This is a genomic window from Bradyrhizobium sp. HKCCYLRH3073 (assembly GCF_051167995.1).
Taxonomy (GTDB): Bacteria; Pseudomonadota; Alphaproteobacteria; order Rhizobiales; family Xanthobacteraceae; genus Bradyrhizobium.
This window is the reverse complement of record NZ_JBNPUD010000009.1, coordinates 220494-335836: the sequence shown is the minus strand read 5'-3', so window position 1 is coordinate 335836 and position 115343 is coordinate 220494. Positions and strand designations below refer to the sequence as shown.

The 115343-nt window shown below is 65.9% G+C and carries 91 protein-coding genes (1 of these 91 only partly in view); 49 read left to right on the top strand and 42 right to left on the bottom strand.

What is annotated here, in order from left to right:
* The first annotated feature begins 211 nt into the window (after positions 1-211).
* Positions 212-457, top strand: a complete 246-nt coding sequence (locus ACQR1X_RS22465) for a hypothetical protein (protein WP_316218807.1) — start codon at positions 212-214, stop codon at positions 455-457.
* A 35-nt stretch (positions 458-492) separates the two neighbouring features.
* Here the strand turns inward: ACQR1X_RS22465 and arsB are convergent, their stop codons facing one another.
* The 4 genes from arsB to ACQR1X_RS22445 all read right to left on the bottom strand — a co-directional run bounded on the left by arsB (position 493) and on the right by ACQR1X_RS22445 (position 3150).
* Entirely contained in the window at positions 493-1521 is a 1029-nt protein-coding gene (arsB, locus tag ACQR1X_RS22460) for an ACR3 family arsenite efflux transporter (RefSeq protein WP_316239287.1), read from the bottom strand.
* A gap of 4 nt (positions 1522-1525) precedes the next feature.
* Complete coding sequence (locus ACQR1X_RS22455; RefSeq protein WP_434847245.1) at positions 1526-2053, bottom strand: arsenate reductase ArsC; 528 nt, start codon at positions 2051-2053, stop codon at positions 1526-1528.
* Positions 2046-2408 carry an ArsR/SmtB family transcription factor gene (locus tag ACQR1X_RS22450; protein ID WP_434872519.1) on the bottom strand — a complete coding sequence of 121 codons (363 nt, stop codon included), beginning with the start codon at positions 2406-2408 and terminating at the stop codon, positions 2046-2048. The genes ACQR1X_RS22455 and ACQR1X_RS22450 overlap by 8 nt, the downstream gene beginning before the upstream one ends.
* A 91-nt stretch (positions 2409-2499) precedes the next feature.
* Entirely contained in the window at positions 2500-3150 is a 651-nt protein-coding gene (locus tag ACQR1X_RS22445) for a Crp/Fnr family transcriptional regulator (RefSeq protein ID WP_434899575.1), read from the bottom strand.
* Between the two features lie 76 nt (positions 3151-3226).
* Between ACQR1X_RS22445 and ACQR1X_RS22440 the strand changes: the two genes are divergently transcribed.
* From ACQR1X_RS22440 to ACQR1X_RS22420, 5 genes are all read left to right on the top strand, one after another.
* Positions 3227-3706, top strand: a complete 480-nt coding sequence (locus tag ACQR1X_RS22440; RefSeq protein ID WP_434899574.1) for a hypothetical protein — start codon at positions 3227-3229, stop codon at positions 3704-3706.
* Between the two features lie 104 nt (positions 3707-3810).
* Positions 3811-4128, top strand: a complete 318-nt coding sequence (locus tag ACQR1X_RS22435) for an ArsR/SmtB family transcription factor (RefSeq protein WP_315805346.1) — start codon at positions 3811-3813, stop codon at positions 4126-4128.
* A 47-nt stretch (positions 4129-4175) separates the two neighbouring features.
* Positions 4176-5540: an NAD(P)-binding domain-containing protein gene (locus tag ACQR1X_RS22430; RefSeq protein WP_434883430.1), complete on the top strand. Its 1365-nt coding sequence runs from the start codon at positions 4176-4178 to the stop codon at positions 5538-5540.
* 43 nt (positions 5541-5583) lie between these two features.
* Positions 5584-6771: an MFS transporter gene (locus tag ACQR1X_RS22425; protein WP_434899573.1), complete on the top strand. Its 1188-nt coding sequence runs from the start codon at positions 5584-5586 to the stop codon at positions 6769-6771.
* A 161-nt stretch (positions 6772-6932) separates the two neighbouring features.
* Complete coding sequence (locus ACQR1X_RS22420; protein ID WP_315805343.1) at positions 6933-8507, top strand: EAL domain-containing protein; 1575 nt, start codon at positions 6933-6935, stop codon at positions 8505-8507.
* Positions 8508-8537: 30 nt separating this feature from the next.
* Here the strand turns inward: ACQR1X_RS22420 and ACQR1X_RS22415 are convergent, their stop codons facing one another.
* A complete protein-coding gene (locus tag ACQR1X_RS22415; RefSeq protein WP_434899572.1) occupies positions 8538-8966 on the bottom strand; it encodes a CHRD domain-containing protein in 429 nt (142 codons plus the stop codon).
* Between the two features lie 206 nt (positions 8967-9172).
* On the opposite strand from ACQR1X_RS22415, the gene ACQR1X_RS22410 reads away from it, so the two are divergent.
* Positions 9173-9829 carry a TetR/AcrR family transcriptional regulator gene (locus ACQR1X_RS22410; protein ID WP_315805365.1) on the top strand — a complete coding sequence of 219 codons (657 nt, stop codon included), beginning with the start codon at positions 9173-9175 and terminating at the stop codon, positions 9827-9829.
* A 2-nt stretch (positions 9830-9831) separates the two neighbouring features.
* Here ACQR1X_RS22410 and ACQR1X_RS22405 read toward each other — a convergent pair whose 3' ends face one another.
* On the bottom strand, positions 9832-10548 hold the full coding sequence (locus ACQR1X_RS22405) for a GntR family transcriptional regulator (RefSeq protein WP_315805341.1): 717 nt from the start codon (positions 10546-10548) through the stop codon (positions 9832-9834).
* Between the two features lie 174 nt (positions 10549-10722).
* Between ACQR1X_RS22405 and ACQR1X_RS22400 the strand changes: the two genes are divergently transcribed.
* Genes ACQR1X_RS22400 through ACQR1X_RS22385 form a run of 4 tightly spaced genes read left to right on the top strand, consistent with a single transcriptional unit; the run spans position 10723 to position 15412 of the window.
* A complete protein-coding gene (locus ACQR1X_RS22400) occupies positions 10723-11616 on the top strand; it encodes a VOC family protein (RefSeq protein ID WP_434837840.1) in 894 nt (297 codons plus the stop codon).
* Positions 11617-11641: 25 nt separating this feature from the next.
* On the top strand, positions 11642-13195 hold the full coding sequence (locus ACQR1X_RS22395) for a bifunctional 3-(3-hydroxy-phenyl)propionate/3-hydroxycinnamic acid hydroxylase (protein WP_434899571.1): 1554 nt from the start codon (positions 11642-11644) through the stop codon (positions 13193-13195).
* A gap of 33 nt (positions 13196-13228) precedes the next feature.
* A complete protein-coding gene (locus ACQR1X_RS22390) occupies positions 13229-14551 on the top strand; it encodes an MFS transporter (RefSeq protein WP_434899570.1) in 1323 nt (440 codons plus the stop codon).
* A gap of 9 nt (positions 14552-14560) precedes the next feature.
* Positions 14561-15412: a fumarylacetoacetate hydrolase family protein gene (locus ACQR1X_RS22385; protein WP_316218795.1), complete on the top strand. Its 852-nt coding sequence runs from the start codon at positions 14561-14563 to the stop codon at positions 15410-15412.
* A gap of 144 nt (positions 15413-15556) precedes the next feature.
* Here the strand turns inward: ACQR1X_RS22385 and ACQR1X_RS22380 are convergent, their stop codons facing one another.
* A complete protein-coding gene (locus ACQR1X_RS22380; protein ID WP_434896290.1) occupies positions 15557-17137 on the bottom strand; it encodes a DHA2 family efflux MFS transporter permease subunit in 1581 nt (526 codons plus the stop codon).
* A 12-nt stretch (positions 17138-17149) separates the two neighbouring features.
* Positions 17150-18418 carry an HlyD family secretion protein gene (locus ACQR1X_RS22375; protein WP_434896289.1) on the bottom strand — a complete coding sequence of 423 codons (1269 nt, stop codon included), beginning with the start codon at positions 18416-18418 and terminating at the stop codon, positions 17150-17152.
* Between the two features lie 314 nt (positions 18419-18732).
* On the opposite strand from ACQR1X_RS22375, the gene ACQR1X_RS22370 reads away from it, so the two are divergent.
* Entirely contained in the window at positions 18733-22125 is a 3393-nt protein-coding gene (locus tag ACQR1X_RS22370) for a hypothetical protein (protein WP_434899569.1), read from the top strand.
* An 8-nt stretch (positions 22126-22133) separates the two neighbouring features.
* On the opposite strand, the gene ACQR1X_RS22365 is transcribed toward ACQR1X_RS22370, so the two are convergent.
* Genes ACQR1X_RS22365 through ACQR1X_RS22325 form a run of 9 tightly spaced genes read right to left on the bottom strand, consistent with a single transcriptional unit; the run spans position 22134 to position 29808 of the window.
* Positions 22134-22826, bottom strand: a complete 693-nt coding sequence (locus ACQR1X_RS22365) for a YoaK family protein (protein WP_434889127.1) — start codon at positions 22824-22826, stop codon at positions 22134-22136.
* Between the two features lie 19 nt (positions 22827-22845).
* Positions 22846-24255: an alginate export family protein gene (locus tag ACQR1X_RS22360; RefSeq protein ID WP_434899568.1), complete on the bottom strand. Its 1410-nt coding sequence runs from the start codon at positions 24253-24255 to the stop codon at positions 22846-22848.
* Positions 24256-24267: 12 nt separating this feature from the next.
* Entirely contained in the window at positions 24268-25158 is an 891-nt protein-coding gene (locus tag ACQR1X_RS22355) for a glyoxalase (RefSeq protein ID WP_316182948.1), read from the bottom strand.
* Positions 25159-25185: 27 nt separating this feature from the next.
* Positions 25186-25611: a DoxX family protein gene (locus ACQR1X_RS22350; protein WP_315805331.1), complete on the bottom strand. Its 426-nt coding sequence runs from the start codon at positions 25609-25611 to the stop codon at positions 25186-25188.
* Positions 25611-27488: an amidohydrolase gene (locus tag ACQR1X_RS22345; RefSeq protein ID WP_434899567.1), complete on the bottom strand. Its 1878-nt coding sequence runs from the start codon at positions 27486-27488 to the stop codon at positions 25611-25613. The genes ACQR1X_RS22350 and ACQR1X_RS22345 overlap by 1 nt, the downstream gene beginning before the upstream one ends.
* Positions 27485-27772, bottom strand: coding sequence for a XapX domain-containing protein (locus tag ACQR1X_RS22340; RefSeq protein ID WP_315805329.1), 288 nt, complete (start codon positions 27770-27772; stop codon positions 27485-27487). The genes ACQR1X_RS22345 and ACQR1X_RS22340 overlap by 4 nt, the downstream gene beginning before the upstream one ends.
* A gap of 14 nt (positions 27773-27786) precedes the next feature.
* Entirely contained in the window at positions 27787-28431 is a 645-nt protein-coding gene (locus ACQR1X_RS22335; protein WP_316239299.1) for a hydrolase, read from the bottom strand.
* A 30-nt stretch (positions 28432-28461) separates the two neighbouring features.
* On the bottom strand, positions 28462-28968 hold the full coding sequence (locus ACQR1X_RS22330) for a hypothetical protein (RefSeq protein ID WP_316239300.1): 507 nt from the start codon (positions 28966-28968) through the stop codon (positions 28462-28464).
* Positions 28969-28983: 15 nt separating this feature from the next.
* Complete coding sequence (locus ACQR1X_RS22325) at positions 28984-29808, bottom strand: alpha/beta fold hydrolase (protein WP_316239301.1); 825 nt, start codon at positions 29806-29808, stop codon at positions 28984-28986.
* A 139-nt stretch (positions 29809-29947) separates the two neighbouring features.
* Here ACQR1X_RS22325 and ACQR1X_RS22320 point away from each other — a divergent pair, with 139 nt between their 5' ends.
* Positions 29948-30997 (top strand): AraC family transcriptional regulator, encoded by a 1050-nt coding sequence (locus ACQR1X_RS22320; protein WP_434889122.1) that lies wholly within the window; start codon positions 29948-29950, stop codon positions 30995-30997.
* A 33-nt stretch (positions 30998-31030) separates the two neighbouring features.
* Here ACQR1X_RS22320 and ACQR1X_RS22315 read toward each other — a convergent pair whose 3' ends face one another.
* Positions 31031-31486, bottom strand: coding sequence for a nuclear transport factor 2 family protein (locus ACQR1X_RS22315; protein ID WP_410053194.1), 456 nt, complete (start codon positions 31484-31486; stop codon positions 31031-31033).
* A gap of 114 nt (positions 31487-31600) precedes the next feature.
* Positions 31601-32401, bottom strand: coding sequence for a bifunctional hydroxymethylpyrimidine kinase/phosphomethylpyrimidine kinase (gene thiD, locus ACQR1X_RS22310; RefSeq protein ID WP_315805324.1), 801 nt, complete (start codon positions 32399-32401; stop codon positions 31601-31603).
* Between the two features lie 121 nt (positions 32402-32522).
* Here thiD and ACQR1X_RS22305 point away from each other — a divergent pair, with 121 nt between their 5' ends.
* Entirely contained in the window at positions 32523-32768 is a 246-nt protein-coding gene (locus tag ACQR1X_RS22305) for an Lrp/AsnC ligand binding domain-containing protein (RefSeq protein WP_315805323.1), read from the top strand.
* A gap of 368 nt (positions 32769-33136) precedes the next feature.
* Complete coding sequence (locus ACQR1X_RS22300) at positions 33137-34201, top strand: helix-turn-helix domain-containing protein (protein ID WP_316182993.1); 1065 nt, start codon at positions 33137-33139, stop codon at positions 34199-34201.
* On the opposite strand, the gene ACQR1X_RS22295 is transcribed toward ACQR1X_RS22300, so the two are convergent.
* Positions 34155-36677, bottom strand: a complete 2523-nt coding sequence (locus ACQR1X_RS22295; RefSeq protein WP_434899566.1) for a bifunctional diguanylate cyclase/phosphodiesterase — start codon at positions 36675-36677, stop codon at positions 34155-34157. The two genes, ACQR1X_RS22300 and ACQR1X_RS22295, sit on opposite strands and share 47 nt — an antisense overlap.
* A 238-nt stretch (positions 36678-36915) precedes the next feature.
* On the opposite strand from ACQR1X_RS22295, the gene ACQR1X_RS22290 reads away from it, so the two are divergent.
* On the top strand, positions 36916-38076 hold the full coding sequence (locus ACQR1X_RS22290) for an ABC transporter substrate-binding protein (RefSeq protein WP_315805321.1): 1161 nt from the start codon (positions 36916-36918) through the stop codon (positions 38074-38076).
* A gap of 27 nt (positions 38077-38103) precedes the next feature.
* Here the strand turns inward: ACQR1X_RS22290 and ACQR1X_RS22285 are convergent, their stop codons facing one another.
* The 7 genes from ACQR1X_RS22285 to ACQR1X_RS22255 all read right to left on the bottom strand — a co-directional run bounded on the left by ACQR1X_RS22285 (position 38104) and on the right by ACQR1X_RS22255 (position 48160).
* Entirely contained in the window at positions 38104-39024 is a 921-nt protein-coding gene (locus ACQR1X_RS22285; protein ID WP_434899565.1) for a c-type cytochrome, read from the bottom strand.
* Between the two features lie 148 nt (positions 39025-39172).
* Positions 39173-39622 carry a c-type cytochrome gene (locus ACQR1X_RS22280; protein ID WP_315805319.1) on the bottom strand — a complete coding sequence of 150 codons (450 nt, stop codon included), beginning with the start codon at positions 39620-39622 and terminating at the stop codon, positions 39173-39175.
* 130 nt (positions 39623-39752) lie between these two features.
* Positions 39753-42062 carry a xanthine dehydrogenase family protein molybdopterin-binding subunit gene (locus tag ACQR1X_RS22275; RefSeq protein WP_316182945.1) on the bottom strand — a complete coding sequence of 770 codons (2310 nt, stop codon included), beginning with the start codon at positions 42060-42062 and terminating at the stop codon, positions 39753-39755.
* 149 nt (positions 42063-42211) lie between these two features.
* Positions 42212-43741: a murein biosynthesis integral membrane protein MurJ gene (gene murJ, locus ACQR1X_RS22270; protein ID WP_316182944.1), complete on the bottom strand. Its 1530-nt coding sequence runs from the start codon at positions 43739-43741 to the stop codon at positions 42212-42214.
* A 149-nt stretch (positions 43742-43890) separates the two neighbouring features.
* Positions 43891-44415 (bottom strand): hypothetical protein, encoded by a 525-nt coding sequence (locus tag ACQR1X_RS22265; protein ID WP_434881004.1) that lies wholly within the window; start codon positions 44413-44415, stop codon positions 43891-43893.
* A 1539-nt stretch (positions 44416-45954) separates the two neighbouring features.
* Positions 45955-47103, bottom strand: a complete 1149-nt coding sequence (locus tag ACQR1X_RS22260) for a DegT/DnrJ/EryC1/StrS family aminotransferase (RefSeq protein WP_434899564.1) — start codon at positions 47101-47103, stop codon at positions 45955-45957.
* Positions 47104-47152: 49 nt separating this feature from the next.
* Positions 47153-48160 carry a Gfo/Idh/MocA family protein gene (locus tag ACQR1X_RS22255; RefSeq protein WP_316218709.1) on the bottom strand — a complete coding sequence of 336 codons (1008 nt, stop codon included), beginning with the start codon at positions 48158-48160 and terminating at the stop codon, positions 47153-47155.
* A 360-nt stretch (positions 48161-48520) separates the two neighbouring features.
* Here ACQR1X_RS22255 and ACQR1X_RS22250 point away from each other — a divergent pair, with 360 nt between their 5' ends.
* Positions 48521-49231, top strand: coding sequence for a DUF1223 domain-containing protein (locus ACQR1X_RS22250; protein WP_434847264.1), 711 nt, complete (start codon positions 48521-48523; stop codon positions 49229-49231).
* A gap of 9 nt (positions 49232-49240) precedes the next feature.
* On the opposite strand, the gene ACQR1X_RS22245 is transcribed toward ACQR1X_RS22250, so the two are convergent.
* The 5 genes from ACQR1X_RS22245 to ACQR1X_RS22225 all read right to left on the bottom strand — a co-directional run bounded on the left by ACQR1X_RS22245 (position 49241) and on the right by ACQR1X_RS22225 (position 57545).
* The gene (locus ACQR1X_RS22245) at positions 49241-51460 is read right to left on the bottom strand and encodes a tetratricopeptide repeat protein (protein WP_434899563.1); all 2220 of its coding nucleotides are present in this window, start codon (positions 51458-51460) and stop codon (positions 49241-49243) included.
* 57 nt (positions 51461-51517) lie between these two features.
* Complete coding sequence (locus tag ACQR1X_RS22240; protein WP_434899562.1) at positions 51518-53740, bottom strand: tetratricopeptide repeat protein; 2223 nt, start codon at positions 53738-53740, stop codon at positions 51518-51520.
* A 69-nt stretch (positions 53741-53809) separates the two neighbouring features.
* Positions 53810-55222 carry a mannose-1-phosphate guanylyltransferase/mannose-6-phosphate isomerase gene (locus ACQR1X_RS22235; protein ID WP_316218705.1) on the bottom strand — a complete coding sequence of 471 codons (1413 nt, stop codon included), beginning with the start codon at positions 55220-55222 and terminating at the stop codon, positions 53810-53812.
* Positions 55223-55234: 12 nt separating this feature from the next.
* Positions 55235-56251 (bottom strand): NAD-dependent epimerase, encoded by a 1017-nt coding sequence (locus tag ACQR1X_RS22230; RefSeq protein WP_316218704.1) that lies wholly within the window; start codon positions 56249-56251, stop codon positions 55235-55237.
* Between the two features lie 10 nt (positions 56252-56261).
* Positions 56262-57545: a nucleotide sugar dehydrogenase gene (locus ACQR1X_RS22225; protein WP_434899561.1), complete on the bottom strand. Its 1284-nt coding sequence runs from the start codon at positions 57543-57545 to the stop codon at positions 56262-56264.
* A 188-nt stretch (positions 57546-57733) separates the two neighbouring features.
* Between ACQR1X_RS22225 and ACQR1X_RS22220 the strand changes: the two genes are divergently transcribed.
* Entirely contained in the window at positions 57734-58696 is a 963-nt protein-coding gene (locus ACQR1X_RS22220) for a lysylphosphatidylglycerol synthase transmembrane domain-containing protein (protein ID WP_315805308.1), read from the top strand.
* A 102-nt stretch (positions 58697-58798) separates the two neighbouring features.
* Here ACQR1X_RS22220 and asnB read toward each other — a convergent pair whose 3' ends face one another.
* The 3 genes from asnB to ACQR1X_RS22205 all read right to left on the bottom strand — a co-directional run bounded on the left by asnB (position 58799) and on the right by ACQR1X_RS22205 (position 64248).
* Positions 58799-60769 (bottom strand): asparagine synthase (glutamine-hydrolyzing), encoded by a 1971-nt coding sequence (gene asnB / locus ACQR1X_RS22215; RefSeq protein ID WP_434899560.1) that lies wholly within the window; start codon positions 60767-60769, stop codon positions 58799-58801.
* Positions 60770-60807: 38 nt separating this feature from the next.
* Positions 60808-62766 carry a TIGR04372 family glycosyltransferase gene (locus tag ACQR1X_RS22210; RefSeq protein ID WP_315805306.1) on the bottom strand — a complete coding sequence of 653 codons (1959 nt, stop codon included), beginning with the start codon at positions 62764-62766 and terminating at the stop codon, positions 60808-60810.
* Positions 62767-63186: 420 nt separating this feature from the next.
* Positions 63187-64248 carry a hypothetical protein gene (locus tag ACQR1X_RS22205; protein ID WP_316218701.1) on the bottom strand — a complete coding sequence of 354 codons (1062 nt, stop codon included), beginning with the start codon at positions 64246-64248 and terminating at the stop codon, positions 63187-63189.
* Between the two features lie 452 nt (positions 64249-64700).
* Here ACQR1X_RS22205 and ACQR1X_RS22200 point away from each other — a divergent pair, with 452 nt between their 5' ends.
* The 18 genes from ACQR1X_RS22200 (at position 64701) to ACQR1X_RS22115 (ending at position 84166) form a co-directional block, all read left to right on the top strand.
* Entirely contained in the window at positions 64701-66203 is a 1503-nt protein-coding gene (locus ACQR1X_RS22200) for an MBOAT family O-acyltransferase (protein ID WP_316183393.1), read from the top strand.
* Between the two features lie 233 nt (positions 66204-66436).
* Positions 66437-67573 (top strand): hypothetical protein, encoded by a 1137-nt coding sequence (locus ACQR1X_RS22195; protein WP_434899559.1) that lies wholly within the window; start codon positions 66437-66439, stop codon positions 67571-67573.
* 483 nt (positions 67574-68056) lie between these two features.
* Complete coding sequence (locus tag ACQR1X_RS22190; protein WP_410051472.1) at positions 68057-69544, top strand: PfkB family carbohydrate kinase; 1488 nt, start codon at positions 68057-68059, stop codon at positions 69542-69544.
* Between the two features lie 9 nt (positions 69545-69553).
* Positions 69554-70276 carry a nucleotidyltransferase family protein gene (locus ACQR1X_RS22185; protein ID WP_316238878.1) on the top strand — a complete coding sequence of 241 codons (723 nt, stop codon included), beginning with the start codon at positions 69554-69556 and terminating at the stop codon, positions 70274-70276.
* Between the two features lie 108 nt (positions 70277-70384).
* Positions 70385-71323 carry an NAD-dependent epimerase/dehydratase family protein gene (locus ACQR1X_RS22180; protein ID WP_257170486.1) on the top strand — a complete coding sequence of 313 codons (939 nt, stop codon included), beginning with the start codon at positions 70385-70387 and terminating at the stop codon, positions 71321-71323.
* Complete coding sequence (locus ACQR1X_RS22175) at positions 71320-71928, top strand: SIS domain-containing protein (RefSeq protein WP_316183390.1); 609 nt, start codon at positions 71320-71322, stop codon at positions 71926-71928. The genes ACQR1X_RS22180 and ACQR1X_RS22175 overlap by 4 nt, the downstream gene beginning before the upstream one ends.
* 12 nt (positions 71929-71940) lie before the next feature.
* Positions 71941-72939, top strand: coding sequence for an NAD-dependent epimerase/dehydratase family protein (locus ACQR1X_RS22170; protein WP_316183389.1), 999 nt, complete (start codon positions 71941-71943; stop codon positions 72937-72939).
* 45 nt (positions 72940-72984) lie between these two features.
* Positions 72985-73833: a transketolase gene (locus tag ACQR1X_RS22165; protein ID WP_316183388.1), complete on the top strand. Its 849-nt coding sequence runs from the start codon at positions 72985-72987 to the stop codon at positions 73831-73833.
* Positions 73830-74753, top strand: coding sequence for a transketolase family protein (locus tag ACQR1X_RS22160; protein ID WP_315805298.1), 924 nt, complete (start codon positions 73830-73832; stop codon positions 74751-74753). The genes ACQR1X_RS22165 and ACQR1X_RS22160 overlap by 4 nt, the downstream gene beginning before the upstream one ends.
* Before the next feature lie 8 nt (positions 74754-74761).
* A complete protein-coding gene (locus tag ACQR1X_RS22155; protein WP_434899558.1) occupies positions 74762-75799 on the top strand; it encodes a zinc-binding dehydrogenase in 1038 nt (345 codons plus the stop codon).
* Positions 75800-75823: 24 nt separating this feature from the next.
* Positions 75824-76441: a hypothetical protein gene (locus ACQR1X_RS22150; RefSeq protein ID WP_434847275.1), complete on the top strand. Its 618-nt coding sequence runs from the start codon at positions 75824-75826 to the stop codon at positions 76439-76441.
* Positions 76428-77471, top strand: a complete 1044-nt coding sequence (locus ACQR1X_RS22145; RefSeq protein WP_434872549.1) for a phosphotransferase — start codon at positions 76428-76430, stop codon at positions 77469-77471. The genes ACQR1X_RS22150 and ACQR1X_RS22145 overlap by 14 nt, the downstream gene beginning before the upstream one ends.
* Positions 77472-77498: 27 nt before the next feature.
* A complete protein-coding gene (locus tag ACQR1X_RS22140; protein ID WP_009030142.1) occupies positions 77499-78161 on the top strand; it encodes a class I SAM-dependent methyltransferase in 663 nt (220 codons plus the stop codon).
* Between the two features lie 680 nt (positions 78162-78841).
* Positions 78842-79786 carry a TylF/MycF/NovP-related O-methyltransferase gene (locus ACQR1X_RS22135; RefSeq protein ID WP_316183384.1) on the top strand — a complete coding sequence of 315 codons (945 nt, stop codon included), beginning with the start codon at positions 78842-78844 and terminating at the stop codon, positions 79784-79786.
* A gap of 57 nt (positions 79787-79843) precedes the next feature.
* On the top strand, positions 79844-80932 hold the full coding sequence (locus ACQR1X_RS22130) for a GSCFA domain-containing protein (RefSeq protein WP_434899557.1): 1089 nt from the start codon (positions 79844-79846) through the stop codon (positions 80930-80932).
* A gap of 50 nt (positions 80933-80982) precedes the next feature.
* On the top strand, positions 80983-81876 hold the full coding sequence (locus ACQR1X_RS22125; RefSeq protein ID WP_434847278.1) for a hypothetical protein: 894 nt from the start codon (positions 80983-80985) through the stop codon (positions 81874-81876).
* Positions 81877-81883: 7 nt separating this feature from the next.
* A complete protein-coding gene (locus tag ACQR1X_RS22120) occupies positions 81884-82858 on the top strand; it encodes a hypothetical protein (RefSeq protein ID WP_315805290.1) in 975 nt (324 codons plus the stop codon).
* Positions 82859-83185: 327 nt separating this feature from the next.
* Positions 83186-84166 carry a TylF/MycF/NovP-related O-methyltransferase gene (locus ACQR1X_RS22115; protein ID WP_316183381.1) on the top strand — a complete coding sequence of 327 codons (981 nt, stop codon included), beginning with the start codon at positions 83186-83188 and terminating at the stop codon, positions 84164-84166.
* Between the two features lie 6 nt (positions 84167-84172).
* Here the strand turns inward: ACQR1X_RS22115 and ACQR1X_RS22110 are convergent, their stop codons facing one another.
* Genes ACQR1X_RS22110 through ACQR1X_RS22095 form a run of 4 tightly spaced genes read right to left on the bottom strand, consistent with a single transcriptional unit; the run spans position 84173 to position 91315 of the window.
* The gene (locus ACQR1X_RS22110; protein WP_434899556.1) at positions 84173-86152 is read right to left on the bottom strand and encodes an acyltransferase family protein; all 1980 of its coding nucleotides are present in this window, start codon (positions 86150-86152) and stop codon (positions 84173-84175) included.
* Positions 86130-87212, bottom strand: a complete 1083-nt coding sequence (locus tag ACQR1X_RS22105; protein WP_434899555.1) for a hypothetical protein — start codon at positions 87210-87212, stop codon at positions 86130-86132. The genes ACQR1X_RS22110 and ACQR1X_RS22105 overlap by 23 nt, the downstream gene beginning before the upstream one ends.
* 24 nt (positions 87213-87236) lie before the next feature.
* Positions 87237-89201 (bottom strand): acyltransferase family protein, encoded by a 1965-nt coding sequence (locus ACQR1X_RS22100; protein ID WP_434899554.1) that lies wholly within the window; start codon positions 89199-89201, stop codon positions 87237-87239.
* Positions 89202-89215: 14 nt separating this feature from the next.
* On the bottom strand, positions 89216-91315 hold the full coding sequence (locus ACQR1X_RS22095; protein WP_434899553.1) for a TIGR04372 family glycosyltransferase: 2100 nt from the start codon (positions 91313-91315) through the stop codon (positions 89216-89218).
* 496 nt (positions 91316-91811) lie between these two features.
* Here ACQR1X_RS22095 and ACQR1X_RS22090 point away from each other — a divergent pair, with 496 nt between their 5' ends.
* Positions 91812-93881, top strand: coding sequence for a TIGR04372 family glycosyltransferase (locus ACQR1X_RS22090; RefSeq protein WP_434899552.1), 2070 nt, complete (start codon positions 91812-91814; stop codon positions 93879-93881).
* An 87-nt stretch (positions 93882-93968) separates the two neighbouring features.
* Here the strand turns inward: ACQR1X_RS22090 and ACQR1X_RS22085 are convergent, their stop codons facing one another.
* Positions 93969-96059 (bottom strand): TIGR04372 family glycosyltransferase, encoded by a 2091-nt coding sequence (locus ACQR1X_RS22085; protein WP_434899551.1) that lies wholly within the window; start codon positions 96057-96059, stop codon positions 93969-93971.
* Between the two features lie 147 nt (positions 96060-96206).
* Positions 96207-96476 carry a hypothetical protein gene (locus tag ACQR1X_RS22080; RefSeq protein ID WP_315805361.1) on the bottom strand — a complete coding sequence of 90 codons (270 nt, stop codon included), beginning with the start codon at positions 96474-96476 and terminating at the stop codon, positions 96207-96209.
* A gap of 397 nt (positions 96477-96873) precedes the next feature.
* Between ACQR1X_RS22080 and ACQR1X_RS22075 the strand changes: the two genes are divergently transcribed.
* From ACQR1X_RS22075 to ACQR1X_RS22020, 12 genes are all read left to right on the top strand, one after another.
* Complete coding sequence (locus ACQR1X_RS22075) at positions 96874-98079, top strand: class I SAM-dependent methyltransferase (protein ID WP_315805282.1); 1206 nt, start codon at positions 96874-96876, stop codon at positions 98077-98079.
* Positions 98076-98612, top strand: a complete 537-nt coding sequence (locus tag ACQR1X_RS22070) for a WbuC family cupin fold metalloprotein (protein WP_315805281.1) — start codon at positions 98076-98078, stop codon at positions 98610-98612. The genes ACQR1X_RS22075 and ACQR1X_RS22070 overlap by 4 nt, the downstream gene beginning before the upstream one ends.
* Positions 98609-99349: an SDR family NAD(P)-dependent oxidoreductase gene (locus tag ACQR1X_RS22065; protein ID WP_315805280.1), complete on the top strand. Its 741-nt coding sequence runs from the start codon at positions 98609-98611 to the stop codon at positions 99347-99349. Before ACQR1X_RS22070 ends, ACQR1X_RS22065 begins: the two co-directional genes overlap by 4 nt.
* Before the next feature lie 69 nt (positions 99350-99418).
* Positions 99419-100684, top strand: a complete 1266-nt coding sequence (locus tag ACQR1X_RS22060) for a methyltransferase domain-containing protein (protein ID WP_434837815.1) — start codon at positions 99419-99421, stop codon at positions 100682-100684.
* A gap of 148 nt (positions 100685-100832) precedes the next feature.
* Positions 100833-101675 carry an ABC transporter permease gene (locus ACQR1X_RS22055; RefSeq protein ID WP_315805278.1) on the top strand — a complete coding sequence of 281 codons (843 nt, stop codon included), beginning with the start codon at positions 100833-100835 and terminating at the stop codon, positions 101673-101675.
* Positions 101676-101708: 33 nt separating this feature from the next.
* Positions 101709-102458, top strand: a complete 750-nt coding sequence (locus ACQR1X_RS22050) for an ABC transporter ATP-binding protein (RefSeq protein ID WP_315805277.1) — start codon at positions 101709-101711, stop codon at positions 102456-102458.
* Between the two features lie 43 nt (positions 102459-102501).
* The gene (locus tag ACQR1X_RS22045) at positions 102502-103584 is read left to right on the top strand and encodes a glycosyltransferase family 2 protein (protein ID WP_434899550.1); all 1083 of its coding nucleotides are present in this window, start codon (positions 102502-102504) and stop codon (positions 103582-103584) included.
* Positions 103581-105689, top strand: a complete 2109-nt coding sequence (locus ACQR1X_RS22040; RefSeq protein WP_434899549.1) for a TIGR04372 family glycosyltransferase — start codon at positions 103581-103583, stop codon at positions 105687-105689. The genes ACQR1X_RS22045 and ACQR1X_RS22040 overlap by 4 nt, the downstream gene beginning before the upstream one ends.
* Before the next feature lie 191 nt (positions 105690-105880).
* Positions 105881-108772 carry an NF038122 family metalloprotease gene (locus ACQR1X_RS22035; RefSeq protein ID WP_434899548.1) on the top strand — a complete coding sequence of 964 codons (2892 nt, stop codon included), beginning with the start codon at positions 105881-105883 and terminating at the stop codon, positions 108770-108772.
* 401 nt (positions 108773-109173) lie between these two features.
* Positions 109174-112953, top strand: coding sequence for a S8 family serine peptidase (locus tag ACQR1X_RS22030; RefSeq protein WP_434899547.1), 3780 nt, complete (start codon positions 109174-109176; stop codon positions 112951-112953).
* 145 nt (positions 112954-113098) lie between these two features.
* Positions 113099-114256, top strand: coding sequence for a glycosyltransferase family 4 protein (locus ACQR1X_RS22025; RefSeq protein WP_434886446.1), 1158 nt, complete (start codon positions 113099-113101; stop codon positions 114254-114256).
* Positions 114253-115254: a glycosyl transferase gene (locus ACQR1X_RS22020; RefSeq protein ID WP_434891961.1), complete on the top strand. Its 1002-nt coding sequence runs from the start codon at positions 114253-114255 to the stop codon at positions 115252-115254. The genes ACQR1X_RS22025 and ACQR1X_RS22020 overlap by 4 nt, the downstream gene beginning before the upstream one ends.
* 4 nt (positions 115255-115258) lie before the next feature.
* On the opposite strand, the gene ACQR1X_RS22015 is transcribed toward ACQR1X_RS22020, so the two are convergent.
* Positions 115259-115343, bottom strand: partial view of a polysaccharide biosynthesis protein gene (locus ACQR1X_RS22015; RefSeq protein ID WP_434891960.1) — the end only. 1829 nt of this gene lie beyond the right edge of the window; the window shows 85 of its 1914 coding nt (coding positions 1830-1914); its start codon lies off the right edge, out of view — the gene reads right to left on this strand; its stop codon occupies positions 115259-115261.

The window sequence follows — 115343 nt, the reverse complement described above, 5'->3', positions numbered from 1 at the left end:
CTAAGGAGCTGGTGCGGATTTTAGTTTGAACTTCCGATGTCGGAATTGCGCTCAGGCCGATGCGCGGGTGGAAACTCGCAAGGGATCGGCATCCTGCCCGAGACAAGCTGACGTCTCGCTGACTCAACCTGACAGGATGCCGTCAGCCTCGTTGCGACATGATCCCGCCCGGACGGAGCGAGCCGGGGGCGCGGTGAGTTCGGAGACGAGAATGCGTAAGACGATGACATTGGCAGCCGTGCTGGCGGGGCTGGGCGGCCTCTTGGGGATGTCACAAGCCGGCCGGGAGACGGCACCCACGCTGGTGCCGGTGGCCCGTGCCGATGTCGGCACCCTGGCGGCCTATGCGCATCTCGCGGCGCTGCATGCGCGGGCCGACAGCCAGCTGCTGAGCTACGAGCCCGCGCGCCGGGACCGCGAAGGCGACGACGACGATCAGGACGAGCCGCGGCGGTGAGGCGAACCGGCTTCTGACCAAGGCACGGACCAAGGCTAGGCCGGCAGGCCCGCTTCGTACCAGCGACGCGTCGCCTTGACGATGCGCACGACCGAGAGCATCACGGGGACTTCGACGAGAACCCCGACGACGGTCGCGAGCGCAGCCCCCGAGTCGAGCCCGAACAGGCTGATCGCGGCGGCAACCGCCAGCTCGAAGAAATTGCTGGCGCCGATCAAGGCGGCTGGAGCCGCGACGCACCAGGCCACGCCGAGCCGGCGGCTCAGCCAATAGGCGATCCCCGCGTTCAGATAGACCTGGATCAGGATCGGCACGGCCAGGATCGCGATGACGACCGGCTGCTTCAGGATCTGCTCGCCCTGGAAGCCGAACAGCAGCACGAGCGTCCCGAGCAGCGCCACGAGCGAGACCGGTTGCAGCACCCGCAAGGCGCGCTCCAACGCCCCGTCCGTGCTACGCAGCAACGCACGGCGCCAGAGTTGCGAGACGATGACCGGCACGACGATATAGAGCAGCACCGACAGCAGCAGGGTTGTCCAGGGCACCGAGATCGAGGCGACGCCGAGCAGCAGGCCCACCAGCGGCGCAAACAGGAACACCATGATGACGTCGTTGAGCGCGACCTGGCTCAGCGTGTAGTGCGGCTCGCCGTCGCACAGATTCGACCAGACGAACACCATCGCCGTGCACGGCGCCGCCGCCAGCAGGATCAGACCCGCCACGTAGGACGACAACTGGCCTGCGGGAAGCATCGGCGCGAACACGTGGCCGATGAAGATGCTGCCGAGCAGAGCCATCGAAAACGGCTTGATCGCCCAGTTCACGATCAGGGTGACGCCGATGCCCCGCCAATGCTCCTTCACGTTGCCGAGCGCGGCGAAATCGATCTTCAGCAGCATCGGGATGATCATCAGCCAGATCAGGGCCGCGACCGGCAGATTGACCCGCGCCACCTCCGCCGACGCGACAGCCGCGAACAGCCCCGGCATCAGATGGCCGAGACCGATACCGACGACGATGCAGAGCAGGACCCAGACCGTCAGATAGCGCTCGAAGATCGTCATCGGATCAGGCCACGTCGGAGCGGAACGACGTTGCGCCCTCGCCGGTCCCGATCTCGCGCAGCCGCGTGCCGAGCGACATCGAATCGATGCGGCCGAGCGGCAGATTGATGAAGGCGTCGATCCGGTTCTTCAGATAGCGGAAGGCGGTCGTGAACGCCGCGAGCTTCTCCAGCTCCGTGCCTGCGGCCGCCGCCGGATCCTCGATGCCCCAATGCGCGGTCATCGGCTGCCCCGGCCAGATCGGGCACGCCTCGCCGGCGGCGTTGTCGCAGACCGTGAAGACGAAATCCATCGCCGGCGCGCCGGCGGCGGCGAACTCGCTCCAGCTCTTCGAGCGCAGATCGTCGGTCGGATAGTCCATGCGCGCGAGCGTCTCGAGTGCCAACGGATGCACCGCGCCCTTCGGCGTGCTGCCGGCGGAGAAGGCGTGGAAGCGGCCGGCGCCGTCCTTGCGCAGGATCGACTCGGCCAGCACCGAGCGCGCCGAATTTCCGGTGCAGAGGAACAAGACATTGTAGATGCGGTCAGACACGGCTCTTCTCCTTGCGCTTCGGCGCACAGCACGGGGTGAGACTTGCGATGACGGGTGCGCAGACCTCCGGCCGGCCGCCGCAGCAGTCCTGCAGCAGAAACAGCGCGACCTCGCGAAACTGCGTGAGATCGGCCCGGTAGACGATCGAGCGGCTGTGCCTGATCGAGCTGACGAGGCCGGCGCGCGCGAGCACGGCGAGATGCGCCGACAGCGTGTTCTGCGGCACCTCCAGCAGACGCGCGAGTTCGCCCGCCGGCAGCCCGTCGGGCTCGTGCTGCACCAGAGTGCGGAAGGCCTGCAGGCGCGTCGGCTGCGCCAGCGCCGCCAAGGCCAGAACGGCTTGTTCGTTTTCCATATATCCAGAATTATCGATATAACCAGCAAACGTCAAGGCCGGCCGCACCAGGAATGCACGACGGAGCGAGAGGCTCCGCAGACTGGAAGGCTCATCGCAAGCGCAGGCGGGTGCCGTCGACGATGAGTTCGCCGTGCTGCGCCATGCGCGCCAGCGCGCGATAGAGCGCTTCATGGGTGACGCCGAGCTCGGCGGCCCAGTCCTTCTTCGACCGGCCGAGCTCGACCTCGCCGCCCTCCCCTTCGGTCTCGATGAAATGCACGATCCGCTCGCGCGCCGTCTTCAGGCTGAGCCGCTCCGACTGCGCCCGGACCTTGCGCAACTCGCGGGCGAGATGATCGCACCATCGGTCCCCGATCTCGGGACGGCGCAGCGCCTCGGCGAAGGCCTTGCGGTCGATCGCCAGCAGCGCCGAATCCTGCGCCGCGACGGCGTCGCAATGATACGTCGACTGGTCGAGGCTGGCCTCTGCGAGAAAGCCCCGGCGGGCCCGCTGCAGGACGATGTCGTCGCCGGCGCGCGAGCGGCGCACCAGCCTCACCTCGCCGGTCAGCACGAAGAACATCGCCCGCGGCCGATCACCCCGACAGAACACCGTGCCCTGGCGCGGCACATGGATGCGCCGGGTCCGCAACCGCGCGGCCGCGGGCAGCGCGGCGAGCAACGGCGACAGCCGTGCAAGAGCGCGCCAGTCGAGCGGCGGGCGCGTGCCCTCGGGCGGGAGATGGTCAATCCTCGGCATATGATCTGGATCATATGCGCCGTCCGGCTGCGCGGTCTAGGGAAGACGTCACCGCGTTCGCTCAATGGAGGTCCTCATGCGCCTGCGTCTCGCCGCCGTTACGCTGGCCCTCGTCGCATCCGCCGGCATCGCGACGGCGCAGCACCATGGCCATCACGACCACGCCAGCCATGGGGCGCTTCCGCCAGACCCGCGCGAGCGCGTGGCGTTTCCGCCCGATCTCGCCGAGCATACGCTTGCCAACATGCGCGACCATCTGCTGGCGCTGCAGCAGATCAACGACGCGCTCGCGGCGGGCGAGCCGGACAAGGCCGGCCAGATCGCCGAGCAGCGCCTCGGCATGAGCTCGCTGCGGCTGCACGGCGCCGCCGAGGTGGCCGGGTTCATGCCCCAGGGCATGCAGGAGGCCGGCACCACCATGCACAAGGCGGCGAGCCGCTTCGCCATCGAAGCGCAGAATGCGGGCGTGACCGGCGACCTCAAGCCGGCGCTGAAGGCGCTCGGCGAGACGATGGCGGCCTGCGTGGGCTGCCATGCCGGCTACCGGCTGCGATAGCGCGCCGGACAGCCTCCCGCCGCCGATGCATCGCGGCGCGTTATTTCCATTATTCTAGAAATAACGTTTGACTCGGGCATCCCGCATGCCGCATCCTCCACGCCATGAAGCTCGATGACGCCGCTGCCCGCCTGGAAGCCCTCGGCAACACCACGCGCCTGAAGATCTACCGCGCGCTGGTGCGCGCCGGGCATGCCGGGATGCCGGTCGGCCGATTGCAGGAGCGGCTGAAGATCCCGGCCTCGACGCTGTCGCACCACGTCAAGACGCTGGTCGCGGTCGGGCTGATCTCGCAGCAGCGCGAGGGCACCACGCTGGTCTGTCACGCCGAATACGACGTGATGCGCTCCCTGCTCGGCTTCCTCGTCTCCGAATGTTGCGCTGAGGAGCAAGGCTGCGGCACCGAGAGGCCGGCCGCCTGATCATTTGACAAATAATTCGATGATTCTAGAAATATGGGAGGAATAGCGTGATGGATGCCAAGACGGTTGCGATCATCGGCGCCGGCCCGGTCGGGCTGGCGGCCGCCGCCCACGCGCTGGCGCGCGGCCTGACCCCGGTCGTGCTGGAAGCAGGTCCGGAAGCCGCGCATGCGGTGCGGCAGTGGCAGCACGTCCAGCTGTTCTCGCCGTGGAAGTACAACATCGACAGCGCGGCGGCGCGGCTGCTGGCGGCGACGGGATGGACTTCGCCCGAGCCCGAGGCCTATCCGACAGGGCGCGAGCTGATCGAATCCTATCTCGCGCCGCTTGCAACGCGCACCGCGCTGCGCGACGTCATCAGAACCTCGCATCGCGTCACCGCGATCGGCCGCGCCGGCTTCGACAAGGCCAGGTCGAAGGGACGCGCCGATGCGCCGTTCGAGATTCGCGCCCACAACGGCAAGGGCGAGGCGGCGCTGCAGGCCGACGCCGTCATCGATGTCTCCGGCGCCTGGTTCTCGCCCAATCCTGCCGGCCATAGCGGGCTGCCCGCGCTCGGCGAAGCCGCGCATGCGGCGCGCATCGCCTACGCGATGCCGGACGTCCGCGGCGCGCAGCGCAGCCGCTATGCCGGCAAGACGGTCGCGGTGCTCGGCGCCGGCCACTCGGCGATCGGCACCTTGATCGATCTGGCCGCATTGGCCGAGGTCGCGCCGGGCACGCGGGCGATCTGGCTGCTGCGCGGCGACGATCCCGCGAAGGCATTCGGCGGCGGCAGCGCCGACCAGCTCGCCGCGCGCGGCGAGCTCGGCCTGGCCTTTGCCGCGCTGGTGCGTTCGGGCCGCATCCGGCTCGAGTCCGGCTTCGGCGTCATCGGGATCACCGATGAGGACGGCCGGTTGCGGATCGATGCCGCGGGCGACCGCCACGTCACCGCCGACGAGCTGATCGTCGCCACCGGCTTCCGCCCCGATCTGTCGCTGCTGGCGGAGCTGCGCCTGCGGCTCGATCCCGCGATCGAGGCCCCTGTGGCGCTCGCGCCATTGATCGATCCGAACGAACATTCCTGCGGCACGGTGCGGCCGCATGGCGCACGCGAGCTGGCGCAGGCCGACGAGCCCGGGCTCTATCTCGCCGGCATGAAGAGCTATGGCCGCGCGCCGAACTTCCTGATGATGACGGGCTATGAGCAGGTCCGTTCGATCACCGCCGACATCGCCGGCGACAAGGCCGCCGCGCATCGTGTCGAGTTGAAGCTGCCGGAGACCGGCGTCTGCACCCGCGGCGGAGTGGAGAGCATTGCAGCCCTGCCCGGCTGCTGTGGCGGACCGGCGCCATCGGGCGTAGACAGTTGCTGTGCCGATGACGCCAAAGCCAAGCTGGCTGGCCGCAGCGGCTGCGGCTGCTCATGACGCCGAGACTTCGTGACCCAGAACTGAGGAGAGGTCGACGGGAATGCAGGCAAGACGGCTGGGCGTGGTCATCGCTCTCGGCACCGCCCAGACGCTGGCCTGGGGATCGAGCTACTATCTTCCGGCCATCCTCGCCGACCCGATCGCGAGGGATCTCGGCCTGTCCAACAACTGGTTCTTCGCCGCCTTTTCCGCCTCGCTGATCATCTCCGGCCTGTTGGGTCCGCGCATCGGCCGCCAGATCGACCGCGTCGGCGGCCGCCAGGTGCTGTGCGCCTCCAACATCGTGCTGGCGATCGGGCTCGCGCTGCTCGGCCTGTCGCATTCGCTGTGGGTGATGGCGCTGGCGTGGCTGTGGCTCGGCGTCGGCATGGGGCTCGGCCTCTATGATGCCGCGTTCGGCGCGCTCGGTCGCATCTATGGCAAGGATGCGCGCGGCGCGATCACCGGCATCACCCTGATCGCGGGCTTTGCCTCCACCGTCGGCTGGCCGCTGAGCACCTGGGGGCTCACCACCATCGGCTGGCGCGAGACCTGCTTTGCCTGGGCGATCGCACATCTCGTGATCGGCCTGCCGCTCAATCTGTCGCTGCCGCGTGCCACCGCGATGGCGCCCGGCGAGATGCCGACGGGCAAGCCGAACATTCCGCTCGATCGTCCCATGATCCTGATCGCGTTCGCGATGGCGGCGGCCTGGACCGTGACCGCGGCGATGGCGGTGCATCTGCCGCGGCTGATGCAGGCCTTCGGCGCAACCCCTGCACAGGCGCTGTTCGCGGGCATGATGATCGGGCCGGCGCAGGTCGCTGCGCGCGTGTTCGAGGCCGGCTTCCTCAGCCGCTTCCATCCGCTCGCCTCGGCGCGGCTCGCCTGCATCACCCATCCGATCGGCGCCGTGACGATCGGGCTGTTCGGCGGCGGCGCGGCGGCGGCCTTCGCGCTGCTGCACGGCTCCGGCAACGGCATCCTGACCATTGCTCGCGGCACGCTGCCACTCGCGATCTTCGGCCCCGTCAACTACGCCTACCGGCTCGGCCTGATCGGGGCGCCGTCGCGGATCTGCCAGGCCTTCGCGCCGCTGCTGTTCGGCCTGCTCATCGACGGGCTCGGCCGCGGCGTGCTGATCGTGTCGGCGAGCCTGAGCCTGTCGGCGCTCGCCGCCCTGATGCTGCTGCCGGCCGAGCGCGCCGAGACGGCGATGCCGCTCGACACCACCGACAAGGCGGCCTGAGCCGGTAGCCCTTCATTAACCAGCTTCCTGCGCTCACGGCCCACCGTGCCGCTGCGGACGGGCATCCATGAGCGCATATACGGAAAGTTGAAGGTTGGATTGAAGGATACCCGTGGTCATACGGGGGCGTTCACGACACGATGGCATTGCAACGTAAACACATGCTTCGTGTCGCGGCGGTGGTCGCCTGCGTCGGGATCTTCCTGGCCGGCGCCGATCTCGCCGTGACCGCGCTGATCGGCAACCAGACCGCGCGGCAGCTCAGCGAGCTCAGCAAGCTGGCGCTGCGCCGTTCCGAGGCCGCGATCGACTCGGCCGGATCGATCCTGAACCGTCTGATCGCGAAAGGACCGATGGACTGCAGCGCCGTCGCGCTGCAGGCGCTGCGCCTTCACGTCTATCAAGGCACCATCATCAAGGACATCCGCACCGTCGATCGCGACGGCGCGGTCAAGTGCGCGGCCTATTCCGAAACACTGGAATTCGACAATGGCTGGGCGCGGCGCGACGAGATGTTCAAGTCCGCCGACGGCGAGCTGCGGCTGTTCCGCGTCGAGCAGTTCACCGGCGCCGCGTTCGGCGTGATGCGCGACATCGACCCGCAACGGTCGCTGGCGGCGATCCTGCGCATCGACGGCAATCTGCTGGACGTGATGCCGGTCGGCCTGCGCGCCGAGAGCAACGTCACCCTGACTTTGCCCGATGGCGAGCAGGTGGCCGGCTATCATCCCGACGCATCCGCCAGATCGCCGGCGCAGACCGTCGCGTTCACCACCGTGTCCGACCGCTATCCGCTGCAGGCCACGATCCATGTGCGGCCGCAGAGCCTGAGCGCGCGCGGCGACCTCGCTTATCTCCTGACGATGCTCGCCGCCGGCACGCTGGGCGGCATGTTCGGCCTGCTGCTGGCGAGCTACCTCAGCCGGCCGGTGGACCCGGTCGCCGAGCTCGACCGCGCGCTCGCGGCCAACGAGTTCAAGCCCTATGTGCAGCCGACCTTCCGACTGAAGACCGGCGACATCGTCGGCTGCGAGATCCTGGCGCGCTGGGAGAAGCCGGACGGCCGGCTGATCCCGCCGATGAGCTTCATCCCGCTCGCCGAGAGCTCCGGCCGCATCGAGAGACTGACCTGGCAGCTCCTCAAGACCGCCTTGCGCGAGCTGCAGCCGGAGATGAAGCAGGACAAGCTGTTCAAGCTGTCCGTCAACGTCACCCCGCGCCACCTGCTCGGCGACCGCTTCATCGACGATCTGCGCAAGACGGTCGCGTCGTCATCGGTCTCCACCCGCCAGGTCGTGCTCGAGGTCACCGAGCGCGAGGAGCTCGCCGATCTCGCCAAGGCGACTGATGTCGTGAAGGAGCTCAGCGAGCTCGGCTTCCGCGTCGCACTCGACGACGTCGGCATCGGCCATAGCGGCCTGTCCTATATCCAGCGGCTCGGCGCGCGCATCCTGAAGATCGACAAGTTCTTCGTCGACGCGATCACCCGCGACCAGTCCGCCATCGTGGTGGTGCAGATGCTGGTGGCGCTGGCGCGCGAGCTCGACATGTCCGTGGTCGCCGAGGGCATCGAGCATCAGGAGCAGGTCGATGCGCTGATCGCCTGCGGCGTCGAGGAAGGCCAGGGCTATCTGGTTGCGCCGCCGCTGTCGCTCGGGCGCTTCAAGCAGTTCCTCGACGTGCGCCGGGCCTCGGCCGTTCCCGGCCAGGCCGGCGAACCGGAACTGGCCGCGTGACGGCGAGCCCGCGCGCGTCGGGCACGCGCCTCACTGCCGGGTCATCTGTCCGCGAATCTCGCCGCCTGGGTTCGCCTGGGTATGAACGTTGGCGTACCATTTGCCGGCCAGCAGATCGGCCGCCTGAGCGTCCGTGATGACGGCCGAACCGGTAATCGGGGTCTCCGGGCTCTTGAACGGCAGCACGATGCCGGCATTCTTGCCGGGCTCGCTGGGACCGTGGAAATGCGCTCCCATCGCCGGCCCGGTGAGGCCCGAATAGGTAACCTTCCAGCTCAGCGTCCTGGTGGCGGTGTCGAAGCTCGCTTCGGCCGCGCCCGACGCGGTGGACGCGTTCGGCGGCACCTCGTTGGCGGCCTTGAGCTCGGACTTCAAGATGACGGTTTCAGCGCGCGCAATCGGCGCGGCCGCGACGCAGGCGACCGCGAGCAACGACAAATGAACGAATGTCCGTCCCATAGTTTCCTCCTAAATCGTTTTGTGCAGTCTCAGTGTTCGAGACCCCACGGGCAAGCCGATATTCCGTGGAACGCGTTAACGCCCCAGGCATGAGCAGCGGCCCCCGGCCGCGTTGATTGAACAATCCGGACCCCTGTGCCAAACAGGACGGGAACACAAAGGCCGCGAAAGAAAGCCTCGAAAGAAAGAAAGCCATGGCGGATCGAATGGTTGCTTCCAAGACGGCGCGCGGCAAGGTGGGGCGGCCTCCGCTCGAACGTGCCGGCGAGGTCGAGGAGCGCATTCTCGATGCGGCAAAGACGGTGTTCCTCGCAAACGGCTTCGAAGGCGCGAGCGTCGACGAAATCGCGCAGACCGCGCGTGCCGGCAAGCCGACCATCTACGCGCGATTTCCCAGCAAGGCCGCGCTGTTCGCGGCCGTGATCGCCCGCCATGCCGCGCGCAACACCCAATATGAGAACCTGGTGCCGCAGGGCCGCACCTTCCGCGCCCGGCTGATCAGCCTCGGACTCACCCTGATCGAGCGCGCCTTCGTCGAAGACACGATCGGCCTGATGCGGACCGCGATTGCGGAAAATCCGCGGTTTCCCGAGCTGACGCTCGAGATCCAGGACACCGCGCGCAAGCGCGCCACCTGCAATGTGAGCCATGCGATCGGCGAGCTCGCGCGCGCCGAAGGCCTTGCCGGCAAGGGCGCGTTCTCGGCCGATCGCATCGAGGACAGCGCACGGATCTTCCTCGATCTCGTCGTGTTCGCCGTGCTGATCCGCAGCCTGCTCGGCGAGGACATGCGCACCCTGAAGAAGGAAGCCCAGGCGCATGTCGAGAAGCGCGTCGACTTCTTCCTCGCCGCGACGACGTGATCCTAAATCTGCTTGTCCTTGCGCAGCTCCGGAAAGATCGTCTCGTCCTGCAGGATCACGTCGGCGGTGCGCTGATAGTGCGCCGTGAGCAGCGCAACCGCGCGTTCGGTGTCGGCGTCAAGCACGGCGTTCACGATGTCGGCGTGCTCGTCGCCGACGGGGCGTGACGGAAACGCCTTGCGGATCGACAGCCGGCGGTAGCGATAGAGCTGGTCGGCAAGCTGGCCGCAGAACGCGATCAGCGACTGCGAGCCGCAGTTCGAGATCAGGACCCGATGATAGATCCGGTGCAGCCTCTCCCACTCCGGATTGTCCTCGAACGTGGTCGCGCTGAGCGAGCGCGGCGCGCGGCTGAGCCGATGCTGCGCCAGCACCAGTTGCTCCTCCCAATCAGGCGTCGCCGCCGCCATCGACTCGCGCAGCGCCAGCGCCTCGACCCAGCAGCGCGTCTTGGTCAACTCGGCGAGCTCGGCGCGGCTGATGTCCTTGACGTAGAAGCCGCGCTGCTCGCGCACCTCGACCAGTCCGTCGGCAGTGAGGCGGTTGAGCGCCTCGCGCAGCGGTGTCTGCCCGGTCTGATAGGTCTCGGTCAAAAACCGCATCTGCAGCTTGCGCGACGGCGCCAGCCGGCCGGACAGCAGGTCCTCGCGCAGCCGGTCATACACATGACTCGCCTGCGTCGACGGGCCCTGCCCCTCGGCCTCCAAAACCGCATCCACGCCCGATCTCCTCTGAATCAGACGACATGTATAGAGCGAGGCTACAGAACATAAAATTTATAAATTCTGATTGATTCCTATTTTTTATGTAATAAAAAGGACGAGCCGGTTCTGCCGGCCAGGGATAGAAACGTCGCGCGTCCTCACCCGGGCATCGCGCAGGAGGACACGCTCATGACCCGGTTTCCGGTCGCGGCTCTGCGCAGCGTCGATCTGGGCACGCCAGATCTCGCGCGTTCGGAAGCGTTCTATCGACAGACCTGGGGGCTGGAGCGCGTCGCGGAGGCCCGCGGCATCGTCTATCTCCGTGCGACCGGCAGCGATCATCATGTCGTAGCGCTGCACCAGAGCGAGCGTACCGAGTTGAAGGCGGTGACTTTCCGCCTCGCCGAGTCCAGTGATTTCGATGCCGTCAGCCGCAACGCCATCCATGAAGGCGCGACGCTGATCGCAGCGCCAGCGCCGAACCCCGGTCCCGACGGCGGCGTGATCATGAGCCTGCGCGGCCCCGAAGGCGGCGTGCTGCGCTTCGTTCATGACGACCTCAGGCACGACACCAGGCCACCGCGGCCCGAGTTCCCCGAGCGGCTCGCCCACGTCAATCTCAACAGCACCGACGTCGATCGCACGGCTGCGTTCTACGAGAAGGCGCTCGGCTTCAAGCTGACCGATCGCTCCGCGGCGATGGCGTTCGTCCGCTGCAACTCCGATCACCATGCGGTGGTGATCGCCGCCGCCAAGGTCAACGGCCTCAACCACGTCGCCTTCCTGATGCCGACCTGGGAAGGCGTGATGCGCGGCGCGGGCCGCATGATCGATGCCGGTCATCCGATCGCCTGGGGCGTCGGCCGCCACGGCCCCGGCGACAATGTCTTCGCCTACTTCATCGATCCCGTCGGGACCGTGATCGAATACACCGCCGAGGTGCTGCAGGTCGACGACGACTACGTCGTGCGTGGGCCGGAGCATTGGGTCTGGCCGCCCGGCCGCACCGACCAATGGGGCATCGCGCCGCCCAAGGCCGAGCACGTCAAGGCCGCGCAGCTCGCGGTCGGCTACGCCGCCTGACTCGTTGTCCAACTCCAGAGTTTCCATGTCAGCCACGTCCGATCACAAGCATTTCGAGGTTGCCGTCATCGGCTTCGGTCCGACCGGCGCCATCGCCGCGAGCCTGCTCGGCATGCAGGGCATCAAAACGCTCGCGATCGATCGCGCTGTCGAGATCTACGACAAGCCGCGCGCGATCGCGCTCGATCACGAGATCATGCGGCTGTTCGACAATCTCGGCATCGCCGAACAGGTCAGCCGGTACGTCGCGCCGTTCCCGGCGTCCGAGCATTTCGGCGCACGAGGGCAGTTGATCCGCCGCATCGACATGGTCGGCCCGCCCTACCCGCTCGGCTACACGCCGAGCATGGTGTTCACGCAGCCGCCGGTCGAACAGATGATGCGCGATCGCGTTTGCGCCTGTCCGTCGGTGACGGTCGAGCTGGGCACGAGCCTCGTCGCGATCCGGCAGGATGCAACGGCGGCGACCGTCGTGCTGCAGCGGGCGGACGGCACGACGCATGAGGTCACCGCCGACTACGTGATCGCCTGTGACGGCGCCTCCAGCACCGTGCGCCAGCAGCTCGGCATCAGCTTCGATGATCTCGACTTCGACGAGCCATGGCTGGTGGTCGATCTTCTCGTGAATGCTGGCGGCGCCGGCAAGCTCCCGGCCACCGCGGCGCAATTCTGCGATCCCGCGCGTCCGACCACCTACATCATCGGCCCCGGCGATCATCGCCGCTTCGAGATCATGCTGCGGCCGGGGGAAGACCGCCACGCGATGGAGCAGCCGGAGCAGGTCTGGCAGTTGCTGTCCCGCTGGCTCGGGCCCGAGGACGCCACGCTGTGGCGCGCGGCAAGCTACCGCTTCCATGCGCTGGTCGCGCACCGCTGGCGCCAGGGGCGCGTCCTGCTCGCCGGCGACGCCGCGCATCAGCAGCCGCCCTTCATCGGCCAGGGCATGTGCCAGGGCCTGCGCGACGCCGCCAATCTGTGCTGGAAGCTCGCGCGCGTGTTGCGCGGCCAATCGACCACGGCCCTGCTCGACAGCTATGAGAGCGAGCGCAGCACGCATGTGCGCGAGCTGACCACGCGCATCAAGGCGATCGGCCGCGTCATCTGCGAGCAGGATCCCGCGGCCGCAGCGGCACGCGATGCGCGTATCCTTGCCGAAGGCGGCGGCGCGCCGCGCACCATCACCCGGCAGGAGATCGTGCCGCCGCTGACGCAGGGACTGCTCGCGACCAGGGCAAACGCGGCCAATGGCACGCTGTTTCCGCAGCCCTGGATCGTCGGCGACGGTGGTGGGCGAGCGCTGCTCGATGCCATCGCCGGCACCGGATGGCGGCTCGTCCTCGACGGGCGGGGCGCGCTGAACTCGAGCTCGATCGACGCTGCGACCCGCGACGCCGGGATCAGTGTGATCGCCATCGGCGGTCACGGCTTGCACGAGGAGAGCGCCGTCGTCGCACGCTGGTTCGAACGCCACGGCTGCAGCGCAGCGCTGGTGCGCCCCGATCATTATGTCTACGGCGTCGCGACGGACGCGCCGGAGCTCGCCGCGCTGCTGAGCGAGCTGAACCAACGACTGCACTAATCAAAACAAGAGAATGTCAAACGGGGAAACGCCATGACGACATCATCGGACACCGCCAGACCCAGTGTGGGAGGACGCGCGATCGCCGTCCTCATCATGCTGTTCCTGTTCCAGACGCTGAACTTCTTCGACAAGCTGGTATTCGGCCTCTCGGCCGTGCCGATGATGAAGGAGCTTGGCTTGAGCCCGAAGGAGTTCGGGCTGATCGGCAGCAGCTTCTTCCTGCTGTTCTCGCTGTCGGGCATGGCGGTCGGCATGTTCGTCGTCGGCCGCTTCCCGGTGAAATGGCTGCTCCTGATCATGGCCGGCGTCTGGTCGGCGACGCAGATCCCGATCTTCTTCTCCGGCTCGGTCGCCGTGCTCGTGATCTGCCGCATCATCCTCGGCGCCGGCGAAGGCCCGGGACTGCCGACCGCGCTGCACGCCTGCTACAACTGGTTTCCCGCCGACCGACGCAGCGTGCCGAGCGCGGTGGTGCTGCAGGGCATCAGCGTCGGTCTGTTGGCTGGCGGTCCGATCCTGACCTATGTCATCGTGAGCCATGGCTGGCGCACCGGCTTCCTGTTCTGCGGCCTGCTCGGGCTCGCCTGGATGCTCGGCTGGTTCTTCGTCGGTGGCGAAGGACCATACTCCGCCCATGCGCCGGAGGCTTCGGCGGCGAAGGACAAGGCGTTGCCGGCGCGCGTGCTGTGGGCCGATCCGACCGTGATCGGCGTCATCATCATGTCGACCGCGTCGTACTGGATCGTCGGTATGTCCGCGACCTGGCTGCCGCCCTATCTGCAGCTCGGGCTCGGCTACAAGCAGGTCGATGTCGGCTGGATCATCTCGGGGATCTACCTGTTCCAGTCGCCGCTGCTGCTCGGCGGCTCCTGGCTGACGCAAGTTCTGCAGCGCAAAGGCTTCAGCCTGCGTGCCTGCCTCGGCCACGCCTCCGGTCTCGCGCTGCTCGCCGCCGGCTGCGCGCTGCTCCTGAGCATCGTCACCTCGGGCCCGCTGCAGCTCGCCTGCATCGCGATCGCCTTCGCCGCACCGAGTCTCACCACGATCTTCGGCCCCGTCGCGCTCGGCGCCGTGGCGCCGGCAATCCAGCGTGGCCGGCTGATCGTCGTGATCTATTCCGGCAACGCGGCCTCCGCGCTGGTGTCGAATGCGCTCACCGGCTGGATCGTCGGCGAGGCCGGCGGCAACGCGCCGCTCGGCTACGCCCACGCCATGACCTTCACCGCCGGCGTGCTGATCGTCGGCGCCATCTCGGCCTTCGCGCTGATCTTCCCGGAGCGCACCATCGCGCGCTTCGCGAAATCGGCGCAAGAACCGGCTTCTCCCTCCGCCGTAGCGGCGGTTTCGACCTGAGGACATCGGATGAGATTTGCAAGCTTCACCATCGACAATGCGCCGACCTGGGGACTCGTCGAGGGCACCGACGTCGCCGATCTCGGTGCCGTCCTGCGCGACCGCTTCCCGGACCTGAAATCGGCGATCGCAGCGGACGCGCTGAAGGAGGCGGCTGCAGCGGCCTCAGGCGCAAGGCGGCATCCGATCTCGGCCATCAGCTTCCTGCCGGTGATCCCGAACCCGGACAAGATCCTCTGCATCGGATTGAACTACGAGACGCACCGCAAGGAGACCGGCCGCTCCGAGGTCGAGAACCCCACGGTGTTCGGCCGCTTCGCCAACAGCCAGACCGGGCACCTCACCGACATCATCCGCCCGCGCGTCTCGACCGATCTCGATTTCGAGGGCGAGCTCGCCATTGTGATCGGCAAGCCGGGCCGCTACATCCCGCGCAGCGAGGCCTTCAAGCACATCGCCGGCTATGCCTGCTACAATGAGGGCAGCGTCCGCGACTTCCAGCGCCACACCCACCAGTTCACGCCGGGCAAGAATTTTCCGGCGACCGGCGCGTTCGGCCCGTGGCTTGTGACCCCCGACGAGATCGACGACCTCGGCTCGCTGCGGCTGCAGACGCGGCTCAACGGCGAGGTGGTCCAGGACGCGACGATCAGCCAGATGATCTTCGATATCCCGCGCCAGATCGAATACTGCTCCTCGTTCACCCGGCTCGAGCCGGGCGACGTGATCGCCACGGGCACGCCCGGCGGCGTCGGCTCCCGCCGCACACCGCCGCTGTGGATGAAGCCCGGTGATGTCGTGGAGGTCGAGATCGACAAGATCGGACTGCTGCGAAATGGCATCGCCGACGAGGCGGTGTGAGCGCCCCTGATGTTCCTGACCGTCATTCCGGGGCAGCCCGCCAGGGCTGAACCCGGAATCTCGGGATTCTCGGGTGCGCAACTGCGCACCATAGTTCGATGCTTGCGCATCGCCCCGGAATGACAGCCGAACAACCGTGCTTCCTCAATGCGCCATCGCCGGCCCGCCGCCGAGCTTGACCTTGCGGAGCGTCAGCGCCAGCGGAATCGCCGACAGCGAGATCAGCATCAGCGCCCAGTAGACGTCGACATAGGCGAGCAGCGACGCCTGCATCTGCACCGTCTGGCCGATCCAGGCGAGCGCCTGCTGCTGCGCCTGGACCAGCGAGCTGCCATGGGCGGTGAAGTAGTTCGTCACCTGGTGCAGCGTGTCCTGATAGGCCGGGTTGGACGGAATGGCATTCTCGACCAGCCGGCTCTGGTGGAACTGCGCGCGATGCGCCAGGATGTTGGCGGCGAGCGACACCCCGATCGACCCACCGGTGTTGCGCGCGGCGTTGATCAGGGCGGAGGCCTGGTCGGTCCTCTCAGGCGGAATGCCGTTGTAGGACGCGGTCGTGATCGACAGGAAGATCAGCGGCAGGCCGATGCCGATCAGCATGCGGGATTCGGCGAAGAACCAGAAGTCCACATTGGCATAGACCCGCGTGAGGTCATACATCGCGAAGGCGACGACCGCGGCGCCCGTCATGATCATGTATTTCGGCTGCACCTTGCCCGAGAGCCGTCCGACCACGAACATCATCGCCATGGTGACGAGGCCGCCCGGCGACAACACGAGGCCCGCCCAGGTGGCCGTGTAGCCGAAATCCTGCTGCACCATCTGCGGCAGCATCTGCGTGGTGCCGAGCAGGATCGCGCCGGTCGCCAGCATCACCAGGAAGCTGGCGCCGAACTGGCGCGACGCCAGCATGCGGACGTCGACCGTCGGGTTTTTCTGGTTCATCTCCCACGGGATCATGGCGATGAAGGCGGCAACGCAGACGGCGGCGGTGACCAGGATGAAGCGCGAGTCGAACCAGTCGTCCTCGAGGCCGCGGTCGAGCATCAGTTCGAGCGCGCCGAGGAAGGTCGCGACCAGCACGAAGCCGACGACGTCGAAGCCGTGCGCCTGCTTGCGCCGCTCTTCAGTGACAGCTTCAGGCTCCTTGAGGATCAGCCCGATCAGCAGCATCGCGGCGACGCCGACGGGGCCGTTGATCAGGAAGCACCAGTGCCATGAGACGTTGTCGGAGAGATAGCCGCCGAGCGTCGGGCCGACGACGGGCGCGACCACGACGGCGACGCCGAACAGCGCGAACGCCTGGCCGCGCTTTTCCGGCGGGAAGGAGTCGGCGAGGATCGATTGCGCGACCGGCACCATGCCGCCGCCGCCCAGGCCCTGCATGATCCGGAACAGCAGTAGCACCTGCAGATTCCAGGCGAAGCCGCACAGCACCGAGCTCAAGGTGAACAGGCCGAGGCACATGATGAAGAAGGTCTTGCGTCCCAGGCGCTTGGCGAGATAGCTCGACGCCGTCAGGATGATCGCGTTGGAGACGAGATAGGTCGTCACCACCCAGGAGGATTCGTCCTGGCTGACACCCATGCCGCCGGCGATATAGGGCAGCGCGACGTTGGCGATGGTGGTGTCCAGCACCTCCATGAAGGTCGCGACCGCGACCAGCACCGCGATGATCCACGGACTGCCGGCGCGCGGCGCGGAAAGAGCGGCAGCCTCACGCATGGCGGACCTCCCTCACAGCACGGCCTTCAGCCGCTCATAGAGCGACGGCCTGGGATCGACACGCACGGTCGGCACCACCGACATGCCGGGACCGAGCGCGACGTCCGTCGGCGGATCATCCATGTCGATCTTGACCGGCACGCGCTGCACGATCTTGACGTAGTTGCCGGTCGCATTCTGCGGCGGCAGCAGCGAGAAGGCTGGGCCCGAGCCGGACTGCACGCTGGCGACATGGCCGCGGATCTCGCGCTCCGGATAGGCGTCGATCTCCAGGGTCACGGGCTGGCCTGGACGCATCTCGTCGAGCTGGGTTTCCTTGAAATTGGCGGTCACCCAGACGTCATCGGGCACGAACATCGAAAGCGCCGTGCCTTGTGCCGCGAACTGGCCGTCGGCGGCACTGAGATTGACAACGCGGCCGGGCTGCGCCGCGGTGATGGTGGTGTAGGACAGATTGAGCTGCGCCTGGTCGCGCTGCGCCTGCGCCTGGGCGAGATTGGCATCGGCGCTCTCGCGCTGCGCCTTCAAGGACTCCAGTTGCCGCTGCGCCACCTGCAGATTGGCCTGCGCCGAGGTCAGCGCCGCCTTCTGCTGCTGGAGCTGCGATGTGTATTGCTGCTCGCTCTGCACCGTGCCCGAGCCGGTGCGGGCGAGGTCCTGATAGCGCTTCGCCTGCTGCTCGGCGAAGGTCAGCCCGGCCTGGGCCTGCTCGACCTGGGCCTGGCCCGCGGTGATCTGCGCCTGCTGCACCTCGATCTGCGCCTCGATGTTGCGGATCGCCGCCTGGGCCGACTTCACCTGCGCATCGGCCTGGGCCAGCGCGGTCTTGTAGTCGCGATCGTCGATGCGCGCGATCACGTCGCCGGCCTTGACGTGCTGGTTGTCGGTGACGGGGACGGCGGTGATGTAGCCGGAGACTTTCGGCGCAATGGAGAACTGGCGGGCCGCGATGAAGGCATCGTCGGTGGTCTCATAGTGACCGGCCGCATCGTAGTAGACGTAGCCGCCGGCGCCGACGGCGAGCAGCAGCACGAGACCCAGCGCTGCCCCAAGCGGATGCCGCCGGATCAGGCTCCTCCGGGCCCCCTCCTGGCGCTGCCCGTGCTCCGTCGGCGACGGACCGGGCTCCGCAGCCGGCGCCTTGGCCTCGATCTGCTGCGGAGTGTCGCCAGAAGAGGCATCCCCGCGCCATTGCCGCACGGCACGATCGCGCGCGGAGACCACCGGATCGTCGTTGGCCGCAGATGGAACCTCAGCCGATGACAGAGCTTGCTGTGTCATCACGTCTCCTTGAAAAGAACGGAACCGTTTCGTTTCTACAGTTGGGCGCGATGCATGTGGGACGCAATGGCGCACAGCGATGCGGCCGGCTAAACTTTTCGTCATTGGAGATCGCCGACGCGCGTTCCCCTGCGCCTCCACCGCGAACCGCCGTGAGCAAGGTCAACTGCGTGACGCAGCCGCGGTTGCAGTCTCACGTCATCGCGTTGACTCGATCAACGCGGCTAAATACAACACACGCATAATAAGAAATTGTTAGGGTCGGCAACCGACTACCGCGGAAGATGCCGACGTGATCCTATTGCGAGGCACGCATGCCCGTCCGTCAGGTGCCAGGCTCAGACCTGCAATATGTGCTCATCGCCTTCGATGCGACGGGGCAAGAGCGGCGAGAGGCCGACGGTTCGCTCGCGAGCGAGATGGTGGTGAACCGCCTCCATGCGCTGGGCGCGGCGGTCAGCGATATCATCCTGCTGAGCCATGGCTGGATGGGCGACGTCCCCGCGGCGATCGAGCAGTATGATCGCTGGCTCACCGCCATGGGAGCGCTCGACGCGGACCGGCTCGCCGCGGCACGGCAGCGTCCCGGCTTTGCTCCCGTCATCATCGGGCTGCACTGGCCGAGCCTGCCATTCGGCGACGAGACGCTGCCGTCGGGCGGCGGCGGGTTACTGTCCGCCGACACGCCGGCGGCATCGCTCGAGGCGGAGGTGGAGCGCTATGCGGCACGCATCGCCGACACGCCGGCGGCGCGCGCCGACATTCGCTCGATCCTCGAGCAGGCGCGCATTGCGCCGGCGGCCACGTTGCCGGACTCGATGCGCGATGCCTATCTCAGGCTGTTCGCTGCGTCCGGCCTTGCGATGGGCGATGTAAGCGGACGCCCTGGCGCCGAGCAGGACCGGTTCGATCCGACCGTGATCGTGAGCGAGGCACGGAGCGGGCCGGCCGATGCGACCGCAGGCACGCTCGGCCTCGGCGACGACCTGCGCGAGGCGCTGCTGGCGCCGCTCCGCATCCTGTCGTTCTGGAAGATGAAGGATCGCGCGCGCCAGTTCGGCGAGGCCGGCGCCCATGATGTCCTCGTCAAGCTGCAGCAGGCGGCGCCGGCGGCCCGGGTTCACCTGATGGGCCACAGCTTCGGCTGCATCGTCGTGTCGGCGGCCGTCGCCGGCACACCCGACGGCCGCGCGCTGCCGCGTCCGGTCGAGACGATGTTCCTGGTCCAGGGTGCACTGTCGCTGTGGTGCTATGCCGAGAGCATTCCGCAGGCCGCCCCGGCGCAGGGCTATTTCCGGCGCACGCTGCTGAAGGGGCTCGTGCGCGGCGCCTTCGTGACCACCCGCTCGAGCTACGACCGGGCGAACGGATGGTTCTACCCGCTCGGAGCGCGGCTGAAGCAGCAATATCTGCTCGATACCGACTATCCGCTGTACGGCGCCATCGGCAGCTTCGGCGTCCGCGGCACCCAGCCTGTGGCGACCGTCGACATGCCGATCCAGGATGTCGGCTTCAGCTACGGTTTCGGCAGCGGCCGGGTCTACAACATCGAGGCGAGCCGGATCATCCGGAACGGCGGCGGCGCGGCCGGCGCCCACAGCGACATCGCCCACCCCGAAGTGGCTCACGCCTTCTGGGCCGCGATCCTGGCCGCGCCCGCGGCCGTCAGGCCGCAACCCGGCAGCATCGGCGGCGGGCTGCTCAGCGACGACATCCGCCACTTCGATCAACAGCGATACGATCAGCAACTCTGGCGGCAGCGAACGTTCGAGCGGACTTCGGAGCAGGTGCAACAGGTTCAGCGGCAGGAACAGCAGCAGCAGGTGCAGCGACAGCAGCGCGAGCAGCAGGAGCAGAGCCAGCATCCGCAGCAGCAACGGCAGCAGGAGGAACAGCAGCAGCGACAGCAGGAGCAGGATCAGCAGCAGCAGCGGCAGCGGCAGCAACGGCAGGAAGAGCCGCAGCAGATTCAACTGCAATATCCGCAATGGGTGGCGCCGCCGACCGTTCCGCAGCCGCCCCCGCTCGACAACCGCAAAGCCTATCCGCCCGGCGAGCAGCGCTGGATCAATGCCGGCTTCGAGGATCTCGATGCGCCGTTGAAGCCGGGCCAGTGGTACACGTTCGCTTTCGACGTCGACGTCCAGCAGAGCGGCGTCTCGTCGGTGCCGCTCGCCGACGAGCAGTTGTTCCCGGAAGGAACCTCCGACGTCACTTTGACCATCCAGCTCGACAGCGACGATTTCGAGCTCTCCGACAAGAGCCGCCCGCTGCGCCTGCCGCGCACCGGCAAGTCGCGCAACAAGGCGCGGTTCGATCTGTCGCCGAAGAAGTTCGGCCCGTCGGCGCTGCGGGCGACGGTCCACAAGGACGGCAATTTCGTCCAGCAGATGGACCTCGTCATCGATGTCGGCGCGGCGCCCTCGCCCCGCGTCGAGGGCGCGCATGGCCGGCCCTACTCCTCCGCCAGCGTGCTCAATCCGCGCGATGTCGGCCTGTCGATCATGCCGATCGCGGGCGGCTACGACTGTCTCGTCTGGAAGCCCGTCACGGTCCGCGCGCGGCTGCCGTTGCTGCCGGACTACCTGGCCAAATCGATCGAGATCGTGCGCCAGGAGCTCATGAAGGTCGTGACCCATCAGAACGCGGCCGGCAGCTTCGTCTTCCAGAGCGGGATCGACATCGCCGATGCCGACCGCGACGCCGCCCTGAAGATCATGGCGCGGGCGGGATCGGCGCTGTTCCAGAAGCTGTTCTTCGGGCCCGCCGCGGCGCAGGATTCCAAGGACATCGGCGACTTCCTGCGCAAGCTGACCAGCGACCGCTCCAGGCGGCTGAAGCTGCAGATCGTGGCGGAGGCGACCACGGTGCCGTGGGGCCTGCTCTATGTCGGCGATGCCTCGGCCGGCGCACAGCTCGACTGGGACAATTTCATCGGCATGCGCCACGTGATCGAGCAGATCCCGATGCAGAACACGCCGCGCATCTCCGACTGCCTGATCCCGAGCGACAAGCCCGAGCTCAGCATCAGCCTGAACGTCAACGACAACATCGACCGGCAGATGGGCGCCGACCTCGTCGCCCAGCAGCAGCGGTTCTGGCTTGCGGAAAAGGCGGCGCGCCGCAACGTCCACATCGTCTCGCGCACGACCAGCAAGGAGCTGGTCAAGGCGCTGGCCGACGAGACCACCAACGACCAGATCCTCTACCTCTATTGTCACGCCCGGGCGACCGGCCTCGACGATCCCGGCGGTCCCGACAGCTCCAGCCTGGTGCTGACCGATGCCGGCATCACGCTGGGCGAGCTCAGCCTGGACGCCCCGACCAGCAAGCTGCTTCCCGGCAATCCCCTCGTCTTCATCAACGCCTGCGAGTCGGCCGAATTGTCGCCGGCGTTCTACGACGGCTTCGTGCCGTATTTCATGGCCAAGGGCGCGCGCGGCGTGGTTGGAACGGAATGCAAGACCCCGGCGATCTTCGCCACGGCCTGGGCGAAGCGCTTCTTCGAAAGCTTTCTCGACGGCGTGCCGCTGGGAGAGACGTTCCTCAGCTTGCGCCGGGAATTTCTCCGCGAGCACGGCAACCCGCTCGGGCTGCTCTACGCGGTGCACTGCGACGGCGACACCCAGGTTGCGCCGTCGCTGCCGCGGCTGCCGCCGACGGCGCCCGCGCCGACCGTCCAGCCGGCCCTCGGCACCGGGACCTGACGGCGTCCTCAGCGCGCCGGCTGCGGCCCGGCGAGGCGCATGCCGAGCGCCAGCGCGGCGACGACCGGCGGCACGACGAAGCACCAGCTTCCCAGGCGCATGAACAGCAGCGCCGCGGCGCCGCAGCCGAGCGCAAAGGCGAGCACGTTGATCGCCATCTGCATCAGCCGCGCCGGCGGCGGCGCTTGGCCCTTGTCGCCGACATAGATCCTGTCGGCGAGGTCGATCATCACCTGCGTGGTCGTGCCGGTCATCAGGGTCGACGGCGGCGAGCTCGGCAGATGGATCCGGTGCACGGCGTTCTGGATCGCCATGGCCGCGACCAGCACCATGCCGGTGATGATCGCCTCGCGGCTGTCGCCGTCATGGAACGGGCCGAAATGGATGGCGAGCACGGCGCCAAGGACGAGCAGCACCAGCTTGACGCCGATCAGGACCTCGAACGCGCGCGACCACCGCCGCGACAGCAACGTGCCGGCCAGCCGCGTCGCGATCACGACCAAGCAGAATACCGGGAGCGCCAGCAGCTTGGCGGTCGCGCCCGAGGTGCCCAGTGCCAGCGCCGCACCGAACGTCACGAAGTTGCCGGTGACGTGCGCGGTGAACAGGCCCTGCAGCGCCAGGAAGCCGGCAGTGTCGACATAGCCGGCATTGACGCTGAGCAGCAGCGGCACCACGTTGCGGGACTCGAATTGCGACATGTGGTCCTGCTTTCGTTGTTCAGAGCGCGTATTTCAGCTCGATGCCGATGTAGTTGCTGTCGTGGCCGCCGGCGCGGCGCAGCGTGTCGCCGATCTCATAGTGCACGGCTTCCAACGCGCCTGTGAGGTTGGCGTTGAAGCGATAGTCGGCGCGCAGCTGCGCATAGGCGCCGGACCACGAGCTGCCCTGCCCCGCGGTGCCGGCGACCGCGACATTGGGCTGGACGTAGATCGCGTCCGCATTGGTCGCGCGCCATTGCAGGCCGATCGCGGCCATGAATGAGAGATCTGTCATGGGCCTCACCGTCAGCGACGGTTTGAGGTGAATCAGGTTGGTGTAGCCGGTGAAGCCGGCCAGCGTGAAGTAGTAGCCGTTCGGGAACAGCGGATTGAAGGTCTCGATTTTGCCGTCACCGGGATGGCGGTCGCCGGAGGCGCCGTCGAGCTGAAGGCCGATGCGCGGCTGCCAGGCGACGTCGGCGAAGGTGTAGCCGGCGCGCGCGCCGGCGCCCCAGGCGCGGATCTGCTTCGCCCCGACCGAACCCGCCTGCCCCATCGCCTCGAGATCCCAGTCGAAGCCGGCGAGCTTGCCGGCGAAGCGGATGTCCAGCACGTGGCGCTGCTCGAGGCCTGCGGCATCGAGGAAACGCGCATCGTCACGCTGATAGTAGGAATAATACGACGACAGCTCGTTGGTGCCGAGCACCTGGCGCTCGACGCGGAAGGTGTGGAAGAGGAACGATCCGTTCGACGTGTCGTCGAACGGGCGCACCAGCTTGTATTGCACCGGCTGGCTGACGAAGCCGATGAAGCGCCACGGGCCGCTCTCCCAGTCGGCCCACAGCGCGTCGAAGGACTGGCGCACGTTCGGCCCGTCGCGCGAAGAGACGAAGCGCTGCAGGTCGAAGTCGAAATCCTGCCGCCCGACCCGTGCCTTGAACGTGCCCTTCTCCGTCGCATTGACATAAGCGAGGAAGGCGAGCCGGAGATCGAGCGGGTTCTGGTCGACCGACGTGATGTTGGCCTTGCCGAAGGCGCGGTCGTCCTCGAGCTGGACGAACAGCTGCCAGTGCTCGTCGAAATGCGCGTCGGCATGGATCTGCAGCCGCTGCAGGACGTGCTGATCGGGCTTGGCGCCGCCGATGCCGAAGCTCGCCGCGTCCAGGCTCTCGAACCGCTCGCGCAGGGTCATGCCGAACGAGACATAGCTCTGCGGCACGCCGGCCTGCAGCGGAATGTACTTGATCGGATCGAACGGCTCCGTGCGCAGCGCCGGATTGGCGAGGACGGACCAGTCCTCCTGCCAGCGATTGGTGCGAATGGCGGGACGGGCGTCCTCGGCGGCGGCCAGGCCGCACGACACCGCGACCATCGCAAGCGCCGCGGCCGTCCTCGTCAGTGCCCCAGCCATCCGCACGCGCCTCTCCATCCGCCGATGGCGCTACTTTACCAGCGCATGGATTTCCGCGACATAGCCGCCGGGAAACTGCACCAGCGCCTGCTCGCGCTTGTCCGCCGTGAACGGCTCGACCAGCACGGTCGCGCCCGAAGCCTTGGCCTTGTCGAGCGTGGCCTTGAGGTCGGCGACCTCATAGCCGGTCATCTCGCGGCCGAACGGATATGGCAGATGGCCATCGGTGACGAGCACGGTCATGCGGCCGAACACCGACTCGATGCGGATGCGCCGGTAGCGGTCGTTGGGCCGGCCGATCTCGACGCCCGGCGCCTTGGCCTCGTCGGAGATCACCTTGCCCTTTGAGAACCGCAGGAAGGCGCGGGTAAACGCCTCGGCGCGATCGGCCGAGACATAGACGCGGTTCTCCGGAACCTTCTCGAACGCGGCGTAGGACGGCTTGGTCGTGTGCCAGTAGAGCTGCATGTTGACGCCGCCCGGCCACTGGATCACGGCATCGCGGCCGATCGGATCGGGAAACGGCGAGACGACGACGTCGGCGCCGGCGGCCCTGGCGGCCTTGATGGCGGCGTCCATGTCGGTGACGAGATAGCCGGTGCGCTCTGCGCCGAACGGATACGGGATCGGAGTCTTGAAGCCGAACAGCGACACCGTGCCGACCGGCGTCTGCAGCAGCTGCGAGGTCGTGCTGCTCGGCGTCGGCGTCACCGTCGCGACGACCTGCTTGGTGCTCTGGCCGCCGAAGGTGGCGAGGAAGCTCGTGACGAACTTCTCGACGTCGTCGGGCGCGACATAGACATGCGTCGTGTCGTATTGCGCGCCGACGCCCACGAGCCGCGCGGTGTCCTTGGCGAATGCGGGAGCGCCGAACAAGGCGGTGGCAACGAGTACGCCGAGCAGATGACGGGAGCGGATCATGACAACCTCAGACAAATGGAGACCGGATCAGGCGCGGCGCGCGCGCCAGGACATGATGGAGACGAGCACGAGACCGGCGATCAGGCCGAGATGCTCGAAGAAGGAATTGAGCGCCATGAAGCGGTCATGGCCCTCCATGTGCCAGAAGTCGTTGGCGGTGAGCATGGCGACGAAGGTGAGCACGCCGAGCGCACCGGCGCCGAGCCAGGCGAAGCGGTTGACCACGACGAGCAGCGAGCCGATCAGCTCGACGGCGATTGCAGCGACCGCCCACAGCGCCGCCGGCTGCAGGCCGAAATGGGCCTGCTCGGCGACGGCACCGGGAAAATCCATCAGCTTCTGGACGCCGCCGATCACATAGGCCGAGACGAGCGCGAGCCGCGCCGCGGGCCAGAGCCACGGCCAGGCGAGCACCGCTGCGACCGGCCGCGGCGTGTCCGGGATCACGGCCATCACACCGCCCAGCAGGCGCAGCCGAGCGCGCCCCAGAAGCTCTTGAGGTCGGCGATCGGCAACTGGCTCGACCAGGACCGTGCATGGTCGTGGCCGTGGACGCCGCAGGCATTGGCGCAGCCGCACATCTGCATCGCCTGGGCACGCACCGCGCCGGTCTCATCCTTCGCGAGCCACGCGCCGTAACCGCCGAAGCGGCGCACCGGCGACCAGTCCGGCATCGCCGGCGGCGGCGCGGAGTCGTCCAGCATCTTGAAATCTGACGCCGCATAGACGACGCGGCCGCCGACCATGGTGAGGTCGCTGGCGATGTCGGCGATCTCGGCCTCGGCACAGGAGAAGAAGTCGCGGTCCGGCACGATCAAATCGGCAAACTGCCCGACCGCGATGCGGCCCTTGCGGCCCTCTTCATTGGAGAACCAGGTGACGTTCTCGGTCCACATCCGCAAAGCGGTCTCGCGATCGAGGCAGTTGCGCTGGGGATACAGCCGCAGGCCGCCGACGGTGCGGCCGGTGACCAGCCAGGACAGCGAGACCCAGGGATTGTAGGAGGCAACGCGCGTCGCATCGGTGCCGGCGGAGACCTTGACGCCCTTGTCCAGAATCTTCTTCACCGGCGGCGTCGCCTCGGCCGCGCCAAAACCGTAGCGCTCGACGAAGTACTCGCCCTGATAGGCCATGCGGTGCTGCACGGCGATGCCGCCGCCGAGCGCGGCGACGCGGTCGATCGACTGGTCCGAGATCGTTTCGGCATGATCGAAGAACCAGTTGAGACCCTCGAGCGGCGTATCCTGGTTGACCTTCTCGAACACGTCGAGCGCGCGCGAGATGGTCTCGTCATAGGTGGCGTGCAGCCGCCACGGCCATTTGTTCTGGACGAGGATGCGCACCACCTCTTCGAGCTCGCCTTCCATCTCGGCCGGCATGTCCGGCCGCGGTACGCGAAAATCCTCGAAATCGGCGGCCGAGAACACCAGCATCTCGCCGGCGCCGTTGTGGCGGAAATAGTCGTTGCCCTGCTTGTAGGTCGAGCTTTGCGTCCAGCGCAGGAAATCGTCCTTCTCGCCCTTTGGCTTCTGCGTGAACAGATTGTAGGCGAGCCGGATCGTGAGCTGGCCGTCATCGGCCAGCTTCTGGATCACGGCATAGTCGTCCGGATAGTTCTGGAAGCCGCCGCCCGCGTCGATCGCGCCGGTGACGCCGAGGCGGTTCAATTCGCGCATGAAGTGCCGGGTGGAATTGAGCTGATAGTCAAACGGCAGTTTCGGTCCCTTGGCGAGCGTCGCATAGAGTATGGCGGCGTTCGGCTTGGCGAGCAGCAGACCGGTCGGATTGCCCTCGGCATCACGCGCGATCTCGCCGCCGGGCGGTTGCGGCGTGTGCTTGTCGTAGCCGACGGCGCGCAGCGCGGCGCCGTTGAGAATCGCACGATCATAGAGATGCAGCAGGAACACCGGGGTGTCGGGCGCGACGGCGTTGAGTTCGTCGATGGTCGGCAGCCGCTTCTCGGCGAACTGATGCTCGGTGAAGCCGCCGACCACGCGCACCCATTGCGGCGGCGGCGTGATGGCGACCTGGGCCTTGAGCATCGCCATCGCGTCCGCGAGCGAGCGCACACCGTCCCAGCGCAGCTCCATGTTGAAGTTGAGCCCGCCGCGGATGATGTGCAGGTGATTGTCGATCAGGCCAGGCAGCACGCGACGGCCCTTGAGATCGATGACCTTCGTCCGGGGGCCGGCGAGCTTCATCACGTCCTGCTCGTGGCCGACCGCGGTGAACACGCCGTCCTTGATCGCGACCGCGCTCGCCGCGGGATTGGAGCGATCGAGCGTCGTGAACAGGCCGCGATGCAGGATGAGGTCGGGATGATCGGTCATGAGGTCTTCTCGTCCCGCGCCGGAGCGATGGTTGTGTCTGCCCGTCCGTGATGGCCGGGCAGCAGGCCGAAGATGTGCGTGGCGCAGGCCGCCTTCTGCCACGCGGCAGCAAGCGTGGTGCCGTTCAGGAGCTGCCTGCCCACGGGGATCACCTGCTCTCCGACGAGAATGCCGAGCAGGCCGACCAGCGCCACCAATGGCGGCGCCGGCGAGCGGACCTGAAGCAGGCTGTAGATCACGCCGACCAAAAGCCCTGCCCCGAGCGAGAACAGATAGATCTTCATCGTTCGTCCCAGGGCTACTTTGCGCCGCCTTCCGAGGCGTGCTCGCCGAGCGCCCATTTCGAGAAGCGGATCTGGATGCCGTAGGGCGAATGCGCCTTCAGGATCTCCATCATACCGTCATAGGTCTCGGCACGTGCCCAGTCCTGCTGGAGCTCGAAGGCGAACTGGCACGAGGTGATCGGCACCGCGCCGGCCTGCACCGCGCGATCCATCGCGCGGTTGTGCGCCTCGAGGGACAGGTCGCCGCAGGCGTCGGCCGGGATGTAGATCTCGTAGCCTTCGCGCAGCATGTCCAAGGTCGGGAACAGCACGCAGGCCTCGGTCCACAGTCCCGCGATGATGAACTTCTTGCGGCCGGTGGCGGCGACCTGCTTGCGGAAGCCGGCGTCGAGCCAGGAGTTCATCGCCGTGCGGTCGACGATGTCGTGCTCCGGAAACAGTTCGGTCACCTCGGGCATGAACGGGCCGGAGAAGGAATCCTTCGCCACCGTGGTGAGCACGGTCGGAAGCTTGAACAGCTTGGCCGCCTTGGCGACGATCTGGATGTTGTTGAACACGCCGAGACGGTCGTGCGACTGCACGCCCTGATACATCGCCGGCTGATAGTCGATGAGGGCGACGGCGCAGTTCTGCGGGGTGAGCATTTCGAGCTTGGACACGTGGTTCTCCTTGAGAAGCGGATGGTTGACTCAGGCCAGGGAGGCTCCCGGCGCCACGGAGGCGAACCGCCGCCATGAGACGATGCCGAGGCCAATGAACAGCAAGAGAGTGACGATCTGAGCGACAGCAAACGGCGGCTCGCTCTGCGTCGGCGCCAGCGCGTTGAGCGCGCCGATCTTCTGGAACGACTGCACGATCGCAACGAAGACGTTGAGATAGAGCGAGAGCAGCGACGTCACGACATAGACGCGTCCCCACCAGCCCGACAGCGCGAACACATAGAGCGCGGCAGCGGCCGCCGTGAGCAGCGCGAGCAGGATGATGCCGATGATGCGGGGCGGGTCGAGGCCGAACGGCGGCAGCGGAAATCCGGTCACGCCTGTAAGGAAGGTCGTGGCCAAGAACAGTGCCGCCCACACTGGCAGGTGGCGGCCCGCCAGCAGGCCGGCGAGCATGATGAGCCCGGTCGCAATTCCGATGAGGCTCAGCACCACGTGAATCTGAAGAAACAGAGTCGTCGGAATTCCCCAGGTCATGAATCTCTCCTCTGATCAGCCCTTGATGAAGGCCAGGAGATCGGCATTGATCGTCGCGGCCTCGGTGGTCGGCATGCCGTGCGGAAAGCCCTTGTAGGTCTTCAGCGTGCCGTTCTTGAGCAGCTTGGCGGAAAGCGGCGCAGAGTCCGCATAGGGCACGATCTGATCGTCCTCGCTGTGCATCACCAGCACCGGCAAGGTGATCTTCTTCAGATCCTCGGTGAAGTCGGTCTGCGAGAACGCAACGACGCCATCATAATGCGCCTTCGCGCTGCCCATCATGCCCTGCCGCCACCAGTTCTGGATCACCGCCTCGGACGGCTTGGCGCCGGGCTTGTTGAAGCCGTAGAACGGCCCAGCGGCGACGTCGCGATAGAATTCCGCGCGGCGCGTGGCGACCTGGGTCTGGAAGTCGTCGAACACGGATTTCGGCAGTCCGCCCGGATTCGCCGCGGTCTGCACCATCAGCGGCGGCACCGCGGCGATGATCGCAGCCTTGGCCGCGCGGCTCTCGCCATGGCGCGCGAGGTAGTGCACGACCTCACCGCCGCCGGTCGAATGGCCGACATGGATCGCGCTGTTGAGATCGAGATGTGCGGTCAGTGCCGCGAGATCGTCGGCATAGTGGTCCATGTCGTGACCGTCGGCGACCTGGGCCGAGCGGCCATGGCCGCGGCGATCGTGGGCGATGACGCGAAAGCCGTGATTGAGGAAGAACAGCATCTGTGCATCCCAATCATCGGCTGACAGCGGCCAGCCATGGCTGAACACGATCGGCTGGCCGGAGCCCCAATCCTTGTAGTAAATCTCTGTGCCGTCATTGGTTTTCAGAACGGGCATGATTTCTCCTGCGCGCCAGCCATGCGGTCGCACCACCGATTTTGGTATCGCGATCGCCAATATCAGGTGCTATGCAGTCTCATGTGCATCTGCACAATGACCCGAGGATGCCAAAGCACTGGCTCCAGAAGGCCAAGGGATGGATCAGCAGATTCGAACCACATCGTCGTCCTGGATGCGCGGCGTTGCGACGACGCTGAACGAGCAAGGTCTGGATGCCGCCGCGCTGTTCGCCGAGGTCGGTCTGTCGATCGACGATCTCGACGATTGCGACCGCCGCTGGCCGACCGAGGCATTGAGCCGGTTGTGGGTGCTGGCGGCCGAGCGTTCGGGCAATCCGGACATCGGGCTGGCAAAGCTCGATGCGCCGCGACCTGACAACTATGGCGTCGCCGGCTACGCCATGATGTCGAGCCCCACTCTTCTCGCCGGGCTGATGCGCCTGATCCGCTACATGTGCCTGGTGAGCGACGCGGTGACCATCACGCTCGAGCCGGGTCATGGCGGTCGCTGGATACGAACCGACGTGTTCGGCGGTGAATGCCCGATTCCGCGGCAGCGTTATGACTACGGCGTCGTCAATCTGCTCAATCTATGCCGGTGGATGCTGGATCGTCCGCTGACGCCGCTCGCGACGCGTTTCTCGCATGCGGTGCCGCTATCGATCGCGTGCTACAACAGGGCGTTCCAATCCCCGCTCGAATTCGATGCGCCGTTCAACGGATTCCTGGTGTCGGATCAGGATCTCGCCTGCAAGCTGACGACCTCGGCGCCCGAGCTTTCGGCAATCCACGATCGGATCGCCGACGAGGCGCTGGAGCGCCTGGTCAAGGCCGACACCGCGCATCGCGCCCGCGCCGCGATCGCCAGGCTGCTGCCCGACGGCAGCCCGCTGCGCTCGGCCATCGCAGCCGAGCTCGGCTTGAGCGACCGAACCTTCCAGCGCCGGCTCGCCGATGAAGGCCTCTCCTTCAGCGACCTCGTCGACGATGTCAGGCGCGAGCTGGCCCAGCGCCATCTCGCCGATTTCCGCATGACGCTCACCGACATCGGCTACCTGCTGGGCTATGCCGACCAGAGCACCTTCTTCCGCGCGTCAAATCGCTGGTTCGGCGAATCGCCAGGCGAATACCGCTCGCGCGTGATGAGGGGCGTGCGTCGGGAAATCGCGCTCGCGCGCGGACCATGATCCGCCGGCGGGAGACGCCTTCAGACGCGTTCTTCAGAACATCCCATTGGGATTGGCCGACTGCTCGGGAATGGGCTGAACCGAATCCCAGTGCTCCTCGATCTTGCCGTCCTTGAGACGGAAGATGTCGACGATGGCGTTGCCGCGGGTGCCGGGCTCGCGGATGGCGTGAACGCGCAGCACGACGAAGTCGCCGTCGACATGCACCTGCGTGATCCTGCTGTGCGACTGTGGAAACTTGGCCTTCAGAAATTCGATGAACTTGCGAAATCCCTCAGGGCCATCCTCGGCATTCGGATTGTGCTGGATGTAGGTGCCGAGATATTTCGACGCCGCCTCGAAATCCTTGCGATTGAGGCCCTGCTCATAGAAGTCGAGCACGATCGCCTTGTTGCGTTCCTCCTGGGCGGAATAGGCCCGCTGGGCCAGTACCGGTGTCGCCACCGTGGCGAACAGCACCGCAGCCACCGCCGCGAAACGCGTCATCATTCCGTCATCTCCTGCGGAGCGCAGACATGATGCAGCCGTTGTCCGCCCCAGCTATTTCGGCTGCCGCCAGCTAAGCTGAGTTGCCACGGGAAGTGACCTCAAAGATGTGTGACCTCAATAATAGCGGTGGAGATGATGCACCGGGCCGTGGCCGTGTCCGACCGTGAAGCGATCGGCCGCCGCGATCGCGCCGGAGATGAAGGCCTTGGCGTTGCGCACGGCCGCCTCGAGGCTCTCCCCCTTCGCCAGCCCTGCGGCCACGGCCGACGACAGCGAACAGCCCGTGCCGTGGGTGTTCTTCGTGTCGATGCGCGGCGACGGCAACGGGATGCTGGTCGCTGATGTGATCAGGTAATCGGTGCTGTCGGCGCCCTGCCCGTGACCGCCCTTGATCAGTACGGCCGGACAGCCGAGCGCGAGCAGCCGGCGGCCTTGCGCCGCGATCGCCTCGTCCGTATCAGCGACCGGCTCGTCGAGCAGCGCGGCCGCCTCGGGCAGGTTCGGCGTGATCAGCGTCGCCTGGGGGATCAGCCGGCGGCGCAGCGCGTCGATCGCATCCTCCGGCAACAGCCGCGCGCCCGAGGTCGCGACCATCACGGGATCGAGCACGACATGCCGCGGCCGCCAGCGCGCAAGGCTTGCCGCGATGGCGTCGGCGATCGGCGCCTGCGCCACCATGCCGATCTTGACCGCGCCGACGTCGAGGTCATCGAACACCGCATCAATCTGCGCCGTGACGAAATCGGGCGGCACCAGATGCACCCCGGTCACGCCCCTGGTGTTCTGGGCGGTCAGCGCCGTCAGCACCGAGGCGCCGTAGACGCCGAGCGCCGCGAAGGTCTTGAGGTCGGCCTGGATACCGGCTCCCCCGGAGGAATCCGAACCGGCGATGGTGAGTGCGACGGGGGTGCTCATGCCCCTTCCTAGCGCGGGCCGGCCGCGCCCGGCAAGCAGGCCCGGTCGCCGGAGAAAGCGTATCGACTTCGCCGGAAAACGCTATATTGAGGCGAAAGATGCCTTCCGGAGACAGCCCGCAATGGTTCCCTTCTTCGTCCAGATCAAGTGCAAGCTCGGCCAGTCCTACACGGTCGCCAATGCGCTGGCGGAAGCCGAGATCGCCTCCGAGATCTACTCGACGGCGGGAAATTACGACCTGCTGGTGAAGTTCTACGTCGACAATGACACCGACATCGGCCACTTCGTGAACGAGAAGGTCCAGGTCCTGCCCGGCATTCAGGACACCCACACCATCATCACGTTCAAGGCCTTCGGCGCCACCTAGCGACGCGCTCATCCTGACCCGGTGCCTGCCCGTCGGCCGCTTGCCTCGCGACAAAGGCGCCCGTCGTGACCGACGGGCGCCGAGGTCCTGAAAATGGGTCAAGCATGGTTTCGTCATGAAAGACGGTGGCGGCCGGAGACCGTTGTCCGCCAATTCGCGCCAGTGGGCCGGAAAGCCGGACCTTTCGATCGTGAGGGGCAATGGGGGACCGTCGAACGGCCCGGCTTTCCCTTTCGGCAACTTGGCGATAGGCGTTCTATAGCGGGTGCGCGGAGCACCCGGTCAAGGCGAGCAACCGATCCGATACGGTCGATCAAGAGGTTGAGACGAAAACTCAAGAATGACTGCGGCGCCGTGTGAAGAGTGAGATCAAAGCCGTTTCGTCCCTGCTGCCGAGCTACGGCTTTTGCGCCGAGCAGATGGACACCGAGGCGAACATCGCGGCGTGGCGCGAGGCCACTTCGACGTTCTTCGAGGTCGACGAACTCGCGGCCGGCGAGGCCGCTCCGTTCAGGGCGGACGTGCTGTCCTACGCGCTGGGCTCCGTGCTGCTCGGATCGGCCCGGGCGAGCGGCCAGCGGTTCCGCCGATCGGCCGAGACCATTGCCCGCAGCGGCGTCGACCACATCATCCTGCAGCTCTACGTGAGCGGCAGCTATGAGGGGGTCGCGGCGGCCGCGCCGATCCGGGTCGAGGCCGGCGACCTCTGCGTGCTCGATCTCGCCCAGACACTCGAAACGCGCGCGACGCCGTTCGAGAACATTACCTTGGTCGTTCCCCGTCCGATGTTCGATGCGCGCCTGCTGCAGGTCGACGACCTGCACGGCCTGGTGCTGCCGCGCAGCGGCGCGCTGGCGCCGCTGCTGGCGCGGCATTTCGGCGCACTGCTCGACTGTGCGCCGCGCATGAGTTTCGACGAGTGCCAGGCCGCGGTCGAGGGCACGATCGCGCTGATCTCGGCCTGCCTGCGCGGCGAGCTCGAACGCCGCGATGCCGACCGCAGCGTGACGCCGGATGCTTCGCTGCTCCGCATCCGCCAATACATCGAGGCGCAGCTGTCGAGCCCCGAGCTCAGCGCCGACGCGGTGGCGCTGCATTTCGGGATGTCGCGCGCGTCGCTCTATCGCCTGTTCGCGCCGATCGGCGGCATCGCCGACTACATCCGCAGCCGCCGCCTGCATCGCGCGTTCTTCGATCTCGCCGGGACCGGGTCGCGGACACAGCGCATCAGCGAGGTGGCGCGGCGCTGGCAGCTCGGCACCGATGCCCATTTCACGCGGCTGTTCAAGACCGCCTACGGCATCACGCCGAGCGCCGCGCGCGAGGCCGCCATGCTGGGCCTGGCACGCCTGCCGGTCGACGCAGATGCCGAAGCCGCCTCGCCGCTCAGCCGTTGGATGCGAGGGATAGCAGCGCCCCGGACCGGGGAATGAGCGCGACGACGGCCGCCGAGCGCGGATCGTCGTCCTCGGATGCGTCGTCCTCGGATGCGTCTTCGGCCGGCTGCGGCTCGTCGGCCTCGGATGCAGCGCGGGCGATCTCCAGATGCTGCTCGAGCTGCTCAACCGGCATCGGCCGGCCCAGCAGATAACCTTGCGCGAAGTTGACGCCGAGCGAGCGCAGTTGCACCAGCTGCTCTTCGGTCTCGACGCCTTCGGCGGTGATCTGGATGCCGAGCCCCCGCGCCAGCGTCACGACCGATGAGATCACGGCGGCACTTTCGTCGCGCACGCTCAGATTGGCGACGAAGGACTTGTCGATCTTGATCTTGTTGAACGGGAACGCCGTCAACGAACGCAGCGACGAATAGCCGGTGCCGAAATCGTCGAGCGCCAGAGAGATGCCGAGGCCCTTCAGCCGATCGATGAAGCTCTCGTTCTCGGCCGCGCGCTCCAGCAGCACCGACTCCGTGATCTCGATCTCGAGACGCTTCGGATCGAGGCCCGACCGCGCGAGCGCCGACTGGATCACGTCGAACAGCTCGGCCTGCTTGAACTGGACCGGCGACAGATTGACGGCGATCTTGACGTCGTCGGGCCATGCGGTGGCGTCGTCGCAGGCGCGCCCGATGATCCATTCGCCGAGCGGCACGATCAGGCCGGTCGACTCCGCAAGCGGGATGAACTTGTCCGGCGGCACCAGCCCCTTGACCGGATGGCGCCAGCGCACCAGCGCCTCGACGCCGCACCGCTCGCGCGTCTCGGCGTCGTAGAACGGCTGATAGTGCACCTCGAACTGGCACTGCGCGATGGCGTCGCGCAGATCGCCCTCGAGCGTGTTGCGCGCCTCGAGCTCGGCCGACATCGCATCGTCATAGAGCGTGTAGCAGCTGCGGCCGGCGGATTTCGAGCGGTAGAGCGCGAGGTCGGCCTTCTTAAGCAGGTGCTCCTGGTCGCGGCCGTGCTGGGGCGCGAGCGAGATGCCGATGCTGGTGCCGATCTCGACGCGCTGTCCGCCGAGCTGGTACGGCTCCGCGATCAGCCGGGTGATGCGCTGCGCGAGCTCGATCGCGGCGGCGCGCTGGTCGGAGGCGCCGGCCTGGATCAGGGCGAACTCGTCGCCGCCGAGCCGGGCCAGCACGTCCTCGTCGCGCAACTGCGATCTCAGCCGCTGTGCCACCTGCACCAGCAGCTCGTCGCCGGCGCCATGGCCGAGCGAATCGTTGACGTTCTTGAAGCGGTCGAGGTCGAGCAGGAAGACGGTGAAGCGGCCGCTCTTCTCGTCGTTGATGCGCTCCATTTCCTCGAGGAAGAAGGCGCGGTTCGCAAGGCCGGTCAGCGCGTCGGTCTGCGCCAGCTCGAGCACGCGGCGATTGGCGAGCGCGAGCTGCAGGGCGTTGCGGCTCGACAGCGCGAGATACACGGCAAGGAAGATCGTCGTCGCCATGCCGGCCGCATACAGCGCCAGCGCGCGATTGTGGCTCGCCATCAGGCTGCCACCGGCGGGCGCCGCCTGGAACACCCAGTCGGCATCGCCGATGCGCAAGGTCGTCGACCAGATGCTGGGGGCCGCGGGCCAGCGCTGCGGGTCCACGCCGGAGGCATTGATCACGCGCTCGGGCGGCAGCAGGTTGATCGCGAGCGCCGGGCTGTTGGGATTGTTCGCGCGCACCGACTGCAACAGCGTCGGCAGGTCGAACACGCCGATGATGAAGCCAGAGAGATTGCGCCGGCGGTCGGCGACAGTCGTGCGCGACGTCCCCTTGGCGTAGACGGGGATGCCGATCATCACGGCGTTATTGCGCTCGTTCTGATTGATCAGGTTCTGACGCGTGCGCAACGCGCCGATCACGTCGTAGTCGCGCGACTGCTCCAGCACGGCGCGATGGTCGGGAATGCTCCAATAGTCGAGACCGTAGACCGGCGAGGTCTTCGCCTCGGTGGAGAAATAGACCGGATAGTATTCGTCGCTCTCCGGCGCGACGGTGCCGTCGGGATAGGACTTGATGCGAAACGCGGGAACGCCGTCGGTGATCGCCGCCGCCTCGTATTCGCCGCGCTCCTTGCGCTTGATCCGCGGCAGCCACGCCAGCCGCAGCATGCCGCGATGCGACTCGAACAGGCGCGCGCTGAAGGTCTGGTACTCGCTGCGCGTAATGTCGTCGTTGGCGGATTCGAAGCGGGTGCGCAGCGCGGTCAGCCGGCTGACATATTCGTTGACGCCGTTCTGGACCAGGATCGCCTGGGCTTCGGCCAAGCCTTCGAAATCGGTGCGCGCCAGCCGGTTCTCCCAGCGTCCCACGGCAACCGTCCCGACGACCGACAGCACGACGCCGACGCATGCCGCGATGATCGCAGGGCGATAAAGGCGGTATCGCGATAACGACGCGCGCAGCCTCTCGCGCCCGCTACCGCTGCGAGCATCATCCTTTTCCTGCAGCGTCGGTGCGCTGTACTCTTCAACCTGCAATATGGCCCCCGCCAAACGGCTGCCCCTCACCACGATGCGGCCGATGCTGGCCGCGGTAAGTTAAGGACGGTCAAAGATGATCCGTTGTGGCGTACCAGAAACCGGGGCTTGGTTAACGGCTGACTGTTGAGGGCCGCCCAAAACGCGATCAAGCGCGGGCTACGTCTTTAGCGAGGTCTTCATTCAACACGCCTAGACTGAGTTGTCATCAAGTGTACCCCGTGCATCGAAGATCGCAATGAACTGGTTTTCAAGCCTTCGGATCTCCTTCATTCTCATCTTGATCGCCGGCGTGCTCCCGCTGGGGTCTGCGCGCGCCGACGAGCTCGGCGTCACCAACGACACCATCATGTTCGGCCAGGTGGCGGCGCTGGAAGGCCCGTCGGCCGCGCTGGGCCAAGCGGCGCGCCAGGGACTGCTGGCGGCCTTCAACGAGCTCAACGCCAAGGGCGGCGTCTACGGACGCAGGCTCAAGTTGTTGAGCCGCAACGACGGCTACGACCCCGATCGCTCGGTCGTCGAGACCATCAAGCTGATCTACGAGGACAAGGTGTTCGCGCTGATCGGCGCCGTCGGCACGCCGACCGCGATGGCCACTGCGCCGATCGCGGCCTCCAACGACGTCCCCTTCATCGGGCCGATCTCCGGCGCCGAATTCCTGCGGACGCCTGAATTCCAGAACATCGTCAACATCCGCGCGAGCTACGCGGCGGAGGCGGAAGCCTCGATCAAATATCTCACCGAAGAGCTTCACCTGACCCGCATCGCGATCTTCTATCAGGATGACGCGTTCGGCCGCGACGTACTGGCCGGCGTGAAGACGCATCTCGATCGCCGCGGCCTCGAGCTCGCGGCCGAAGGCACGTTCGAGCGCAACACGCGCGCTGTCGGCGCGGCGCTCAAGGTCATCCGGCGCGCGGAGCCTGAAGCGGTGATCCTGGTCGGCACCTACGGCCCGTGCGCCGAGTTCATCAAGATGGCGCATCGCAGCGGCTTCAATCCGACCTTTACGGCGGTCTCCTTCGTCGGCGGCAACGCGCTCGCCAAGGAGCTCGGCCCGGAAGGCCGCGGCGTCGTCGTCTCCGAGGTGGTGCCGTTTCCGTGGGACACCGACCTCCGCATCGTCGCCGACTATCAGGCCGCGATGAAGACGCTCGATCCGAGCCAGACGCCGGACTTCATCGGCCTCGAGGGCTACATCACCGGCCGACTGGTGGCGCGCGCCCTGGCGATGACCGGGCCGAACCCGACCCGCGCCGAGCTGCTCCGCATCATCAACGAGGTCGGCCAGTTCGACATCGGCGGGCTGGTGGTCAGCTTCGGCAACGCGCGCAAGGAGAATCCACCGCCGGTGTCGCTGACGGTGATCCAGAGCGACGGCAGCTTCAAGCCGATCTGACCTGAGCGCGCGCGCCCGCCGAACTGATCAGCTTGCCGGCTTCTTCGGCTTCGGCGGGCCTTCCACCGGCGGCAGCGATTTCAGATAGACCGCCATCGCCTTGCGATCCTCGGGCGAGAGCTGCGAGGTGTTGCGGATCACCCGCGCCATCGAGCCGCCGACGTTGTCGCCGTCGGGCAGTTGTCCGGTCTCGAGGAAATAGCTGATGTCGCTCTCGCTCCAGTCGGACAGGCCCTTCTGGGTGATGTTCGGCACGAAGCCCTGACCTTCCGGCTCTGGCCCACCCGCCAGCCGCTGCGCCGAGACGATGCCGCCGAGCGCATTGCGCGGGCTGTGGCACTCGGCGCAATGGCCGAAGGTGCTGACCAGATAGGCGCCGCGATTCCACTCCGGCGGGCGCGAGGCGTTGGCGGCAAAGGGCTTGCCGTCGAAGAACAGCAGCTTCCAGACCCCGACGGTGCGACGGATGTTGAACGGAAATGGCATGTCGTGCGCGCGCGAGGCGCCCGCAACCGGCGGCAGCGTCTTCATGTAGGCGAAGAGATCGCGGACGTCGTCGATCTTCGCAGCCGCGTAGGAGGGATAGGGAAACGCCGGGTAGTAGTGGCTGCCGCCCGGCGACACGCCCCTCACCACTGCATTGACGAACTCGGCCTCGCTCCAGCGCCCGATACCGTCAGTGGGATCGGGCGAGATGTTGGGCGCATAGAACGTCCCGAACGGCGAGCTCAGCGGCAGGCCGCCGCCGAGCTTCAGCCGGTCCGGCTGGTTCGGCACGGCGTGACAGGACGCGCAGCCACCGATGTTGAACATCTCCTGCCCGTTGGCGAGATCCGGAGCGCGCGTCGCCGCTGCGAGCGTGATCGTCGACGGCTGGGTCAACCACCAGAACACCGTCAGGCCGGCGGCGCCGAGCACGCAGAGAGCAAGCAGGAGGCGGCGTAGCATGGTGGCTCCGTCACAGCAGGAGGAGATCGTCGGCCCGGCGATCATTACCGGAGCTCGGCGGCGCCGTGATACGTCAGGACGCCCGCACGGCGCAAACAAACGGGGGCGGACGCAATGTCGCGTCCGCCCCCGTGGATGGCAGGTCAGATCAACTGTTCTTGAGACGGAAGGTCTCGTGGCAACCGCCACATTCCTTGCCGATGCCCGGCGCGGTCGCCTTCAGACTGTCGAGATCCTTGATCTTCGCCTTGGCCTCGGTGACGACCTTCGCGAAGCTGTCGATCTTGGCCTTGAAGCCGGCCTGGTCTTCCCAGATCTTCGGCGACGGACCGTAGTCGCCCTCGAACTTGGCGCCCTTCAGGCTCGCCGGATACATCGTCGGCAGCTTCTTGGCGGTGTCCTCGAGCTGGGCCAGAGCGGCATTGACGGCGGCCTGGTCATACGGCTTCTCGCCCTTGACCATCGCGATCAGGACACCGCCGAGGTTCTTGGCGTTGGCCTTCATCGTGTCCTGGCTATGCTTGACCAGATCCTGCTGTGCCATCACGGCGCCGGCCCCTAGCAGCAAAGCTGCGACAGCCACGACAGTCCGCTTCATCAATTCGCTCCTTTGTTGTCACAATCCCGTCCAGCCCACCCGGACGGGGTCGCTCGGTTGGTCAACCCCTCAGCCGGCGGAATATTCCGGAATTGAGGCGGATATCGGAGGAGATCCGGAGGGAGAGTACTCAGAGACTATGACGGCGATGCTGCTCCCGGATCGCGATCCAGACGCGCTCCGGGGTCGCCGGCATGTCGATGTGATCGATCTTGTACTCACGCCAGAGGGCTTCGACGATCGCATTGACGACGGCCGGACAGGAGCCGATCGCCCCCGCTTCGCCGGCGCCCTTGACGCCCATCGGATTGGTCTTGCAGGGCACGTTGTGGGTCTCGAAGGTAAAGGACGGCGCGTCGGCGGCGCGCGGCAGCGCGTAGTCCATGAAGCTGCCGGTGACGAGCTGGGCGTCGGAGTTGCTGTAGACCACCTGCTCCATCAGCGCCTGGCCGATGCCCTGCACCGCACCGCCATGCACCTGGCCGGCCAGCAGCAGCGGATTCAGCGTCACGCCGAAATCGTCGACGATGACGTAGTTGACGATCCGGATGATGCCGGTCGCCGGGTCGATCTCGACCTCGGCCACGTGGGTGCCGTTCGGATAGGTGCCGTCGGCGCTGGCGAAGGTGGCGCTGCCCTTGAGCTTGTCAGGATCGACGCCGGGACGCTTGGCGAGGTCGGCAAACGAGATCGCGCGGTCGGTGCCGGCGACGCGGATCACGCCGTCGGCGATCTCGAGATCGCCGAGCCCGGCTTCGAGCGCTTCGGCCGCGATCTGCTTGAGCTTGTCGCCGAGCTCGTGGGTGGCGCGCTGCACGCTGACGCCGCCGGAGGGGATCGAGGCCGAGCCGCCGGTGCCGAGGCCGGTCGCGATCTCGGCCGTGTCGCCCTGATGGATGTGCACGCGCTCCGGCGCCAGGCCGAACTGCTCGGCGACGATCTGGGCGTAGGCGGTCTGGTGGCCCTGCCCGCTCGACTGCGTGCCGATCAGGATGGTGACGTCACCGTTCGGGTCGAGCCGCACGTTGGCGGTCTCCTCGCCCATGGTGCCGCAGACCTCGACATAGCTCGCGAGCCCGATGCCGCGAATGAGACCGTGCTTCTTGGCGGCCTTGGCGCGCTTCGAAAACTCCTTCCACTCGGCGATCTCCATGGCGCGCTTGAGGTGCGCGTTGAAATCGCCGGAATCATAGACCTTGCCGGTCGCGGTCTTGTAGGGCAGCGCGCGCGGCGGGATGAAGTTCTTGCGCCTGATCGCATCGACGGACATGTCGAGCTTGCGCGCGCAGGCGTCGACCAGACGCTCGATGACGTAGGCCGCCTCGGGACGGCCCGCGCCGCGATAGGCGTCGACCGGCACGGTGTGGGTGAAGATCGTGCGCACGCGGCAGTGGAAGGCCTGGATGTCGTAGAGGCCCGGCAGCATGCCGGCGCCGCCATGCGGGATATAGGGCGCGAAGGTCGACAGATAGGCGCCCATGTCGCCCATCAGGTCGACGTCCATCGCGAGGAACTTGCCGTCCTCGGCCAGCGCCATCTTCGCCGTGGTGACGTTGTCGCGGCCCTGCGCATCGCCCATGAAATGCTCGGAGCGGTCGGCGGCCCAGCGCACCGACTTGCGCAGCCGCTGCGCGGCGACCGCGACCAGCGCGTATTCCCGGTAGGGAAACAGTTTTGTGCCGAAGCCGCCGCCGACGTCGGGGCAGATCACCCGCATCTTCTCGGTCGGGATCTTCAGCACGTTCTGGCAGAGGATGTCGCGCAGGCGGTGGCTGCCCTGGCTGCCGGCCGTCAGGGTCAGATGGTCGCGCTTGGTGTCGTAGTCGCAGACCGCGGCGCGGGTCTCCATGAAGCTCGCCACCACGCGCGGATTGACGATGCGGATCTCGGCGACCGCATGCGCCTTCGCGAACGCCGCCTCGACCGCCGCCTTGTCGCCGATCCCGACATCGAACAGCACGTTGCCCTTGTGCTCGGCCCAGACCTGCGGCGCATCCGGCTTGATCGCGTTCACGACGCCGGTCACCGCCGGCAGCGTCGTCCACTCGACCTTGATCGCCTCCAGCGCATCGCGCGCGTGGTCGAGCGTGTCGGCGACGACGAAGGCGATGGCATCGCCGACGTGGCGCACCTCGTCCTTGGCGAGGATCGGATAAGGCGGCGCGGTGAACGGATCGGTCTCGAGATTGAACAGGCACGGCAGCCCGCCGAGCTCGGCGGTGTCCTCGGCGGTCAGGATCAGCGCCACGCCCGGCAACAGCCGCGCCTGGGTGACATCGATGGTGAATTTGGCATGGGCATGCGGCGAGCGCAGCACCAGGGCATGCAGGGCAGCGGATGGCGCCAGATCATCGGTGTAGCGGCCCTTGCCGCGAATCAGCGCGTCATCCTCTTTCCGGAGAACGCTTTGTCCCATACCGAACTTGATCGGAGCTGCCATCTGGTTTCACTTCCCACTGCATTGTCGCGACGATTGGCCAGCATATTGCAGCGGATCACGCCCTCGCGCAAACGGCATATGGCCGCTCCCCGAACACGCGCGGTCAACTCTCGGCAGGCATGCCAGCACGCCATGCTGCAGCGCAAACGTCAGCGCCGCACGAGGGCCTTCAGCCAGCGCGGACCGAACAGCACGAGGATGGCGCCCACGTAGATGACGGCGCCGACGATGATCAGCAGACCGAGAACGGCTTCGTCCTGCATGCGGCCGAGCGACGCGAGCCGGGTCGATGCCACCAGGGCCGTTGCCCACAACGCCGCCGCGAGCACCACGCCGGTCCCGGCGAACTTCAGCAGCGACGAGGTGAGCCGCCGATCGAAGTGCAGATAGCCCTTGTGCACGGCGAAGCCGAGCACCAGCAGCAGATTGATCCAGGCGCCGACGGCCGTCGCCAGCGCGAGTCCGACCTGCGCCAGCGAGCCCATCAGCAGCACCTTCAGCACGACGTTGGCGGTCAGCCCCGTCAGCGAGGCCTTCACCGGCGTCGCGGTGTCCTTGCGCGCGTAGAAGGTCGAGACCGCGCTGCGAATCATCACGAACGGGATCAGGCCCACGGCATAGGCGGCGAGCGTCGCCCCGGCCGCGGCGGCGTCGCCCTTGGTGAAGGCGCCGCGCGCGAACATCGCGCGGGTGATCACGTCGGGGACGGCGAGGAAGGCGGCGACGAACGGCACCGAGAACAACAGCGTGAACTCGAACGCCCGGCGCTGCTGCTCCATGGCGCCGTCGTGATCGTTCGCCGTGAGCCGCCGTGACATCTCCGGCAGCAGCACCGTCCCGATGGCGATGCCGATCACGCCGATCGGCAACTGGTTGAGGCGGTCGGCATAATACAGTGCCGAGATCGCGCCGGCGGGGAGGAACGTCGCGATGATGGTGTCGGCGAACATCGCGACCTGCGTGCCCATCGAGCCCAGCGTCGCCGGTCCCAGCGCCTTGAAGAACGCGCGGATGTCGTCGTCGAGCTTGAGCGGCGCGAACCGCGGCAGCCCGCCATGGCGGGCGAGATCGCCGGCGAGCAGGAAATATTGCAGGAAGCCGGAGATCAGCACGCCCCAGGCGGCGGCATGGCCGACACCGGGGAAGAACGCCGCCAGCGCCAGGGTCGCCATCATCGCGAGATTGAGGAAGATCGACGCCGCCGCGGCGCTGGCAAAACGCTGCATCACGTTGAGCATGCCCCCATACAGCGTCACCAGCGTGATCAGCAGCAGATACGGAAAGGTGATTCGCGTCAGCGTGATCGCAAGCTCGCGCTGCGCCGGATCGTCGGTGAAGCCCGGCGCCAGAATGGTCATCGCCTGCGGCATGAACGCCCAGGCGAGGATCAGCAGCACCACCTGCGACGCCAGCAGCAGCGTGAAGATGCGATCGGCAAACAGGCTCGCCGAGCCCGGCCCCTTCTCGCCATGGACATGCGCATAGGCCGGCACGAACGCCGCGTTGAACGCCCCCTCGGCAAAGATCGCCCGGAAATGGTTCGGCAGCCGGAACGCGATGAAGAACGCGTCGGCGACCGGCCCGGCGCCGAGAATCGCCGCCAGCATGATGTCGCGGGCAAAGCCGGTAAGGCGAGACAGCAGCGTATAGCCGCCGACCGTGAAGATACGTCCGAGCATGGGGGGCTTCTAGAGCATCGGGGCGGAAGTTTGAAGCGGGGAACTCCCCTTGTCGCCGCTTGCGGCTAAAATGCGGCGCCGTGGTCGCGCTCCTCTCTCCCTGCTTGCGCGCGAGGGGCGGCACGGATTCTTTGAGCTGGCGACCAGCGCTAGGAATACCTACGTAGCAGGGCGTCCGCAAGTAACGCGGCCTTCCGGTCGTCGAGACGCTTGAGCTTCTTGGTGTCGACTATCGCTTCGACGACAGGCCAGATCCGGTGCAGTTGACCGTCAAACCCGGTGCGGTCAGTAAGAACGGTGGAGCTCAACGCTATCGTGCAGAACCGGCCCCAGACGAACATCGAAGTCTGAGTGTCCAATACCGTAGGCGGATTGCTCGAAGTAGCATTTGGTTCCAGGAGCACTGCCGAGCGAGTGTACCAAAATTTGCCGCGAGCGGTCCCCGCGAACTTGCAAATCCATATTCGCCAGTCCGGTGGCGGGTTGCCTGTTTCGCGAAGCGTATTCCGGTCCATCTCCGGAATTGCCGGCTTGTCGTCCGTGAATTCGGCGCGCATTGCTATCAGGCAGATTAGACGGGCCAATTTAGTTTGCGCTTCTGCGTCGAGAGCGAGATTGTGCCCCTCTATTAGTGGGCGCAAAACGCTCTTTGCCTCCTCTTCAATCCGGCTCATCCACCCGCCGTTGCACTTGAAGCAAGTATTGCGCGGCTTCCTGCTGCCTGCGCGCCCTTGCCTTATTGGCCCTGCAGCAAAGGGGGTCGATCGGGCCGGGTCCGGTTTGAACGTTCGGTAGAGACCTTGGAAGCTCCCGTGCTTATCTGCGGGATTGGGAAGGACCTCCAGAAACCACTTTGGTGTTATATGGCCCTTGGTAAGTTTCCCGGGTTTCCCGCAAAAAACGCAAGGAGTGGTGGGCTTCGACATGGTTGAGGCTCGCGCTGCTGCAACCGATTCGCGATTGCTCAATTTAAGCACGACCGTGAATTTTAGAGTCCGATAATCTCCCATTACGGGCATAGATCGCCGCCCCATCCTTACTAGTCGACGAGCGCGCTTTTGCGACGTGGGCGTTTCGGCCATGGACGGATTAGTTGGTTGGCGAAGCGTAGTCCGCCGCGTCGGAAGTCAGCTTCTAGGGCGGATGAGCGCAGCGTCATCCGCCGCGTTCGGTTCGAACACATCGACGAATGTCACCCAGATCGTCGAAAATAGCGCCAAGATGGCGGATTACGCTGGGCTCATCCCTCTACGCGCTAGTCTTCCGATTCGCGCGGTTCGGACCACCACCCAAAAACTCATTTCGCGAGCCGGCCCAAGCACATCCTCCTGTCCACTCGCCTAGGAAGAATATTCTCCTTTCTTTTTATCAGAAACCATGCGTATAGTGCGTCGTCCCGTCTCGATCAGAGGGGCGCTTCGCGGTCGTCACGGACGTTGAGGCGGGATGCGGTGGGCGTGTCGATGTTGCAGCGTGGCTTGGCCGCGCCGACGAACGGCATTGATGCGCACGGTCAAGTCGCATGGTCCTGACACCCCGACGCTGGTGTCACGTTCGCGTCGGCGCTCACGCGCCGCGCGGGCAACGGTGGCCAGAAAGCCCGGCGCACCGGGGAGAATGCGAAGCAGCCGTCAAAACCATCGCGCGGGGAATGCCGGGATGTCTCGGCTGAACCTGTGGTACCTGCCGCCTGCATTTTTTTCGCAGGTGGGCCATGGGGGCGGCCAGCTCCCGGCATTCCCCGTGCCCTCTTTTCAGGAGGGCATGACGAACAGCAAAGCTCGGACGCCAGATGCGCCGCGAGAAGGTGAACACATGTCTCACCACCGTCATTGCGAGGAGCGAAGCGACGAAGCAATCCAGGACCGCACGCGCAGCCCTGGATTGCTTCGCTTCGCTCGCAATGACAGTGAGCATGCCGGTCGCACGTCGGCACTTGCGACGCTGGCGGGGAGGCGCACCACGCACTCCGCTGTCGTCCCGGACAAGCCTGCCGACGCGAAGCGGCGGCGGGCGCCGATCCGGGATCCATACGCCGTGCAGCCGATGGGGCGCGCGGAACGGGCCGCCTGCCCCTTCCAGACATCACGCGGTATGGGTCCCGGCGTTCGCCGGGACGACAGTGTTTGTTGGAGCTGCCGGTGGGACAGATCATTCATACACGCTGCGGCCGGTCGGGCCGCCAGCGGAGATGCGCGACGATGCGTAAGACCTCAGGCCAGTGCGCCGCGCACGACGTCGATGATGCGCCCTTGCGTCGCCTCGTCGAGATAGGCGTGCATCGGCAGGCTGATGACGTCGCTGGAGAGTTGCTCGCTGACCGGCAGGCCGCCGTCGGCGCTCGGGAAGATGCGGTAGGCGGTCTGCTGGTGCATCGACTTCGGATAATAGATCGCGGTCGGAATGCCCTGCGCCTTCAACGCGGCGGCGAAGGTGTCGCGATCGACGCCCTTGGGCAGGCGGATGGTGTACTGGGCCCAGACCGAGGTGCAGCCGTCGACAAGGCGCGGCACCTTCACGACGTCGGCCAGCGCCGCCGTGTAGCGTTCAGCTACGACATTGCGCGCGGCGATCTCGTCCTCGAAGATCTTGAGCTTCTCGAGCAACACCGCGGCCTGGATCGTATCGAGCCGCGCGGTGAGGCCGAGGCGGACGTTGTCGTATTTGTCGCTGCCGCCGCCATGGGCGCGCACGCTGCGCAGGCGCTCCAAGAGGCCGGCATCATCGGTGAGGATGGCGCCGCCGTCGCCGAAGCAGCCGAGCGGCTTGGCCGGATAGAAGCTGGTCGCCGTCGCGAGCCCGAAGGTGCCAATGCGGCGGCCCTTGTAGCTGGCGCCAAAGCCCTGCGCGGCGTCGTCGAGCACGAACAGTCCCTCGTCCGCGGCGATGGCGGCCACTGCATCATGGTCGGCGGCCTGGCCGAACAGATCGACCGGGATCACGGCCTTCGGCTTCAGGCCGAGCCGCTTCGCGGTGGCGATGCCGCGGCGGAGCGAGGCCGGATCGATGTTGAAGGTGTCCTCCAGCACGTCGACGAAGACGGGCGTGGCGCCAGTCAACGCCACGGCCTCGCCGGTGGCGCAGAAGGTGAAGGACGGGCACAGCACCGCGTCACCCGGGCCGATGCCCTGCGCCATCAGCACCATCAGCAGCGCGTCGGTGCCGCTGGAGCAGCTCACGGCGTATTTGGCACCGCAGAACTCGGCCAGCTCCTTCTCGAGCTGAATGATTTCGGGGCCGCCGAGAAACTGGCAATGCGCGAGCACGCGGGCGACGGCGTCGTCGAGCGACTTGCCGAGCCGCTGGCGCTGCGCGGCGGTGTCGATGAACGGAATGGGTTGATGACGCAGGTGCTGGTTCATGAGCTCTGACAATTTTTCGGAAACGGAAATGGATGGAGCGGAGGCGCGGCTAGCCGGCCGCGCGCCGCTTGGTGGCGGCGGCCTCGGCCGGGCGATGGCTCGAGGTCTCCAGACACTGCGTGGCGATGGCGAGGCTGGCGACGCCCTCGTCACCGGTGACGGCGGGCGCAGTGCCCGAGCGCACCGCGTGCAGGAAGGCGATCAGCTCGGCGCGCAACGGCTCGTCATGGCCGACCGGGAGATGACGCATCGAGTAGCTGCCGTCCGGCTTGAAGCCGAAGCATTCGGTGACCTGGCGCGTCAGCAGATCGCCCATGATGTACTTGCCGCGCGTCGCCACGGTGACGTTGCGCGCCTTGAACGGCGTCAGCCAGTTGGTGTTGATGTGGGCGAGCACGCCCGAGGCGGTGCGGAACTGCAGCAGCGCGATGTCCTCGCGCTCGGCCACCGCGCTCGACAGCTGCGGCTGCACCTCGATGATATCGGACTCGGTGAACCATCGGATCAGATCGATGTCGTGCACGGCGAGATCAATGACGACGCCGACATTGGACATGCGCGGCGGGAACGGGCCGACGCGGGTGATCGCGATCGACAGGATGTCCTCGCCGGCGATCGCCTTCTTGATCGCGGCCACCGCCGGATTGAAGCGCTCGACATGGCCGATCATCAGGGTGACGCCGGCGCGATGCGCGGCCGAGACGATCTCCCTGCCCTCGTCCACCGTCGAGGCGATCGGCTTCTCGACCATCAGGTGAACCTTGCGCGCGATGCAGGCCAGCGCAAGCTCATGATGCAGATGCGTCGGCGCCGCAATGGTCACGGCGTCGACGCCCTCGGCGACGAGCTGGTCGAGGCTCTCGAAGGTCGGGCAGTTCGCGAGCTCGGTGACGCGGCTGCGATGCGCGGGCAGCGGATCGACCACGCCGACCAGATGCACGTCGGGCAGTCCGGCGAGCACGCGGGCATGATTGCTGCCCATCACGCCGGCTCCGATGACGCCTACGCGCAGCGCCTGCCTCAGCTCGGCCTTGTGGCCCGCCCCCTTGGAACTCATGTCATCGACCCCATCAATGCCCCCGGCTTGCGACGTCACGGATTGGCCGCAACGGTTAACGAACTGCAAATCACCGGTCGAAGCTCTCCTAGCATGCCGCTCGAAGCGAGGCGAATGCGGAAAGCCTTTTCAGGACACGATTTGATTCAGAAAGTTACATCCGGCACGGACGAAAAACGCTGTCTTTTGAATGGCGTGCGCGATGCGCTTCAGGTGTGGCGGGCGCCCTGCTCACGCGTCACGACAGGTCGCGAAAGTAACGGTGGATGCGTCTTCACGCCTGCGTGTTGGCCGCGGCAGGAGGTAACGCGATGGCTCCCGCCAGCGAAGGAGATCACGTCACAACGCGGGAGAACACCCATGCCCCTCAGCCTCGCCTCGCTCCGCCACGCCTCCGCCTTCGCCGTGCTGCTCGCATCGCTTGCCCCGTGGTCGCCATCGGCCGCCGCAACGGATCGGCCCGTCGTCATCGAGCTGTTCACCTCGCAGGGCTGCTCCTCCTGCCCGCCTGCAAATGCCTATCTGAACGAAATGGTGCGGCAGCGCCGCGACGTGCTGCCGCTCGCCTTTCACGTCACCTATTGGGACCGGCTGGGCTGGAAGGACCCGTTCTCGCTGCCGGCCGCCACTGACCGCCAGGCCCGCTATGGCAGCCGCTTCGGCGATGGCTCCTACACGCCGGAGATCGTCGTCGACGGCACGACGAGCCATGTCGGCTCCAACCGGGCCGAGGTCGGACCCGCGATCGATCACGCCAGAGGGGCGAGCGCGACGGCGGCGCGGCTCAAGCTCGCACGCAATGGCGACAAGCTCACGGTCGAGGTCGGCGGCGGTGAAGGACGCGGACGCCTGCTCCTGGTCGGCTTCGATCATCGGCATGAAACGTCGATCCGCCGCGGCGAGAATGGCGGCCGCACGCTGGAGGAGCTGAACGTGGTGCGCTCGGTGCGGACGCTCGGTGATTGGAGCGGCAGCGCGCTGCGCCTGACCGAGCCGATGCCGGAGGGCGAGGATGCCGCGGTGATTCTCGAAGCGGCGGACGGGCGCATCGTCGGTGCAGCGCGGCTGTAGCCGCCACGATCAGGAGGAGGCACAATAACGGCGCCAGAACAGACGATAGCCCTCCTCCACCTTGCGCGTGTAGGTCTCGACATTGCCGGCGGCGGAGTTCGCGACCATCGCCGGCAGTTGCGCCCGCAGCTTCGCCAGCTCCGCGGGCTGCGCCGCATGCTTCAGGGCGATGGCGATGTACCCGTCATCGTCCTCGGCCACGAACTCTGCAAGCCCGACCGCCGTGTTGATGGCGGCCGCCGCCCGCGCCGCGGCGCCGTGGCCGAGCCTGGCGATGACGGGCACGCCGGCCTGCAACGACTCCCAGGTGCTGACGCCGCCATTCTGCGGGAACGGATCGAGCGACATGTCGATCGCGGCGAACTGCGCGATGTGCTGATCGCGCGTCGACAGGCCGAGGCAGGTGATGCGCCCCTCGGCGATGCCGTGCGCCACGAACCGGGCCACGAGCCCATCGCGCAGCAAGGGCTCATCGAGCGCACCGTTCTTGATGACGATCCGCGAGTCCGGCAGCGCGCCCATCAGCCGCGACCACAGCGCGAGCGCGGGCTCGGAGATCTTGTCGATGCGGTTGAAGACGCCGAACGTAACGTAGCCGTTGCGCAGCATCGGCAGCGGCGTCGGCTGCCATCCCGGCAAGGGATCGGTGGTGATGACGGCCGGCAGGTCGTAGACCTGCTCGGCAAACAGAGGACGCGCGGCCTCGGGCACGGTCACCGGATCGGCGAAGAAGTAGTCGATGGTCGGAAGCCCCGTTCCGGTGCCGCTGCCCCACGCGGTGACCTGCACCGGCGCCGGCTTGCGCGCGAACACCGGCAGCCGGTTGCCGGCGGAATGGCCGGAGAGGTCGACGAGGATATCGACCTGATCAGCCTCGATGCGATCGCTCAGTTCCTCATCGGACATCTGCCAGGCGTCGACCCAGAGGTCGGCGGCGGAACGGCAGCGCTCGGTCATGCCATCCTGCAGCGGCGAGCAGGAGTAGCAGACGACCTTGAACGCCTGATGGTCGTGGTGGCGCAGGACGGGCAGGAACACCAGCGCAGCCGAGTGATTCCTGAAATCGGAGGAGACGTAGCCGATGGTCAGCCGCCGCTCCGGATCGCGGTCGCGGACCGGCGGCGGCCAGCGCACGATCTTGCTGCCGATCCTGGTCCACCGTTCCCGGCGCGCCGCCTGGTGCTGAGCGAAGTCGGTGTCCGGCATGAAGTCGAGCAGGAAGATCTTGGCAGTGATCGCATCACCGAAATCCGGCTTGATCTCGAGCGCACGCTCGAAGTGCTGCAAGGCCGTTGCGAGATCGCCCTGCTTGCAGAAGCATTCGCCGAGCCAGGTCCAGGCGACCTCGGAGGCCGGATTGAGCTCCAGCACCTTGCGGCACGCGTCCATCGCCGGCGCGATATTGTCCTTGATGGCGCTGAGCTGCGCGAAGCCCAGCAACGCCACGTCCTGCCATGGATCGAGCGCCAGGGCGGCCTTGAAGTCGGCCATGGCCCGCTCGAACCGTCCGGCCTGCTGGTGCAGGCGGCCGCGCTGTGCCAGCACCTGCGCGGCATTGGACTTGATTGCAAGCGCGGCGTCGAACGCCGCGAGCGCCTCGTCGGAATGGCGCAGATTGATGCTGGCGAGGCCCTTGCCGAACATCGCCTCCATGTGGCGCGGGTTGAGCGACAATGCGCGATCGAAGCTCGCATTGGCCTCCGCATTGCGGGCGAGCGGAAGCAGCGCCATGCCGCGATTGCAATAGGCGTCGGCATAGTCCGGCTTGAGCGCGATCGCCCGGTCATGCGCGGCGATCGCCTCCTCCGGCCGCCCCAGCCGCATCAGCGTGTTGCCGAGGCCGGTGATCGCCACGAGCAGATTCGGCTTCAGCGCGATTGCCCGCTCCTGGCATTTGCGCGCCTCCTCGAAGCGCTTGCGGTTGAACAGCGCCAGACCGAGATTGGAGAGCGCCTCGGCATTCCGCGGCTCGATCTCGACGGCCTTGATGAGCGCCTGCTCGGCCATCTCCATTTGTCCGCCGTCGAGCGCCGTCACGCCGAGCAGATGCAACGCATCGAAATGATCGGGCAGCAGCGCCAGGATCTGGCCGCAGACCGCCTGCGCCTCGGCGCGACGGCCGCCGCGATAAGCGGCGACGGCCTGTTGCATCAGCGCATCGGCCTGCTTGCGATGCTTCTTCTGCAGCCTCGCATTCTGAAACGCGCGGGAACCGACGTCGCTTGCCAAAAGACGGCCTCCGGAGTGACGCGTAGATCGACAGAACAGGCGTACTGCGGACGGCGCTCAGCCGCCGGCGGCACAATAGCGGCGCCAGAACTGGCGATAGCCTTCCTCGACCTTGCGCGTGTAGGTCTCGACATTGCCGGCAGCGGAGTTGGCCACCCGCGCCGGCAGCTCGGCGCGGAGCCGAGCCAGCTCGGCCGGCTGGGCCGCGTGTCGCACGGCGATCGCGATGTAGCCCTCGTCGTCCTCGGCCACCCAGTCGTCGAGCCCGACCGCCTTGACGATCGCGCCGCCGGCCCGCGACGCCGCGCTGCTGCCGAGCTTGGCAACCACGGGCACGCCGGCCTGCAGCGATTCCCAGGTGCTGACGCCGCCATTCTGCGGGAACGGATCGAGCGAGATGTCGATGTTGGCGAACGCTGCGATGTGCTCATGGCGCATCGACGCGCCCAGACACGTAAGGCGGCTCTCGCCGACGCCGTGCGCGGCGAAGCGGGCGATCAGCGTGTCGCGCAGGAATGCATCCTCAAGCGCGCCGTTCTTGATCACGACGCGGGCGTCCGGCAGCGCCCGGAGCAGCGCCGACCACACCGTCAGCACCTCGTCGGAGATCTTGTCGACGCGGTTGAAGACACCGAAGGTGACGTAGCCGTTGCGCAACATCGGCAGCGGTGTCGGCTGCGCGTCCGGCAGAGGATCCGTGGTGATCAGTGCCGGCAGATCGTAGACCTGCTCGGCGAACAGCGGCCGTACTGCCGCCGGCACCGTCACCGGATCGGCGAAGAAGTAGTCCATGGTGGGCAGGCCGGTGCCGGTCGCATTGCCCCACGCGGTGACCTGGATCGGCGCGGGCTTGCGGGCGAACACGGTGAGCCGGTTGCCGGCCGAATGACCGGAGAGGTCGACGAGAATGTTGACCTGATCGGCCTGGATGCGATCGGCGAGTTCATCGTCGGACAACTGAGATGCCTCGATCCAGCCATCGGCCGCAGCCTTGCACTGCTCGGTGACGGAATCGACCAGCGGCGAGCACGAGTAGCAGATGACCTTGAACGCCGCGTGGTCGTGATGGCGCAGCACCGGAAGGAAGGTCAGCGCGGCCGAATGGCTGCGGAAGTCGGACGACACGTAGCCGACCGTGATGCGGCGATCCGGATCGCGGTCGATGGCGGCAAGCTGGCGCTGCTGGATATGCGCGCCGATCCGCTCCCACCATTCGCGGCGGACGGCCTGATGCAGGGCGACGTCGGCGCCGGGATAGAAATCGAGCGCGAAGATCTTCTTCATGATCGCATCCTCGAAATCCGGCTTGATCTCGAGGGCGCGATCGAAGTGCTGGATGGCGCCGGCCGTGTCGCCCTGCTTCGCGAGGCACGTGCCGAGCCAGATCAGCGCGACTTCCGACGCCGGATTCTGCTCCAGCACCCGCTTGCAGGCCAGCATCGCCGGCGCGATCCGCTCGGTGAGCACGCAGACATGCGCCTTGCCGAGCAGCGCCGCTTCGAGCCCGGGGTCGATCGCCAGCGCGGCATCGAAATCGGCCTCGGCCTCGGCGAACCGTCCCATCTGCACATAGAGCCGGCCACGCTGCGCGATGACGGCCGCCGTCCCCGGCTTCATGGCAAGCGCGGCGTTGAAGGCGGCCAGCGCCTGCTCGAGGTGCCGCAGGTTGACGCTGACCAACCCCTTGCCGAACGTCGCCTGCATGTGCCGCGGCGCCAGCGCCAGGGCGCGGTCGAAACTCTGCCGGGCCTCCTCGTTGCGCAGCAGGAGCAGTTGCGCCATGCCGCGATTGCAGTAGGCGTCGGCGAAGTCGGGCTTCAGCGCGATGGCGCGGTCGTGCACCTCGATCGCCTGCGCGAACAGCTGCATGTTCATCAGGGTGTTGCCGAGGCTCGTCAGCGCCGTGGCGAAACTGGGCTTGAGCGCGACGGCGCGCTCCTGCACCGCGCGCGCCTCCTCGTAGCGCTTCATGCTGAACAGCGCGAGGCCGAGATTGGCAAGGGCTTCGGCATTGCGCGGCTCCACCGCGACGGCGCGGGTCAGGGCCTGCTCGGCGAGGTCGAGCCGGCCGCTGTCGAGCGCGGAGGCGCCGAGAAGGTGAAGAGCGTCGAAATGATCGGGCACGAGGGCCAGCGCCTGACCGCAGATGGCCTGGGCATCGGCATGCCGGCCAGCCCGGTAGGCCTCGACGGCCTTCGGCAGCAGGCCGTCGGCCTGCTTGCGGTTCTTCTTCTGCAGGCGCGCGTTCTGGAACGCACGCGATCCGATCGTGCTTTGCAAGGAAGCTCTCCGGCGGACGACTCCGGGGCTGTCTAGCACGGCTCGCGTGATTCGCGGCGAGACCCCGCCCTACTCGCGGCGGTAATCGTCCTCGATGCGGATGATGTCGTCCTCGCCGAGATAGGACCCGGTCTGGACCTCGATCAGCTCCAAAAGGATCTTGCCCGGGTTCTCCAGCCGGTGCACCGCGCCCATCGGGATGTAGATCGATTCGTTCTCATGCACGGTCTGAACGGTCTCGTTCACCGTGACCCGCGCCGCGCCGCGCACCACGATCCAGTGCTCGGACCGGTGATAGTGCTTCTGCAGCGACAGCCGCTGGCCGGGCTTGACGATGATGCGCTTGACCTGGTGGCGCTCGCCATTGTCGACCGACTGATAGCTGCCCCAGGGCCGGTGCACCTTGATGTGCGCCTCGGTGACCTCCGGCGCGACGGTCTTGAGCTTGGCGACCAGCCGCTTCAAGCCGTTGGCATCGCGCTGGCGCGACACCAGCACGGCATCCTGCGCCGCCACCACGACGAGATCGTCGACGCCTTCGAGCGCGACCAGCGCCTTGTCGGTGACGACGTTGCAATTGCGGGAATCCTCGAACACGGCGGTGCCGCGCGCGGCGTTGCCCTGCCCGTCCTTGTCGGACAATTCCCAGACCGCATGCCAGGAGCCGACGTCGGACCAGCCGCACGACACCGGGGCCACGGCCGCACGCTCGGTCTTCTCCATCACGGCATAGTCGATCGAGATCGGCTTGGCCGCGGCGAAGGCGTCGGAGTCGAGGATGATGAAGCTGAGGTCGCGGCCGGCCTTGGCAACGGAGTTGGTGACCGTCTGCACGCTGTCGGCATCGAACTTGCGGTATTCGTCGAGCAGGACCGACGCGCGGAACATGAAGTTGCCGCTGTTCCAGAGATAGCCCTCGCGAATGTAGCGCTCCGCGGTCGGCTGGTCCGGCTTCTCGACGAATTTCGCGACCGCCCGCACCTCCCCGGATACCGGCGCGCCAGGACTGATGTAGCCGTATTCTGTGGCCGCGCGCTCCGGATTGACGCCGAAGGTGACGATGCGGCCGGCCTCGGCGGCAGCGAGCCCCTGGCGGCACGCCGCGAGAAAAGCGGGGGTGTCACGAACGACGTGATCGGCCGCGAGCGCAAGCACGACAGCATCCTGATGGCGCGACTGGGCAAAGGCGGCTCCGGCGGCGATCGCCGGGCCTGAATCGCGTCGCATCGGCTCCAGCAGGACGTCGGCCTCGATGCCGATCTCGGCCAGTTGCTCCAGCACCATGAAGCGATAGGCCAGGTTGGTGATGATGATCGGCCGCTCGAACAGATCGGCATCGGAGACGCGCAGCAGCGTATCCTGGAAGGTGGAACGGGCGCCGAACAGCGGCAGGAACTGCTTCGGCCTGACCTCGCGCGAGGCCGGCCACAGCCGGGTTCCGGCGCCACCGCACATGATGAGAGGAATGATGCGTCCGGTCATGAAATCAATCCGTCAAATCCCGTGATACTCGCGGTACCATTTTGCAAAACGCCCAATGCCGTCGGCGATCGAGGTCGCCGGCCGGAAGCCGATGTCGCGCTCGAGGTCGCTGACATCCGCGTAGGTCGCCTCGACGTCGCCGGGCTGCATCGGCAGCATCTCCCTGATGGCTGGCCGCCCGAACTCCTTCTCCAGCAGCGTTATCACGTCCATCAGCTGTTCGGGATGATTGTTGCCGATATTGTAAATCCGCCATGGCGCCCGGCTGCTCGACGGATCGGGCCTGTTTCCGTCCCAATCCGGGTTTCCCTGTGGCGGCCGGCCGAGCAGGCGGACGATGGCCTGCACGATGTCGTCGACATAGGTAAAATCACGCCGCATGCGGCCATGATTGAACAGCTTGACCGGCTGTCCGGCGAGGATGGCCTTGGCGAAGATGAACATGGCCATGTCGGGCCGGCCCCAGGGACCGTAGACCGTGAAGAAGCGCAGACCGGTCGCCGGCAGCCGGTACAGATGGCTGTAGGAATGCGCCATCAGCTCGTTGGCCTTCTTGCTCGCCGCATAGAGGCTGATCGGATGATCAACATTGTCCCTGACCGAGAACGGCAGCTTGGTGTTGGCGCCATAGACCGATGAGGACGAGGCGAACAGCAGATGCTCGCAGCCATGATGGCGGCAGCCTTCGAGGACGTTGATGAAGCCTTCGAGATTGGCGTCGACATAGGCGTGCGGATTTTCCAGCGAGTAGCGCACGCCGGCCTGGGCGGCGAGATGCACCACGGCTGGAAAGCGATGCTGAGCGAACAACGCCTTGATGCCGGCGCGGTCGACCAGATCGAGCTTGTGGAAGGTGAAGCCGGGCTGCCTCTTGAGAATGTCGAGACGCGCTTCCTTCAGCTTCGGATCGTAGTAGGCGTTGACGTTGTCGATGCCGATCACCTGGCGTCCGTCGGCGAGCAACCGCTGCGACAGGTGAAATCCGATGAACCCGGCGGCGCCGGTCACGAGGATGGGATGATCAGCCATGGTCGCTCCGTCAGGGTCGCCACAGTTCGATGGCGGCGGGTTTGCTCGCGCGGTCGAGCTTCATCTTCACGTCGAGCACGAGGCCGCTCTCCTCGCGCAGCAGGCCCTGTACGAGAGGCCAGCCTCCGGCGAGATATCGATCGTGCGACACGGCCAGCACGACCGCGTCGGCCGGACGCAGCGCCTCGATCGCCGTCAGGCCGATGCCGTACTCCTCATGCACGGCCGCAGCATCGGCCAGTGGATCGGCGACCTGCACCTCGACGCCGAACGACTGCAATTCGCTGATGATGTCGATCACGCGCGAATTGCGGATGTCCGGCACGTTCTCCTTGAACGTCATGCCGAGAATGGTGACGAGGCCACCCCGGCCCTTCCGCCGCAGCAAGCCGCGGATGCATTCGCGCGCGATGCGCCGGCCCATCTCGTCGTTGATGCGGCGGCCCGCCAGAATGACCTCGGGATGATAGCCCGCCTTCTCGGCGCGGTAGGTGAGGTAGTAGGGATCGACACCGATGCAGTGACCGCCGACGAGGCCGGGCGTGAACGGCAGGAAGTTCCACTTGGTGGCGGCGGCGGCGAGCACGTCACCGGTATCGATCTCCAGTGCCTGGAAGATCAGCGACAGCTCGTTCATGAACGCGATGTTGAGGTCGCGCTGGGTGTTCTCGATCACCTTGGCCGCCTCGGCGACCTTGATCGACGGCGCGCGATGGATGCCAGCGGTGACGACCGAGCCGTAGACGGCGGCGACGATCGCGAGCGTCTGCGGATTCTGTGCCGAGACCACCTTGGTGATGGTCTCGAAGCGATGCGTCTTGTCACCGGGATTGATGCGCTCCGGCGAATAGCCGACGTTGAAATCCGTCCCCGCCTTCAGCCCCGAGCTGCTCTCCAGCAGCGGGACGCAGTCTTCCTCGACGGCGCCCGGGTATACGGTCGACTCGTAGACGACGATGTCGCCGCGCTTCAGAACGGCTCCCACCGTGCGCGTCGCGGCCAGCATGGCGCCGAGATCGGGCCGCCGCGCGCTGTCGATCGGGGTCGGAACGGTGACGATGAAAAAATCGGCAGTCGCGATATCATCCGGCTCGCTGGTGAAGCGCAGGCCCGGCCGGCGCAGATCGGCCGCATCGACCTCGCAGGTCCGGTCCCTTGCGTCCTTCAGCTCCGCGACCCGGACCGCATCGATATCGAACCCGATCGCCGGGCAGCCTGCCCGCGCGAACGCAGCCGCGACCGGCAGGCCGACATAGCCAAGGCCTATCACCGCAATCTTCCGGCCATGAGACATAAATTGATATTCCGGTCGTTTCGGAGGCCATTGACGCCACCCCTGCGACTGTTTAGCCACCGGGGCATCGGGACCGCAAGGGGCGGCTACGGCTCCCCCTGGACCCGGGGTCCAGCCTTGCCAGGACGGGAGTTGCGCGTATCGCACTCGGCTTGGAGCGTTTCAACCAAGAGCGAAGCCAGCCTGGCATGCGTGCGTTTTTGATTCTTCTCCTCCGGATCGTGGTGTCGCTGGCTCTGCTGTATCTCGCTCTGCGCGGGATCAACTTTGCGGCGATCCGTGAGCGGCTCAGCCAGATCAACATCGGCTGGATCGGACTGGCGGTGGCCATCACGCTGGTGCAGATCTTCATCGGTGCCCTGCGGTGGCGCGAGATCTCGGCGCTGTGCGGCGCGCCGCTGACGGACATGCAGGCGTTCCGCTACAACATGATCGGCGCCTTCTTCAATCAGACCCTGCCGTCCTCGATCGGCGGCGACGCCGTGCGTCTGTGGCTGATCGGGCGCACCGGCGCCGGCTGGCGCGCAGCCAGCTACTCGATCCTGACCGACCGCGCCGTCGGCTTCATTGCGCTGGCACTGATCATCGTCGCGAGCCTGCCGTGGAGCTATGGCATGATCGCCGACGAGCACGGGCGGCTGGCCCTGGTGCTGGTCGACGCGGCGGCGCTGGCCGCCGGCGTCGGCTTCCTCACCATCGGCTATCTGCCGGCCAAATGGATGAAGGCGTGGTGGCCGACGCGGCACGTCTATGCCTGCTCGGTGATCGCGAACAAGGTGATCTTCGGCCCAGGCACCGCTGCGAAGATCGCCGTGCTGTCGCTGTCGATCCATGTGCTGGCGGTCGTCATCGCCTGGTGCGCCGTGCGCTCCATCGCGGCGCCCGCCGCGTTCGAACAACTGTTCCTTCTGACCCCGCCGATCATGCTGATCACGATGCTGCCGATCTCGATCGCAGGCTGGGGCGTGCGCGAGGCGACGATGATGGTCGCGTTCGGCTATGCCGGCCTGGCGCCTGCCGACGGCACCGTCGTCTCGATCCTGTTCGGCGCGGTCTACTTCATCGTCGGCGGCATGGGTGGGCTGGTGTGGATCCTCAGCGCCGAAAAGGGCGCCGGCCGCCTCGCGGTTCCCGCTACGGTCGAGGACTGACCTGGATCATGATACGATTCCACGGAATCGCATCATGATGTCATCTCTTTGTTTGAGCATGATCTTTTCGGAAAACCGGTTTCCACTTTTCCGGATCATGCTCTAAGCGGCGCGCGCCCATTCGTCGTGCCAGGCCTGCGCCATCAGCACGTTCCACAGCCAATAGGAATGATTATGGCGGCGGCTGACGTGCTCGTCGAACATGCGCGTCACCCGCACCGGATCGAACAGACCCTGCCGCCTCAGCCGCTCCGGCGACAGCAGGTCCGATGCCCAGGATCTCAACGGCCCACGCAGCCACGCGTCGAGCGGAATGCTGAAGCCCGTCTTCGGCCGATCGATCATCTCCGCCGGGACGTGGCGATACAGCACCTGTCGCACCAGCCATTTGCCACGGCCGTCCCGCACCTTCATGCCGGCGGGCACCCTGGCCGAGAACTCGACGACGTCCTTGTCGAGGAACGGAACGCGCGTCTCCAGCGCCACGGCCATCGCCGCGCGATCGACCTTCTGCAGGATGTCGTCGCTGAGATAGCTGAGGGAATCCGCCAGGGTCATGCGATCGAGCGGATCGAGCTGCGCCGCAAGCTGCCGCGTCTCGCTCCCTGCCCAACTCTCCTGCTCGATGCCGCCCAGCACCGTGCCGGCCGGATCCTGATCGATCGAGCACAGCGCCCCGTAGAGGCCATCAAAGCCGTCGGCGGCAATGACGCGGCCGAGCTTGGCGACCTGATCACCGGCATGCCGCACCTTCAATCGGGCCGGCAGCAGCGGCTGCAGCGCCCTGAGGACCGTATCGGCCGGCTCCGGAGCAATCGCGCCGAGGACGGCGCCGACCGCGCGCCGTAGCGGCATCGGCACACGGCCCAGGCGTGCCTGCAGCGTGCCGCCCCAGACATGCCTGTTGTAGCCGCCGAACAGCTCGTCGCCCGCGTCACCTGACAATGCGACGGTCACGTGCCGGCGCGCGAGCTGAGCGACCAGATGCGTCGGGATCTGCGAGGAGTCGGCGAACGGCTCGTCATAGATCCGCGGCAGCTTCGGTACCACGTCCATCGCGGTCCGCGCATCGACATACAGCTCGGTATGATCGGTACCGAGATGCAGGGCGACCCTGCGGGCATCCTGGGCCTCGTTGTAGCCGCCCTCGGCAAAACCGATGCTGAAGGTGCGGACCGGCTGCCCCGACTGCGCCTGCATCAAGGCCACGATGGTCGATGAATCGACGCCACCGGACAGGAACGCGCCGAGCGGCACGTCCGACAGGCACTGCCGCTTCACGGCGACCGACAGCAACTGCTCCAGCCGATCGACGGCCTCGCGCTCGTCGGCAATGCGATCGCCCTGGGCGGCGACAACGCGATCGCGCAGCGACCAATAGGGTTGCGGCGCGGGCCAACTGTCGGGAGCCACATCCGCGGAGAAGCGCACGAACGACGCCGGGGGCAGCTTGCGGATGCCGGTCCAGATCGTGGCGGGCGCAGGCACGTAGGAATAGCGCATGAACGCCGTGAGCGCCGCGCGGTCGAGCGACGGCGCCCAGGACGGATGCGCCGCCAGCGCCTTGAGCTCGGAGCCGAACACCAGATCGGCGCCGCTCCAGCCGTAGAACAGCGGCTTCTCGCCGAAGCGGTCGCGCGCCAGGATCAATTGCCGAGTCTCGGCGTCCCAGAGCCCGACGACGAACATGCCGATCAGGCGCTGAAGCGCCGGCTCAACGCCCCATCGGCTGATCGCGGCGAGCAGCGTTTCGGTGTCGGAATGACCGCGCCAATTCGGTGCGGCGCCGGCGGCCTCCAGCTCGGCACGGACATCGAGATGGTTGTAGATCTCGCCGTTGAAGGTGACGGTGTAGCGTCCGCAGGCACTGTGCATTGGCTGCGCCCCGGCCTCGGAGAGATCGAGGATCGCCAGACGGCGATGTCCGAAGGCAACTCCCCTCGCAGCACTGATCCAACTGCCGGACGCATCGGGGCCGCGATGCGCCAGCGCCGCCGTCATCCGTTCGACGATCCCGGCCAGTTGGGCCTCGTCGGCTCCGCCGGGGCGAAACAGGCCGGCTATGCCGCACATGGTGCCATCTCCGCCGCTTCGTCCCCCCTCTGCATGGCTCAGTCACCCTCACCGGTGTCGTGCAGCAACTCCGTCTCATGATTGGCCAGGAAACCGAGGCTCGGACGGCTGGTGCCGTAGTAATAGGGCAGCTCCAGCGCGCGCCTCCAGCGCGACAACAGTCGCGCGCCATCGTGACCAGCTTCGAATTCGGCCAACCGACCGTCGGCGACGGCCAGGACCTCGTCCGCCGTGTGGCGGATGTCGTCCGCCGAGTTGGTCTCCGGATGCGCACCGCTCCGGCCCAGCACGGCCGCGTCGAACACGCGCCAACGCCAGGGCGACGTTGTCAGTTGGTGCTGCGTCAGTACGGTACCGTCTGCCAGTCTGACGGGCTTGAGGGCAAAACGGACGTTGCTGTTCCACAGCTGGGCGTCGGTCGTGATCGCATTCACGATCGCACAGGGAATGCCGAAACTGACAGCGACATTCGTCAACCCGGACGTCGTCCCGATGAAGGCGTGGGCGTGGCGGATCAGGTGGATGTCCATCGGCTCCGATCTGAATTCGCCGAGCGCATAATCGATCGTGCGCGCCATCGGCGGAAGCCTCGGCGAGTTCGGACCACCGAGCTTGATGACCCATCCGCCACGGGCGGTGATCAGGCGAATGGCGTCCAACGACGTTTCGATCGGCGCGTTGCGATGGGTCTGCCCTGTGCCCATGAACTCGAAATAATGCGCCGCGTCCCGGGTGTGCAGGCACACATACCAGTCGTCGGGCTTCATGCCGTACCTGGAACGGAACGCGTCGAAGCGAGCCGTTGCCGCTGCCGCCTCGCTCCGATCGTAGGCATCACGCAACGGATGCCCTCTTCCTTCGCGCTCCCATTGCTCGATGGCGATCGCACCCGCATCTTGCCAGGGAACGACCCGCCCATCCGGCAGCCTGAAGGCGTTGAAGTTCAACCCGCACCATCGCTGCAAGGACAGCAGTTCCTCACCCAGTCGCTCCGATACCGTTTCGCCGATCACCACGACCTTGCCGAAACTTTCAAACAGCTTGAAGAAGACCGCGTTGGCGATGCTATCGGGACGGACGACGATCACGGCTTCGCCTGACCACCAGCCCAGCGCTCGCATCCGAAACAGAATGTCGAGCATGCCCAGATGGCCGATCTGCGTCGCCCATTCCTCAGGAACGAGCCGCAACGTATCGAAGGTGACGCCGAGCCGGTCGAGCAGACGCTTCAACTCATCAGAAAGCGGTGGCGGCGATGCCCGCAGTTCCTGCTGCGCATCCAAGGCGCGCTCGTACAACCGAATTGCAATCTCGCCGCGACCGACATGCATCACACGCTGGCCCGTGAAGTTGCACAGGTCGAACAGCCGGCCTCGAGCGCCGCAGAGGAAGTCGAGGCTGTTCGGGACATAATACGGTGAATTCCGAGCCGCGATGTTCTGGTGGGGACGGAGAAAATGCAGGCTACTCCGACACGCCCAGAACATCGCGTCGAGCGCCGCCGCGTCATCCCCTCCGATCACGTCGACCATGGCCTTGTAGAAGGCGAGATCGACCATCGCTTCGAGCTGTTCGGGCTTCGCTCCCGCCGCGGCATCGCGCGCTTCCGAAAACTCGCCCAGCTCGAACAAGGATCGAACCAGCGCGTATCTGGTCTCCGCATCATCGAACGCCAAGGTTTCGCGGCCGACAGTCCCGGCCGCCTCGCGATAGGCGCCGATGCTGCTCAGGGCTTGAATCGAAGGGCCGGGGAAATATCGGCTGAGAGCCGTCGAAAAACGAAACTCCGGCCGAGCTGCAAGATGCGACGTCACATAGGGAAAATACGCCTGAGCCAGGCGCCGCCGGAGTGGAAGTCTCGCGGCGAAAGCGATGACCAGACCAAGGAACACCGCGCGTCTCGGCAGCAGGTTGAGGGTCGCTCCGACTATGACGAAGACCTGGTAGACAATCCGTCGGCGGCCGCCGCGCATCGGCCTTTGCTTTTGCAGTTTCATACGACCAAGTTCCACACAACCTTGAAATCCCGGATTCCGCGCGTTCGGATCAAGGCGGAGCCTGGACGACCGGCCGTTCAAGTCGCCCGCGCGCGAAGGATCACGTCTCGGGATGAGGACAGTACGCTCGCCGGGTCCAATGCGAGAATTCCCCGTGGAGACATCGCCGCCGCAAATGCCAACCAAGGATTGAGCCGATTGGATCGCAGCTATAACAGAGGTGCCGGGAATTTTCCAAGCCGAACCTGGGCATGAACGCGAGCCAAACCGGATGAAATCAGAATTCAGAATTCCAAGCCCCGGTGGCGATTAGTCCCGGGGAGCCCACCTGATGAGCGAGGGCCCTCGATGGCTCGGACGAAGCGTGTCGGACGAACCGGCGTGCAGCCGGCGGCTGGCTGGAATTCAGCAGCACCGGCATCATTTGCCGTCGCCAGTCCCGACTGGAAATGCCCGTTTGAAAGCCGCCGTCTTGACGATCTCGCGAGCGAGATAGCTCGTAAAGACTTGCGCGCCGTGTCTGTCCAAATGGCCGCCGCCGTCGATCGTCGTCAGACCATCGAATGGCGGCGCGATCAGTTCGATATTCAATTCCTTCGCCAGTTCTGCCGCCTGCTGGACGCAGGACTGGCTGTGCGGGACCAGTGTGAGCACGACCTCTCCGCCCACCTCGTGGAGAAACCTCTTCGCATAGTCGACAATCGCGGGGGTCGTATGACAGTCCGGATCACGGGCCGACAGCATCGGCTTGTTGCCCGCGGCGACATAGCCCGGATTGGCATCCAGCCCCATGTCGCCGTCCGTGATGTTGCGATAGAGGCCGGTGGGCGAAAAATGGCCATTCTGATAGGCCGCAACGAGGTCCTCGATGCGCCAGTGCAGATTGCGGCCCACCACCGTCAGGTACCCCCGCATTCGGTTGCGCTGGACGGCGGCGATGGGCTGCTTCTGCGGACCAAGAGTGACGCTGAGATCGTTGCTGAAAAAGTGCACGAACTGATCGTCGGCATTGATGACCCACAGACGCGGACGGATTTTCCAGCGCTGGATCACGAGCCGCGAGAACTCCCCGCCGCGAATGCCCACGAAGGCCATGTTGTAGATCCCCAATCGACCGAGCACCGGTGATTGCGCGAGCGTCTGCCGGTCTACCGCATAGCTGACGAAGGACGGGCCGAGAAAGACGAGATCGGCCTGCTTTGCGGCTTCGACCGATCCTCCCAGATTGCTGTAGAAGATATCCTGGTCCTGGATCTGCGGAATGCTGCGGCCGCCGAAATCACGATACCAGTTGGTGTCGCCTTCCCGTGGAATCTGCAGCAGCCCATCACGCAACGTCCACACGTCCGACGAAAAGAGCGACAGACCGAGCGAAAACGCGAGCGCGGCCGCCACGCCGACAATTCCGACTGCGATGAGATAGCGCCCGAATCCGCCCGGTTCAGCTGACTTTTCCGGTGCAGACCGGCCGACTGTCGACATGACGCAATTCCCGCTCGATAGGTTGTCTCGGTGGGTGTCGTGGCAGCTGCTTCGGCTCCGACAACGAGAGTCTAGACACGACGTCAGCCGGTGGAACAGAGGGCTTTCCACTCCTCCCCAGCTTGCTTTGCGCGCGAGAGCGCAGACCTATCGAGATGTCATCGGCATGGTCCATCGAGGGGTTTCTTGGCCGCGGCGGTCATCGGCTAGAGTGATTGCGCGAAACCCCATCATGGCATCATTGGATTGGCGTCGTTGGTCGAGTTGAGCTGCCATAGCAGAAGAATCATTGATCGAAAAGTGTCCGCCCCAGTCGAGAGGCTGGTCCCACGTCGCTGTCGTCAGGGAGCGACATCCCCCGAAATTCGCATCGCGAGAGGTGCGCCCAACTTGGCAGCGCCCTCAATCATTGATAAAGCAGCGCAATATGCAGCAACATCAAGAAACTTGTTATGCTCTTCACGCAGTTTGAGTTTCTGTTCCTGTTCCTGCCGGTGACCCTGGTCGGCTATTTTCTGCTGGCTCGCTTTTTCGCCGCTCCCGTCGTGCGCCTCAGCTGGCTCGGCGCGGCGTCGCTCACCTTCTACAGCTATTGGGACATTCACTTCGTCCCGATCATCATAATCTCCATCGTCTTCAATTATACGATGGGTCTGCTGATTGCCGGACAGACCGGCAAGCTCCGCACCGGCCTGTTTTCAGCTGCCGTCACGCTCAACCTGGCCGCGCTCGCGTTCTACAAATATACGAATTTCGGCATCCAGATCCTCAATGCGATCACCGCGTCGAAGCACCCCTCGCTCGCGATCGTTCTCCCGCTCGGCATTTCGTTCTTCACCTTCACCCAGATCGCCTACCTCGCCGACGTCTATGGCGGGTATTCCGATGAACGAAGCTTTGTGAAATACGGCCTGTTCGTCACGTATTTCCCGCATCTGGTCGCGGGTCCGATCCTGCATCACCGCGAGATGATGCCGCAATTCGGCTCGGAGGAGAGCCGACGGATTTCCATCGAGAAGGTCGCGGTCGGCCTCACGATTCTGACCATTGGACTTTTCAAGAAGTCGTTCATCGCGGACGGGTTCGGCCTGATCGCGAATCCCGTGTTCCAGGCCGCCAATTCGAGCCACCTTCACCTGATGGACGCCTGGGGCGGTGCGCTCGCCTACTCGCTGCAGATCTATTTCGATTTCTCGGGCTACTCCGACATGGCGATCGGCATTTCGATCATGTTCGGGATCCGGCTGCCTTTCAACTTCGATTCCCCCTACAAGTCGCTGAGCATCGTCGAATTCTGGCGCCGTTGGCATATCTCACTGTCGCGCTTCCTGCGCGACTATCTCTACATCCCGCTCGGCGGCAATCGCTACGGCGAGCATCGGAGAAACGCCAACCTCTTCGCCACCATGCTGCTCGGCGGTCTCTGGCACGGAGCAGGCTTCACCTTCATCATCTGGGGAGCGCTGCACGGGCTGTTTCTGATCGTCAATCATCGCTGGAGCAAATTCGTCGCGCAGCGACCGGGCCTCACCCGCCTGTCGGCGACCGCCTGGTATGCGGTGGCGGCGCTATTGTTGACACAGTTCGTCGTGGTTCTGGCATGGGTTTTCTTCCGGGCCGACAATCCGAATGCCGCGGTCAGGCTCATCAAGGGAATGCTCGCCCTGTCCAACCCGGAGAAGATCACGGCAACGAACCTCGTCGATCCGCGCCTCATGATCGCGATCCTGGCAGGCTATGTCGCCTGTTTCACGCTGCCCAACGTGAACACGATGTTCGAGCGCTGGAAAGTCGGGCTGGAAACCTACCACAACCCTCGTCCCTGGAGCATTCTGAACCTGAAGTGGCGGCCGTCCCTGCCGTGGGCCATCGGAACTTCGATTGCGCTCGTGGCGGCGGTTCTGATGAACATCATTGCCGGAGACACCTCCCAGTTCCTCTACTTCCAATTCTGAATGCGCAGCAGATGGCAAGCGACGGGCCTCGGGCCCTTCCCACCGATATTCGGCGTTACGAAGGGGGATATGTTCTCGCCGAGGCTGTCCGGGCGGGCGGCGTGCCGGCGGCGCATCATCCGCTTGCAGCGGTCACGCCCAGCCATTAGCCTGATTCTGGCGCAATCAACTTCCAGCACGACGCGGATTACTCGCTTAATCCCGAAGCACAATCACCAAGGCGGGCTCGAACTTTGGCGCGGTATCTTGCGATCATAGTGGCGCTGTTCGCCATCGTCTTCCTGCCGCTGCTGGCTGTATTCGAATGGGTCGGCTGGCGATTGGGCGCGACCGTCCCGCTCTCGGTGCTCGCAGCCGAGCAATCGCGCACCGAACGGATGGTCTGGCTCGGCACCTTCAAGGACTACGCTCCCTACAAGCTCGAACGAATCAAACAGGTCCAACCCGAGGTTCTGCTGGTGGGAAGCTCGCGCTGCGGTCAGGCGCGTGAGCAGATGTTCCGTCCCTATGTGGCCTACAATGCGTGCCTGACGGCCTGGCCTCTCACGCACGTTGTGGATTTCGTCGATCGAGCGACCACGGCGGCGAAGCCGCGCGTGGTCGTCGTGGCGCTGGACTACTTCCTGTTTGGCGACTTCCTCGCTGACGTCTGGCGGAAAGAGCGCACGATGGACTTCGCCCAAGGCATCGATTCGCATCGGCGGAAGCTGCACGACGTCGCGGACTTCGTCATGCGGAATCACGGAGATCTCGATGCGATCCGTTCGGCCATGATGACGCCGCAACTCGAGCCCGTTGACAACAACAGGCTCGTCGGCACGGAGGCAATCCGCGGCAAGTTCGGCTTCCGCAAGGATGGTTCCGTCATGGTCGCACCGCCCTATCGAAATGCAGCGGCCGAAACCTTGGCGCGCGGCGCTCAATACGTCACCTCCTCGTTTCCGGGCGCCCCTCATCTCAGCGAACGCGAATTTGGCGAGATCGAACGACTGTCCAGGCTTTCCCGCGAGCGCGGGTTCTCGGTGGTTGCGATCCAATATCCGTTCCTAGAAAGCGCTGGCGCCTTTCTCGACACCGATGAGGCCTATTGGCCCTATTCCGGACTCTGGCGCGAGATCAGGAGTCCACAGACCGCCGAAAGATTTGCGCAGCTTGGGATCCAGTTCTTCGATATGAGCCGCACCGAGATATCGCGCGATTCCGGCAACTTCTTCGATCCTGCGCATCCCTCGGAAAGGGGCATGCTCAAGACCTACCTCGCCCTGCTGAACCGGCCCGAGTTCAGCAAGCTGTTTCCGCGGATCGACCGCAGCGCCTTGGCTGCCGATCTCGAAAAGGGACAGGGCGAACAGTTCGATCTCTATCACTGAGGCATGCTGCGAGAGACTTGCGTCTCCGAGGCTTTTCCGCGGAGCCCGCCCACCAGCGCGCCGCTGCCCGTCTCTCGTTGGAGCGTCCTCGGATCCATCCTCCGCCTGATTCGCCAGCACAGGCGCTGAGCATCGCCGTGAAAGGACGATGAGCTCTCCGGAAGCCGCGTTCCGACGCGACCACACAACCGTAAGCTAACAGGACTGTTTGTGCTGCTGCGCACACCTGATAAAGAGACCACTGGAAATGATCGGCTGCTGGCCCCTCCATCGCTCCGATCGCGGGACCGCGCTTGTTTTTTCGCAACGAAATCAATGTCGAGCATGAAAGATGCAGATCGGAACGGGATTCGCGGTGCAGATGTGCCGGGCGACAGCGACGCTTTGCATCGGAGTCGCTCGGCCGGCGAATGACACGGTGGCCGATTGTCCGACCTCAGCCCGATCGAGCCGGAGGCGAATTCCTTGGATCAGGTGATCGATATGAGTGAGATGGATCTGGCCTGTCAGACGGTTCGCGCCTCCTGTGACTCCGGGCAGACGATTGCATTCGTGTCCGGCAATTTCAACGTCGTGCACCCCGGACATTTACGGCTTTTGAAGTTCGCTGCCGAGCAGGCCGACGTGCTGGTCGTGGGCGTCAATCCCGATTCGACGCCAGGCGTGACCCTGGCGCAGGACATGCGCCTCGAAAATGTGCGTTCCATCGCCTTTGTGCACCATGTCGTGCGCTTGGAAACGTCGGCGTCCGACTTCATCGCGCATCTGAAGCCGACCGTTGTCGTCAAGGGCAAGGAGTTCGAGGATCGCGCCAATCCAGAGCAGGAGGCCGTGGACGCCTATGGCGGACGGCTGATCTTCTCGTCCGGTGAATTGCGCTTTGCGTCGCTGTCGCTGCTGGAACGCGACGCCAACATCGACATCTCCACGGTCCGCAAGCCGCAGGAATTTCCAAGGCGCCACGGCTTCGAGATCGGGAATCTGAAGGACCTGCTCCGCAAGCTCTCCGGCATGCGAGTCGCCGTTATCGGCGACCTGATCGTCGACGAATATGTCACTTGCGATGCGGTCGGCATGTCCCAGGAAGATCCGACCATCGTCGTGACGCCGCTGATGACCCGTACCTTCGTCGGCGGCGCTGGCGCGGTTGCGGCCCATGCGCATGGCCTCGGCGCAGACGTGAAGTTCTTCACCCTTGTCGGCGACGATGAAGCGGCGCGGTTCGCCCGCAACACGCTGGAACAGCATGGCGTGAACTTCAACGCCTTCACCGACCAGAGCCGGCCGACCACGCGCAAGCAGCGTTTCCGGGCGCTCAACAAGACCTTGCTGCGGGTCAACCATCTGCGCCAGCACGCTTCCGACGCCGACCTGCAGCGGCAGATGCTGACCTCGGTCGAGCGCGCCTTGAAGACCTGCGATCTGCTGCTGTTCTCCTGCTTCAACTACGGCTGCCTGCCGCAGGATCTGGTTGACGCGATCGCCGACCGCGCCCGCGCCCAGGGCGTGATGATGGCGGCCGACAGCCAGGTGTCGTCGCAGACCGGCGATGTCTCGCGCTTCAAGGGCATGACCCTGCTGACGCCGACCGAACGCGAGGCCCGCGTCGCGCTGAACGACTTCATTTCCGGTCTCGCCGTCATCAGCGAGCGCCTGGTCGAACGGGCCCGCACCAAGAACCTCGTGATCACGCTCGGCGCCGAGGGCGCGCTGATCAATACGATGGCAGAGGGCATCTTCACCTCCGACCGCCTGCCGGCGTTCAATCCGTCGCCGAAGGACGTCTCCGGCGCCGGCGACAGCTTCTTCATGGCCTGCTCGATGGGCCTGCGCGCGGGCGCCGATATCTGGCAGGCCTCCTATCTCGGATCGCTGGCGGCCGCGCTCCAGGTTTCCCGCGTCGGCAACCTGCCGTTGACGACGGCGGAGCTGGTGCGGGAAATCGACGAGACCGGATTCAGCCAGGAGTAGGATGTCGACATGCGTGCCCTTCTGCTCGCGGCGGGGATCGGAAGCCGACTGCGCCCGCTGACCAATACGACGCCGAAATGCCTGGTGCGTGTGCACGACCGACCCTTGCTGGACTATTGGCTCGACCTCGTCTTCGAAGGCGGCATCGAGCGGGCGTTGCTGAACACGCACTGGCTCGCCGAGCAGGTTCGCGCGCACGTCGCGCAGTCGCGCTGGCGCGACCGGATCGATCTCGTTCACGAAGATGAACTGCTCGGGACCGGCGGCACCGTGCTTGCGAACCGCACCTGGTTCGGCGACCAGCCGTTCCTCGTGGCCCATGCCGACAATCTGACCGATTTCGACGTCGCAGGGCTGCTCGCCGCCCATCGCAACCGCCCTGACGGCTGCATCATGACGATGCTCGCGTTCCGGACCGACGATCCGAGCTCGTGCGGGATTCTCGAGCTGGATGCTCAGCACAGGGTGATCGCCTTCCACGAGAAGGTCAAAAATCCGCCTGGGAACCTCGCCAATGGCGCGGTCTACGTCTTCGATCCCGCCGTCATCGCCGACATCGCCGCGCTGGGAAAGCCGATCGTCGATCTCTCCACCGAAATCATCCCCAACTATTTGGGACGCATTTTGTGCGTGGAAACCAGCGGTTATCATCGGGATATCGGTAACCCGGAAAGCTTGCGCCGGGCCCATTTGGAGTTTAATCACGAACCGCGCCGTGGCGGGGACGCTTGACGGGCGATTTTCGCCGCTGGGCTGGTCGCCTTCCCCCGCCAATTTGTATAAAGGTGCGCGCGACGCGCCAGCCGGCGACACGACAGGCGAGCCACGGGGATTGCTCAGATGAAGATATTCGTGACCGGAGCGTGCGGCTACAAGGGCAGCGTGCTCGTGCCGAAGCTCCTGAAGGCCGGCCACAAGGTCGTCGCATTCGACATCATGTGGTTCGGCAACTTCCTCGATCCGCATCCGGATCTCACCGTCGTCCAGGGCGACGTGCGCAATCCCGACGCCATCGACCTCACCGGCGTCGATGCCATCATTCATCTCTCCAGCGTCGCCAATGATCCCTGCGGTGATCTCGATCCCAAGCTGACCTGGGAGATCTCCTGCCTCGCCACGATGCAGCTCGCCGATCGCGCCTACCGCCACGGCATCAAGCGCTTCATCTACGCGTCCTCCGGCAGCGTCTACGGCGTCAAGGAAGAGGAGCAGGTCACCGAGGATCTCGAGCTGCTGCCGATCTCGGAGTACAACAAGACCAAGATGTGCGGCGAGCGCATCGTGCTGTCCTACAAGGACGACATGGTGGTGCAGATCGTGCGTCCCGCCACCGTGTGCGGCTACTCCCCGCGCCAGCGGCTCGACGTTTCCGTCAACATGCTGACGATGCAGGCGCTGATGAACGGCCGCATCACGGTGTTCGGCGGCGACCAGACCCGCCCGAACATTCATATCGACGACATCACCGATCTTTATCTGTTCCTGCTCGATCATCCTGAGCACACCGGTGTCTACAATGCCGGCTTCGAGAACATCTCGATCCTCGACATCGCCAATCTGGTCACCAAGCACGTGCCGGCCGAGGTCATCGTGACGCCCTCGAACGATCCGCGCAGCTATCGCGTCAACTCCGATCGCCTGCTGGCGACCGGCTTCCGCCCGAAGAAGACGGTGGAGGACGCGATCAAGGAAATCATCGGCATGTACTCGCAAGGCCAGCTCAAGAACGAGGACCGCTGGTACAATCTGAAATGGATGGAGAAGGAGGTCGTGAAATGAACGTCCTGGCCTTCAAGACCCCCGGCAGCCTGTTCGCCGACTACACCAGCCGCTTCAGCACCGTGCTGAAGGATTTCGACTGGTCCCCCGTCGAGAAGCTCGCCTACGATCTGCGCGACTGCTGGCAGACCGGCCGCCAGGTGTTCTTCTGCGGCAATGGCGGCAGCGGCGGCAACGCCAACCATCTCGCCAACGACTTCCTCTACGCGCTGTCGAAGACGCCCGGCTCCGGCCTGCGCGTGCACTCGCTGTCGTCGAACCCGTCGGTGATCACCTGCCTCGCCAACGACGAAGGCTATGACCAGGTGTTCTCGCTGCAGCTCGCGGTGCTCGCACGCAAGGGCGACGTGCTGATCACCTTCTCCGGCTCCGGCAACTCGCCGAACATCCTGAAGGCGCTCGAAGAGGGCAAGAAGCTCGGCATGACCAGCTATGCCGTACTCGGCTTCACCGGCGGCAAGGCCAAGGCGCTGGCCGACGTGCCGATCCATTTCGCGGTCGACGACATGCAGATCGCCGAGGACGCGCAGATGGTGATCGGCCACATGATCATGCAGTGGCTGTACGCCCAGCGCGGCGACATCATCACGACGCGCGAGGTCTGACGGGCAAGGACGATGGCTGCGAACGAAAAGTACCTGATCCTCGGCTCGAACTCCTTTTCGGGCGCAACCTTCGTCGACTTCCTGGCTGCCGCCGGTCACGACGTGATCGCGACCAGCCGCTCGGACGAGCCGCATGATGCGTTCCTGCCCTACAAATGGCAGAAGCGCCCAGGCAACGTGCGGTTCAAGCGCGTCGACCTCAACCACGATCTCGATGCGCTGAAGGCGCTGCTGGTGGCCGAGCGGCCGACCCATGTCGTGAACTTCGCGGCGCAGAGCATGGTCGGCGAGAGCTGGCTGTACCCGGACCACTGGATGATGACCAACGTCGTCTCCGCCGTCCGCCTGCACGACATCCTGCGCAACTATGACGGCCTCGATCGCTACGTTCATGTCACGACGCCGGAGGTCTACGGCTCGACCGAGGGCTGGGTGCGAGAGGACGCGCCGTTCAACCCGTCGACGCCCTATGCGGTGTCGCGCGCCGCCGGCGACATGAGCCTGCGGACCTATTTCGCCAACTACCAGTTCCCCGTGGTCTTCACCCGCGCGGCCAATGTCTACGGCCCGGGCCAGCAGCTCTACCGCATCGTGCCGCGCACCATCGTCGCCGCGATGACCGGGCAGAAGCTGCGGCTCGACGGCGGCGGAAAGTCGGTCCGCGTCTTCATCCACATGACCGACGTGTCGGACGCGACGGTCAAGATCGGCCGCAGCGGCAAGCTTGGCGAGACCTATCACATCTCCGGCTACGAGCTGGTGTCGATCCGCACGCTGGTCGAGATGATCCTCGCCCGGCTTGGCAAGAACTTCGAGGATTGCGTCGAGATCGGCCCCGAGCGGCCCGGCAAGGACACCGCCTACACGCTCGACAGCTTCAAGCTGCGCACCGAGCTCGGCTGGCGCGACACGTTCTCGCTGGAGCAAGGCATCGACGACGTCATCGCCTGGGCGCGACGCTTCGAGGATGTCATGGCCAAGCTGCCGACCAAGTACGAACATAAACCCTGATCGAGACCCCTGCGCTTTCAAACGAAAGCGCGACTGGAGAGCACGATGAACGTGGCAGTCCGGAACACCGCGGCCAAGCCCGACGTGGCCGCCCTGAAGGCGCAGGCCGCGAAGCTGCGCGGCAAGATCATCGAGATGTCGCACAAGGCGCAGGCCGCGCATCTCGCCTCCTCGCTGTCCTGCGCCGATGCGATGACCGCCGCCTATTGGCACGTCCTGAACATCGACCCGAAGAACCCGACCGATCCGCTGCGCGACCGCTTCATCCTCTCGAAGGGCCACGCCGCCGCGGCGCTGTTCGCGACCTTGGCGATGAAGGGCTACTTCCCGATCGAGGAGCTCGACACCTATTGCCAGGACGGCGGCCGGCTCGCCGAGCATCCGCCGGCGAACCTGCTGCCTGGCGTCGAGGCCGCCACCGGCTCGCTCGGCCATGGCCTGCCGCTTGGCTGCGGCATGGCGCTGGCCGGCCGCATCAAGGGCGAGACCTACCGCGTGTTCGCGCTGCTGTCCGACGGCGAGAACAACGAGGGCTCGGTGTGGGAAGCGGCGATGTTCGCCGCCGCCCAGAAGCTCGAAAACGTCTGCGTCGTGGTCGACTACAACAAGTGGCAGGCCACCGCGCGCTCCAACGAGACCCTGATGCTGGCGCCGCTGCGCGACAAATGGGCCGCCTTCGGCTGGGACGCGCACGAGATCGACGGCCATGACGTCGGCGCGCTGGCGGAGGCCATGCAGAACATCCCGAACGGCTCCGGCAAGCCGGTGGCGCTGATCGCCCATACCGTCAAGGGCAAGGGCGTGTCGTTCATGGAGGACGACAACAACTGGCATTACCGCGCCCCCACCGCTGAGGAAGTCGTCAAGTCGTTCAAGGAGCTCGGCCTGTCATGAGAAATGCTTTCGCCGACGAGCTGACCAAGCTCGGCAATGAGGACAGCCGCGTCGTGATGCTCTCGGGCGACATCGGCAACCGCCTGTTCGACAAGTTCAAGGACAAGCATCCGAGCCGCTTCTTCAACTGCGGCGTCGCCGAGGCCAACATGATGGGCGTCGCCGCCGGCATGGCCATGAACGGCCTGCGCCCGGTCGCCTATACGATCACCCCGTTCGTGACGACGCGCTGCCTGGAGCAGATCCGCACCGACGTCTGCTATCACGAGGCGCCGGTGACGATCGTCGCGGTCGGCGCCGGCCTCGCTTATTCCGGCCTCGGTCCGACCCATCACGCCTGCGAGGACATCTCGTTCCTGCGCTCGATCCCGAACATGGTCGTGATCTGCCCGGGCGATGCCTTCGAGGTCCGCGGCGCGCTGCGCGCGGCGATGCAGCAGGACCGTCCGGTCTACATCCGCATGGGCAAGAAGGGTGAGCCGGTCGTTCACAAGGGCCCCATCGCTGACTTCAAGATCGGCAAGGCGATCACGGTCGAGGAAGGCTCCGACGTCTGCCTGCTCTCGACCGGCAACATGCTGCCCGAGGCGATCGAGGCCGGCCACAGACTGAAGGAAAAGGGCATCTCCGCCGAGGTCGTGAGCTTCCACACCGTGAAGCCGCTGGATGAGGACAAGCTCAAGCAGGCGTTCAGCCGCTTCAAGCTGGTTGCGACCATCGAGGAGCATTCGCTGATCGGCGGCTTCGGCGCTGCCGTGTCGGAATGGCTCGTCGATTCAGAGACATCGGCGAAGAAATTCCTGCGCTTCGGCACCCCGGATGCCTTCTTCAAGAAATCCGGTGAACAGGAATATGCCCGCGAGGTGCTCGGCCTGACCGGGCACCAGATCGCTGACAAGATCATCCACGCGTTGAGCTGAGACATCACATGAAGACCCAAGCTGCCCTGCTGGTCCAGACCGGCCAACCGCTCGTGCTGGCCGAGATCGAGACCCCCGCCCTCAAGCCGGGCCAGGTGCTGGTCGAGATCGCCTATTCCGGCGCCTGCGGCACGCAGGTGATGGAGTGGCGCGGCGACAAGGGCGAGGACAAATGGGTGCCGCATTGCCTCGGCCACGAGGGCACCGGCACCGTGATCGAGGCCGGCAGCGCCGTCACCAAGGTCAAGGTCGGCGACAAGGTCGTGCTGTCCTGGATCAAGGGCACCGGCATCGAGGCCGGCGGCGCGGTCTATGACTGGGACGGCAAGAAGGTCAATGCCGGTGGCGTCACCACCTTCCAGCGCCATTCGGTCGTGAGCGAGAACCGCCTGACCCTGCTGCCGCCTGACCTGCCGATGGATGTGGCGGTGCTGCTCGGCTGCGCCGCGCCGACCGGCATGGGCGCGGTCTACAACGTGCTGAAGGTGCAGCCGGGCGATGCGGTCGCCGTGTTCGGCACCGGCGGCATCGGCCTGAACGCGCTGATGGCCGCCGCCCTCGCCGGAGCGATGCCGGTGATCGGCATCGACCCCAACCCGACCCGCCGCGCGCTCGCCAAGATCTACGGCGCGACGCATGTGATCGACGCGGCTTCCGACGTGCTGGCCGAGATCAAGAAGATCGTGCCGCAGGGCGTTGATCTCGCGGTCGAATCCTCCGGCATTCCGGGCGTCATGGATCAGGCCGTCAACGCCACCCGCCAGCAGGGCGGCCGCGCGGTCGTGATCGGCAATGCCAAGCATGGCGCGGCGCTGACGCTGAATCCGGGCGTGTTCAACCAGGGTAAGAGCCTGCTCGGCACCTGGGGTGGCGACAGCGTGCCCGATCGCGATTACGGACGCTATGGGCGCCTGCTGAGCTCCGGCCGCTTCCCGGTGCGGGACCTCTTGTCGAAGCCCTACAGCCTCGCCCAGGCCGACCAGGCGCTGCAGGATCTCGCCGCCGGCAAGGTCGGCCGTCCGCTGATCGACATGTCCTTGCGTTAAGTCCAGGTCATTTAAGTCCAAGCCATGCGGATCGGGATCGACTTCGACAACACGATCGCCTGCTATGACGGCGTGTTTCATGCGGCGGCCCTCGAGCGCGGCCTGATCCCGGCCGACCTCGGCCGCGACAAGAACAGCGTCCGCGACCATCTCAACGGCTCGGGGCGCAAGGACGACTTCACCGAGCTGCAGGGCTATGTCTACGGCGCCCGCATGGACCTGGTGTCGCCCTACCCCGGCTTCGCGGAGTTCGTCACGGCCGCTCGCGGCGCCGGCCATGACCTGTTCATCGTCAGCCATAAGACCAGGCACCCCATTCTCGGGCCCAAGCACGACATGCATGCCGCCGCGCGCGGCTTCCTGACCGATCGCGGCCTGATGGGCGAAGCGCCCGGACAGATCGCGCCTGACCGGGTGTTCTTCGAGCTGACCAAGGACGAGAAGGTCGCCCGGGCCCATGCGCTGGCCTGCGAGCTGTTCGTCGACGACCTGCCGGAGATCCTGGCCATGACCGGATTTCCCGAGGGCATGCGCAAGGTGCTGTTCGATCCGGAGAACCAGTTCGCGGTCAAGGCCGTGCCGTACGAGCGCCGAGTCTCCTGGGCCGAGATCGCGGCGGATGTCGTCCGTGACCCCCACTGACGCCGGCGCGGATCGTGATGCCGCCCTGCTGGCGCTGGCGCAGCGCCTCACCGCGCAGGCCGGCAGAGCGAGCCCGACGGCGCTGACCCGGCTCGCCGGCGGCCGCAACAACCAGGTCTATCGTCTGGACACCGCCGAGGGCCCGCTGGTCCTCAAGCGCTACTTCACCGACGCCCGCGACACCCGCGACCGGCTGGGCGCCGAGTGGAGCTTCATCAGCCATGCCTGGTCCCACGGCGTCCGCGTCGTGCCGGAGCCCTTGGCCTGCGACCGCGCCGAGCAGGCGGGCCTCTACAGCTTCGTCGCAGGCCGCAAGCTGACCGCGGCAGAGCTCGCGCCCGCCCATGTCGATGCCGCGATCGACTTCGTGCTCGCGGTGAACGCCCCGCCCCGCCCCGCGCTGGCGCCAGGATCGGAAGCCTGCTTCTCCCTCGCCGAGCACCTCGCCACCGTCGAGCGCCGGGTGGCGCGACTGGCCACGCTCGATGCCGAGGTGCCGCATGTCGCCGACGCCCGGGCATTCGTGGCGGCGCGGCTGCAGCCGGCCTGGGCCGAGGTGAAGGCAACCATTCTGCGCGGAGCGGCGGCCGAAGGGCTCGCCTTCGAGGCCGCCATCCCCGCCGATCAGGTCTGCCTGTCGCCCTCCGATTTCGGCTTCCACAACGCGCTGATCGACGACCAGGACAAGCTCACCTTCCTCGACTTCGAATATGCCGGCCGCGACGACCCGGCCAAGCTGGTCTCCGATTTCTTCTGCCAGCCTGAAGTGCCGGTGCCGCTGCCGGTGCACGAGCATTTCATCGACCGGCTGACGGACGGCCTCGGGCTCGACGCCGCCAGCGTGGCGCGCTGCCGGTTGCTGATCGACGCCTACCAGGTCAAATGGACCTGCATCATCCTGAACGACTTCTTGCCGCTCGGCGCCACGCGTCGCGCCTTCGCCGACACCGGCGCCTGGGCGCAGCGCTGCGCTGCGCAGCTCGCCAAGGCCGAGGCACAGCTCAGCCTGATCGGCGCCACATCCGATTAACCGACACTCACACGCCCGGAGATATTCATGGCCTATCGCGAGTTCGTCAGTCTCGTCCACAAATCGACCAAGCGCGACTATCTCGCGCGCGTCACCCAGCGCGACAAGGCCGATGTCGCGGAGATGGCGATCAAGTACGACTACGACTATTGGGACGGCAGCCGCGAGACCGGCTATGGCGGCTACAAATATGACGGCCGCTGGCGCAAGGTCGCCGACGCCATGATCGAGACGTACGGCATCAAGCCGGGCATGCGCGTGCTCGACGTCGGCTCCGGCAAGGGTTTCATCCTGCACGATTTCCGCGAGGCCATCCCGGACCTCGAGGTCGCCGGCATCGACATCTCGTCCTACGGCGTCGAGCATACGATGGAGAGCGTGAAGCCGTTCTGCCAGGTCGGCTCCGCCGCCAAGCTGCCCTACCCGGACAAGTATTTCGATCTCGTCATCTCGATCAACACGCTGCACAACCTCTACAACTACGATCTCGATGCCGCCTTGCGCGAGATGGAGCGCGTCAGCCGCGGCGCCAAATATCTCTGCGTCGAGGGCTACCGCAACGAGCGCGAGAAGGTGAACCTGATGTACTGGCAGCTCACCTGCCGCATCTTCCACACGCCCGAGGAATGGGCCTTCGAATTCAAGCGCTCCGGCTACACCGGCGACCACGAATTCATCTTCTTCGAATGAGTGTGAGCTGAGAGCGTCGACAGGCGCTCTCGCGACGCGTTGGCGTCCGAGCTATCCGTCGACGATCGCCCTCTCGAACGAGAGGGCGCGAGGAAGGCCGGGAGCCTGCCGCCCCCATGGCCCGCCTGCGAAAGAAAATGCAGGCGGCAGGTACCACAGGTTCGGCTGGGACATCCCGGCCTTCCCCGCGCGACTGGTTTTAACGGTGTCCTTCGTGCTCTCCCTGGGGATCGGCTTTCTTGCCCCCATTTGCGACAACGCGCCTTAAGGCACGTTGCGCAGACCTCAGCGTCGAGAGGCCAGGACCACACGACTTCGCCGTCCGCGCCGGCCAGCGCTCGTCTGGCGCAGCCGTCACGTCCATCGCAGCCCACCTCCACGTATCGTGACGACGCGTACGTCCCTCTGCATGAGGCGGGATGACGAGAGAGAACCATATTTTCCGATAAAACGAAAGAAGAATATTTTTCCTGGCGGGACTGGACAGGGGTGATGCACCTGAAGATGCGGGCCAATTCGTCGTGTACGCGCACGCAGGACCAGTTCGGCCACCAGCGCCGCCTCGCCGGCCGACACCCACGCAAAACGAGTGCAGAGCCCGCATGCCGCTTTTGCGATCTTTGCAAAATGTATTTATAAATTGGCGGCGAACATCGCGAGCGGCGGGGAACGGGGCTGTCATGACGAAGTCATTGAAGGTGGCGATTGCCGAAGGCCTGCCCCCCCAGACGCTGTTCAAGCTGCGCTCGATCAAGCGCGCGCTGATGGGGCAGCCGCCCCCCGAACGGCCGCAGGCCGCTGCGGAGCCGCAGCCCGAACCGGCGCCTCAACCGGCCCCCGCGCCGGTCGTCGAAGCACCGTCGGAGCCGCGGACGCGGCAGACCGAAGCCCTGGAGCGGCTCGACGCCCACAAGATCAGCGCGCCGTATTTGTTCTTCGACGTCGACGACGTCCTGATCCTGCCCGCCAAGGAGATCGCGCGGACGCTGACCTTGAGCACGATGTACATCAACAGCGCCGACGTCAAAGGCGACATCGCCGAATTCGGCACCATGGGCGGCTTCACCGCGCGCACCCTGGCGAACGCGATGGTGTTCGACCCGCGCTATCAGCCGAACCAGCCGCTGCGCAAGCTGCGCCTGTTCGACAGCTTCGAGGGCCTGCCGGAGATCACCGCGCAGGTCGACCTCGAGTCGCAGCACGTGAAATCGGGCACCTGGTCGAAGGGCGGCTGCCGGATTCTCAGCGCCGCGGATCTGCGGACCATGGTCGAGGCGATCATTCCGCCGAGCCGGGTCGAGATCTATGAGGGCTGGTTCGCCGACACGGTGAAGCTGCTCCCGGACGATACGCGCTTTGCGCTGATCCATTTCGACGGCGACCTGTATTCGTCGACCATGGACGCGCTGGTGCCGTGCTTCGAACGCGGCCTGATCTCGAAGGGCGCCGTGCTCTGCTTCGACGACTGGAACTGCAACGAGGCCGACCCCGAGGCCGGCGAGCGCAAGGCCTGGGCCGACCTCGTCAGCCGCTTCAACATCGTCGCCAGCCATTCCGGCGACTACTCGATCCAGGGCACCAAGTTCATCATTCATTCCTATCTCGGAATGAAGCCGAGGGCCTGAGCAGCATGCGCTTCGCTTTCGTTGCGTCGCGGCCCCATGCGGTCAGAGGGTGAGTGCATGAATTGTCCCTACACCACGCTGCCCGCGAGCAGCTTCTGGCGCCAGGCCGTCGCCGAGCGCAGCCCATCCGATCTCGATCCGCATCTGACCGCGCGGCTCCGCTTCGGTCCGGATCAGCGCGTCGCCTCGGCTGGCAGCTGTTTCGCGCAGCACATCTCGCGTGCCCTGAAGGAGCGCGGCTACAACTACTACGTCACCGAGCCGGCGCCACCGCATCTGACGCCCGAGCAGGAGGAGCGCTTCGGCTACGGCCTGTTCTCCGCCCGCTACGGCAACATCTACAGCACCCTGCAACTGCTGCAGCTGGTGCAGCGCGCCTTCGGCGCTTTCCGGCCAGCCGATCAGTTCTGGACCGACAGCGACGGCTGGGTGTTCGATCTGCTGCGCCCCCGCATCACGCCGCGCGGCTACGTCTCGATGGTCGAAGCCGAGGCCGATCTGAAGCGGCACTTGCAGGCGGTCCGGAAGCTCATCGAAACCACCGACGTCTTCATCTTCACGCTCGGCCTCACCGAGTGCTGGGTCTCGAAGCTGGACGGCACGGTGTATCCGACCTGTCCGGGCTGCGGCAGCGCCGGCGACTTCGACGACACCAAATACGCGTTCCACAATCTCTCGGTCATCGAGACCACCGGCTATCTTGCCGAGGCGATCAACCTGATGTCGGCCGCCAATCCGCGCCTGCAGATCATCCTGACGGTTTCGCCGGTCCCGCTCGCGGCCACCATGGAGCCGCGCCACGTGCTGCAGGCCACGACCTATTCCAAGAGCGTGCTGCGCGTCGCCGCGGAGGAGATGGTCCGGCGCTACGACAACGTGCATTACTACGCGTCCTACGAGATCATCACCAATCCGAAGAACGCGGGGAGGTATTTCGCCGACGATGCGCGCTCGGTCACGGCCGACGGCGTCGCGCGCGCGATGAAGCTGTTCTTCGCGCAGTTCACCGCAGAGGACGCCGGCGCAGAGGTGCGATCCGCACGTGATGACGAACGAATGCAACCAGCGGCTCCTCCGACCGCGCCGCAAATCATCTGCGACGAGGACGAGTTCTACCGCGCACTGGCCGCGAGCCGTAACAACTGAGGACGAGCGGCGGCCACGGCCGAGCCTGTGATGTGAGGGGACGTATCAGCGTGGACACCGAGCTCGAGACGGTTCTGCCGGTCTATATCGTCGGCGACAGCCATTCGCTGCCGTACCGGAACATGGTGTTCCGGGAACGATGGACCGGTGCCTGGGTGATGGCCCGCACCAAGTACATCCCCGGCGCCACGGCGCGGGAGTTCTACGATCCGGCCACCGGCGAGTTTCATCCCGACTTCATCGCCTTCCTCGAATACGAAGGCCTCGTGCGCAACGGCCGCGCGACGCACCTGTCGATGGACGAGACCGACTTCGCCATTGCCAAGGCGGTCGGCCAGGCCGTGCGGCCGCCGCTGATCATGATCACCGTCGGCGAGATCGACGTTCGCGGTCCGCTCCTGCAACTGCTCAAGGACACCTACGACTTCGTTCCGCCGTTCGCCACCACGCTGCCGCTGCTCGACAAGCCGCTGGTGCCTTGGGATCTCATCGACGAAGCGATCGAGGCGCGGCTCGGGCCGTTCGTCGCCGGGCTCGATCAACTGGTCAAGGCCGGCTTCAAGCGCGTCTACGTCCAAAGTGTGGTTCCTCCGACCCGGCAGGAGGCGCGCATCCGCGAGCTGCAGAGCTACGACTGCCCGGTGTCGGTGCGCACCAAGCTGGTCCAGGCCTTCAACTGGAAGCTGGCGCAGAAGGTGCGTTCGGTGAACCTGTTCATGGTCGACCGCTGGTCAGACCTGACGGACGGCGATCTGTTGCGTCCGGAGTTCGATTTCGACGGGGTGCATCTGCCGCCCAAGGGCGCCCGCCTCCTGCTGGAGTCGCTGATCGATCACGCGATCGACAGCCGCGGCCTCGTGGCCAACCATCCGCGTTACGAACTGTATTATCGAATGGCGTGCGGGCTGGATCCGTTCCAGCCCACCAAGCCGAACGCAGCATGAGGACAGCATGGCCTTGGGACCGATGATCAGCACTGCCAAGCAGCGGCTCAAGGGCGGCGTCAACCAGGCGCTCAGCGCTCTCGGCTACCGCCTGGTCCGGGCCGACACGTTCGACCGCCTGAACGGGCACCTCAGTCCTGACGCAGCCCCCGCAGACAAGAACGGCACGGCGCAGCCGCGCCGGCTGACGCTCGTGCCGGCCGCGAACAGCGCTCCACCGCTGTGCACGGCCCATGCACCGAAGTTCGATCCGCACAAGACGCCGAGCCAACTCGCCGACAAGATCGTCGCCTTCCAGCAGAACGGCGTCACGGTGATCGGCACGAATCCGGAAAAGGCGGCCATGTTCCGGGAAACCGAGAGCTTCGACCGCGACGTCAGCAATCGCCACTCGGCGTGGGACTGGGCCGGCAACAGTGTCGCTTCCTACACGCAGGATCTGCAGACCGGGATGCCGTCGGCCGCCCTCGTCGACTATCTGCATCAGCTGTTCAGCGGCGGCGATTTCGACTCGTTCTTCCGCGGCGTGCTCGGCTGTCCTGCCAAGGTCGCCAACGTCCGGCTGGTGCGCTCGAAGCCGCATGTGACCGAGGGCGTCGGCCCCCAGGAATGGCACAGCGACCACTGTCCCGCCGGCGTCATTCGCGGCGTGCTCTATCTCTGCGATGTCGACGAGCAGACCGGTCCGTTCCAGTATCGCGACGCCAATTACCGGGAGCACACGGTTCTGGGCAAGACCGGCGATCTGCTGGTGTTCGATGCAACCCGCCTCATGCATCGCGGCAGCCCGCCGTCGCACAAGACGCGCTCCGCGATCGATCTGGTCTTCATGCCGCGCATGCCCGACGAGGAGATGACGATCATGGTCGCCGGCATGAACCACTGGCCGGCGGACCCGTTCTTCGTCAAGCCGCCGAAGGAGCGGCCCGCGGACGTCCACGACGCGCTGGCCGACGGACGCCGCGCTGCCAACCTCTATTGACGCATGGCCGCCCGCTTGCACCAGGGATGGAGGACGGCTAAGCCAGGAGGCAGCAGGTGGGCTTGCGCGCGACGGCGCGCTCACCGCCGATGTCGACCTCTGGATGGCCATGCGCGGGATCGCTCGGAGATTTCGGATGTTCATCCCGTTGCGGCCGGTGCATGCGGAGACGCCGCCGTCACCGAGCGCGCAATCCCGTCCCGGCATGACGCCGCCTGCCTGGCGTTGCCAGGCGAACACCTCTCTTCTCTTCGGCGCAGCGCCATGTCTGCGCCATCCCTCAAGGTCGTTTTGCGGTCATCGAACAGCGCCGCGTTGGAGATTTGAATGCTGCAACCGTTGAAGAATGCGCTCGCCACCTCGCTGCCGCCGGACGTGCTGTACTGGATGCGCTCGGTCAAACGAGCGATCCTGTTCCAGCCGCCGCTGCCCTGGCCCTATGGAAACGGCAGCAGCAGCGCCAGCGTGCAGGACAGGCTTCCGGCCGTGGCGATCGCAGCCCCGTCCGTCGACACGGTCGATGACGGACGCATCATCCAGGACATCGCGCTGGAGAAATACAGCGCGCGGCAGCTTCCCTCGCCCGGCGCCTATTACAGCTATGCCGACGTGCTGATCCTGCCGGCACAGGAGATCGCCAAGACGCTCACGCTGTGCGTCCAGTACATCAACAGCGCCCATGTGAACGGCGACATCGCCGAATTCGGCACGATGGGCGGCTTCAGCGCCCGCGCGATCGCCACCTCGATGGTGTTCGACCTGCAGCGCCAGCCGCTCGGCAAGAGCGCGTCCGGGGAAAACCCGTTCCGCATCCTGCGCCTGTTCGACAGCTTCGAGGGCCTTCCCGAGATCACCTCGCCGGTCGACCAGGGCGCGCCGCACGTCATCTCCGGCGCGTGGGCCAAGGGCGGCTGCAAGGTGCTGGCCGCGCCACAGCTGAGCGCGCTGATCGGCAAGATCATTCCGCCGCACCGCTTTCAACTCTACGAAGGCTGGTTCGCCGACACCGTGAAGACGCTGCCGCCCGAGACGCGGTTCGCGATGATCCATTTCGACGGCGACCTCTACCAGTCGACCATGGATGCGCTCGTCCCGCTGTTCGAGCGCGGCATGATCTCGACCGGCGCCGTCATCTGCTTCGACGACTGGAATGCCAATCGCGCCATTCCGACCACGGGCGAACGGCAGGCCTGGAAGGAGCTGGTCGAGATGTTCGCGATCGAGGCGTCCAACGGCGGCGACTATTCGGTCGGCGGCACCCGCTTCATCATCCACGCCTATCGCGGCATCCCGGCCGATCCGGTTTGATCCTGCTTACCGCGGCGGCTGCCGGGCAGGCCCCAGGAGGTCGTCGATGGCGTGGCGCGCCAAGAAGATCGAGGCGGGCACCGTGAGGTGCCCGGGATCGAAAGCCGTCAGTTGCGAGCCGCCGGGGCCGATGCGGCTGAGACAGCCTTCGTCGTTGCAGAACACGTCGCGGACGGAGATGAATTCGATATCGAGCTGACGCGTCAGCTCGCGAAACAGCGCGTCGCGGCCGCGCGTCCATTCGTCGTTGGAGCGGAACAGCGTCCGCTCCGGCAACACGGTTCCGGTCTGCCGGTAGTAGTCGAGCACGTTGTGCGACAGGCCGACGCCCTGCCAGCTCGGCGGCGGTCCCATCAGCACGATCTTCGCAATGCCGTTGGCCCTGAGCTGCGCGACCGTGCGCGGCAGATCCTCGCGCAGCACGGCCTCGGCGTGGCCCCAGGTCGCGTCGAGGATGACGACGTCGGGCCGGAGACGGCCGATCCGCAGCACGACGTCGTCGTTGATGCTCTTGCAGAACGGGCGGGCCTCCAAGGTATAGCCGATCAGCGGCGGACAGGCGGAGGCCGTATATTGCGCGACGTCATAGCCGCGCTCTGTCGAGAGATGCAGCAGCCCCGGATACAGCGCCGCGCCGTAGGAATCGCCCCAGATCAGCAGCAGCGGCCGGCGCCCCTGCCCGGCGCAGTCGGCGCCGAACGCGGAGGCCGGCTGCAGCAGCAGCAGGCAGCGGCCACGGCGCCAGTGCGAGGAGGTCTCGGAGCCCGAGAGCATGAAGCCCCTGATCTCCGGCGCGAACCGGACCGGCAGGCCGCGCGTGCTTGTCGCCGCGACACCGATCGGGACCAGGGCTGCCATCGCCGCCAGCAACGGCCCCACCCGCCACGCGACGGGCGCGGCTCCGAACCTGATCGGCAGCTCGATGAAGCGATAGGTGAGGAAGGCCAGCACGGTGCTCAGCCCGAGCACCGCGAGCAGGATCCACGCCGGAACCGCTCCGCCGAACTGCAGCTTGGTGAAGGCGATCAGCGGGAAGTGCCAGAGATAGAGCGGGTAGCTGATCAGGCCGACGAACACCAGCGCGGGCCACGCCAACACCCGCTGAACCGGCGTGTCGCCGGCCGCAATCAGGGCCATGGTCGCCAGGACGGGGATGGTGGCGCGAATGCCGGGCCAGGGCGAGGTGGCGCCGAACGCGAAGAAGGCGACGGCGAGGCCCGCCACGCCGACAGCCGCGAGAATGTTGCTGGTCGCCGCACCGATCGGACGATCGGCCCGCCGGCGCAGCCACACCGCCAGGAGCGAGCCTGCCAGCAGCTCCCAGCCGCGCGTGGTCGGCGAATAGAAGGCCCACGCAGCCTCCCTTGCGGGGGTCGACAGACAGACCGCGAGGGATCCGAGCCCGAGCGCGGCCACGATGGCCGCCTTCTGCGATGGCCATCGGGCAATCAGCACGAACATTGCGGGCCAGACGATGTAGTACTGCTCCTCGATGCCGAGCGACCACAGGTGCAGCAGCGGGAGACGCTCCGCGCCGGGATCGAAATAGCCCACGATCTGCTCGTGCAGCATGAAGTTCTCGATGAAGGCGGCGGCGCCCTTGATGTTGGATCCGAGCGCTTCCATCTCGGCGACCGGGAATATGAACCAGGCGATCGCGAACGTCGCCAGCACGACGGTGATGAGAGCCGGGAAGATCCGGAGGATGCGGCGGGCGTAGAAAGTCGCGAAGCTGAAGCTCTTGTCCGCGCACTGCCGGTCGATGATGCCCGTGATCAGATAGCCCGAGATCACGAAGAACACGTCGACGCCCGCGAAACCGCCGGGCAGCAGCCGCGGGAAGGCGTGAAAGACGAGCACGGCGATGACGGCGACCGCGCGCAGGCCGTCGATGTCGGGACGATAGAGCAGCGCGTGCGCCCGGCTGATCGGCCGCTCGTGGCGATCCGCTGCGGCCGCAGGGTCAAGGCTTTCGATGATCGCCATTCTCACGCATTCCCTGAAACGCTCGCGTCCTTTCCAGAGCGCCAACGAGGTCGCGGGTGAAATCGGCCGCGCCCCTGGCGTCGAGATGACCCCCGCCATCCCAGCTCGAATAGTCGGTCCGCGCCGGCGTCGCCGTCTCGACGCCGATCGCAGCCGCAATCTCACGAACCTGGGTCAGGCAGCCGTGAAAATTCGGAACGAAGGTCAGAACCACGGGCGCGCCGAGCGACTGCACGAAGTCACGCGCATTGGCGATCACGTCGGGGGTGGTGTGACAGTCGGGATCGCGCGTCATCTTCACGCCCGGATTGCCGTCGGCGAGAAAGCGCGGAAACGTGCTCATGTCGGCGGCGCCGGTGCGGTCATCGCGGTCGAAGCGCGGCAGCGGTCCGGATCGCGGGCCGGTGAGTGCCTCGCGCAAATGCCGCGTCGCGTCCTCGAACCGCCAGCGCAGATTGCGCCGGATGATCTCGTAGGTCGCGCCGTAGCGGCTGAGCTTCGTGCTCGGGATCGGACGGACGTCGGCGCCGAACGCGCGGGTCAGATTGCGGTGGAAGAAGTTGCCGCCGCCGCCGCCATCGTCGGCGTTCAAGATCCACAGGCGCGGATGGAGGTGATACTTCAGCGCGATCTGCCGTGCGAACTCGCCGCTGGCAACGCCGACGAACGCCATGTTGTAGAACTTCAGGCCGTAGGGCTGCTCGAGGCGCTCGCGCATGACGGTCTCGTCGAGCGCAAACGACACCAGGGATGAGCCGAGGATGATGACGTCGGCCTGACGGGCATTGTCGATCGACCGGCCGATGCCATGGTAGAACAGATCCTGGTCCTGGATCTCGGTGACCCTGTCGCCACCGAAATTGCGGTACCAAGACCGATCACCCGGCCTGCTGATCGCACTGAAATGGTCGCCTCCCTGCGCGGCGAGCCAGACGCCGAGGCCACCCAGCATCGCCGCCGTCAGTCCGAGCAGGCAGCCGAGATAGCGGCGCCCTGCCCGGCCGACGCCGTCCCCGGCCTCATGCCCGGCCCAACCGGTCTGCTCTGTCCGACGATCCATGGCGACCACGGGCGAACGACGCGACTATTTGTCGAAGCCAGGCAACACCTCAAGCGCCTGTCTGGCAATGAAGAGGGAGCCGGGATAGGTCAAATGGCCGCTGTCATACGCGGTCAGGTCCGATCCGTCCGCGCCGATCCGGGCCAGACAGCCGTCGTCGTTGCACATCATGCGGCGTGCCGAGATGTACTGGATGCCGACACGCTGCGCCTGCGCCTGGAGGAACTCATCGAGCGCCCGCGTCCAATTGTCGTTGGAACGGAATTTGGTGCGCGCCGGCAGCAGCGAATGCGTGCGGAAATAATAATCGAGGATGTTCGCCGGCAGGCTTTCGCCAAGCCAGGTCGCCGGCGGCCCGAGCAGGACGATTCTCGGGACATTGAGCTCTTTCAATGCCGCGACCGTTCTGTCCAGCCCATTACGCAGGTCGTCCGCACCATAGCTCCAGGTCGAATAGAACAGGACCAGATCCGGCTTCAGCTCGGCGACTTTCTGGATGACGAAGTCGTTCGCGCCCTTGCAGAACCGCCGTTCCGGATGGACGAAACCGAGCAGCGGCGGGCAGGCCGAGGCTGTGTATTCCGCGACCTCGAATCCCCGCTCAGCGCCGAAATGAGCAAGTCCCGGATAGAGCGAGGCCGCATAGGAGTCGCCCCAGACCAGGATGAGGGGATGGCGGCCGGTGCCGGCGCATTCTGGTGAGAATTCGGACGCGCTCTGATCCGGCTTCAGCAGGCATTTGTCGGACCGCCAGAAGCGGGCAGTCTCGCTCCCGTCCAGCATGAAGCCGCGAAGCTCGGCGGGAATGCGCGCCGGCATGCCATTGGTGCGGTCGGCGACCACGCCGACGATGCCGAGCGCGACCATGCCGCCGACGAGTCCGCCGACCTTGAGCGGCACCAGGCGCCGGCCGAAACGGATCGGCCGCTCGATGAAGCGGTAGGTGGCCCAGGCCAGCACCATGCTGGCCACGATGATCGCGAGCATGACCCACACCGGCACCGCATCGATGAACTGGATGCGCGCATAGGCCATCAGCGGGTAGTGCCAGAGATAGAGCGGATAGCTGATCAGGCCGACGAAGACGGCCGGTGCCGAAGCCAGCACATAGCGATGCACCAGCGTGCCGCTGGTCGCGATCAGGGCGGCGGCGCCCAGCACCGGCAGCAACGTGTGAACGCCCGGATGCGGCGTGAGCCGGCCGTAGCGCCAGAAGGCGAACACGATCGCGAGCATCGCGGCCAGCGCGATGAGCTCGCGGACGAGCGGGACATCGATCAGCGGCCGCGGACCGGCCTCGGCACTGCGCCCATTGACCCAGAGCGCCAGTCCCGAGCCGACCAGCAATTCCCATGCCCGTGTCACCGGCAGATAGAACGCATACTCCGGCGCGCGCGGCTGCACGATGAGGCACGCCACGAACGACGCCGCCGCCAGCGCGACCGTGATGGCGAGGCTCCTGCGCCGCCATGAGCCGATCAGCATCAGCAGCAGCGGCCAGACGATGTAGTATTGCTCCTCGATCGCCAGCGACCACAGATGCAGCAGCGGCTTCTTGTCGGCGGCGAGGTCGAAATAGCCGACCTGCCCGAGCAGGATGAAGTTCTGGATGAAGACCGCACCGCCGGCGATGTTGGTGCCGAGCGATTTCAGCTCGCGCGGCGGCAGGAAGAACCAGGCGATCAGGAAGGTGACCAGCACCACCGTGATCAGCGCCGGAAAGATGCGGCGGATCCGGCGGGCATAGAAATCGGCGATGCTGAACCTGTTCGACAGCATCTGCTTGTGGATGATCCCGGTGATCAGATAGCCGGAGATGACGAAGAAGATGTCGACGCCGTAGAAGCCGCCGGGGACGGCCGCGGGAAACGCGTGGTAGAAGAGAACCGGCAGCACGGCGACGGCGCGCAGGCCGTCGATGTCGGCACGGTAGCCGAGCGGCGTGGCGCGGGCTTCTTCCAGGGACATGTTCGGTTGGGCGAAGTTCATCGGACCGTTTCGGTTCAGGAGCGATCGAGCAGCGACGCCGCATATTTGTCCAGGAAATAGCGGGACGGCCGTGAATTGCCGAAGAATCCCTGGATGTTCACACATTTTTCCCAGGCATCGTCGACCGGGGGAATGACGGGCGCCCCGGACGACAGATCCAGCACCTCCCGGGTGGTCTCCAGGATCTCGTCGGCGGAGCTCTCGCCGACGGTGAGGCCGGCGGCCTTGACGGTCTCATAGGTCGGGAACGTCCAGCGCCATGTCTCGGAGGTGACGTCGCTCAACGACAGCATGCGCCCCTCGCGCGTGTGCACGGGCTTCAGCGAGAAGCGCGTGTCCTTCGACCATAACAGGCCGACGGAGCTCAGGGCGTTGACCATGGCGGTCGGGATGCCGAAGCTGGTGGCGACATAGGCAAAGCCCGAGGTCGTGCCGATGAACATGCGCGCGCGGCGCATCAGGTGGATGTCCATCTCCGCCACCTGATCCTCGCTTCGCGCGTAGTCGATCACGCGCGGCATGTCCGGCAGCGGCGGCGCCTTGCGTCCGCCCATCCGGATCACCCAGCCGCCCTGCTGGGTGACGTAACGAACGGTGTCGAGATAGTTGCCGATCGTGGCACTGCGGATCGACTCGCCCGTGCCGAGAGTCTCGCCGCGCGCCTCGGCGTCGCGCATGTGCAGGCAGACGAACCAATCGCCGGGCGCAAGCCCCCATTTCCGGCGCAGCGACTGGTACAGCAGCTCGGTCCTGTCGTCCGCCTGAATGCGCGCGTCATAGATGTCGCGCAACGGAAACCCCCTGCCGTCGCGCTCCCACTGCTGGAGAGCCATCGCGCCGGCATCGTTCCAATACATCGTCCGGCCGTCCTCGAACTGGAAGGCCTGATGCGAGTCACCGAGGAAAGGCGTCAGGCTGGCAAGCTCGTGCCAGACGCCGGCGCTGACGTTCTCGCCCAGGGTGAGCGTCGGACAGATGTCCGAGAACAGCGACAGGAACGGCTTGTTGGCGATTCGGTCCTTGTAGGCGAGCAGGACCGGCTGTCCCTTCCACCAGCCCATGCTCCGCATCATCAGGTGCACGTTCAGATGCCCATTGTGGCCGATCAGCGCGCTCCAATCGGGTGACAGCAATCTGACATCGCCGAGCTCGACACCGACCCCGTCGAGCACGCGCTTCAGCTCGGCGGACGGCCTCGGAAGCTGACGGCGAAGGCGACGCTGCGTGTCCAGACCGCGGCTGTACACGACAGGGACCTTGTCTCCTTCCCCGTTGTGGTAAGTCCTGAGCAGGAGTTCGCGATAGGCATAGAACAGGTAGATGTCGAGACAGACCGTGCGATCAGGCAGATAGCTTGGAAGGCTTTCCCAGTACTGCCCGGACTCGTCCAGCTTACGAAGGACGCCCGTCGAATCGACGAGACCAAGTTCCTGCATCAGGCGGACGATCACCTCGCGGTCGCGGAAGAAATAAGGAATGAATTGTTCGGCCGAAACGTCCCTCGGCACGTGATCGAACTCGACACGCCCGCGAAAAGCCCGTTCCTCATATTGAAAGTTGCGATGCTCCAACATCATCCGGACGAAGGTCCGCATCGCCGGCGACCCCTCGGCAACATGCTGCCAGTCAAGAAAATGGATCTGCGTCAGCATATCCATCGAGTAGCCGTCACCGACGACGCCCGTTCCTTGCAAGGCGAGTTCGGCGATCGGGCGCTCCCCGTCCCACGTCAACCGGCGAAACAGCGGGAGCGCTTCCTTCCGGTGCCCCGCGAGTAGAAGATAAAATGCAACCTCGCTCGGGTAGCGCTGCCAAACGGAGCTGTTGAAGATCCAGGGCAGGTGCCTGCCCACGAAAGGACCGCAGAAAAAGACGAAGTGGCGGTCCAGGCCCGGATGCTGGAAGAAATGGCGGAATTGTACCGTCAGCAAGAATCTCGCCCTGAAGGGCAGCACCGTGAATGCCAGATTGCGCAGAAAATGCCGGCCCGGAAGCCGCGCGAGAAGGCGCAACAGAGGATAATATCGGCCGAATGTACGTTCCGCGCGAGTCAGTTCGCGGACCGGAGCGCTGCCGACGGCCGGGCTCTCGGTCGAAATGGTGTCGAGCGGCAAACGGCACCTCCGGCGCAACCTCGGAAACAGCCCGCAACGATTACTGTGAAGGCCCGACCCGATCAACCCGAATCGGGCGGAACAGGCCGGCACGCCCTGGTTCAATCGAGCGAAGCACTGCCGCCGGACTTGCCGACACCCCAGGAGCCCTGCCCCGCTCTCGCGAGCCCAACAGCCGCCTGGACGCCCCGTCCGAGAGCTGCCTGCCATCCCTGAGGGCAGCGGTCCGTTCAAGTCTCCTCCCCCTGACAGGCCGCGAACGCTTGGACTGGCGGCCGACCGACTCGCGCTCTATGCTCCTGCCACGCCAGGGCGCAATCCCTGTCTGGTCTGGAACGCTGGCAGGCCCGTTTCAATGCCGGACAGTCGGGCCGCAGAAGTGCTGCGCCGGTGAAATCTTCGATATCGTCATGGGGCCTTGGAAATGCTCTTCGAGTCCGTCCACTCAAATCCAGCCGGGCATTCCGCGCCACGTCAACGCAGTCTGGTACAATCGTTGAAGTCGAACCTCGCCGGCCGCGCCGCGAGGGCGATCGGCTGGTTTCTGAATGCAGCCGGGCAGGAACGGGCGGAATCGTTGAAAGACCTGATCTTCGCCCTGTTGACCTTCAAACAGGCCTTCATGGTGGCGCTCGTCTTTCACCGCTATGCACATCGGAACGAGTTTGACCGGCAATTTCGCTATTTCTGCGGTCCCGACATCGAAAAGGAGATGCAATGGGTGCTGACCCGCGGCCACTCGGGTCAGTACGGCAACGAGCTGATCCTGTTCCTTCTCATGTGCGAGAAGGAGAAGCGCGTTCTGGAGCTGTTTCCCAAAATCGACTGGGAGCGGGTCGATGACGAGTTCATGGAGGCGCTCGGCAAGCTGACGAAAAAGCTGACGTCCGGCTACTTCATGGAGCTGCTGGCGCAGGCCCACACCATCAATTGGACCGCGCTTCGTCCGCAGGACCTGCGCCGGTTTGCCGAGCTGATCAAGATCATGCTGGAGCACCGGAACTTCCGCTTCGAGCAGACGTCCTTCGAAGGACGGCAATACGATGCGCGCAGGGATGGCGAACCCGAGCTGTTCGAAGCACCGCTCGACCGCTACGTTCCCGACTTCTTCTGCGACAAGGAGCTGATCGAGACCCTCGTCACTCAGCTCGGTCTCCCGCGGCACGACGATATCCTCGTCGCACGCGAGGAGCGCGGCCAATACTGGGAGCGCTTCCCCGCCGACCATCCGCAGCGCAAGGTGCTGTCGGAGATCAACCTGTTCTACGCCTATCGCCACCTCCTGCTGACGACATATCACAGCGGCGAGGGCTTCCATGTCCCGCAGGTCTACACCAAGCTGACGGAGACACAGAAGCGGTTGCGCCGTCATCTTCCCGCGCCCAGCGCCGAGCTCAAGGCCCTTCTCAAGAAGCTCGACACGGATCTGTCGGACGTCAGGCTGCTTTCTCCGGACTGGAGCGCGTTGATCGGCCATAACGGCCATCTCAACGTTCATCTGATGATGCGCGAAATGGGGTGGTGGCAGGGCCAGCCGGTGCTCCTGGCCTACAAGGACCGGATCGCCAACAAGCCGTTCCTGTCGCTGTTCTCCGAGATCTGTCCGACGCTCACCCTGGGCGAGAACGTCACCGCCGGAGTCTGGCACGAACTCGCCAGCCTCACCCCGTTCATCGGCGACTCCCACCAGGCCTTCCGCTTCGAGGACGGACGTGCGGTGTACTGGAACGATGCGGGCTCACTCGCGCTCAAGCAGTGGGAAAGCCGGCAGCGAAGCTTTCCGCTGCGCGACATCTACGACCGCCGCCTGCTTGCCGACAACCGCGTCGAGCAGACGTACCAGGACTACCGGCGCAGGTGGGGGATGGCGGACGGCGACTGGTTCGTCTGCCTGCACGTGCGGGATGCCCAGACCCGGAATGATACCGAAGGCGTCGGCGAATCCATCCGCAACGCGTCGCTCGCGAGCTATCTCGATGCGGTCCGCCACATCACCGAATGCGGCGGATGGGTTGTCCGGATGGGCGGTCGCAAAGTGCCGCCGTTCCCGCAAATGGAACGCGTGGTGGACTACGCCCGCAGCGACGATGCATTTCCGGAGATGGACATTCACTTGATGCGCCGTGCGCGCATGTTCATCGGCACGACCTCCGGCTTCGCCTATGTGGCAAGCAGCTTCGGCATCCCGACTGCGATGGTAAATGCATTGAGTTCGATCGGCCTGCTGTGGTCGACGGACACCCGCTTTGCGCTCAAGCCGGTGCACAGGGCGGACGGCCAGATGCTTTCGCTGAGCGAATGGACCTCGGAGGAGTATCGCTGGGCTTACCCGACCCATGAATCCATGGCGCGTGCCAAACTCGTCGTGAGCGAGAGCAGCTCGGACGAAATCCTGGAAACCGTGCGCGAGGTGCTCGAAATCTCCGATCCCCGGCGGAAAGGACCCGCCCCCGGCGTGGACGGCAAATGGGAGCGTCACGTCCAGGTGCCGGGCTTCTTCGGCAGTTCGCGGCCGAGCAAATATTTCCTCGAGAAATACGCTCAAGACCTGCTGAGAGAACCGTGAGGACAGCGCGATGCATCAAGCGATGCCGCCCGGACCAGGCGCGCACCTGACGACGCAGGCCGCGAACAGTTGGGCCGCGCTGCCAGACTAACGTTGTCGCGCCACAGCGACCTCGGGAAGGCTCCTCGCCGCCGAGGCCGCTCCAGGCACCAGGAATGCGCTTTCGTACTTCGCGAGATAGTGGGCACTGATCGTGCCGCCGCCGTAATAGTGAGGCAGCACAAGCTGCTCCCTCCAGAGCGACAGGAGTTGCTGCGAGGCGGTGTTGGCCGCACGTCCGCAAGCGAGATCGACGACCTCTTCGACGACCGCGAGAATTTCGTCTGACGTGTTGTTCGACGGCTGCGCTCCGTTGCGGCTGAGAACGCAGGCGTCGAACAGGCGCCAGCGCCAGGGGGACGAGGTGAGCTGCGTCTGGGTCAGCATCCTGCCGTCGGCGAGACGCACCGGCTTCAGCGCAAACCGGACAGCGCTGTTCCACAATTGCGGATCCGTGGTGATGCAGTTCACGAGAGCGCACGGAATGCCGAAGCTGATCGCGACATTCGTCAACCCTGACGTCGTGCCGATGAAGGCTCTGGCATTCCGGATGAGGCAGATATCCATCAGTTCGGATCTGAACTTGCTCTGCGCATAATCGATTGCACGGTCGAGCGGTGGAAGTCCGGGTGAATTCGGGCCACCGAGCTTGATCACCCAGCCTCCCCTGCGGGTGATCGCGTCGATGGCATCGAGGTAGGTCTCGATCGGCGCATTGCGATGGGTCTGCCCGGTCCCGTCGACCTCGGAATAGTGAGAACCGTCGCGGGTGTGCAGGCACACGTACCAGTCGTCCGGCTTCATGCCCCAGGATTCGCGCATCCGCCGATAGTCGTCCTGCACCTTCGGCGCCGCCTCGTAGATCCGGTCATACTGGTCGCGCAAGGGATGCCCGCGGCCATCCCGCTCCCACTGCAGCATGGCAAGCGCCCCGGCTTCCTGCCACGGCACGACGTCACCGTTCGGCAGCCGAAACACATTGAAGTTCATGCCGTACCAGCGCTGCAGCGACAGCAGCTCTTCGCCGAGCGCGTGAGAGACGGTCTCGCCGATCACGACGATATCGGCGAACCTTTCGAACAGCCGAAGAAACGCCTTGTTGGCCACGCAATTCGGTCGGACGACGATCAGCGGTCTTCCCGACCACCACCCCAGGTCGCGCATTCGGAACAGGATGTCCAGCATGCCGAGGTGACCAATCTGGGTCGTCCATTCCTCGGGAAGGACCCGCAATTGCTCCAGGGGAATTCCCAACCTGCGCAACAGGTGGCTGGCCTCCGCCGATATGGCCGGCGCCGCCCTGCCGAGCAGCTCCGACTGCGCCGCGAGCGCTCTCGTGAACAGACCGATGCCGATGTCGCCAGAGCCGACATGAGTCACGCGCTGGCCGGTGAAGTTGCAGAGATCGAACAGCCTGCCCGCGGCGCCGCAGGCGAAATCAAGAGGGTTGGGATGATAGTTCCGCGCCGGCCGCGACGCCATGTTCTGGTGAGGACGCATGTAGTCGGGAATACCACGGCATGCCTCCGACATGCATTCGACCGCGCGGGCCTCGTTGCCGACCATGATCTCGAGCATGCTCTTGAGAAAGGTGAGATGTATCTCCGATTCCGACCTTGCCCTCAGATCCAGCTGCGAGGCCAGCCGATAGGCCTTGTCGAACTCCCCGAGCTCGAAGAGCGCGCGAACCATCATGTGCGCCAGTTCCGGCGAGCGGGCTGCGAGCTGATGCTGGAGGACCAGATCATAGGCTTCCCAATCGGCCCCGATCCGAAGCAGCAGTTCCGCTGACAGCATCGGAAAGCTCCGTCTGAGCAATCCCGAAAACCGCAGGTCAGGGTCCTTCGCCAGCAGAGACGCGCAGTGGGCCTGATAGGCCCTTTGCAGCAGGCGGCGGTCGCGAAGTTCTCCGATCTCGAAGAGGGCGAGGATCAGGAACGCCAGCCGCGGCGGCAGCAGGCTCAGCAGCCTGGCAGTGCCGACAATCAGGATGCGCGCCCATCGCTGCGGCGCCAGCAGAGACCGCTCTCTCCAACGCGCCGTTTCGGCCGGCAGAGTCTCCAGTGCGTCGAACAGCTCAAGGAGTCCGCGTCTGCGCACAGGGCTCTGCAGAACTAGCGGCTCCTTGAAGCGCTGCATCGGCTACCCCAACTCCATCTCCGGCTCACGGCCAGCCCCCGTTCTCGAACATCCAGACCGCCCTGCGGCAGACCAGGAGAAGGCTATGCCGATTGTCGCCTGTCTCGAATTGGCTTCAGCAATACACGCCGCATGCCGATCGGGCTGTCAAGCCAACCCACGACCAATGAGTATGATGATCCCATGAACCCACTCGGCGATCGGCAGCAGCCCTGCCCTGTCGACAATCAGCAGAATTGTCGACCACAGAGCCAGCCGCTCGAGCGCGAGCCGGCCGATTCCCAGCGAGATGAATACGAAAGCCACAAATCCCGCAAGCAAGGCGTTGAGGAACCCTGCGCCGACCGCAAGAAGAACACAGAAGAGGACCGTACTCACGCAGACGGTGCGCAAGATCGATCTTAAAACGAGAACCATATCCTTCACGCAGGCGCCCCCTCTTACCAACGTTAGATCTCATATGGCCGAACAATAGCAGCCAAAGCCCCTGATCATCGTCTGTAGCATCTCCGCTGGAAGACTGCCCAGTCGCGCAATCCCCGTTGCGGCAGAACAAAAATCTGCTGACGTTCTTGACACTGATTCGCCCGTTGAACCGACAGGGAGATGCGAGCGCTCAAAGAACAACAGCAGCGCGAAACATCACAATGGACGCGAGTTCCAGGGTCCGTGCCGGACGAACATTTTACGTTGTCATGTTCCCGATTACACTGCTATTGAGGTTGCCTCCAGATGGCAACATCCATAGCGGCCGGCGCGCTGGACACAGCGGCGAGCCCGAGCGTGCCCATTGATCGAGCGATCCAGCCGAGCCATGTCCACCGGACCACTATCCGGCTGCCGATTGTGCGGTCAGCCGATCTCCACGCAGGCGCTCCCGCTTGGTGAGCTCCCGGTCTGCAACCGGTTCGCGCGCGAGACCCGTGTCCAGCTTCGGGTAACCCTCGACGTCGTCGCGTGCGACACTTGTCAGCTCGTCCAGCTCCGCGAGCTTCCACCGGCCGAGGCGCTTGTTCCCGAGGTGCCATGGATCCGCTACCGGGAGCCGGAAGGCCATCTCGACGCCCTGGTCGGAGAGCTGCTGTCGTTGAAGCCGCGGGCCGGCACCGCCCTCGGCACCGGTCCGTTCGAGGGTCCTCTGCTGGGCAGGTTGCAGGCCCGCGGGCTCACCGCGAGCGCCCTCGCGCTTGGCGTCGCCAGCGCTCCGGGACGCTATCCTTATCTGGAAACCTGGCAGGCCAGCCTCCACGCCGAACGGCTGGCCGCCGAAGCGGCGCAGCTTGGCACGTTCGATATTGTATCGTGCCGCTACATCCTCGAGCACACGCCGGAGCCCGTGCAGGCGCTGCAAGCGCTCAAGGTTCTGCTTTCTCCCGATGGCCTGCTGCTGATCGAGGTCCCCGACAGCAGCAAGTTCCTCGCGGCGCGCGACTACTGCTTCCTGTGGGAGGAACACAGCTGCTATTTCGTCGAGGACACGCTGCGGCGTCTCGCTGAAGTGAGCGGCTATCGCGTTCTGACCCTGCTTCGCTATCCGGGCGCCCTGGAAGATGCCCTGGTCGCCGTCCTCACCCCGGCCGATATTCCCGCCCCTCCGGTGGATCCCCGCGGACCTTCCAGCCTGTTCCAGGCCTATCGTGACAATTTCGCCCCCGCCCGCGCGCGACTGCGCAGCAGGCTGACGGCCCTGGCCGGTCCCGACCGCGACCGGATCGCGCTGTTCGGCATCGGCCATCACGCCATCATGTTCGTCAACGCCTTCGGCCTGGCCGACCTGATCGCGGTGGCCGTCGACGATGATGCCGACAAGGCCGGCTTTTTGCCGCCCGGCTTCCGTACACCTGTGGTAGGCTCCGAGCGGCTGCTGGATGACGAACGGATCAGGCTGTGCCTGTTTGCGATCGCGCCGCATATCGAGGGCAAGGTGCGTGAAAAGCTCGCGCCGCTCGCCGCCAGGGGCGTGGAATTCCGCTCGATCTACGCCGCGCTCGACAATTCGATCATGAGGGATCACGCATGACGCTCGTCCAGAAATCCCCCGAGGTCTTCCTGGCCGAGGGCCCCATTTCATCGGTGGGCGCTGCCGAGATCAACACCCTGAAAGCCGCGGTGAAGGCCAGCCCGAAGCGGCGGGCCCGCATCAACGCCCATCCGGACGGCGATGACAGCCTGCATGAAATGATCATCGCGATCGATTCCAGCTCCTACATCCGTCCGCACAAGCACCCGGGCAAGAGCGAGGCCTTCCACATCATCGAGGGCGAGGTCGATATCGTGGTGTTCGACGACGACGGCCAGATCGAGCGTGTCGTCGAATTGGGGCCGCCGGGCGGTGCGCGGCCGTTCTACTACCGGATGTCGAACGCGTTCTTCCACACCCTGATCATCCGCAGCGACCTCCTGATCGTGCACGAGATCACCAACGGCCCGTTCCGCCCCGGCGCCAGCGTGTTCGCCGACTTCGCGCCCGAGGACAGCGACACCGCCAAGGCCGCAGCCTACCAGGCTGATCTCGTCCGGCGTGTCGCCGCACGGCAGGGCGTCGCGGCATGACCGATCATGCCGTCGTGGTCGGCGGCACCCGCGGCCTCGGCCGCGTGGTCGTCGAACGCTTCCTGGCGCGCGGCTGCGCCGTCAGCGTCGTGTCGCGGCAGTGCCCGGCCGATTTTCCCGATCAGCCCGGCCTGAAGCATTTTTCCGCCGATCTCGAGCGCAGCGAGAGCTTTGCCGGGCTCTGGCGCGAGATCGCCGAGGCCTCCGGCCCGGTCCGCTACCTCGTCCTGAGCCAGCGCTTTCGCGGCCAGGGCGATCCCTGGGCCGGCGAGATCCAGGTCGGCCTGACCGCCTCGCGCGACCTGATCGAGGGCTTTTCCGGCCATTTCGCTGGCGATGGCGACCGCGCCATCGGCGTGGTCAGCTCGGTCTACGCCGAATTCGTCGGCTCCTCGCAGCCGGTCGGCTACCATGCCGTGAAGGGCGGCCTCAATGCGATGGTCCGGCATTACGCCGCAACGCTCGGCCGGCGCGGCATCCGCGTGAACGCGATCATGCCGCTGACCTACCTGAAGCGCGAATCGCGCATCTTCTATGAACAGAACGAGAAGCTGATGGAGACCTACCGGAAGCTGGTCCCGCTGGGCCGGCTCGGGACGGCCGAGGAATGCGCCGACGCCCTCGACTTCCTCTGCAGCCCGCGCGCGTCGTTCATCAACGGGCAGAGCCTGTTCCTGGATGGCGGAGTGTCCACAGTCTGGCAAGAAGAGGTCGCCAAGAGCTTCGCCGGCCTGTAAAACCCGCCGCAAATTCCTCTTCGGCCGACCATCCCGCCTGCGGGATCGCCAACCCAGGATCGACACCTCATGCAGCACGTCAAGCACAAGACCGATTGCCGCCTGTGCGGCTCGACCTCGCTCGATCACGTGCTGCCGATCAGGCCTTCGGCGATCGGCGACGCATTCGTGACGGCCGACCGGCTGAGCGAGAAGCAGGATCTCTACCCGCTCGACTGCTATCTCTGCCTCGACTGCGGCCATCTGCAGAATCTCGACGTCGTCGATCCCGACATCCTGTTTCGCGACTACACCTATCGCACCTCGGTCTCGCTCGGCCTCGTCGAGCACTTCAAGCGCTATGCGCAATCGGTGGTGTCCTCGCTCGGCATCCCCAAGGGCAGTCTGATCGCCGAGATGGGCAGCAACGACGGCTCGCTGCTCAAGGCATTCAAGAACGAGGGCATGCGCGTGCAGGGCATCGACCCAGCCCGCGACATCGCGGCGACCGCCACCAAGGAAGGCGTGCCGACGATCCCGGATTTCTTCACCAGCGCGCTGGCGGCCCGCATCAAGGCTGAACAGGGCGAGGCCAAGCTGTTCTGCGCCAACAACGTGTTCGCGCATATCGACAACATGTCCGACGTCGTGAAGGGCATCCGTCTGCTGCTCGCCGACGACGGCGCCTTTGTGTTCGAGGTCTCCTACATCGTCGACATGATCGACAACATGGTGTTCGACACGATCTACCATGAGCACGTCTCGCATCACGCGCTGATCCCGCTCGAGACCTTCCTGAACCGGCACGACATGACGCTGTTCCACGTCGAACGCACCGGCACCAAGGGCGGCTCGATCCGAGCTTTTGCGCAGCCGAAATCGACCGGCAAGCGGCCGCGCTCGGCGGAGCTGTCGAAACTGATCGCCGAGGAGGAGCGACGCGGGGTGACCAAGCCGCAGATCTACCGCGACTGGTTCGTCGCCATCGAAGACTGCAAGCGCCGGGTGCTCGCCACGCTCGATCAGGCCATCGCCGCGGGCAAGCTGGTCGCGGCCTACGGCGCCTCGACCACCACCACCACCCTGCTCTACCATTTCGAGTTGGAGAGCCGGATCAAGTTCATCGTCGACGACAACCAGCTCAAGCACGGCCGCTTCAGCCCGGGCGCCCACATCCCGGTGCTGCCGTCCAGCGAGCTCGCGACGCGCAAGCCCGACATTGTCGTCATCCTCGCCTGGATCTATGCGGAGCCGATCCTGAAGCGCAACCAGGCTTACCTGGACGCCGGCGGCCGCTTCCTGGTGCCGCTGCCGGAGCCGCGGATCGTCGACGCCTCGGGCTCGGTCGCGATCTGAGCCCGCGGCGGCGGCCTCAAGCTGACCGGTTGACAGTGCCCGCGTAACATGGTCCAGCAAGCCCCGGCGATTGGCCCCCGGGCGTGACGGACGTCCAACCGCTTTCGGCTGGTAAGCCAAATACTTACGGCTCTCGCGAGGTAGAAGGATGACCACCCTGACCGATGGACAGGTCGAGCGGTTCGTGGTTGCGGATCGGCGCCGCATCTCCTGGGCGCGCTGCCGCGAGGACATCGCGCCGTTCATCACCCGTCACGTCACCTGGCGTGCGCTCGCGGCCGGTGACATCCGATCGAAATACCGCCGCACCATGCTGGGCCCGTGGTGGATCACGGCCACCAATGCGATCACCGCACTGATCATGGGCACGGTGGCCGGCCGCTTCCTTGGCGCCGACATGAAGACCTACCTGCCCCACTTCATGGTCAGCATGACCATCTGGAGCTTCATCTCGTCCTCGCTCAGCGAAGCCTGCTACACGATGATCAATGCAGGCGGCATGATCAAGGCCGTCGACATGCCGATCCTGATCCATGTCATGCGCATGGTTCAGCGCAACCTGATCATCTTCCTGCACAACATCGCGGTGATCCCGTTCATCTGGCTCGTCTATCCATGGTCGGTCGGATTCGGAATGGTGCTCGCCATCCTCGGCCTGATGATCGTCTACGTCTTCGTCGTCAGCGCCTCGGTGATCGTCTCGATGATCTGCGTGCGCTATCGCGACGTGCCGCCCGTCATGGCGGCGGTGCTGCAGCTCCTGTTCTTCATCTCTCCGATCATCTGGGAGCCGTCGAGCATCCGCGGCGGCGAGTTGATCGTCACGCTCAATCCGATCGCCTATCTGCTGGCGGTCACGCGTGGTCCGCTGATGGGCGACGTTCCCGGCCTTGCGACCTGGGCCGGCGCCATTGGATCGGTCGCGGTCCTGACCGCGGCCATGATCTATATCTACACGCGCTATCGGTCGCGCGTCGTGTATTGGGCCTGACATCATGGCCGGAGACCTCTGGATCCGCCTCGAATGACTCTCATTGAAGCCAAGCAAATCGGTATCGAATTTCCCGTCGCACCCCCGAACGCACGATCATTCCGGCATCTGGCGATCAAGGCGGCCTCACGCGTCGGCGGCCGGGTCTCGAAGAGCGACGGCTCGTTCCAGTTCGTCCAGGCGCTCGATGACATCAGCTTCACCCTGAAGCAGGGCGACCGGCTCGGCCTGCTCGGCCACAACGGCGCCGGCAAGACCACGCTGATCCGCGTGCTCGCCGGCATCTACGAGCCGACGAGCGGATCGCTGCGGACCGTGGGGCGGAACGTTCCGATGTTCGACATCGGTCTCGGCATGGACGAAGAGGCTTCGGGCTACGAGAACATCCGCACCCGCGGCCTCATCCTCGGGCTCTCGCCCGAGGAGATCGAGCAGCGCGTGCCGGAGATCGCCGAATTCGCCGAGCTCGGCGACTATCTGGAGCTGCCGATCCGGACCTATTCCTCCGGCATGCTGCTGCGCCTGGTGTTCTCGATCGCCGCCTCGATTCACGGCGACATCATCCTGATGGACGAGTGGATCGCGGTCGGTGACGCGCAGTTCCGCAAGAAGACCCACGGCCGGCTGCAGGAGATCACGAACCGCTCGGGAATCGTCGTGCTCGCCTCGCATGATCACGGCCTGCTGCGCGACACCTGCAATCTCGGGCTCTATCTTGATGGCGGCCGCGTGCGGGCCTTCGGCGCCCTGGACGACGTTGTCAAGGAACTCCCGAAGCCGTGAGAGACAGGCATCGGGGATGATGTGCCATGACGTTCGCTGAGCCATGACTACGACGACCCGCCCAGCAACCTTGCCGACCGTCACGCTGGTCGTCCCGAACTTCAACCATGCCCGCTACCTGCCCGAGTCGCTCGGCAGCATCGCCAGCCAGACCCGCGCCCCAGACCGCGTCCTCATCATCGACGACTGCTCGACCGATGACAGCATCGCGGTCATTTCGCGCTTCGTGGCGGACCGGCCGAGCTGGCGGCTGATCCGCCACGAGACCAACCAGGGCGTCGTGCGCGGTCAGAACGAGGCGCTGGCGATCGCGGACACCGAATGGATCGGCTTTCTCGGGGCCGACGACGCGCTGCATCCGACCTATCTCGAAAAGGCGATGGCGCAGGCGGCCAGCCACCCCGAAGCCGGTCTGGTCTTCGCCTGCTGCGAGATCATCGGCCCTCGGGGGCCGTCCGCAAGACGGATGCTGCGGCCGATCATGCTGCCCGCATTGGCATCGACGATGCTTGCACCGGCCGACCTTCGCCAGGCGCTGCGCTTTGGCGACAACTACTTTTCCGGCACCACCTCGCTCTATCGCCGGACAGCCCTGCAGGCGCTCGGCGGATTCGACGTCAAGCTCGGCTCGTTCTCCGATGCCTTTCTCGCCCGGCGGCTGGCCTTGACCTATGGCTGCTGCTTCATCGCCGAGGCGCTCGGCTACTGGCGCATCCACGGCCAGAACTATTCGACGGCGACGGCGACCGATCCGGCTTCGCTCAACGCCAAGCTCGCCGACATCGGCGCGCTGATTGCGCAGAGCAAACTGTTCCCCGAAGGCTATGGCGATCTATTCGCCCGGCGCAATCGCTTCGGCGCGGCGCGGATGGTGCTCGGCGGTGAAACGATGCCGTCGGCCAAGGCTGCGCGCGTCAAGGCTGAGCGCGTATCCGCCTTGCTGGACGGCAACGCGCTCGACACGCACCTGCTTCGGGTGATGCTGAGCTTCGGGGCCGTCGGCCGCCTGGCCGCGCTGGCCTGGGTCACGCTCCGGACTCGGCCGATGTCGCTGACGCGCCTGCTTGCCCAGACCGCCGCACGACGGGCGATCTTGTCCGCCACCCCTGGCTATCGCGCGCCATGACGGCCCGCGCTCCCTTCGGCTCTCTCCGGCGCCGCCTCGGTGCCAAGACTGTTCCTGCGCCGATTCTCACCGTGCCGGCCGAGCAACCGTCGCCGCAGACGCCGCGAAGCCGCTGGTCGCCGCGGACGTGGCTGACGGCATCCGCGTTTCGCCTCTATGCGTTTCTGAGTGCGCGGCGCCGGCAATTGCTGCCGCTGACCACCCGCGCCGCGAACATCGTCGACAGCAGGCTGATCGTCGCGCCGGCCGGTGCGACGCTGCTCCGGCTGATGGACCGGCAATTGGCAAAGGGATCGCGCCTCGGCCGTTTGCTGGCGCTGACGGCCTCGACCACGCTGGCCGCGGCAGCGCAGATTCACCTCGCCGCCAGCCGCAAGCCGAGTGCGCTGCGTGCGGTGCGGATCTTGAACCTGATCTTCCGCAGCAATGTGCGCGCCAGAGCCGGTGTGGGCGCGCAGGCCTATTTCACCACCATGGCGCTATGCAGCGCCTATGACCGGATCGTGCGCGAGGTGCCGCGGCCGGAGACGATCGACAGCTTCGCGATCAATTTCGCGGTCGGCGTCGCCCACATGTATCGCGGCAATCTTCCGGTCGCGGCGCATTTCCTGACGGCGGCCGCGGCCTCGGGCGACGGCAACGCGCTGCGCAAGCTCGGCGCCGTCCATGCCCTGGCCGGCGACCACGTTCAGGCCGCCGCGTGCTTCAAGGCGTCGGTCGCGCGCGATCCCCGCTCGGTGATGGCGCACCAGAACTATGCCGGCGGCTACGATCCATCGACCTATACGCCGAGCACCTGGGAGCTGGAGCATGCCGGCGAGCTCCTGATCTACGACAATCTGATCCAGCTCGGCGAGAACTTCTATCACCAGGGGCGCTACGAGGACACGTTCCGCAGCTATCAGGCCGCACTCGACCACCAGGATTCCTTGGCGGCGAAATGGTCGATTCCCGACGCGCTGATGGCGCGCATTGCCGGCGTCAGCAGCATCTTCGATCCCGCGCTCCCGGTCCGGCTGCTCGGCTACGAATGGGTGACGCTGATCGGCCACGTCGGCTTCATCGACTGCCATTTGCGCATGGCCGCGCTCGGCATGCTGCCGCGCGCCAACTACGTGCTGCTTGCCCCGGCAAGCAAGGTTGTCAACCAGCCATTCCTCAGGCTGTTCGATCAGCATGTCACGATCATCGAAGACCCCGCTCTCGTCGACGATCTGCTGCCCTATCAGCGGCTGGTCGGCGACCAGTTCATCGCCGTCCGGGGCAAGGACGGCATCGCCGAGCCGTGGGCTCACGCGGCGTCGCGCGCGCAGGTCGCATGGGCCGAACAGCAGCGGCAGCCGATCGTGAAGATCCCGCCGGAGCTGATGGAAGCCGGGGCTGCCAGGCTGCGCGCCGCCGGTGTCACCGCCGACTGGTTCGTCGCGATGCACATCCGCGAGGGCGGCTATCACGGCGACGGACCCGGCACCACGCGCCAGCATCGCTCCGCCAATGTCGGCGACTACCTCGACGCCATCGCCGCGATCACCGCGCGCGGCGGCGCCGTGGTCAGGCTCGGCGATCGCAGCATGACGCCGCTGCGCGGCATGGCTGGCGTCTTCGATTACGCGCACAGCGACATCAAGTCGGCGGAGATGGACCTCTATCTTTGCGCCGCCGCCCGCCTGTTCGTCGGCACGACATCGGGCCTGACCACGGCCGTGCAGGCGCTGGGAACGCCGATGCTGCTCGTCAACTGCATCTCCAACGACTGCCAGTTCTGGCATGAGCGCACCGACTTCACCGTGCGCCCGGTGTATGACCGGCGCGCGCGGCGCTACCTCTCGCTGCGCGAGACCTATCGGCAGCCGCTGCAGGCGCTGCTGATCGACACCGCCGTGCTGGCGCGTCACGGACTCGAAATCCACCCCAATACCCCGCAGGACATCACGGCAGCCGTCCGCTACAAGCTCGATTGCCTGGACGGGATCGGCCGGCCCCTGCGTGAGGGCGGGCCGCAGCTCGATCGTTATCGCGCCGCGCTCAGCGGCAACCCCTACAATTTTGGTGCTGCGCTACCGGTCCCCGCGTTCCTGGACCGCCTGCCCGAGCTGCTGGACTGAACGCGTAAGCGAACCTCGGTTCGATGAACGCCCGCGACAGCCATCGCCGGTCGTTTTCCGGGGCTTCGGAACGCCCATTAACCTCCGAGCAAGATCGTTGCCCTGTAACTTGGGACGGTCACGATTCGACTCGGCAGCGTGTCGATACGGTCGAGCCATGCGCCCTCACGCGATGAGCCGGAACTGAGGCAATGCCTGGAGCATCCAACTTACAGTCGGTCACGACTTCACCTCCATACGACGCGGGGGTACCCCCGCCGTCGAATCCCGTGGAGCTGCCCGAAGAGGCGGTCGAGGCCCAGCTCGCGCAGGGCGACTTCGGCGGGATTGGCGCAGTCACCGCGGTGAGCGCCGGCGGACTGACGATCAATCTGCTGTTCGACACCGCGGCGATGAATGCCCCCGCGAGCTTCCGGGCCGGCATTCAGCAGGCCGCCGCGATCCTCACCTCGATGATCTCGGACCGCATCACCGTCAACATCAAGATCGACTATAGCGGCGTCGGCGGCGGCGCGGCAGCCGGTCCTGACGGCGGCCAGTGGATGGGCTATTCGAGCGTCAGGTCCAACCTGATCAACTATGCCAGCCCAGGCGACACCACCTTCAATGCCCTGCCGGCGGGATCCAGCATCCAGGGACAGTCCTACGTCGCGGTGTGGAATTCGCAGCTCAAGCTGTGGGGCGGGCTCGGCGCCAACGATGCGACCACCGACGACGGCAGCGCGACCTTCGCCACCGACATCAATTCGAACCTGCTGGTCGGCGTGGCGCTGCACGAGCTGACGCACGCCTTCGGCCGCGTGCCCTACGGACCGCAGCCCGACGTCTTCGATCTGTTCCGCTTCTCCAGCCCCGGCGTGCGGCTGATGACCGGCGGCGCGACGGCGGGGACCGCCTATTTCTCCCTCGATGGCGGCTATACCAAGCTCGCCGATTACGGCCAATCCTCGGACCCCAGCGACTTCCTGAACAGCGGCGTGCAGGGCGGCAACGATCCGTTCAACGAGTTCTACACCTACAGCACGCTGCAGACGCTGACGGCCGTGGACCTCAAGCAGATGGACGCGCTCGGCTTCCATCTCGTTTCCGCAACGCCGGTGACGATCGAGGCGCTGGGATCGACCAGCCTGGTCCAGCTCGGACTAAGCTATTTCCTCAATCCGGTCGGCGGCGGCACGGGGCCGCAGATCAAGTTCGGCGGCAGCGTCGTCCAGCCCGGACAATTGGGCGGCTGGACCCCGATCGCGGGCGAGGCCAACGGCGGCGGCTATCAGGTCGCCTGGAAGATGACGGGCGCGGACCTCTACACGGTGTGGAACGTCGACAGCAGCGGCAACTACACCGGCAACGCCATCGGCGGCGTCTCGGGAGGCACGGCCGCATTCGAGGCGTTCGAGACGTCCTTCCACGAGGACTTGAACGGCGACGGCATGATCGGCATCCCGACAACGGTCATCGAGGCCGTGGGATCGACCAGTCTCGTCCAGGCCGGCAACGGCTATTTCCTCAATCCCGTAGGCGGCGGCACGGGCCCGCAAGTCAAGTTCGGCGGCGCCAACCTGGTGGTCGGCCAGCTCGGCGGCTGGACTCCGATCGCGGCCGACGTCGTCGGCAGCGGCTATCAGATCGCCTGGAAGATGGCCGGCGCCAATCTCTACACGGTCTGGAACACCGACGGCAGCGGCGCCTATACGGGCAACGCGATCGGCGCGGTCAGCGGGGCGGACAGCGGACTCGAAGCGCTCGAGACCAACCTCCACCAGGACCTGAACGGCGACGGCACGATCGGCATTCCGACCACGGTCATCGAAGCCCTGGGATCGACCAGCCTCGTCCAGTCCGGATCCAGCTACTACCTGAACCCGGTCGGCGGCGGCACAGGTCCCCAGGTCAAGTTCGGCGGCTCCGTCCTCGTCGTCGGTCAGCTCGGCGGCTGGATGCCGATTGCGGCGGACACCGTCGGTGGCGGCTATCAGATCGCCTGGAAGATGACGGGCGCGGACCTCTACACGGTCTGGAATACCGACAGCAGCGGCGCCTATACGAGCAACGCGATCGGCGCCGTCAACGGCACCAACAGCGGTCTGGAAGCGCTGGAGACCAACCTCCATCAGGATCTGAACGGCGACGGCACGATCGGCATCCCCTCGGCCGTGATCGAAGCGCTGGGATCGACGAGCCTGGTGCAATCCGGTTCGACCTACTTCCTCAATCCGGTCGGCGGCGGCACCGGGCCGCAGATCGCGTTCGGCGGCAGCGTCGTCACCGTGGGCCAGCTCGGCGGCTGGAACCCGATCGGCGCGGAGAGCTCCGGCGGCGGCTACCTGGTCGCCTGGAAAATGGCTGGCGTCGACCTCTACACGGTCTGGAATACCGACAGCAGCGGTGCTTACGTCAGCAATGCAATCGGCGCCGTTCCGGGCGGCTCGGCAGCGCTGGAGACGCTGGAGACAAGCTTTCATCAGGATCTGAACGGCGACGGCACCATCGGTGTGCCCGCTCACGTCGCAGCGGGCACGCAAGCCCTGACGCTGGCCGGTGGCCCGGACGTGGTCCTGACGGTGTCCGGCAGCTTCGGCGGCTCCCTGATCGGGTTCGGCGGCAACGGCGATCAGATCGACCTCAGCAGCATCGCCTTTCATTCGCTGCAGGCGCATTTCGACGACAGCAGCGGGCTGCTGTCGCTCAGCGACGGCGCGAGCAGCACCTCGTTGCATTTCCTCGGACCGCTGTCGCAAGACAGCTTCCGTTTCACCGATGACGGCCAGGGCGGCACGATGATCTCGGCGGCCGCGGGTCCGGCGAGCGGCCCCGCTCCGCCAGCCGTCTCCCTGGCAGGACACGACACCTTCGTCTTCGCCGAGCATTTCGGCCAGGTCAGCGTCGCCGACTTCCATCTGGGCAGCGACACGATCGTCATCAGCCACGAGCTTTTCGCGAATCAGGCGGCGCTGTTGGCGTCGATTCACGACGATGCGGCCGGCAACGCCGTGATCACCGATGCCGCGCACGACACCATCACCGTCCAGCACGTCACGACGGCGGACCTGCTGACCCATTTGTCCAGTTTCCACCTGGTCTGATCGGCGCCCTTAGTCTTCGGGGCGGGCTCGCGGGGAGCAAATCCCTGCTGTGCCCGCTCCGATCTCTGCCCCCGTCCGGAGTTGCCCCTGCGAAGGCTGGCTTGGGCCCGCGGCAATAGCCGCCTCCCCGGACACAATCAATAGTTGAATTCGATCGAACAGATCGAACAATGACGTATGGCCGAAGCGGCCATTCTTCGGTACCATTTTATACAAGATCGGGGGGCATCACTGCCCGATGCTTCAATTCCATCCCGCCTGTCGGCCTCGAGGACAGGATCACCATCGTTGCATGCATGCTTTACGAATCCGGCCGTACCGAAGACATTCCTGACCGCTGGCGTGAAGCCGCCCAGTCCCTCATTTTCGATCCTGCTGCTGGCCAACGTCACGAGTTGCATGTGCAGCAGCCTGCTGCGGACGCCGCAGACGAAGCCAAGCCGGCCCCCGCCATCGCGCAGGTCCAGCATGGCCCGGCCGAGCTGATCGATCCTGCAGCCCCGGCGCCAAGCGCTGATGCTCCGAGCGAGACGCCCAGCCTCCTCGCGCATGGCGACGCCGAGGCAACGGTGGTCACACAACTCTTCGACGTGAGCGCGCAGGCCCAGGCGGCGGCCGAGCCAACGGCTCGGACGGTGGTGGCCGGCTCGACCTGGCAAGTCACCCAGGAGACGTCCCTCCATCCGGCCACACCGATTGCGGACAGCTCCGTCGAACCAGCGCATGCCGGGCAGAGTGCCAGCGCGAGCGGATTCGTCCTCTCGATCAGCGTCGAGATGTGGTCAGGCGCCGGCGCATCGCTGCAGACATGGTCGTTCGGCAGCCTCGGAAAGCCCGCGACGGCGCACGCCGGACCGAGCGGCGAGCCGGCGCCGTCGCTCCAGGACGCAGTGACGGAAGCCATCGCCTCGGCGGTCAGTGCACAAGGCGCGACCAGCGCCCAGGTCGTTCAGGCGCTCGGCGGCAACTCCACGGGCGTGACGGGAGCCGGCATCAAGATCGGCGTCCTCTCCAGCAGCTTCAACAATCTCGGCGGCGCCGCAGCGGACGAAGCCAGCGGAGCCTTGCCTTCGGCCTCAAAGATTCAGATCCTCAAGGACATGCCATCGGGCGGGACGGACGAAGGCCGTGCGATGATGCAGGTCATCCACGATATCGCGCCTGACGCCAGTCTCGCCTTCTACACCGCGTTCCAGAGCGAGCAGGATTTCGCCGACGGCATCATCGCGCTCGCCAATGCCGGCTGCAAGGTCATCGTCGACGATGTGAGCTATTCGGACGAGCCATTCTTCCAGAACGGCATTGTCGCCCAGGCCATTCAGACCGTTCAGGCCATGGGCGTGACCTATGTGACGTCGGCCGGCAACAACGGCAGCTCGGCCTATCAGACGTCCTGGACCTCGACCTCGGGCAGCATCGGCGGAAAGTATTTCGATGGCAATGCACTGAGCTTCGGCGGCAGCATCGCGCAGACGATCACCGTGACCGCGGGCGCGAACCTGCTCGTGCAATGGGACCAGGCTTGGGGTCAAGACACGTCACATCTCGCGGTCGACGTGTTTCAGAATGGACAGTTCCTCGGATACGTTGCGAACAATTCGCTGAATCCGTGGGTTGGTTTGCATTTCTCGGTCTCGGGCACCTACCAGATCGTGATCGCCAACACGGGATTTACTCCTCCTTCCACGATCAAGGAGATTTTGGCAGGCAACGGCCTCCCGGTCTCCATCAGCGGCGCCAATGTCGGGACGGTCTTCGGTCACGCGATGACGCCGGGGGTGATCACCGTCGGAGCCGTCAATGCCGCCAACACGCCGGCCTTTGGCGCAACACCGGTCTCGGAAAGCTTTTCATCGTCCGGCGCCGGGACCGAGATCCTGTTCGCCAACGACGGCACGCGCCTTGCGACGCCGCTCCAGCTCAGCCCGGTCGTGGTCTCCGGCATCGACAACATCTCGACGACCGTCACGGGAATGACCGACTTCTACGGCACCTCCGCAGCCGCGCCGAGCGTTGCCGCGATCGCGGCCTTGATCCTGACGGCCAATTCGACGCTGAGCTACGCCGACGTCTCGGAGATCCTGCAGCAGACCGCGGTGCCGATGGCCAATCCGGCAGTCGCCGGCGCGGGTCTCGCCCAGATCAATCCCGCGGTCGGATCGGCCCCCTATTTCGCCAACACCATCGTCGAGGCGCTCGGATCGATCAGCCTCGCCCAGGTCGGTGTCATCTACGATCTCAACACCATCGGTGCGAGCACATCGGTGGCGCTGCGGTTCAACGGCGCCAACGTCGTCGTTCACCAGCTGAGCAACTGGATGCCGATCGGCGTCGAGGCCAACGGAGGCGGCAGCTACGAAGTCGCCTGGAAGTTTCAGGGGCAGGATCTCTACACCGTCTGGAACGTCGACAGCAGCGGCAACTACACCGGCAACGCGATCGGCGCCGTCTCCGGAAGCTCGTCCGCTTTCGAGACATTTGAGACGTCGTTCCATCAGGACCTGAACGGCGACGGCACGATCGGCGTCGTCAGCACCGTCATCGAGGCCGCGGGGGCCACGAGCCTGGTCCAATCCGGCAACGGCTATTTCCTCAATCCGGTCGCAGGCGGGACGGGCCCGCAGGTCAGCTTCAACGGCAGCACCGTCAGCCCCGGGCAGCTCGGCGGATGGGCACCGATCGCGGCCGAAGCCGTCGGCAGCGGCTATCAGATCGCCTGGAAGATGGCGGGCAGCGATCTCTACACCGTCTGGAACGTCGACAGCAGCGGCAACTACACGGGCAACGCCATCGGCGCAGTCAATGGGGCCAGCAGCGCGCTCGAGGCGCTGGAGCCGAACTTCCACCAGGACCTGAACGGCGACGGCACGATCGGCATTCCGAGCACGGTCATCGAGGCCGCGGGTTCGACCAGCCTGGTGCTGGCCGGGTCGAGCTATTTCCTCAATCCCGTCGCCGGCGGCACCGGTCCGCAGATCATGTTCGGCGGCAGCATCGTGACCGTCGGTCAGTTCGACGGCTGGGCGCCCATCGCCGCGGAGACGTCCGGCAGCGGCTATGAGATCGCCTGGAAGATGGCCGGCGCCGATCTCTACACCGTCTGGAACGTGGACAGCAGCGGCAACTATACCGGCAACGTGATCGGCGCGGTTGCGGGAAGCTCCGCATCCCTGGAAGCGCTGGAGCCCAGCTTCCACCAGGATCTGAACGGCGACGGCACCATCGGCGCCCCAAGCGTGACACCCGGCGGCAGCGTGATCGAAGCGCTCGGGTCGACCAGCCTGTCGCTGTCGGGCACGACCTATCTGATGGCGCCGGTGTCGGGGGGGACCGCAACGCAGGTGATGTTCGGCGGCAACGTCGTCGTTGCCGGCCAGCTCAGCGGCTGGGCGGCGATCGCTGCGGAGGCCTCTGGCAGCGGCTATCAGGTTGCCTGGAAGATGGCCGGCACCGACCTCTACACGGTCTGGAACACCGATAGCAGCGGCAACTATACCGGCAACGCGATCGGCGCCGTTTCCGGCAGCTCGTCGTCCCTTGAAGCCCTCGAGACCAGCTTCCATCAGGACCTGAATGGCGACGGCACGATCGGGATCCCGACCATCGGCTCGGTGACGGCGAGCGCAGAGGCGGCCACGACGTCGAGCGCGGCCGATCTTGTCCTCGCCGCGCCTTCCTTCAGCGGCAATCTCATCGGATTCGGCGGCACGGCCGCTCAGATCGATCTCAAGAGCATCGCCTTCACGTCGCTTCAGATGCATTTCGACGAGACCAGCGGGCTGCTGTCGCTGAGCGACGGGTCCAACAGCGCGTCGCTGCACTTCGTCGGCCCATTGTCGCAGGACAGCTTTCACTTCGCAGCCGACGGCCAGGGCGGCACGCTGATCTCCGGGACCTCGATCTCCGGCGCGGCGTCCTCATCGGTGTCGCTGCAGGGACATGACACCTTCGTGTTCGCCGAGCATTTCGGTCAGGTGACGGTCTCTGACTTCAATCCCGGCACCGACCAGATCGTGTTCAGCCAGAGCATCTTCGCGGAGCAGTCCGCACTGCAGGCCGCCATCCATGACGACGCGGCGGGCAACGCCGTCATCACCGATGCGGCACTCGACACCATCACCATCCAGCACGTGTCGGCGGCCGAGCTGCTGTCCCACCTGTCGAGCTTTCATCTGGTCTGAGACCGGGGCGGCATTCAGAGGGCCGCCCCTCATCGTCGTCGGCACCGACGGGCGGTTTTCCGCCCGTCGCAGGACAGATAACGGGCTCGCGCGAGGGCCGCTCTTGGCCTATACGGCGCTTCGACCGCCCAAGACCGTGAGTTCGATGTCCCTGCCCCGCTCCGCTTCGCCGCGCCGCCTGCTGTACGTGGCCAACGAGGATTACGCCTTCCTGATGCATCGCCTGCCGATGGCGCGCGCGGCGCGCGAGGCCGGCTACGAGGTGCATGTCGCGACCAACGTCAACGCCGGCGCCGCCGCGATCGCCGCCGAGCGGTTCGTGCTGCATCCGATCCCGTTCCGGCGCGGCGGGCTGTCGCCGTCATCAGCCCTGCCCACGATCCGCGCGATCCGCGCCGTCGAGGCTGCGATCAGGCCCGACGTGGTGCATCATTCCGGGCTGCAATCGAGCGTGCTCGGCTCGCTCGCCACGCTCGGACGCACCACGCCCGTCGTCAACGCCATGACCGGGCTCGGCTATGTCTTCACCTCGGCGAGCTGGCGCTCGCGCCTGCTCAAGCAGAGCCTGCTGTGGCTGCTGCCGCGGCTCATGAACCGGACACCGAGCTGCGTGCTGGTGCAGAATCCGGACGATCGCCAGGCACTTCAAGCCATGGGCGTCCGCGGCGACAAGATCACGCTGATCCCGGGGTCAGGCGTCGACACCGACCGCTTCCAGCCGCTGCCGGAACCGGACGGGCCGATCACCTTCGGTTTTGCAGGACGGCTGCTCACCGACAAGGGCGTGCGCGCCCTGGTCACTGCCCACCGCATGCTGCGCCAGCAGGGCCGCAGCGACCAGTTGCTGATCGCCGGCTCCCCCGATCCGGCCAATCCCGCCTCAGTCTCGGCCGAGGAGGTCGAGGCCTGGCGGAACGAACCCGGCATCACCCTGCTCGGCCAGATCAAGGACATCACCGAGCTCTGGCGGCGCTGCCACATCGCCGTGCTGCCATCGCATCGCGAAGGTCTTCCGGTGAGCCTGCTGGAGGCTGCCGCCTGTGGCCGGCCGCTGATCTCCACCGATGCGCCGGGCTGCCGCGAGATCGCGATCCATGGCCAGACCGGGCTCTCCGTGCCGGTAGAGGACGCGGCCGCGCTGGCGCAGGCCATGGCGGAACTGGCGACATCGCCGGAGTTGCGCGCGCGCTACGGCACGGCGGCCCGTCAACTGGTCGAGGACAAGCTCTCGGCCAGGATCATCGGCCGCTCGGTGGTGGCGCTCTATGACCGCCTCACCTCGGCGCCGGACGCGCGCGGATGATCGCCCATCCCACCGCAGTCCTCGCCGCCATCGCCGTGCTCGCGGCCGCGATGTGCGGTGTGCTGATCGTGCTGCTGCGCCCGGTGCTGCAGCGCTACGCACTGGCGCGGCCCAACGCGCGCTCGTCGCACAAGATCCCCACGCCGCAGGGCGCCGGCATCGCCGTGGTCGGCGCAACGCTCGTGGTCGGCGGCGCCTTTGCCTCCGCGATGGGCTTTGCACCGCTGCTGATGCTGTTCATCGCGGTGCCGATGCTGGCGCTGGTCGGCCTGGTCGACGACATCAGGCCGATCCCGGTGCTGCCGCGCTTGATCCTGCAGGGATTGACCGTTGGCCTCGTCATATTCACCGCGCCTGACGATCTCAGGCTGTTTCCGATCCCGCTGGCGGTCGAGCGCACGCTGCTGCTGATCGCGGGCCTGTGGTTCGTCAACCTCGTCAACTTCATGGACGGGCTCGATCTGATGACCGTGGCTGAGGCGGTGCCGATCACGGCGACGCTCGTCCTGTTCGGCATCTCCGGTGAACTGCCCTGGCCGGCGAGCGCCGTTGCTGCGGCGCTGGGTGGCGCCATGCTCGGCTTTGCGCCCTTCAACCGTCCCGTCGCAAAGGTCTTTCTCGGCGATGTCGGCAGCCTGCCGATCGGGCTGCTGCTCGGCTGGGGCCTGCTCCATCTGGCCTGGCAGGGCTCCATCGCCGCTGCGCTGCTGCTGCCGCTGTACTATCTGTTCGACGCCACTTTCACCCTGTTGCGGCGGATGGCACGGCGCGAGCCGTTCTGGGCGGCGCACCGCACGCATTTCTATCAACAGGCCACCGATAACGGCTTCACCGTCTCGCGCGTCGTCAGCGAGGTGTTCATCCTCAATGTCGTGCTTGCGACCCTCGCAGCCATCTCGGTCGCGCAGCGTTCCATGACGGTCGACGCCATCCTGCTCGTCTTCGGGCTCGGCGCCGTCACCTGGGTGCTGAGCCGCTTCTCGCGGCGGCGCCATTGAAGACTCAGGCCGCGCTCGAGCCGAATTCCGGCACCGCATCCTTCAGCACCGATTTGATCGTCACCGGATCATTGCGCGCGATCGCCTGA

Bases quoted from the DNA above. Each gene is read 5' to 3' on its own strand.
- ACQR1X_RS22290 (WP_315805321.1), top strand. From the start codon at position 36,916: ATGAACTGGTTTTCAAGCCTTCGGATCTCCTTCATTCTCATCTTGATC.
- ACQR1X_RS22450 (WP_434872519.1), bottom strand. From the start codon at position 2,408: ATGGAAAACGAACAAGCCGTTCTGGCCTTGGCGGCGCTGGCGCAGCCG.
- ACQR1X_RS22110 (WP_434899556.1), bottom strand. From the start codon at position 86,152: ATGGCGATCATCGAAAGCCTTGACCCTGCGGCCGCAGCGGATCGCCAC.
- ACQR1X_RS22365 (WP_434889127.1), bottom strand. From the start codon at position 22,826: ATGTCGCAATTCGAGTCCCGCAACGTGGTGCCGCTGCTGCTCAGCGTC.
- ACQR1X_RS22385 (WP_316218795.1), top strand. From the start codon at position 14,561: ATGAGATTTGCAAGCTTCACCATCGACAATGCGCCGACCTGGGGACTC.
- ACQR1X_RS22465 (WP_316218807.1), top strand. From the start codon at position 212: ATGCGTAAGACGATGACATTGGCAGCCGTGCTGGCGGGGCTGGGCGGC.
- ACQR1X_RS22380 (WP_434896290.1), bottom strand. From the start codon at position 17,137: ATGCGTGAGGCTGCCGCTCTTTCCGCGCCGCGCGCCGGCAGTCCGTGG.
- ACQR1X_RS22045 (WP_434899550.1), top strand. From the start codon at position 102,502: ATGACTACGACGACCCGCCCAGCAACCTTGCCGACCGTCACGCTGGTC.
- ACQR1X_RS22150 (WP_434847275.1), top strand. From the start codon at position 75,824: ATGCGGATCGGGATCGACTTCGACAACACGATCGCCTGCTATGACGGC.
- ACQR1X_RS22100 (WP_434899554.1), bottom strand. From the start codon at position 89,201: ATGAACTTCGCCCAACCGAACATGTCCCTGGAAGAAGCCCGCGCCACG.
- ACQR1X_RS22080 (WP_315805361.1), bottom strand. From the start codon at position 96,476: ATGGTTCTCGTTTTAAGATCGATCTTGCGCACCGTCTGCGTGAGTACG.
- thiD (WP_315805324.1), bottom strand. From the start codon at position 32,401: ATGAGCACCCCCGTCGCACTCACCATCGCCGGTTCGGATTCCTCCGGG.
- ACQR1X_RS22440 (WP_434899574.1), top strand. From the start codon at position 3,227: ATGCGCCTGCGTCTCGCCGCCGTTACGCTGGCCCTCGTCGCATCCGCC.
- ACQR1X_RS22105 (WP_434899555.1), bottom strand. From the start codon at position 87,212: ATGGATCGTCGGACAGAGCAGACCGGTTGGGCCGGGCATGAGGCCGGG.
- ACQR1X_RS22070 (WP_315805281.1), top strand. From the start codon at position 98,076: ATGACGCTCGTCCAGAAATCCCCCGAGGTCTTCCTGGCCGAGGGCCCC.
- ACQR1X_RS22345 (WP_434899567.1), bottom strand. From the start codon at position 27,488: ATGACCGATCATCCCGACCTCATCCTGCATCGCGGCCTGTTCACGACG.
- asnB (WP_434899560.1), bottom strand. From the start codon at position 60,769: ATGTGCGGCATAGCCGGCCTGTTTCGCCCCGGCGGAGCCGACGAGGCC.
- ACQR1X_RS22160 (WP_315805298.1), top strand. From the start codon at position 73,830: ATGAGAAATGCTTTCGCCGACGAGCTGACCAAGCTCGGCAATGAGGAC.
- ACQR1X_RS22415 (WP_434899572.1), bottom strand. From the start codon at position 8,966: ATGGGACGGACATTCGTTCATTTGTCGTTGCTCGCGGTCGCCTGCGTC.
- ACQR1X_RS22120 (WP_315805290.1), top strand. From the start codon at position 81,884: ATGGCCTTGGGACCGATGATCAGCACTGCCAAGCAGCGGCTCAAGGGC.
- ACQR1X_RS22230 (WP_316218704.1), bottom strand. From the start codon at position 56,251: ATGGCTGATCATCCCATCCTCGTGACCGGCGCCGCCGGGTTCATCGGA.
- ACQR1X_RS22025 (WP_434886446.1), top strand. From the start codon at position 113,099: ATGTCCCTGCCCCGCTCCGCTTCGCCGCGCCGCCTGCTGTACGTGGCC.
- ACQR1X_RS22260 (WP_434899564.1), bottom strand. From the start codon at position 47,103: ATGAACCAGCACCTGCGTCATCAACCCATTCCGTTCATCGACACCGCC.
- ACQR1X_RS22040 (WP_434899549.1), top strand. From the start codon at position 103,581: ATGACGGCCCGCGCTCCCTTCGGCTCTCTCCGGCGCCGCCTCGGTGCC.
- ACQR1X_RS22390 (WP_434899570.1), top strand. From the start codon at position 13,229: ATGACGACATCATCGGACACCGCCAGACCCAGTGTGGGAGGACGCGCG.
- ACQR1X_RS22190 (WP_410051472.1), top strand. From the start codon at position 68,057: ATGAGTGAGATGGATCTGGCCTGTCAGACGGTTCGCGCCTCCTGTGAC.
- ACQR1X_RS22235 (WP_316218705.1), bottom strand. From the start codon at position 55,222: ATGACCGGACGCATCATTCCTCTCATCATGTGCGGTGGCGCCGGAACC.
- ACQR1X_RS22155 (WP_434899558.1), top strand. From the start codon at position 74,762: ATGAAGACCCAAGCTGCCCTGCTGGTCCAGACCGGCCAACCGCTCGTG.
- ACQR1X_RS22445 (WP_434899575.1), bottom strand. From the start codon at position 3,150: ATGCCGAGGATTGACCATCTCCCGCCCGAGGGCACGCGCCCGCCGCTC.
- ACQR1X_RS22315 (WP_410053194.1), bottom strand. From the start codon at position 31,486: ATGATGACGCGTTTCGCGGCGGTGGCTGCGGTGCTGTTCGCCACGGTG.
- ACQR1X_RS22065 (WP_315805280.1), top strand. From the start codon at position 98,609: ATGACCGATCATGCCGTCGTGGTCGGCGGCACCCGCGGCCTCGGCCGC.
- ACQR1X_RS22050 (WP_315805277.1), top strand. From the start codon at position 101,709: ATGACTCTCATTGAAGCCAAGCAAATCGGTATCGAATTTCCCGTCGCA.
- ACQR1X_RS22170 (WP_316183389.1), top strand. From the start codon at position 71,941: ATGGCTGCGAACGAAAAGTACCTGATCCTCGGCTCGAACTCCTTTTCG.
- ACQR1X_RS22370 (WP_434899569.1), top strand. From the start codon at position 18,733: ATGCCCGTCCGTCAGGTGCCAGGCTCAGACCTGCAATATGTGCTCATC.
- ACQR1X_RS22165 (WP_316183388.1), top strand. From the start codon at position 72,985: ATGAACGTGGCAGTCCGGAACACCGCGGCCAAGCCCGACGTGGCCGCC.
- ACQR1X_RS22320 (WP_434889122.1), top strand. From the start codon at position 29,948: ATGGATCAGCAGATTCGAACCACATCGTCGTCCTGGATGCGCGGCGTT.
- ACQR1X_RS22325 (WP_316239301.1), bottom strand. From the start codon at position 29,808: ATGCCCGTTCTGAAAACCAATGACGGCACAGAGATTTACTACAAGGAT.
- ACQR1X_RS22280 (WP_315805319.1), bottom strand. From the start codon at position 39,622: ATGAAGCGGACTGTCGTGGCTGTCGCAGCTTTGCTGCTAGGGGCCGGC.
- ACQR1X_RS22285 (WP_434899565.1), bottom strand. From the start codon at position 39,024: ATGCTACGCCGCCTCCTGCTTGCTCTCTGCGTGCTCGGCGCCGCCGGC.
- ACQR1X_RS22210 (WP_315805306.1), bottom strand. From the start codon at position 62,766: ATGAAACTGCAAAAGCAAAGGCCGATGCGCGGCGGCCGCCGACGGATT.
- ACQR1X_RS22130 (WP_434899557.1), top strand. From the start codon at position 79,844: ATGAATTGTCCCTACACCACGCTGCCCGCGAGCAGCTTCTGGCGCCAG.
- ACQR1X_RS22340 (WP_315805329.1), bottom strand. From the start codon at position 27,772: ATGAAGATCTATCTGTTCTCGCTCGGGGCAGGGCTTTTGGTCGGCGTG.
- ACQR1X_RS22140 (WP_009030142.1), top strand. From the start codon at position 77,499: ATGGCCTATCGCGAGTTCGTCAGTCTCGTCCACAAATCGACCAAGCGC.
- ACQR1X_RS22395 (WP_434899571.1), top strand. From the start codon at position 11,642: ATGTCAGCCACGTCCGATCACAAGCATTTCGAGGTTGCCGTCATCGGC.
- ACQR1X_RS22355 (WP_316182948.1), bottom strand. From the start codon at position 25,158: ATGATCCGCTCCCGTCATCTGCTCGGCGTACTCGTTGCCACCGCCTTG.
- ACQR1X_RS22420 (WP_315805343.1), top strand. From the start codon at position 6,933: ATGCTTCGTGTCGCGGCGGTGGTCGCCTGCGTCGGGATCTTCCTGGCC.
- ACQR1X_RS22180 (WP_257170486.1), top strand. From the start codon at position 70,385: ATGAAGATATTCGTGACCGGAGCGTGCGGCTACAAGGGCAGCGTGCTC.
- ACQR1X_RS22060 (WP_434837815.1), top strand. From the start codon at position 99,419: ATGCAGCACGTCAAGCACAAGACCGATTGCCGCCTGTGCGGCTCGACC.
- ACQR1X_RS22275 (WP_316182945.1), bottom strand. From the start codon at position 42,062: ATGGCAGCTCCGATCAAGTTCGGTATGGGACAAAGCGTTCTCCGGAAA.
- ACQR1X_RS22305 (WP_315805323.1), top strand. From the start codon at position 32,523: ATGGTTCCCTTCTTCGTCCAGATCAAGTGCAAGCTCGGCCAGTCCTAC.
- ACQR1X_RS22255 (WP_316218709.1), bottom strand. From the start codon at position 48,160: ATGAGTTCCAAGGGGGCGGGCCACAAGGCCGAGCTGAGGCAGGCGCTG.
- ACQR1X_RS22185 (WP_316238878.1), top strand. From the start codon at position 69,554: ATGCGTGCCCTTCTGCTCGCGGCGGGGATCGGAAGCCGACTGCGCCCG.
- ACQR1X_RS22360 (WP_434899568.1), bottom strand. From the start codon at position 24,255: ATGGAGAGGCGCGTGCGGATGGCTGGGGCACTGACGAGGACGGCCGCG.
- ACQR1X_RS22220 (WP_315805308.1), top strand. From the start codon at position 57,734: ATGCGTGCGTTTTTGATTCTTCTCCTCCGGATCGTGGTGTCGCTGGCT.
- ACQR1X_RS22350 (WP_315805331.1), bottom strand. From the start codon at position 25,611: ATGGCCGTGATCCCGGACACGCCGCGGCCGGTCGCAGCGGTGCTCGCC.
- ACQR1X_RS22075 (WP_315805282.1), top strand. From the start codon at position 96,874: ATGTCCACCGGACCACTATCCGGCTGCCGATTGTGCGGTCAGCCGATC.
- ACQR1X_RS22085 (WP_434899551.1), bottom strand. From the start codon at position 96,059: ATGCAGCGCTTCAAGGAGCCGCTAGTTCTGCAGAGCCCTGTGCGCAGA.
- murJ (WP_316182944.1), bottom strand. From the start codon at position 43,741: ATGCTCGGACGTATCTTCACGGTCGGCGGCTATACGCTGCTGTCTCGC.
- ACQR1X_RS22020 (WP_434891961.1), top strand. From the start codon at position 114,253: ATGATCGCCCATCCCACCGCAGTCCTCGCCGCCATCGCCGTGCTCGCG.
- ACQR1X_RS22200 (WP_316183393.1), top strand. From the start codon at position 64,701: ATGCTCTTCACGCAGTTTGAGTTTCTGTTCCTGTTCCTGCCGGTGACC.
- ACQR1X_RS22225 (WP_434899561.1), bottom strand. From the start codon at position 57,545: ATGTCTCATGGCCGGAAGATTGCGGTGATAGGCCTTGGCTATGTCGGC.
- ACQR1X_RS22175 (WP_316183390.1), top strand. From the start codon at position 71,320: ATGAACGTCCTGGCCTTCAAGACCCCCGGCAGCCTGTTCGCCGACTAC.
- ACQR1X_RS22265 (WP_434881004.1), bottom strand. From the start codon at position 44,415: ATGAGCCGGATTGAAGAGGAGGCAAAGAGCGTTTTGCGCCCACTAATA.
- ACQR1X_RS22250 (WP_434847264.1), top strand. From the start codon at position 48,521: ATGCCCCTCAGCCTCGCCTCGCTCCGCCACGCCTCCGCCTTCGCCGTG.
- ACQR1X_RS22435 (WP_315805346.1), top strand. From the start codon at position 3,811: ATGAAGCTCGATGACGCCGCTGCCCGCCTGGAAGCCCTCGGCAACACC.
- ACQR1X_RS22375 (WP_434896289.1), bottom strand. From the start codon at position 18,418: ATGACACAGCAAGCTCTGTCATCGGCTGAGGTTCCATCTGCGGCCAAC.
- ACQR1X_RS22035 (WP_434899548.1), top strand. From the start codon at position 105,881: ATGCCTGGAGCATCCAACTTACAGTCGGTCACGACTTCACCTCCATAC.
- ACQR1X_RS22425 (WP_434899573.1), top strand. From the start codon at position 5,584: ATGCAGGCAAGACGGCTGGGCGTGGTCATCGCTCTCGGCACCGCCCAG.
- ACQR1X_RS22115 (WP_316183381.1), top strand. From the start codon at position 83,186: ATGCTGCAACCGTTGAAGAATGCGCTCGCCACCTCGCTGCCGCCGGAC.
- ACQR1X_RS22410 (WP_315805365.1), top strand. From the start codon at position 9,173: ATGGTTGCTTCCAAGACGGCGCGCGGCAAGGTGGGGCGGCCTCCGCTC.
- arsB (WP_316239287.1), bottom strand. From the start codon at position 1,521: ATGACGATCTTCGAGCGCTATCTGACGGTCTGGGTCCTGCTCTGCATC.
- ACQR1X_RS22330 (WP_316239300.1), bottom strand. From the start codon at position 28,968: ATGACCTGGGGAATTCCGACGACTCTGTTTCTTCAGATTCACGTGGTG.
- ACQR1X_RS22205 (WP_316218701.1), bottom strand. From the start codon at position 64,248: ATGTCGACAGTCGGCCGGTCTGCACCGGAAAAGTCAGCTGAACCGGGC.
- ACQR1X_RS22055 (WP_315805278.1), top strand. From the start codon at position 100,833: ATGACCACCCTGACCGATGGACAGGTCGAGCGGTTCGTGGTTGCGGAT.
- ACQR1X_RS22400 (WP_434837840.1), top strand. From the start codon at position 10,723: ATGACCCGGTTTCCGGTCGCGGCTCTGCGCAGCGTCGATCTGGGCACG.
- ACQR1X_RS22135 (WP_316183384.1), top strand. From the start codon at position 78,842: ATGACGAAGTCATTGAAGGTGGCGATTGCCGAAGGCCTGCCCCCCCAG.